At 52.9% G+C, this 115,343-nt stretch carries 110 protein-coding genes, 10 pseudogenes and 1 other annotated feature (1 of these 121 running past the window's edge); of the genes and pseudogenes, 65 read left to right on the top strand and 55 right to left on the bottom strand.

Annotation, left to right across the window (positions count from 1 at the left end):
- Nucleotide 1: 1 nt before the first annotated feature.
- Together EOV40_RS15595 and EOV40_RS12815 are read right to left on the bottom strand one after the other, a co-directional pair.
- Nucleotides 2-94: pseudogene (locus EOV40_RS15595) on the bottom strand (MSMEG_0572/Sll0783 family nitrogen starvation response protein); the annotation flags it as partial.
- A gap of 339 nt (nt 95-433) precedes the next feature.
- Nucleotides 434-1,835, bottom strand: a pseudogene (locus EOV40_RS12815) (aminotransferase-like domain-containing protein).
- A 254-nt stretch (nt 1,836-2,089) separates the two neighbouring features.
- Here EOV40_RS12815 and EOV40_RS15555 point away from each other — a divergent pair.
- Nucleotides 2,090-2,233, top strand: a pseudogene (locus tag EOV40_RS15555) (IS3 family transposase); the annotation flags it as partial.
- Between the two features lie 457 nt (nt 2,234-2,690).
- Here the strand turns inward: EOV40_RS15555 and EOV40_RS12830 are convergent.
- Entirely contained in the window at nt 2,691-3,722 is a 1,032-nt protein-coding gene (locus EOV40_RS12830) for an IS110 family RNA-guided transposase (protein ID WP_128106266.1), read from the bottom strand.
- A 42-nt stretch (nt 3,723-3,764) separates the two neighbouring features.
- Nucleotides 3,765-3,885, top strand: a sequence feature (AL1L pseudoknot).
- On the opposite strand from EOV40_RS12830, the pseudogene EOV40_RS12840 reads away from it, so the two are divergent.
- Together EOV40_RS12840 and EOV40_RS12845 are read left to right on the top strand one after the other, a co-directional pair.
- A pseudogene (locus EOV40_RS12840) lies at nt 3,775-4,701 on the top strand (IS3 family transposase); the annotation flags it as partial. It overlaps the preceding feature by 111 nt.
- A gap of 60 nt (nt 4,702-4,761) precedes the next feature.
- Entirely contained in the window at nt 4,762-5,127 is a 366-nt protein-coding gene (locus EOV40_RS12845) for a hypothetical protein (protein ID WP_244297050.1), read from the top strand.
- Between the two features lie 12 nt (nt 5,128-5,139).
- Here the strand turns inward: EOV40_RS12845 and EOV40_RS12850 are convergent, their stop codons facing one another.
- The 4 genes from EOV40_RS12850 to EOV40_RS12870 all read right to left on the bottom strand — a co-directional run bounded on the left by EOV40_RS12850 (nt 5,140) and on the right by EOV40_RS12870 (nt 8,983).
- Complete coding sequence (locus tag EOV40_RS12850) at nt 5,140-6,186, bottom strand: Fic/DOC family protein (RefSeq protein WP_128106267.1); 1,047 nt, start codon at nt 6,184-6,186, stop codon at nt 5,140-5,142.
- Entirely contained in the window at nt 6,183-6,476 is a 294-nt protein-coding gene (locus tag EOV40_RS12855) for a hypothetical protein (RefSeq protein WP_003626805.1), read from the bottom strand. The genes EOV40_RS12850 and EOV40_RS12855 overlap by 4 nt, the downstream gene beginning before the upstream one ends.
- A gap of 153 nt (nt 6,477-6,629) precedes the next feature.
- Nucleotides 6,630-7,949, bottom strand: coding sequence for a plasmid replication protein RepC (gene repC, locus EOV40_RS12860; protein ID WP_128106268.1), 1,320 nt, complete (start codon nt 7,947-7,949; stop codon nt 6,630-6,632).
- Between the two features lie 755 nt (nt 7,950-8,704).
- Nucleotides 8,705-8,983, bottom strand: a complete 279-nt coding sequence (locus EOV40_RS12870) for a DUF2312 domain-containing protein (protein ID WP_128106269.1) — start codon at nt 8,981-8,983, stop codon at nt 8,705-8,707.
- Nucleotides 8,984-9,680: 697 nt separating this feature from the next.
- Between EOV40_RS12870 and EOV40_RS12880 the strand changes: the two genes are divergently transcribed.
- Together EOV40_RS12880 and EOV40_RS12885 are read left to right on the top strand one after the other, a co-directional pair.
- The gene (locus EOV40_RS12880; RefSeq protein WP_128106270.1) at nt 9,681-10,694 is read left to right on the top strand and encodes a thiol:disulfide interchange protein; all 1,014 of its coding nucleotides are present in this window, start codon (nt 9,681-9,683) and stop codon (nt 10,692-10,694) included.
- Nucleotides 10,691-11,305, top strand: a complete 615-nt coding sequence (locus EOV40_RS12885; RefSeq protein ID WP_128106271.1) for a hypothetical protein — start codon at nt 10,691-10,693, stop codon at nt 11,303-11,305. Before EOV40_RS12880 ends, EOV40_RS12885 begins: the two co-directional genes overlap by 4 nt.
- A gap of 389 nt (nt 11,306-11,694) precedes the next feature.
- Here the strand turns inward: EOV40_RS12885 and EOV40_RS12895 are convergent, their stop codons facing one another.
- The 6 genes from EOV40_RS12895 to EOV40_RS15355 all read right to left on the bottom strand — a co-directional run bounded on the left by EOV40_RS12895 (nt 11,695) and on the right by EOV40_RS15355 (nt 18,509).
- Nucleotides 11,695-12,081, bottom strand: a complete 387-nt coding sequence (locus tag EOV40_RS12895) for a hypothetical protein (protein WP_128106272.1) — start codon at nt 12,079-12,081, stop codon at nt 11,695-11,697.
- Nucleotides 12,082-12,106: 25 nt separating this feature from the next.
- A complete protein-coding gene (locus tag EOV40_RS12900; protein ID WP_128106273.1) occupies nt 12,107-14,497 on the bottom strand; it encodes a DotA/TraY family protein in 2,391 nt (796 codons plus the stop codon).
- A gap of 7 nt (nt 14,498-14,504) precedes the next feature.
- The gene (locus EOV40_RS15350; RefSeq protein WP_237913920.1) at nt 14,505-15,881 is read right to left on the bottom strand and encodes a hypothetical protein; all 1,377 of its coding nucleotides are present in this window, start codon (nt 15,879-15,881) and stop codon (nt 14,505-14,507) included.
- Nucleotides 15,882-15,895: 14 nt separating this feature from the next.
- Nucleotides 15,896-17,071, bottom strand: coding sequence for a hypothetical protein (locus EOV40_RS12910; protein ID WP_128106274.1), 1,176 nt, complete (start codon nt 17,069-17,071; stop codon nt 15,896-15,898).
- Nucleotides 17,071-17,634, bottom strand: coding sequence for a hypothetical protein (locus tag EOV40_RS12915; protein ID WP_116100352.1), 564 nt, complete (start codon nt 17,632-17,634; stop codon nt 17,071-17,073). Before EOV40_RS12915 ends, EOV40_RS12910 begins: the two co-directional genes overlap by 1 nt.
- Nucleotides 17,635-18,041: 407 nt before the next feature.
- Complete coding sequence (locus tag EOV40_RS15355; protein ID WP_244297051.1) at nt 18,042-18,509, bottom strand: hypothetical protein; 468 nt, start codon at nt 18,507-18,509, stop codon at nt 18,042-18,044.
- Between the two features lie 217 nt (nt 18,510-18,726).
- On the opposite strand from EOV40_RS15355, the gene EOV40_RS12925 reads away from it, so the two are divergent.
- The 21 genes from EOV40_RS12925 to EOV40_RS13025 all read left to right on the top strand — a co-directional run bounded on the left by EOV40_RS12925 (nt 18,727) and on the right by EOV40_RS13025 (nt 39,932).
- Nucleotides 18,727-19,554 (top strand): helix-turn-helix domain-containing protein, encoded by an 828-nt coding sequence (locus EOV40_RS12925; RefSeq protein WP_128106275.1) that lies wholly within the window; start codon nt 18,727-18,729, stop codon nt 19,552-19,554.
- 531 nt (nt 19,555-20,085) lie between these two features.
- Complete coding sequence (locus tag EOV40_RS12930; RefSeq protein ID WP_128106276.1) at nt 20,086-20,973, top strand: hypothetical protein; 888 nt, start codon at nt 20,086-20,088, stop codon at nt 20,971-20,973.
- A gap of 134 nt (nt 20,974-21,107) precedes the next feature.
- Nucleotides 21,108-21,743 (top strand): DotI/IcmL/TraM family protein, encoded by a 636-nt coding sequence (locus EOV40_RS12935; RefSeq protein WP_128106277.1) that lies wholly within the window; start codon nt 21,108-21,110, stop codon nt 21,741-21,743.
- A gap of 4 nt (nt 21,744-21,747) precedes the next feature.
- Nucleotides 21,748-22,728 (top strand): DotH/IcmK family type IV secretion protein, encoded by a 981-nt coding sequence (locus EOV40_RS12940; protein ID WP_128106278.1) that lies wholly within the window; start codon nt 21,748-21,750, stop codon nt 22,726-22,728.
- Nucleotides 22,728-23,963, top strand: coding sequence for a DotG/IcmE/VirB10 family protein (locus EOV40_RS12945; protein WP_128106279.1), 1,236 nt, complete (start codon nt 22,728-22,730; stop codon nt 23,961-23,963). Before EOV40_RS12940 ends, EOV40_RS12945 begins: the two co-directional genes overlap by 1 nt.
- A 73-nt stretch (nt 23,964-24,036) precedes the next feature.
- Nucleotides 24,037-25,215 carry a hypothetical protein gene (locus EOV40_RS12950; RefSeq protein ID WP_128106280.1) on the top strand — a complete coding sequence of 393 codons (1,179 nt, stop codon included), beginning with the start codon at nt 24,037-24,039 and terminating at the stop codon, nt 25,213-25,215.
- Between the two features lie 10 nt (nt 25,216-25,225).
- Nucleotides 25,226-25,762: a hypothetical protein gene (locus EOV40_RS12955; protein WP_086651122.1), complete on the top strand. Its 537-nt coding sequence runs from the start codon at nt 25,226-25,228 to the stop codon at nt 25,760-25,762.
- 93 nt (nt 25,763-25,855) lie between these two features.
- A complete protein-coding gene (locus tag EOV40_RS12960) occupies nt 25,856-26,302 on the top strand; it encodes a hypothetical protein (protein WP_244297052.1) in 447 nt (148 codons plus the stop codon).
- 9 nt (nt 26,303-26,311) lie between these two features.
- Nucleotides 26,312-26,938, top strand: coding sequence for a hypothetical protein (locus EOV40_RS12965; RefSeq protein ID WP_128106281.1), 627 nt, complete (start codon nt 26,312-26,314; stop codon nt 26,936-26,938).
- Between the two features lie 12 nt (nt 26,939-26,950).
- The gene (locus EOV40_RS12970) at nt 26,951-30,034 is read left to right on the top strand and encodes an ATP-binding protein (RefSeq protein ID WP_128106282.1); all 3,084 of its coding nucleotides are present in this window, start codon (nt 26,951-26,953) and stop codon (nt 30,032-30,034) included.
- Nucleotides 30,035-30,313: 279 nt separating this feature from the next.
- Nucleotides 30,314-30,772 carry a DotD/TraH family lipoprotein gene (locus EOV40_RS12975; RefSeq protein WP_128106283.1) on the top strand — a complete coding sequence of 153 codons (459 nt, stop codon included), beginning with the start codon at nt 30,314-30,316 and terminating at the stop codon, nt 30,770-30,772.
- Nucleotides 30,765-31,799 (top strand): type IV secretory system conjugative DNA transfer family protein, encoded by a 1,035-nt coding sequence (locus EOV40_RS12980; protein ID WP_128106284.1) that lies wholly within the window; start codon nt 30,765-30,767, stop codon nt 31,797-31,799. Before EOV40_RS12975 ends, EOV40_RS12980 begins: the two co-directional genes overlap by 8 nt.
- Nucleotides 31,796-32,962, top strand: a complete 1,167-nt coding sequence (locus EOV40_RS12985) for a type IV pilus twitching motility protein PilT (protein WP_128106285.1) — start codon at nt 31,796-31,798, stop codon at nt 32,960-32,962. The genes EOV40_RS12980 and EOV40_RS12985 overlap by 4 nt, the downstream gene beginning before the upstream one ends.
- The gene (gene icmT / locus EOV40_RS12990; protein ID WP_086896880.1) at nt 32,962-33,210 is read left to right on the top strand and encodes an IcmT/TraK family protein; all 249 of its coding nucleotides are present in this window, start codon (nt 32,962-32,964) and stop codon (nt 33,208-33,210) included. The genes EOV40_RS12985 and icmT overlap by 1 nt, the downstream gene beginning before the upstream one ends.
- Entirely contained in the window at nt 33,207-33,641 is a 435-nt protein-coding gene (locus EOV40_RS12995) for a hypothetical protein (protein ID WP_086651117.1), read from the top strand. Before icmT ends, EOV40_RS12995 begins: the two co-directional genes overlap by 4 nt.
- A 2-nt stretch (nt 33,642-33,643) precedes the next feature.
- Entirely contained in the window at nt 33,644-34,159 is a 516-nt protein-coding gene (locus EOV40_RS13000; RefSeq protein WP_086651133.1) for a lytic transglycosylase domain-containing protein, read from the top strand.
- Complete coding sequence (locus EOV40_RS13005) at nt 34,156-35,304, top strand: secretion/conjugation apparatus DotM-related subunit (RefSeq protein WP_086896882.1); 1,149 nt, start codon at nt 34,156-34,158, stop codon at nt 35,302-35,304. The genes EOV40_RS13000 and EOV40_RS13005 overlap by 4 nt, the downstream gene beginning before the upstream one ends.
- A 312-nt stretch (nt 35,305-35,616) precedes the next feature.
- Nucleotides 35,617-35,943, top strand: a complete 327-nt coding sequence (locus EOV40_RS15360; RefSeq protein WP_244297053.1) for a hypothetical protein — start codon at nt 35,617-35,619, stop codon at nt 35,941-35,943.
- Nucleotide 35,944: 1 nt separating this feature from the next.
- Nucleotides 35,945-38,296: a type IV secretory system conjugative DNA transfer family protein gene (locus tag EOV40_RS13015; protein ID WP_128106287.1), complete on the top strand. Its 2,352-nt coding sequence runs from the start codon at nt 35,945-35,947 to the stop codon at nt 38,294-38,296.
- The gene (locus EOV40_RS13020) at nt 38,293-39,606 is read left to right on the top strand and encodes a DUF1173 family protein (protein ID WP_128106288.1); all 1,314 of its coding nucleotides are present in this window, start codon (nt 38,293-38,295) and stop codon (nt 39,604-39,606) included. Before EOV40_RS13015 ends, EOV40_RS13020 begins: the two co-directional genes overlap by 4 nt.
- A gap of 146 nt (nt 39,607-39,752) precedes the next feature.
- The gene (locus EOV40_RS13025) at nt 39,753-39,932 is read left to right on the top strand and encodes a hypothetical protein (protein WP_128106289.1); all 180 of its coding nucleotides are present in this window, start codon (nt 39,753-39,755) and stop codon (nt 39,930-39,932) included.
- A 16-nt stretch (nt 39,933-39,948) separates the two neighbouring features.
- Here the strand turns inward: EOV40_RS13025 and EOV40_RS13030 are convergent, their stop codons facing one another.
- The 4 genes from EOV40_RS13030 to EOV40_RS13045 form a co-directional block, all read right to left on the bottom strand.
- Nucleotides 39,949-40,221, bottom strand: a complete 273-nt coding sequence (locus EOV40_RS13030; RefSeq protein WP_128106290.1) for a hypothetical protein — start codon at nt 40,219-40,221, stop codon at nt 39,949-39,951.
- A gap of 66 nt (nt 40,222-40,287) precedes the next feature.
- Entirely contained in the window at nt 40,288-43,494 is a 3,207-nt protein-coding gene (gene mobF, locus EOV40_RS13035) for a MobF family relaxase (protein WP_128106291.1), read from the bottom strand.
- Nucleotides 43,491-43,799, bottom strand: a complete 309-nt coding sequence (locus EOV40_RS13040) for a hypothetical protein (RefSeq protein WP_128106292.1) — start codon at nt 43,797-43,799, stop codon at nt 43,491-43,493. Before EOV40_RS13040 ends, mobF begins: the two co-directional genes overlap by 4 nt.
- A gap of 138 nt (nt 43,800-43,937) precedes the next feature.
- Entirely contained in the window at nt 43,938-45,689 is a 1,752-nt protein-coding gene (locus EOV40_RS13045; protein WP_244297054.1) for a Hint domain-containing protein, read from the bottom strand.
- Between the two features lie 212 nt (nt 45,690-45,901).
- On the opposite strand from EOV40_RS13045, the gene EOV40_RS13050 reads away from it, so the two are divergent.
- Entirely contained in the window at nt 45,902-46,498 is a 597-nt protein-coding gene (locus EOV40_RS13050; protein ID WP_116100443.1) for a recombinase family protein, read from the top strand.
- A 29-nt stretch (nt 46,499-46,527) separates the two neighbouring features.
- Here the strand turns inward: EOV40_RS13050 and EOV40_RS13055 are convergent, their stop codons facing one another.
- The 3 genes from EOV40_RS13055 to EOV40_RS13065 all read right to left on the bottom strand — a co-directional run bounded on the left by EOV40_RS13055 (nt 46,528) and on the right by EOV40_RS13065 (nt 47,924).
- On the bottom strand, nt 46,528-46,818 hold the full coding sequence (locus tag EOV40_RS13055) for a WGR domain-containing protein (protein ID WP_244297055.1): 291 nt from the start codon (nt 46,816-46,818) through the stop codon (nt 46,528-46,530).
- A gap of 21 nt (nt 46,819-46,839) precedes the next feature.
- A complete protein-coding gene (locus EOV40_RS13060; protein ID WP_167506904.1) occupies nt 46,840-47,118 on the bottom strand; it encodes an HU family DNA-binding protein in 279 nt (92 codons plus the stop codon).
- 95 nt (nt 47,119-47,213) lie between these two features.
- Entirely contained in the window at nt 47,214-47,924 is a 711-nt protein-coding gene (locus EOV40_RS13065; RefSeq protein ID WP_128106293.1) for a BRO-N domain-containing protein, read from the bottom strand.
- 332 nt (nt 47,925-48,256) lie between these two features.
- On the opposite strand from EOV40_RS13065, the gene EOV40_RS13070 reads away from it, so the two are divergent.
- From EOV40_RS13070 to EOV40_RS13090, 5 genes are all read left to right on the top strand, one after another.
- Nucleotides 48,257-48,967: a hypothetical protein gene (locus tag EOV40_RS13070; protein ID WP_244297056.1), complete on the top strand. Its 711-nt coding sequence runs from the start codon at nt 48,257-48,259 to the stop codon at nt 48,965-48,967.
- 117 nt (nt 48,968-49,084) lie between these two features.
- Complete coding sequence (locus EOV40_RS13075) at nt 49,085-49,933, top strand: hypothetical protein (RefSeq protein ID WP_128106295.1); 849 nt, start codon at nt 49,085-49,087, stop codon at nt 49,931-49,933.
- Between the two features lie 2 nt (nt 49,934-49,935).
- Nucleotides 49,936-50,400, top strand: a complete 465-nt coding sequence (locus EOV40_RS13080; protein WP_128106296.1) for a hypothetical protein — start codon at nt 49,936-49,938, stop codon at nt 50,398-50,400.
- A gap of 96 nt (nt 50,401-50,496) precedes the next feature.
- Nucleotides 50,497-51,309, top strand: a complete 813-nt coding sequence (locus EOV40_RS13085) for a hypothetical protein (RefSeq protein WP_128106297.1) — start codon at nt 50,497-50,499, stop codon at nt 51,307-51,309.
- An 11-nt stretch (nt 51,310-51,320) separates the two neighbouring features.
- The gene (locus tag EOV40_RS13090) at nt 51,321-51,713 is read left to right on the top strand and encodes a hypothetical protein (RefSeq protein ID WP_128106298.1); all 393 of its coding nucleotides are present in this window, start codon (nt 51,321-51,323) and stop codon (nt 51,711-51,713) included.
- Between the two features lie 93 nt (nt 51,714-51,806).
- Here the strand turns inward: EOV40_RS13090 and EOV40_RS13095 are convergent, their stop codons facing one another.
- The 11 genes from EOV40_RS13095 to EOV40_RS13140 form a co-directional block, all read right to left on the bottom strand.
- Complete coding sequence (locus tag EOV40_RS13095) at nt 51,807-52,097, bottom strand: hypothetical protein (protein ID WP_244297057.1); 291 nt, start codon at nt 52,095-52,097, stop codon at nt 51,807-51,809.
- Nucleotides 52,098-52,146: 49 nt separating this feature from the next.
- Complete coding sequence (locus EOV40_RS13100) at nt 52,147-52,347, bottom strand: hypothetical protein (protein ID WP_006560470.1); 201 nt, start codon at nt 52,345-52,347, stop codon at nt 52,147-52,149.
- Nucleotides 52,344-52,877 (bottom strand): hypothetical protein, encoded by a 534-nt coding sequence (locus EOV40_RS13105; protein ID WP_128106299.1) that lies wholly within the window; start codon nt 52,875-52,877, stop codon nt 52,344-52,346. Before EOV40_RS13105 ends, EOV40_RS13100 begins: the two co-directional genes overlap by 4 nt.
- A gap of 68 nt (nt 52,878-52,945) precedes the next feature.
- Nucleotides 52,946-53,356, bottom strand: a complete 411-nt coding sequence (locus EOV40_RS13110) for a type II toxin-antitoxin system VapC family toxin (protein WP_058988177.1) — start codon at nt 53,354-53,356, stop codon at nt 52,946-52,948.
- Nucleotides 53,353-53,625, bottom strand: coding sequence for an antitoxin (locus tag EOV40_RS13115; protein ID WP_208729365.1), 273 nt, complete (start codon nt 53,623-53,625; stop codon nt 53,353-53,355). Before EOV40_RS13115 ends, EOV40_RS13110 begins: the two co-directional genes overlap by 4 nt.
- A gap of 70 nt (nt 53,626-53,695) precedes the next feature.
- Nucleotides 53,696-54,112 carry a hypothetical protein gene (locus tag EOV40_RS13120; protein ID WP_086651098.1) on the bottom strand — a complete coding sequence of 139 codons (417 nt, stop codon included), beginning with the start codon at nt 54,110-54,112 and terminating at the stop codon, nt 53,696-53,698.
- Nucleotides 54,109-54,546 (bottom strand): plasmid protein, encoded by a 438-nt coding sequence (locus EOV40_RS13125; RefSeq protein WP_128106300.1) that lies wholly within the window; start codon nt 54,544-54,546, stop codon nt 54,109-54,111. The genes EOV40_RS13120 and EOV40_RS13125 overlap by 4 nt, the downstream gene beginning before the upstream one ends.
- Before the next feature lie 62 nt (nt 54,547-54,608).
- Nucleotides 54,609-55,097 (bottom strand): single-stranded DNA-binding protein, encoded by a 489-nt coding sequence (ssb, locus tag EOV40_RS13130; RefSeq protein ID WP_086651096.1) that lies wholly within the window; start codon nt 55,095-55,097, stop codon nt 54,609-54,611.
- Nucleotides 55,098-55,820: 723 nt separating this feature from the next.
- Nucleotides 55,821-55,967: a hypothetical protein gene (locus tag EOV40_RS15055; RefSeq protein ID WP_167506905.1), complete on the bottom strand. Its 147-nt coding sequence runs from the start codon at nt 55,965-55,967 to the stop codon at nt 55,821-55,823.
- On the bottom strand, nt 55,960-56,259 hold the full coding sequence (locus tag EOV40_RS13135; RefSeq protein WP_128106301.1) for a hypothetical protein: 300 nt from the start codon (nt 56,257-56,259) through the stop codon (nt 55,960-55,962). Before EOV40_RS13135 ends, EOV40_RS15055 begins: the two co-directional genes overlap by 8 nt.
- A gap of 59 nt (nt 56,260-56,318) precedes the next feature.
- Nucleotides 56,319-56,999: a hypothetical protein gene (locus EOV40_RS13140; protein WP_128106302.1), complete on the bottom strand. Its 681-nt coding sequence runs from the start codon at nt 56,997-56,999 to the stop codon at nt 56,319-56,321.
- A 777-nt stretch (nt 57,000-57,776) separates the two neighbouring features.
- On the opposite strand from EOV40_RS13140, the gene EOV40_RS13145 reads away from it, so the two are divergent.
- The 4 genes from EOV40_RS13145 (at nt 57,777) to EOV40_RS13160 (ending at nt 60,516) form a co-directional block, all read left to right on the top strand.
- Nucleotides 57,777-58,055 (top strand): hypothetical protein, encoded by a 279-nt coding sequence (locus EOV40_RS13145; RefSeq protein ID WP_128106303.1) that lies wholly within the window; start codon nt 57,777-57,779, stop codon nt 58,053-58,055.
- 123 nt (nt 58,056-58,178) lie between these two features.
- Nucleotides 58,179-58,754, top strand: coding sequence for a MucR family transcriptional regulator (locus EOV40_RS13150; RefSeq protein WP_128106304.1), 576 nt, complete (start codon nt 58,179-58,181; stop codon nt 58,752-58,754).
- Nucleotides 58,755-59,057: 303 nt separating this feature from the next.
- Nucleotides 59,058-59,252, top strand: coding sequence for a hypothetical protein (locus EOV40_RS13155; RefSeq protein WP_128106305.1), 195 nt, complete (start codon nt 59,058-59,060; stop codon nt 59,250-59,252).
- Between the two features lie 439 nt (nt 59,253-59,691).
- The gene (locus tag EOV40_RS13160; protein ID WP_077931072.1) at nt 59,692-60,516 is read left to right on the top strand and encodes an IS5-like element IS12528 family transposase; all 825 of its coding nucleotides are present in this window, start codon (nt 59,692-59,694) and stop codon (nt 60,514-60,516) included.
- Nucleotides 60,517-61,034: 518 nt separating this feature from the next.
- On the opposite strand, the gene EOV40_RS13165 is transcribed toward EOV40_RS13160, so the two are convergent.
- On the bottom strand, nt 61,035-61,781 hold the full coding sequence (locus EOV40_RS13165; RefSeq protein ID WP_128106306.1) for a hypothetical protein: 747 nt from the start codon (nt 61,779-61,781) through the stop codon (nt 61,035-61,037).
- Between the two features lie 284 nt (nt 61,782-62,065).
- Here EOV40_RS13165 and EOV40_RS15160 point away from each other — a divergent pair, with 284 nt between their 5' ends.
- On the top strand, nt 62,066-62,332 hold the full coding sequence (locus EOV40_RS15160) for a hypothetical protein (protein ID WP_128106307.1): 267 nt from the start codon (nt 62,066-62,068) through the stop codon (nt 62,330-62,332).
- A gap of 23 nt (nt 62,333-62,355) precedes the next feature.
- Nucleotides 62,356-62,934 carry a nuclease-related domain-containing protein gene (locus EOV40_RS13175; RefSeq protein ID WP_208729367.1) on the top strand — a complete coding sequence of 193 codons (579 nt, stop codon included), beginning with the start codon at nt 62,356-62,358 and terminating at the stop codon, nt 62,932-62,934.
- Here EOV40_RS13175 and EOV40_RS13180 read toward each other — a convergent pair.
- The 3 genes from EOV40_RS13180 to EOV40_RS13190 are packed head-to-tail and all read right to left on the bottom strand — an operon-like array spanning nt 62,889 to nt 64,573.
- The gene (locus tag EOV40_RS13180) at nt 62,889-63,524 is read right to left on the bottom strand and encodes a hypothetical protein (RefSeq protein WP_128106309.1); all 636 of its coding nucleotides are present in this window, start codon (nt 63,522-63,524) and stop codon (nt 62,889-62,891) included. The genes EOV40_RS13175 and EOV40_RS13180 overlap by 46 nt on opposite strands.
- A 60-nt stretch (nt 63,525-63,584) precedes the next feature.
- Entirely contained in the window at nt 63,585-63,962 is a 378-nt protein-coding gene (locus EOV40_RS13185; RefSeq protein ID WP_116100419.1) for an ABC transporter substrate-binding protein, read from the bottom strand.
- Nucleotides 63,959-64,573 carry a hypothetical protein gene (locus EOV40_RS13190; protein WP_116100418.1) on the bottom strand — a complete coding sequence of 205 codons (615 nt, stop codon included), beginning with the start codon at nt 64,571-64,573 and terminating at the stop codon, nt 63,959-63,961. The genes EOV40_RS13185 and EOV40_RS13190 overlap by 4 nt, the downstream gene beginning before the upstream one ends.
- 431 nt (nt 64,574-65,004) lie before the next feature.
- On the opposite strand from EOV40_RS13190, the gene EOV40_RS13195 reads away from it, so the two are divergent.
- Both EOV40_RS13195 and EOV40_RS13200 read left to right on the top strand, forming a co-directional pair.
- Complete coding sequence (locus tag EOV40_RS13195; RefSeq protein WP_244297058.1) at nt 65,005-65,502, top strand: hypothetical protein; 498 nt, start codon at nt 65,005-65,007, stop codon at nt 65,500-65,502.
- Nucleotides 65,486-66,112, top strand: a pseudogene (locus EOV40_RS13200) (type ISP restriction/modification enzyme); the annotation flags it as partial. The gene EOV40_RS13195 and the pseudogene EOV40_RS13200, both read left to right, overlap by 17 nt.
- 66 nt (nt 66,113-66,178) lie before the next feature.
- Here the strand turns inward: EOV40_RS13200 and EOV40_RS13205 are convergent.
- Nucleotides 66,179-66,511 carry a HigA family addiction module antitoxin gene (locus EOV40_RS13205; protein WP_167506907.1) on the bottom strand — a complete coding sequence of 111 codons (333 nt, stop codon included), beginning with the start codon at nt 66,509-66,511 and terminating at the stop codon, nt 66,179-66,181.
- Nucleotides 66,501-66,791, bottom strand: coding sequence for a type II toxin-antitoxin system RelE/ParE family toxin (locus EOV40_RS13210; RefSeq protein ID WP_116100417.1), 291 nt, complete (start codon nt 66,789-66,791; stop codon nt 66,501-66,503). Before EOV40_RS13210 ends, EOV40_RS13205 begins: the two co-directional genes overlap by 11 nt.
- Nucleotides 66,792-67,105: 314 nt before the next feature.
- Between EOV40_RS13210 and EOV40_RS13215 the strand changes: the two genes are divergently transcribed.
- The 9 genes from EOV40_RS13215 to EOV40_RS13255 all read left to right on the top strand — a co-directional run bounded on the left by EOV40_RS13215 (nt 67,106) and on the right by EOV40_RS13255 (nt 79,217).
- On the top strand, nt 67,106-68,713 hold the full coding sequence (locus EOV40_RS13215) for a tyrosine-type recombinase/integrase (protein WP_128106400.1): 1,608 nt from the start codon (nt 67,106-67,108) through the stop codon (nt 68,711-68,713).
- Between the two features lie 174 nt (nt 68,714-68,887).
- On the top strand, nt 68,888-69,370 hold the full coding sequence (locus EOV40_RS13220) for a MobC family plasmid mobilization relaxosome protein (RefSeq protein ID WP_128106310.1): 483 nt from the start codon (nt 68,888-68,890) through the stop codon (nt 69,368-69,370).
- Nucleotides 69,371-69,383: 13 nt separating this feature from the next.
- Nucleotides 69,384-71,024: a hypothetical protein gene (locus EOV40_RS15365; protein WP_244297060.1), complete on the top strand. Its 1,641-nt coding sequence runs from the start codon at nt 69,384-69,386 to the stop codon at nt 71,022-71,024.
- 125 nt (nt 71,025-71,149) lie between these two features.
- Nucleotides 71,150-72,763, top strand: a complete 1,614-nt coding sequence (locus EOV40_RS13230) for a class I SAM-dependent DNA methyltransferase (RefSeq protein WP_128106311.1) — start codon at nt 71,150-71,152, stop codon at nt 72,761-72,763.
- A complete protein-coding gene (locus tag EOV40_RS13235) occupies nt 72,763-73,164 on the top strand; it encodes a nucleotidyltransferase substrate binding protein (RefSeq protein WP_128106312.1) in 402 nt (133 codons plus the stop codon). Before EOV40_RS13230 ends, EOV40_RS13235 begins: the two co-directional genes overlap by 1 nt.
- Nucleotides 73,161-73,508 (top strand): nucleotidyltransferase family protein, encoded by a 348-nt coding sequence (locus EOV40_RS13240; RefSeq protein WP_128106313.1) that lies wholly within the window; start codon nt 73,161-73,163, stop codon nt 73,506-73,508. Before EOV40_RS13235 ends, EOV40_RS13240 begins: the two co-directional genes overlap by 4 nt.
- Nucleotides 73,505-74,815 (top strand): restriction endonuclease subunit S, encoded by a 1,311-nt coding sequence (locus EOV40_RS13245; protein WP_128106314.1) that lies wholly within the window; start codon nt 73,505-73,507, stop codon nt 74,813-74,815. Before EOV40_RS13240 ends, EOV40_RS13245 begins: the two co-directional genes overlap by 4 nt.
- Nucleotides 74,812-78,000, top strand: coding sequence for a type I restriction endonuclease subunit R (locus tag EOV40_RS13250; RefSeq protein ID WP_128106315.1), 3,189 nt, complete (start codon nt 74,812-74,814; stop codon nt 77,998-78,000). The genes EOV40_RS13245 and EOV40_RS13250 overlap by 4 nt, the downstream gene beginning before the upstream one ends.
- A gap of 44 nt (nt 78,001-78,044) precedes the next feature.
- A complete protein-coding gene (locus EOV40_RS13255; RefSeq protein ID WP_128106316.1) occupies nt 78,045-79,217 on the top strand; it encodes a DUF6602 domain-containing protein in 1,173 nt (390 codons plus the stop codon).
- Nucleotides 79,218-79,539: 322 nt separating this feature from the next.
- Here EOV40_RS13255 and EOV40_RS13265 read toward each other — a convergent pair whose 3' ends face one another.
- The 13 genes from EOV40_RS13265 to EOV40_RS13325 form a co-directional block, all read right to left on the bottom strand.
- Nucleotides 79,540-79,773, bottom strand: coding sequence for an antitoxin VbhA family protein (locus EOV40_RS13265; RefSeq protein WP_116100406.1), 234 nt, complete (start codon nt 79,771-79,773; stop codon nt 79,540-79,542).
- Between the two features lie 90 nt (nt 79,774-79,863).
- Nucleotides 79,864-80,721 (bottom strand): DNA/RNA non-specific endonuclease, encoded by an 858-nt coding sequence (locus EOV40_RS13270; RefSeq protein WP_167506908.1) that lies wholly within the window; start codon nt 80,719-80,721, stop codon nt 79,864-79,866.
- A gap of 235 nt (nt 80,722-80,956) precedes the next feature.
- The gene (locus tag EOV40_RS13275; protein WP_128106319.1) at nt 80,957-83,014 is read right to left on the bottom strand and encodes an ATP-dependent helicase; all 2,058 of its coding nucleotides are present in this window, start codon (nt 83,012-83,014) and stop codon (nt 80,957-80,959) included.
- Complete coding sequence (locus tag EOV40_RS13280) at nt 83,011-83,700, bottom strand: hypothetical protein (protein ID WP_097802563.1); 690 nt, start codon at nt 83,698-83,700, stop codon at nt 83,011-83,013. Before EOV40_RS13280 ends, EOV40_RS13275 begins: the two co-directional genes overlap by 4 nt.
- A 4-nt stretch (nt 83,701-83,704) precedes the next feature.
- The gene (locus tag EOV40_RS13285; RefSeq protein WP_167506909.1) at nt 83,705-84,883 is read right to left on the bottom strand and encodes a DUF3991 and TOPRIM domain-containing protein; all 1,179 of its coding nucleotides are present in this window, start codon (nt 84,881-84,883) and stop codon (nt 83,705-83,707) included.
- Nucleotides 84,884-85,092: 209 nt separating this feature from the next.
- Nucleotides 85,093-85,308 carry a hypothetical protein gene (locus EOV40_RS13290; RefSeq protein WP_128106320.1) on the bottom strand — a complete coding sequence of 72 codons (216 nt, stop codon included), beginning with the start codon at nt 85,306-85,308 and terminating at the stop codon, nt 85,093-85,095.
- A gap of 261 nt (nt 85,309-85,569) precedes the next feature.
- Entirely contained in the window at nt 85,570-85,737 is a 168-nt protein-coding gene (locus EOV40_RS15560) for a single-stranded DNA-binding protein (RefSeq protein ID WP_116100402.1), read from the bottom strand.
- Nucleotides 85,738-86,002: 265 nt separating this feature from the next.
- Nucleotides 86,003-86,392, bottom strand: a complete 390-nt coding sequence (locus EOV40_RS13300) for a hypothetical protein (RefSeq protein ID WP_116100401.1) — start codon at nt 86,390-86,392, stop codon at nt 86,003-86,005.
- Complete coding sequence (locus EOV40_RS15370) at nt 86,389-86,769, bottom strand: hypothetical protein (RefSeq protein ID WP_238331417.1); 381 nt, start codon at nt 86,767-86,769, stop codon at nt 86,389-86,391. Before EOV40_RS15370 ends, EOV40_RS13300 begins: the two co-directional genes overlap by 4 nt.
- Nucleotides 86,770-86,823: 54 nt before the next feature.
- Entirely contained in the window at nt 86,824-87,729 is a 906-nt protein-coding gene (locus EOV40_RS13310; protein ID WP_116100400.1) for an ArdC family protein, read from the bottom strand.
- 22 nt (nt 87,730-87,751) lie between these two features.
- Nucleotides 87,752-87,913: a hypothetical protein gene (locus tag EOV40_RS15165; protein ID WP_156105411.1), complete on the bottom strand. Its 162-nt coding sequence runs from the start codon at nt 87,911-87,913 to the stop codon at nt 87,752-87,754.
- Between the two features lie 754 nt (nt 87,914-88,667).
- Nucleotides 88,668-89,006, bottom strand: a complete 339-nt coding sequence (locus tag EOV40_RS15375) for a hypothetical protein (RefSeq protein ID WP_244297061.1) — start codon at nt 89,004-89,006, stop codon at nt 88,668-88,670.
- 104 nt (nt 89,007-89,110) lie between these two features.
- Nucleotides 89,111-89,512, bottom strand: coding sequence for a DUF6876 family protein (locus EOV40_RS13325; RefSeq protein ID WP_035379820.1), 402 nt, complete (start codon nt 89,510-89,512; stop codon nt 89,111-89,113).
- A gap of 416 nt (nt 89,513-89,928) precedes the next feature.
- On the opposite strand from EOV40_RS13325, the gene EOV40_RS13330 reads away from it, so the two are divergent.
- Nucleotides 89,929-90,201, top strand: coding sequence for a BrnT family toxin (locus EOV40_RS13330; RefSeq protein WP_003625670.1), 273 nt, complete (start codon nt 89,929-89,931; stop codon nt 90,199-90,201).
- Nucleotides 90,170-90,448, top strand: a complete 279-nt coding sequence (locus tag EOV40_RS13335) for a helix-turn-helix domain-containing protein (RefSeq protein ID WP_116100398.1) — start codon at nt 90,170-90,172, stop codon at nt 90,446-90,448. Before EOV40_RS13330 ends, EOV40_RS13335 begins: the two co-directional genes overlap by 32 nt.
- 64 nt (nt 90,449-90,512) lie before the next feature.
- Here EOV40_RS13335 and EOV40_RS13340 read toward each other — a convergent pair whose 3' ends face one another.
- Together EOV40_RS13340 and EOV40_RS13345 are read right to left on the bottom strand one after the other, a co-directional pair.
- A complete protein-coding gene (locus EOV40_RS13340; RefSeq protein WP_244297062.1) occupies nt 90,513-92,459 on the bottom strand; it encodes a ParB N-terminal domain-containing protein in 1,947 nt (648 codons plus the stop codon).
- A 151-nt stretch (nt 92,460-92,610) separates the two neighbouring features.
- A complete protein-coding gene (locus tag EOV40_RS13345) occupies nt 92,611-97,737 on the bottom strand; it encodes a DEAD/DEAH box helicase family protein (RefSeq protein WP_128106322.1) in 5,127 nt (1,708 codons plus the stop codon).
- A gap of 514 nt (nt 97,738-98,251) precedes the next feature.
- Here EOV40_RS13345 and repA point away from each other — a divergent pair.
- Nucleotides 98,252-99,454 carry a plasmid partitioning protein RepA gene (repA, locus tag EOV40_RS13350; RefSeq protein ID WP_063355056.1) on the top strand — a complete coding sequence of 401 codons (1,203 nt, stop codon included), beginning with the start codon at nt 98,252-98,254 and terminating at the stop codon, nt 99,452-99,454.
- 51 nt (nt 99,455-99,505) lie between these two features.
- The gene (gene repB, locus EOV40_RS13355; RefSeq protein ID WP_063355055.1) at nt 99,506-100,513 is read left to right on the top strand and encodes a plasmid partitioning protein RepB; all 1,008 of its coding nucleotides are present in this window, start codon (nt 99,506-99,508) and stop codon (nt 100,511-100,513) included.
- On the opposite strand, the gene EOV40_RS13360 is transcribed toward repB, so the two are convergent.
- From EOV40_RS13360 to EOV40_RS13370, 3 genes and pseudogenes are all read right to left on the bottom strand, one after another.
- A complete protein-coding gene (locus tag EOV40_RS13360) occupies nt 100,510-101,526 on the bottom strand; it encodes a replication protein RepA (protein ID WP_244297063.1) in 1,017 nt (338 codons plus the stop codon). The genes repB and EOV40_RS13360 overlap by 4 nt on opposite strands.
- Before the next feature lie 521 nt (nt 101,527-102,047).
- The gene (locus tag EOV40_RS13365; RefSeq protein WP_128106324.1) at nt 102,048-103,556 is read right to left on the bottom strand and encodes a tyrosine-type recombinase/integrase; all 1,509 of its coding nucleotides are present in this window, start codon (nt 103,554-103,556) and stop codon (nt 102,048-102,050) included.
- 210 nt (nt 103,557-103,766) lie between these two features.
- Nucleotides 103,767-104,845, bottom strand: a pseudogene (locus tag EOV40_RS13370) (IS3 family transposase); the annotation flags it as partial.
- Between the two features lie 120 nt (nt 104,846-104,965).
- On the opposite strand from EOV40_RS13370, the pseudogene EOV40_RS13375 reads away from it, so the two are divergent.
- The 12 genes and pseudogenes from EOV40_RS13375 to EOV40_RS13430 form a co-directional block, all read left to right on the top strand.
- Nucleotides 104,966-105,759 (top strand): annotated as a pseudogene (locus tag EOV40_RS13375) (IS5 family transposase).
- Between the two features lie 291 nt (nt 105,760-106,050).
- A pseudogene (locus EOV40_RS13380) lies at nt 106,051-106,206 on the top strand (IS481 family transposase); the annotation flags it as partial.
- Nucleotides 106,207-106,570: 364 nt separating this feature from the next.
- On the top strand, nt 106,571-107,974 hold the full coding sequence (locus EOV40_RS13385) for an aminotransferase-like domain-containing protein (RefSeq protein ID WP_128106325.1): 1,404 nt from the start codon (nt 106,571-106,573) through the stop codon (nt 107,972-107,974).
- A 339-nt stretch (nt 107,975-108,313) separates the two neighbouring features.
- A complete protein-coding gene (locus EOV40_RS13390; protein WP_086613587.1) occupies nt 108,314-108,796 on the top strand; it encodes an MSMEG_0572/Sll0783 family nitrogen starvation response protein in 483 nt (160 codons plus the stop codon).
- Between the two features lie 24 nt (nt 108,797-108,820).
- On the top strand, nt 108,821-109,804 hold the full coding sequence (locus EOV40_RS13395; protein WP_128106326.1) for a Nit6803 family nitrilase: 984 nt from the start codon (nt 108,821-108,823) through the stop codon (nt 109,802-109,804).
- Nucleotides 109,801-110,910 carry an MSMEG_0568 family radical SAM protein gene (locus tag EOV40_RS13400; protein WP_128106327.1) on the top strand — a complete coding sequence of 370 codons (1,110 nt, stop codon included), beginning with the start codon at nt 109,801-109,803 and terminating at the stop codon, nt 110,908-110,910. The genes EOV40_RS13395 and EOV40_RS13400 overlap by 4 nt, the downstream gene beginning before the upstream one ends.
- Entirely contained in the window at nt 110,907-111,470 is a 564-nt protein-coding gene (locus EOV40_RS13405) for an MSMEG_0567/Sll0786 family nitrogen starvation N-acetyltransferase (protein ID WP_128106328.1), read from the top strand. Before EOV40_RS13400 ends, EOV40_RS13405 begins: the two co-directional genes overlap by 4 nt.
- Nucleotides 111,470-112,440 (top strand): annotated as a pseudogene (locus EOV40_RS13410) (sll0787 family AIR synthase-like protein). Before EOV40_RS13405 ends, EOV40_RS13410 begins: the two are co-directional and overlap by 1 nt.
- A pseudogene (locus tag EOV40_RS13415) lies at nt 112,437-113,599 on the top strand (MSMEG_0565 family glycosyltransferase). Before EOV40_RS13410 ends, EOV40_RS13415 begins: the two co-directional pseudogenes overlap by 4 nt.
- 2 nt (nt 113,600-113,601) lie before the next feature.
- Nucleotides 113,602-113,889 (top strand): MSMEG_0570 family nitrogen starvation response protein, encoded by a 288-nt coding sequence (locus EOV40_RS13420; protein WP_086897949.1) that lies wholly within the window; start codon nt 113,602-113,604, stop codon nt 113,887-113,889.
- A 16-nt stretch (nt 113,890-113,905) separates the two neighbouring features.
- A complete protein-coding gene (locus tag EOV40_RS13425) occupies nt 113,906-115,153 on the top strand; it encodes an MSMEG_0569 family flavin-dependent oxidoreductase (RefSeq protein ID WP_089179624.1) in 1,248 nt (415 codons plus the stop codon).
- A gap of 15 nt (nt 115,154-115,168) precedes the next feature.
- On the top strand, nt 115,169-115,343 hold the beginning of the coding sequence (locus tag EOV40_RS13430) for an AMP-binding protein (protein ID WP_128106329.1). 1,598 nt of this gene lie beyond the right edge of the window; only the first 175 of its 1,773 coding nucleotides appear in the window; the start codon lies at nt 115,169-115,171; the stop codon falls past the right edge of the window.

The following is a 115,343-nucleotide window of genomic DNA, read 5'->3' on the forward strand; positions in this document are numbered from 1 at the left end:
CGCCGGGTTTGGCTTTAACGTCCTCAAAGACCTTATTTTCATAGTTGACGAAGCAATCGCCATCTTTATGCGGAGCGTGTTCGACTTTCGGCATGTTATATCTCCCGTGTGCTGCGGTCTCCGACGAGAAGCCGAAGCTGACCGCTGTGCCGAAGCGAACGTGGCACGGGATGACGGGGAGACAAAATATTGTATGTCTGATCTATGCATGACAAACGACGCAAAGCGCATGACAGGCCTGTTTTCAGCCACGACAGATCCATACAAAAAATATTAACGGGCAGGACAATTGGGAATAAATTGAATACCACTTTGTTTTGTAAGGATATTTATTTCACGCATTCGTGAACAGAAAGCGATTTTGTTTTTTGGCCGCTCGCGAACAGCCTCTGGGAATCAGGCGATTCCGACCATTCCTGATCGTGCTGTCAGGTCACACAATATCGGCAAAACCAGGGGAACGCTTGTGCTGCAGGACCGACAGCACCCCATGCAGGGATTCCTCAAGGCTTGCGGCGTCAGGTGCACTGCCCAGGGCGATCCGTGCGCGCTGCGGGGGCTCGCCGTTGATAGCAAAAACGGTGCTGGGCACCAGCGCCAGCCCCGCCTGCGGGCATAGGCCACGAAATCCGCACTCCCCACCAGTCCGGCAGTTTCAGCCAGACATGCGGTCCGTTAGGATTCATGCAGTGCCCCTCTCCGAGAATCTTGCGGGCAATGGACTGGCGCAGGCGCAGTTCTTTTTGGATGGCATGGAGGATCGTATGCGCCTGCTCGGTCTGCATCCATCGCGCCGTCAGCGCGCTGAGCAGACCGGCATTGGTGAGCGCAATCGCCCGGATCGCCGCCGTAACACGTCGGGTCATGTCCGTGTTGGGCAGGGCGACATACGCCGTGCGCAGGCCCGGACTGAGCGTTTTGGCAAGAGTCGCCACGTAACTGACACGACTATGATCAAGGGCCGCCAGCGCAGGCAGCGGATTGTCCATGAGAAGACTGTAAGGGTCGTCCTCAGCAATATGCAGATGATGGCGCTGGGCAACCTTCAGGATATCCTTGCGTCTTTGCAGAGACATCGTGGCCGTGGTGGGATTGTGGATGGTCGGGATGCAGTAGAGCATCCGGGGATGATGTTCGGCGCAGACCCGATCCAACTGGTCCGGCATCATGCCTTCCATATCGCTGTCCACACCCACCAGAATGAGATCGAACTGCGCGGCAATGGTCCGGATGCCCGGATAGGCGATGCGGTCGGTGACAATGACATCACCCGGTTGCGTGTGGGTACTGACAATCGCAGCCAGAGCACTCTGGGCACCCGGCGAGACAAGGATTTCATCTGTGCGCCGCTGCCCGATGACGGGTGCGATCCATTTCGCGCCCATCTGGCGTTCTTCCAGTGTACCACCCGTTACCCGATAGGACATCAGACTGTTCAGATCCTGCTGCTTCAGAATAGCTGTAATGTCGCTCTGGATAATACGCTGAAGGGGCGGGTCCTGCGGGATGGGCGGCAGGTTCATGGTCAGGTCAACCACGGCGGGACCGGTATGGCGCCAGTGACTTTCCCCTGCGCCAACACGGACAAAGGTGCCCCGGCCAACCGTCGCGTCAATAAGGCCACGCCGCCGTGCCTCGGTAAACGCCCGGGTCACGGTTGTCAGATTGACTTCAAGATACCCTGCGATCGTTCGTTGTGTCGGCAGTCTGTCGCCTTCCCTCAGATCACCCTTACGGATAGAAAGCGCCAGAGCATCTACGATTGTCAGATAAGTAGCTCCTGGATTCCGACTGACTGCATCCTTCCAACCAGCGAGATAAGCATGTTGTGACACAGCATACCGTCCTATATTTCTGATGTCGTTCCGCACATTGTACTCATACAATGATATTTCATAAACACTCGGAACATAATCATTTTCATATGAAAATTGCGTTCATGAATGCTACACAGGAGGAACGAATAGAAAAAATGCCATATTGAATTGCCCCGGGATTTGTGGAGACAGAAAGACCCGTGAGGTAAGAAGAATTCATGAGCAATAAATCGAAGCGTTTTCCGCCTGAATTTCGTGAACGTGCAGCCCGCATGGTTCTGGAGGAAGAGAAGAACCATCCTTCGCGGTGGTCTGCGGTGATGATGATCGCTCCAAAGCTGGATATTCACCCTGACACGCTGTCAAAATGGACCCGTCTGCATGAGCGGGCCAATGCACCTGCGGTGAGTGACCTGCCTGATCGAGAGAAGATCAGGCAACTGGAGCGAGAGAACCGCGAATTGCGGCAGGCCAATGAAATCCTGCGTAAGGCTTCTGCGTATTTTGCCCAGGCGGAACTCGACCGCCTATGTGGACGGCCGTTTAAGCGCAATACTTCATAATGTTCTTTCGATGTAATTTCCAAAACGGATTATTCTATCGGCTGGATGACAAATACCGATTTAACGTGAAGACCCGGTCAGATGCGCTCTTATGTCCGGCCTGTTTGTGCGACTTTATGCGCTGGCCATCATGGGTGTGCGCTCACGTGTCAGGCACCAATCTGGTATCGCGTGCTCAAGGGCACAGACGGTCGAACGGTATGGCCTGAACTGTGTCTCTGAATGACAGTCTTCCCATCACGTCGGTTCATATACATACTGCCGGATCTACCGGAGCAAGCCCCAGTGTCCATCGTCCTGCTGGTGCAGATCAGGCTGCGGCAACACTGTGCCCAATCGGACGATAGATCTCTTTGCGTGACAACAGGACCCAGATGATACGAGCCATTTTATTGGCAAGTGCGACTGTTGCCAGACGCCTTGGACGACGCGCCATGAGTTCGCATAACCACTGACCCGCAGCGCTCTCCCACTTCTGGGCACGATGAAGCATGGCCGTGGCGCCAAGAACCAGCAATGTTCTTATCTGCCGGTTGCCCGCTTTGGTAATCCTTCCCAGACGGGTTTTACCACCTGTAGAATGCTGACGAGGCACAAGCCCAAGCCATGCGGCAAAATGGCGCGCAGAGGCGAAGGAGCCAATATCCGCGACCGAGGCGACAATCATGGAAGCCGTTATGGGACCTACCCCGGGAATGGTCATCAGCCGACGCGCATCATCATCGTTTTTTGCACGAGCCCGGATCTGCCCTTCCAAAGCATCAATGCTCTGAGCGACTTTTTCGTAATGCTCAAATAACAACATGGCACTCTGCTTCATGGCAGCAGGCAGGTCTGCTGATGCCTCTATTTTTGCCATCAGCACTGGCAGCCGGCGTGTGCCCAGAGGGGCAATCAGCCCGAACTCGGAAGCAAGAGCCCGTAACGCATTACTCAACATGGTCTGCTGTTTGACCAGAAGAGCACGGGTGGAATGCAGCGACAACACACCTTGCTGCTCTTCGCTCTTGATCGGAACAAACATCGTATCAGGATGAGTTGCCGCCATGCAGATTGCAGCCGCATCAACAGCGTCATTTTTCTTGCCTTTTTTGACAAATGGTTTGACCCGATCAGGAGGAACCAGTTTGACATCATGACCAATCCTGCCGATCACCCGTGCCCAGTAATGCGCTGACCCGCAGGCTTCCAGCACAACTTCACAGGGGGCAAGCTTTGCAAAAAATGCCGAAACTTCACTGCGACCAAGCTTGCATTTGAAAATGCTCTTTCCATTCGCATCAGTTCCATGAGCCTGAAAAACAGATTTGGCAATATCAAGGCCGACTATGCTAGCTTTCATCCGGGCGGTCTCCTTCTGATGGTCAGTGAACCTCCATTATGGCACATCGATGCCGCAGGGAGGCCGTCCACCCCATCTGGTTCAGGCCATGACGCGCTTCATTGAGGAGCACCGGCAGACATATGGTGTCGGGTCAATCTGCAAGATCCTGCCGATTGCACCATCTGTCTATTATGCAACCGTTGCCAGGCAGAAAAATCCTTGTGTGCGCAACCAGAAAGACAAAGATCTGTGTCATGAAATCCGCAGGGTCTGGAACGATAATTTCTGCGTCTATGGAGCGCGCAAGGTCTGGCATCAGCTCAAACGTGAAGGTCTGGATGTCGCCCGCTGCACGGTAGAGCGGCTGATGCGCCGGATGGGGCTGAAAGGCGTCATTCGTGGCAAGGGGATCAGAACCACACGTCCTGATCCACAACGTCCCTGCCCACAGGATCTGGTGCAGCGCCAGTTTCATGCACCAACCCCTAACAGACTCTGGGTTTCGGATTTTACTTACGTTTCTACATGGCAGGGCTTTGTTTATGTGGCCTTCATCATTGATGTGTTTGCCCGGGTCATTGTGGGCTGGCGTGTCTCCTCAACGGCCCATACCGACTTCGTGCTGGATGCCCTCGAGCAGGCTCTGTGCCAGAGGCGGCCAGAGGGAAAAGTGACCCACCATTCAGATCGCGGCTGTCAATATGTGTCCATTCGCTATACGCAAAGATTGGCTGAAGCGGGCCTTGTCGCTTCTGTCGGCAGTGTTGGGGATTCCTATGATAATGCCCTCGCGGAGACCATTAACGGACTTTACAAAACCGAACTCATCTATCGGCAGGGGCCATGGAAAAACAGGGACGCGGTTGAGCTGGCAACGCTTAAATGGGTCGACTGGTTCAACAATCGGCGGCTCCTGTCCTCCATTGGAAACATCCCGCCAGCAGAAGCTGAAGCACGCTTTTATGCGCAACAGAAATCACATGCATTAGCCGCTTAAATCAGATAAAAAACGTCTCCACAAATCCCGGGGCAATTCAATCTTCTCGCAGCCTATCCAGTGGTCTCGGCAACACGCCTCTCAGCTGAGCTCGGCCTGTCGCTGAAAGCAGCCTACATCTATCTGGAACGTTTTCTGGAAATGGGGCTGATTGTTGAAGTCACGCATCGTGCGGCGCGACGTCTGTTCGCCCTGAAAGATCTGGAACCTCTTCACGAGATCGTCCGTCCTCCCAAAAGACCCCAACCAGGCAGAAAACGTGGGCGACCGAGAAAAAAAGAAAGTCAGGAAACCTGTCCTCCAGATGAGAACGTGAACATCCGGCCGGTAGAGCCGGCGCCCACGTTTGCTCCCATCAATTATGAGGAACTGGAGCGTGCGATAGATCACGCAGAACGTGTGATCAGACGCCATCGGCCTGATTAAATTCAGCAAGAACTAGCCAAACTGCGGGCCACGTGATTTTGGGCTATTTGGCTGAGGAGGTGTTTCTTCCGACCCAGAAAGTTTCTGGCTGGCCCGATTGAACCACGATGCAGGTGATCGTGTCTGCTCGGCACTCATACCTTGCACTGCTCGTTGATCGTCCTGCAAGTCAAGACTACGCACGGCAGCCCGCCCGATGGCATAAATGGCGTCACGCGCAGAACCGTCGCGGCCGGGGAGAACGGTCAGCTTTTCAATGCCCGCCTTTTGGGCTTGATCGATATGACGCAGAACGGCGCCAACCTGCGTGTCGCTTTCCAAAGCTTTCAGTTCTCCCCGTAAGCCCCTGAGTTCTTTCAACGTGGCACTATCTGCCTGGCCTGCGTTCAGTGTTCTGGTGGCCGCATCAATCCCGGATTGCAGTTCCTGGCGTGCTGGATCACGGAGCGACAGAGCTTCCCGATGCGCCTGGTCGGGCGTCATTGTTCGCCCAGACTTAAATAACGTCGCGATAGCATGCATCATAAGACGCTCGTCATTGACTGCCGCTTTGCCGCTGGCTCTGTTCCATTGATCGTGATCGAGTTGGCTGAGGTCAAAATTATGACCGGCGTTCCGAGCAAGATGTGAGAGATGAAGCAGGATGACCTGCTGGTTTCCTTGCCGAAAAGGCAGGATTCTGTCCAAAGCGGCAATATGGGTGGCAGCTCCCCGCGCAAAACGGTCAGAAGACAGATCCCGCAAACCATTATTGGCTTTCAGGTTTTGGAATACGCCTTGAACTGACTGGGAAATCCGGTCTGGATGAAGACCTTTCCGACCATCAACAGCGAGATCGCACGTCCGGTATTGACCGGCCCAGTCGTAGACATCCTGAAAGAGATGGTGATGCAAATCCTTAAGGGCGGACGTCGCGTTGGTATCCGTGGGCATGGTTATCGCACGGCTGAGATACCGGGTTGTTTCAAAAATGCGAAGGCGTTCAGCATTCTGATAGCCCTTCTTGTTCACGAGAACTTCCGTGCCAGGATAGAGATAAGGGTCGGTGACGGGCATCATTCATCTCCTTCCGTAGGGCGGATTGGTTCATCCAGTTCCTCATGAAGGCGTTGAAGAAAATCCATGAAAATTTCCACCGGTACGCATGCCTCAATAAGTAGGGTTGTAAGAGAGCTTATTTCGGCTATCTGACTGCGATCTGGCCTATCAAGTTCGCTCATGACGCACATCGCGTCCCGGATCAGGACCTTATAGAAAGACGTCATATCCGCAGAAACTGGCTCAAACGTCAGATTTGCTAATTCCTCTCGGTAACGCTCGACACGTGGAAAGCGTGTTGGTTCAAGCATGGTGCCCTCGGTCCTCCCGGTTGTGCCGAGCGAAGGGGGAAACATATCCCTTATCGTCTGCATCGTATGATCTCCTACGATCACGACTCAGCCAGAGCATGATGCGACCAAAAACACATTTTTTGCTTGAACTTGAAACCACCTGTTTGACGCTTACTGCACGACAGTCGGACCGTTTTTCAGCTTCTCCGCCAGCCCGTAGAGTGTACGATCCAGTGCGAGTTGACCCGACAGGTAGCGCGAAATCATGGCACGGAGCAGTCCTCCCGGTGAACGGACTTCTCCAGCATCTGTCCGTGCGGCAATTGCTGCGATCACCACTGCATTCGGATAGTCCCCAAAAACAGCTTGGCCCTGTGCCCAGGCGTGTCTGGAAATTCCCAGCTGTTCGCACGCGTAGAGCGCTGCCTGGATGATCTGCGTCTCGGCCGGCCTATCGGAAGTGCAATACTGACGGAAAATCGGGGCAATATGCAGCACGAATGTCGGCTTGGCCCGGAATCCCCTCAATGGATCCGCCGCAGAAGGGGGTGGCGCCTGGTGTTCTGCAACACGGGAAGACGAGGACGGCCGACTACGCGTAGCTTCAATGCAATTTTCGGCGAAGCCGTCTGCTTTTACAGTAGCTTTAGCTAATATGGATGGGTTTGTATTAGTATATTGGGGTCGCTCAGGTGACCCCATGGGGTCACTTTCCACAGATAAAAGAGACGAAGCTTTGGTCTCATCAGGTTGATGTTCGACCTCTTGAAGATACGAAATGTCCCTCTCCAGCTGATCGTGAAGCTGGCGTAACTCCTGGCATATCGGGTCAAGCCATTGAGGATCGCGATCTGTCCCACGCTGACTGACCAACGCAGAGGTGCGAGCCAGTATCTGTTGTCTATCTTTTACCGTAAGCCCTGCCTCATCAGCAGTCTGGAAAAGAGCATAGATCGTCCTGGCAATCATCGTGACTTCGCGATGCAGGCGGCGACCTTCCTGTTGCCGCCACAGAGCCGTTTGTGCTGCGCGTTCCAATTCCTCAAATCGGCGGGCGAGCGGAGAAAGATCAAAGCCGTAAGCCTGCTGTCCCCTTGGAGTGAACGGGCCTGATCGCCTGTATCGCTGTCCGTTAGGACTATCCCGGTAGAGAAGCCACCCTGCTTCGGCAAGTTCGCGCAACAGAGTTTTGACGCGGGTTCGGCCGAGGTCAAAGCGTTGCTGGATATCCAGATTGGAAGCCGTCGAGACGGGCAGAACATCGTCCTCACCTGACCAGTCGGCAGGTTGGGTAAATGCGATCAGATAACAGAGCAGTTCTGTCTGCTGGCATGTCAGGCCGAGAATCGACCGTCCCTGACGCAAATAGCGATAAAGGTCGCTCATTTCCACAGCCTGCAGCGGTAGGGCTTCAGCAGTTGCACTCGCAGCAACCATGGCAGGCGTAATTTTCCTGATACCCGCAGAACGGGCATAACCTTCTGTTATCATTATTCTTTTTATCCGACGAATGGGTAAAAAAAACCCGTCGCGCTCCTGACCCGCAGGACAAGCATCCCCTATGGCAAGAAAAGACTTGCAATTTTACGGCAAATGTCGGAGAAAAATTGTCGCCAAACGATTTTTACTCCGACATCCCCTTGGGAATGTTTTTTGTGTCTGCAGGCCTCGCGAAAGCGGGGCCTCAGTCGTTTTTGGGGGAAACTATGTCATGGCTCATTCTTCCTCTCAGTCATACTGACGAACCAGGCCGCACTGGCTGCCCTATCCATCACCTCTTACATATTCCTCACTGCACGATCTTTTCCTTTCAATAGGAAAAACCGATGCACACGAGACATTTGGTTGGCGCACCCACTATGTGCTCGTCATGCGACAGGATGCACAATCAAGATGCGACCAACCACAAGGGCATAAATGTTTGAGACTGATTCCACAACAAACAGCACCACTATTTGAGCAAAAACAGACATTTATGCCCAGAAAACCGGGACTGGACGGATACCGAAAGGGAGTCGTGGAATAACAAATTCCACTACCCGGATTCTTGCGAGATGGTTTCCGAAAAATCACAAATCAAACCTGCAGGTCAAAACCAGAAATGGCGGTACAGTCGCGGTTTACAGCCACAATGATTGTCGCAGGATCAGTTCCTTGCATGGGTTTTAACTCCATGACGGCCGTATTAGGGGTCAGGTTGCTATATTGAAGATTAATGCGCTCAGTTAGCAGCCAGTGAAACAAGTTCACATACCGAGAGCACGCCGATAGATATCGAGAAGTGTTTCCTGTTCTTCAATCTCAGCCGGCTCCTGCTTACGCAGGCGAATAATCTGTTTGACGGTTCTAACGTCAAACCCGGCTGATTTTGCTTCAGTGAAGACGTCCTTGATATCCGCTGCGAGCGCTTTGCGCTCTTCTTCAAGACGTTCAACTCGTTCTATAATTGAACGCAACCGATCGGCAGCAATACCGCCTACCTGCGTATCTGAATCAGGATCATGATTTTCAACCGTAGCGAGCATATTTCCTCCTCCTCACGTTATGGAAGAAATATGCAAACCAATGATGCGACCGAACAGGAGAAAATACGGTGATAGCGTGATTGGTTGTGACAAAAACGACACATACTAAATTTTGGGAAAGGCTAAGTCTTCACGGTTTCGTGTAAGGGGGTTTCTCTCCGTTGCGTGAAATGTTTTATTTGAAGTCCTATTCAATAACTATCCGTAATAACCTAACCAGCGAGGAAATACGGAAATAGCGCATAGTCGGCCCATTTTGGCGACACGTGGAGAACATTTATGCACGAAGAATTCTCAAGGGGTTTTTCTTCTCTTGCATCGCTGGCAAAGGAAGATCTACCGACATGCGTTCGAGAAGCCATCGTCTTTCTGGAGCAACATATTTGCCGGGTGATACCAGATTGCCCCCACCCCATTCTAAGATCATCGCTTGTCCTAACTTTGTCTTTTCCAAGAGAGCAATGGGTACACCATATTGAGACGGTGAAATATCATAGACGTAAGGCTACATCTCCTGAAAAACGCCAAATTACCCGTTTCTTGAGGATTATAAGACCTATCCTACCTGAGGTAACACCAGAACCACTACATTGGATACCATCCAGCACTCTCTCTAATTTTAGTAGAGGCAAAAAAAACCATTCGGTCGCATCCTGACCCGATAAATTTTCTCCCAACATCACGTTGGGAGAATATCGTGCTACGTTTCTATCCGCTTGCCCTTGCTGTTACGCTGGTTGCTCCGACGTTCGCCTGGGCGCAACAATGCGCAGTCTCTACTGATAGCAAAACGGGATCTCCAGCCACGGCGGTACCACCGCCTCTTGTTCAACACGAAAACACACCTGATACAGGGGATGCCCTAAAGCACCTTACAGGTTCAGGCGCTCAGCTTTCTGGGCAAGGCCAGTTTCATGGTTTCGAGACAGGCGTTGCTTATACCCCAGATCGTGTTTTTGTTTATTTCATGCCTAAAGATCGGAAAAGCGTACTGGGCGGCACAGCCATTCCAGTGCCGTATGACACTTTGCGATCCCTTTCAGGAAAGCGCGCAACAGATCTCGAACCATGGCAAGGTATCCGGGGAATGTTTCTGCAGAACGGGACACATTTCCAGGTAATATATGCCACGCCTGATGCTCAGGCTGCTATAGCAGGCTCGCTCTGGGACGCATCTGGACGGGATATCACCCGACAACAGATCCAGCACATCCCAGGAGCTGTTCCGACTGTGCATATGGACAATGCACAGATTACTCAAACCGCTCTTGCTGCTTTGCATGGTGGGGACGTGGGCTTAGCTTCTGCTCCCTCTGCAGTGATGTTGATAGATCCACAGTGCATGTACTCTATCCGGGCGGCTCAAAATCTTATGCCGTTAGTCCAGTCTGGTAAACTTCATCTGAAAGTCGTGCCCCTTTCAGTTCTTGATTATGAAGATCGCGGTGAAAGCACCCTCAATGCCAAGGCCATGTTGTCCTATTCGCCTCAGGAGATGGTACGCGCATGGATCGACGGTCATTTACATGAGCGGGCTGACTCCCCTTCAGCTGAAGCAACAGACCAACTTGAGTCGAATGGGGCTTTTGCCAAGAGTATCTCTTTGAAAGGAACCCCAACATTTCTATGGATCAAAAAAGACGGGTCACTGGGCCGATTTGAGGGCAACCCGACTGATAAAGAGTCCTTTGTGCGGGAGCTGAGCCAATGAGCAAAAAAGACAACCCGCCGCCTCATACTGCGAAAAAAGGGATCATCCGGACCTCGGTTAAAGTAGCCACCCACATCACAGGCTCTCCCGTGGAAGCTGTTGGGTGGCGGCGTATAATAAGTAATTTCAATGTCATCAGGTTGCTTTGGACAATTCTAAAGTTATCTGCGCGGCCAAATCCCGAAGAGACTGTAAATGGCAAAGGGCAGGAGATTTTAGACAGCCCTGCTCAGGCCGATGTTGTCGGCCGGCAATTGCCCAGCATTCGTCAGGCTGTCTCATATAGTCACCTGAGTGACCAAGATCTGGCACTTATTATCATGAGACGGCAGAAAGAGACCTTTATTCGGGCCTATAGTGCTGGACTGATTGCAACAGTGCTGTTTGGGTTGTGGGCACTGGAAATGATTTTTTTTCCATGGACAGGCAACCGACTTCTTGCCTCTATTGCGTTCTTGCCTTTCCTCGCCCTTCTGGGGTCCGTCTCTTTGTGGAATTGCTCACTCAACTGGCAGTTACGGACGGGACAGATAGCAACTTTCAGACAATTCATGGATAGAGCAGAGAGTATTTTTCCCCGACTGCCCATAATGAAAGGGCCGCTCAAATAGAGCGGCCCTTTCTTCTACCAAGTGCCTGGCGGGGCGTTCTGGTCGCCACCGCTTGCACCTGTCGCCCAGGGCGAATGTTCATAATCCTCCCGGCCGGTATCGTTACGTGTATCCGTAGGTTTCACGATCGTACCCTGCCGATTGTAAACTGGTGGTGCCCAGATAGCTCTTGCAGAGCCGTAAGCCCCGTTGGGCTCATAATACAAATTATGAAGCTTAGGAGGTTTCGGGCCATGGGCGCGGGACGCGGATTCAACGTTTCCCCCATCACATGCTGTCAAACCTAACATCAGGGCAATCGGAAGATAAAAATAAGGCCGCATTGTCTTCTCCATTGTGGTGGATCAGACGATGCGGCCTCATCATGCGACAAGAAACACCTATGGGCCCTAAGAATCCTTAGTATTGGTTTTCTTGCATAGTCTGGCATGGCGCATACTCAGATCAAACAAACGATCATCAAGCATAACGCCATGAGCTTTCTCAGCTTCAAGCTGTCGTTTCAGTTCATCATTTGCCGCATTTGCTGCAACTAGTTGTTGTTCTAGGTATTCCAGCTTCTGCTCTTTTTCTGCAATTCTCGCTTCATACTTTGCAAACAGTTGGCGGGCTGTGTCTACATCTTTATTATGAGCTGTTTCCAATTCATGATAAGCATCACGCCATGTCCGCTCACCACTCATCTTGCGTTTAAAAGCCGAGGAAAAAGCAGCATCAGCCGCAGCATTTCGTCCCAAGGCGTATGCGAAGAGTGCACCAAGACCTGACTCAGACATTAGCGATCTCCTTTCACATCCTAAGTTACGATGTTTTGTTCATAGTAGTGTCTATACCAATAGCGCCGCTATGACCAATTCCACCAGATAATTTTTGCTTGTTCCCTGCTGGTGGTACGTTTTGGCTATTATGGTCGTTAACATTTGGTCTCAAAGCATCCTGCATTTTTTGCATAGCACCAGCCATGCCAACTGCAGCGACATCTCTGCTAAAGGCATCCACATCAATTCGCTCTCCGCCACCAAAACCAAGGATTTGTGGAACACGGTTCGGGATGATTGCGATCAATCTGAACGATGCAAGTGCCAGGATCATGTGGAGCAACACGAACATCCACACCAAAAGAAGCATGCCTAGAAAGTTGCTGACCAGCCAGCCGTGCGAGAGAGCAAATCCTGCAGCCACGCCGAATGTCTGATGTACCAGCCATGACATGGCATCAAATACAAAGTAGCCGAAAAATAGGCCAAACAGCATCAGGGTTGGTCTGAATAATACATCAAACAAGAGCGCATAGCCTTGACGTGCGTTCCCGTGCAGACCCTCTCCGTTAAGTGTCATGTGCGCCAGCATCCATAATGGTGCTGCCACAACTGCTTCACACACCAGAATAAGCCAACTGGCGATACCGGCCATCCACATAACATAGGGTACCATCGGGAGAACAAAAGCCATTGTCAAACCTGGTATCAACATGGCCATACAGCCAAGCATAACAGGTGTAGAGAAAAACTGCATCGCTATGTGTCCAATCCCGGCCGCCACTGCGCCCTCAGGCTGGCCTGCCATCAGGGATAGAATGCCAGTGCTGATTGTGCCGGCAGTCGAAGAAAGGACTGAAGCAGTACCCATGGTCGCAACAGAAATCGTAATCAACCAATGTCCCAGCGACATCAGGTTTCCGAAAGGATCTATCCAGTAACCTCCAGTACCTGATGGTTCCAAAAAGCCTATCAGCATCTGTAGTGCGTAGTCGTTAAGATGCAGGGCACGAAAGAGCTGGGTGACCGTGCTGGAGCCATCGCCACCAGGCATGGCCCCTGAATAGAGATCGCTATTACCTCCCGGAGCACTCATCCCATCCGTTGTGTCAACCAGGGCATCGATATTACCCAAAAATGTATGTGCCGACTGGATCAGAGGAGCTACGTCAGAGGAGAGTGCAGAACCAATGCCACTGTAACTGGGAGTTGTGACATTCGGGGTAGCAGTCATGAGACTCAGTGTCTGACCGTTCAATCTGGCAAATTCCAGATAATAGGCCCCTGCCCCAGACCAGCCCAGACTATCCAGTCGGTTGGCGGTGTTGGTCGCATCTCCGTTCGTACCAAGCCCCCATTGATTTAAAGTGGTTGAACGATCGCTGACTGACTTCTCCAGCTCAGAGCGCATCTGTGCCGCTTTCTCAGTCAATCGTGACGTGTAATCATTTGTTGCAGTTGTCACGATATTCATCAGTGGGGCGAGATCCTGCGTCTTCTTGGACATCCAGAAATTACGGGCAACAGTTTCCACCTGCCCGCGGATATCTGCTGCAAGAACAGCATCAAGAACATTCCGCTGCATTGTCGCTGTGTCTACAGACACACCAGCAAGGTTGGTCTTTCCCATTGCCGGTGTTTCAAGGTTGATCGCGCCACACGTGGGCGTGCCGTCACCCAAAGTCATGTTATAGGCATAGTTGACAACAATCCCCTCTGAGTTCCCAGAAATACCCCTGATCGTGCGTCCTACTGGGATGGGGATAAGATCGGGATTGTTCGATGCAGCATTCAGCAAGGATCGGCAGAATTCATCTTTAACGAGATTAAGAACAATTCCTTTGGTGCCTGGGACGATAGGAGTGGCGATGGCTTTTCCATCCGGCCCAATAGCTTTCTCAGCATAGTGATAGATGGTCTTTGCCATACCAATGGCCCAGAGTGAGCCCTGAACGACCACTGCCTGACCACCACCAAAACCTGAGACAGTTGGAAACATCATCAATGCGGCCAGCCCGATCTTAACAATCGACATCTGGGATTGATTATCTCCCAATAATTTTGCTGTCTCTGCGCCCCGAAAGTTTGTTGTAAACCACAGGTAAGTCACCCAACCTGCGGCAATCGCGCCTGCAAAAGCAGACAGCCACGCAAGCATGGTGCCAATGACGGTATTTTCGGAACCAATAGAAGAATCCCCAGACGAGAATACCGGGAAAATGGAGCGCACTACGACAGCAGCCCAATCGTTTCCCGGATCCAGCAGATCCCAGGTCACTATATGAGATCCGGATGCATCTGATGCAGAAGCCGCCGCGGAATTCTGCGTCCCCCCAGTAACAGAACCTGTCTGCGCTAACGCAGATGGGAGGTATGCTATTAGTCCGAGCACCATGATCGCTGATGCCAGAACCCTTCGGAGCGTCTTAGTCATGGTTTTATCAGCCTGGTGACATTGTTGGGCCACTTTTCGGAGCGGCGCGAAAGATTGAAGCAAGAGTTTCAGCAGCCTTTTTGACCAGCTCTTTAGTTTTTTCGCTTAGTTCCTCAATCATTGAGGTGCCTGGTTTGGTACCGGGCAATCCTTCTGCTTCCTTACCAATCTGGGCATCAATCTGTGCAAACCGCTGTTCCACGCGGGCTGTTGTTCCCATCGTTTCAGCAATTTTCTGGGCAGCCTCTCTTCCTTTTCCGTAAGCCCCAAGCTTTTCGGCTGCACTTTCGAGGTGACTAGCGAATGCCTGATTATTCTCTTTTTCGGAGACGAATTGCCCATGGAGAGATTCATATTTCCCACCAGGTTTCATTTCAGATAGCACTGCTGACATCCCGCCGGGGTTGTTTGCTGCGGCTTCTGCAATCGCGGCCATAATGCTGGAACCTGGTCCCTGACGCAGGGCTTGCATAGCTTCCACGGCTTCTGAACCCAGCTGAGCCGTGCGATCCATATCGTTCTCGGCTCTTGCCGCGTCATGCCGGCTGCTCTTCTCACGCGCTCTGTCGAGCCATCCAGGAGAGAGAGAACTGGGTTCTGCTTCAATCTTACTCGCTAAAGCGCCTGCCAGTCGAGAAAAGCCGCCAACGAGTGCTGCGCCCATGCTCATCTTCTGCACCACGGGTTGCTCTGGCTCGGTCTGTGCGTCAGGCTCCGGCTTTTTCGAACTAGCGTTCTTATCGCCGCCTGCTGGATCTCGTGGTGCTACCCCTTCAGTATTAGGTTTAGCACTCTCAGGCTCCTGCTTCGGGCCAGTCTGTTCTGATGGAGACCCGTTGCCTTCCGATTGCCCTCCTCCGGGAGACGGATGGAGTCCTGGTTTCTTTTGTTCGCCACCAGCTGCTGGCATATCATCAGGGGCGTGGTTTTCTGGGGAAGTTGCGTTGATAGCCTCATGAATCTTGTCCAGAGAAAACAGCACGTCAGGATGCTCAGGATCAGCCATACCAGAGGAGACTTGATCAACGACTTCTCGTATTTGATCGACAAGCCTCTGGTCTTTAAGTTTGGAGGTCTCAACCATCAACTGTTGGACCTCTTTTGACTGAATATTAGGTGCTGATGTCGCTAATTCTGTCATCTCTTTTGCAAGCGGATGACTGTCAGGGAGAACTTGTCCTGCTACGCGGGAAAAATCCTGTACGGCATAAGCGACCAGGGTCCGAAAATACGGATCGTCTTCATGAGATTGACCAATCTGCTCTTTTAGCCGTTCAAAACGCTGCGCGATGTTGGGTGCATTTTCCTGTACTACACCTTTTGTGCGATCCAAATAATCTAAGACATTGGCTAGATCAGTGGTCTGTTTCAGAGTGTCGGACATAGTTTTCCCTTGTGTTAAGGATTGATGGTCGGAGAGGGCATTTTGTTAGAGGCGTGCTGCATATGAGCTTCTTCTGTCTGTGCGATACCGGTCGCACCCACCGACGCCTGATAAAGACCGAGGCGGTAATTTTGCATGGCCAGATAGTTTGATTGTGCCAGCTCTGTTGCGATTTCACGCAGAACACTTGCGGTTGGCATAGCCTGTAATGACGCATTCCAGCTAACGCTGGAGACGCGGCGATTGACTTCGAGACTCATGGCCTGAAGCCATGATGCGCGATCAAGAGGCTGGAGCCCTTCTGCCTGCATTTCTTTCTTCTGATCTGCTGTGAGCGATACAGAAGGGGTCTCAAGGGCCGTGATAAAAGCGAGAATAAACCGTGCCAGAGACATACGGGCATTGTATGAGCGCCGTTGGATCATCTGCTCACGGCCCATGGTGCTACTCGCTTGCTCACCTCGGATTGCAGCTGGAGCTACAGGCTGGATAAGGCTGGTAGAGTAATCATTGGCTGCATCGACAGCACCATCACTGGAGAGTGTATCGCTCATAAAAAGCGTGCTTGCCCGCTGATCTGCATTGGGTAGGCGGGAAACAGAACTGCATAGTCCAGCGTCAACATCCTCCTGAGAGCAGTAACGTCTCAAATGGAAAACTGTATTGGCATCGACCCCCTGCGCGCGGCCGTAATAAGAAGGCGTCCCTTTTGCGGCTTCACCACGCGGCTCAACAATCGTTGTAATAGCTCCCAGGGCTGATCTGGAGGCTTTCGCTGCAGCCATTGTCGCTTGTTGACTATCCAGTCCACTGCAGAACTCCGGCGACATCATGTGTTCATCACGGATGCCTGTTTCTTGTTGTCGCCTCAGGAAGGCAGCCATAGCGGTGTTCTGCGCATCGGCAATCCGACTTTGTGCGGCGACTTGTCCTTTGGCATAATTTGCTTGTTGCGTAGCGGCATCGCGGATCATGGAAGATACCGAATGCGGATCACTCATGTCATTGAGGCTGTTGGTGATGTTCTCTCCAACCTTATCCATCCGCTTTCCCATAAAGCTCTGAAGAGCATGGATAGCATAAACGACAGCCGCCTCACCTAAACCATAAGCCTGTTTCGGTTGTAAGCTGGTTGTCAGGACGCAGACACCCGCTGCAAGGAGGAAAGTTCTTGTGATCTGTTTAGCCATCAGAACACTCCGTCCATGACACTGTTGGCACTATAACCGGCCGGCAGAAGTGGATTGCTCTGGACGTAAAGCGAACCTGAGCCTGCCGATGTGCCAATTCCACCTGATGCCAGTGGGGGACCACCACCGCCAAAATTGAGTGAGGGGCACATCGTGCCACTTCCGACATTTCCAAAACCAAGGCCCAGATTGATGCCTGATAAACTCAGGCTACACTGTGTGCCGCCCATAGCGTTCCCCCAGGCACTCTGAGCAGCCTGACAGATCTGCGAGCCCAACTGGTCTTCAAGACTTTGGATGAGAGAAGCCGGATCCAGGCCACTCGTGATGACATTCAGGCCCTGACCATGAAGGAAGCCGTCCAGACAGGAGAGCGCACCGACGCTTTCAGGTTGTTTTTCATATGCATCATTAGCCTGAACGCGTTGGTTGATAGCGTTTGCCGCCGCTTGGGTTAAATCGGCGCATCCGACACTGCCCTGTTCAGTCTGTTGTGCCAAAGCTGGGTTCGACAGAAGCCCAGCAAGAATGACGGCTGAGAAAAGGTGATCTCTTACCTTCATGAGGAAGTCTTTGCATGTGAGGGGATGATATTCGCGAGGGTTTGCAAGCGCTCAGGAGCAATTAGCCGGCCCAGTGTTTCCACCCTTGCGCGACCGAAGACACCTCTGGTGAAGGGAGAATCCCCACTCAGCAGCCCTGAGAGACTTCCATGTGGACCCGTCAGCTCATCAAGAGCCTGTCTCAGTTCATTCCAGTATTGGGGTGGTATTAACTCTAGCGTTCTGGTCCAGACTAATCGAACTTCGGGGTCCTTTAGACGATGGAGAGTGTAATCAGAACCTTGCTGGGAAATGTCTCGGGCAAGATTTTCAAGAGCCATCAAGACATCGCCGTGTTGCGTTCTGTCTCGATTGCCGTGCGGTGTTGTCGCCTGCGCCATGGGTTACCTCCTGTATTGAGGTAACCGTCAGTGATCATGATGCGACGAAACAGATTTTTTTGTTAGAATTCGGACGGAATTGTGCCCAACGTCGATGGCGTAACCGAGAGGGGCCACAGTAGAAGCCAACACTCTGTTCCATGTATCTCCGCCTGCCCAGTTCACCAGCCGCGAGAGGTCAACATCCGGCGCAGACGTTACTTTCACGTGAGGAGGTACGATCTGTCTTACGGCAAAGTTCAAAGGTACGTGGTGGCCAAAGCCATCAACACGACGAAAATGGTTATGTGTCGATTTAACCGTGACATCCTTTGTAGTCATTTCCGACATTTGCCGGGGTTTATCACTCGATGAAGTATCGTTCAGCTTCAATGCGTCTGCACGTATCGATTGACCAGGTTGAACCAGCTCAAATGCCGCATGATGGAACATGGACAGGTGGTGACCATTGGGGGCGGCTAGGCCGATAGTAAGGCAGATAGTGGGGATAATCATAGGTTTCTCTCCTTTGAAACCATATGAAACCCGTTATGATGCGACCAAAAAGCATATTAAGTCGAGTTAACACTCGATATATAGGTATTGACTGGTATTGACTAGAATGGAGTTTAACGAACGAAAGGACGTTACGCATTAGTAGAAGCACCATGATGAAGGTGCTTTGTCCCCGATCTTATGGCGATCGGGGCGCCTGCCGAGAAAGAGTTATGATATGGCGAAGAAAACGAAAGAGACGCAGGCCAACGCGAAACTGTTTAAAGATGGACTTCTGTACCGTAACATCAGTAGAACTCTAATTGAACAGTGTACACGTATTGGTATTACCACAACGACTTTGTCAAAACTGTCTGGTATCCACTTAAGTACGATCAAGTATTTCAGGACAAGCCAGAGAACAGGTAAACCCTTTTCTGCTGCAACTTTTTTCGGGCTGACAAAAGCATTACAGCTGGATTTTGATCAAGTTCTCCCGCCTCATGGAGGAGCTTTGGTCCCTTTCCCAGAACCTCTAACACAAAAGGATGTTGAAAGTCTTCTAGATGCGGCAAGGTTGTTGGAAACTTCCAAACCAGACCTTCTCAAGTTAATGAGGACATTATCCGACATGGCCAGACCAACAAACCCGGCCATAGATGAAACGACTGCTGTATTCGCTGCCGAAGCCGGATTTAAAGTAGCCCCCCCCGGCTCACTAGAATCCCTTATTATGATAGGGAGACGGGTCCGGAGCCTTAGAATTGTTAGAGGATGGGGCAGAGGAGAACTCAGAACAGCTTCGGGTGTTCCATTTTCATCGGTCTTTGCTATTGAGGCTGGCTTACAAAATCCTTCAATGCAAACGTTATATCAACTTGCTGAAGCGTTAAGCGCGCCTGTTTCATTCTTCTTTAAAACTGACGCTGAAACAGAAAAAGATCAACTTGATTTAGAACGGCGAGCAGCATCAATAATAGCGAGTGGTCAAATCGGGTCAGTCAACGAGATGTTGTCAACGGTAGAATATTTATTTCGTACATCGACTGGTACACCACCTTACTAGCGATAATCAAAACAATAAAATCATTTTCGTCCTGTCAGAAACGTAAAAAATTCTGACAGGATGCTTTAAGAACAACTCATTGCTACAGTTCAGGCCGATTTCATTCATCATGAGCGAGTTACAGGTCATGTTCTGAGAAGTTTGGCGAGATAATTTGGAACGCCCTTTAACATCTCCATAAAATGAATAAGGGTTTAATGCGTTCACTTTTACGTGATTATTTACGCTATTAAATCGCAACTTAAAAATCTGATCCAGTCAACCAGGCTAAAAAACTATAGCGCTCGTGACTGTCATAGAAAAATTATAATCATTTAATATCAGCAACTTAAAATAATGAACACACACGAGCGTTCACCCCGTTTGTTCTTCATCGTCAAATAGATCACCGACTTCACAAACGAAGGAAAGAGATTCCAATACGTTTGTCGCCTCCCGTGGGTTTGTATATCTCCTGATATTTCTGTTGACCTCTTGTGCGGTCGCAGTGCTATCTCGTGTCAATTCATCACATACCGACAGGACACGGCCATGCTTGATTGCGCTGTCATCACAAGAAATGATCGCTTCTGGCTCCCTCAGTCTGTAACCTTACAGATGATCAGAAAGGTTATGCGGCTGACGCGTGATTTTACGCTCACCTCTGAACTGCTTGGGATCACTATTGAGGAGGCGGAAGCCGCGTATGAGGGCTGGAACAAAGCGCCCGTCATGCATGGTTATCGGATACCTGGTCGGGAAAAGGCCTGGCAAAGAGACGAGCTGATTATTCTCGGTCAAATGTGGAACAGAGGCGAACAAGCGGGGGAGATTGCAAAAAGACTGAAGCGCTCCCGTTCGAGTGTTTCTGGCAAACGTCGCTCTTTGGGACTCCCTGCCCGTACACAAGTCTCGCGCGAGACAGCTGAGAAGCATAAAACAGAATTACGAAATAGCGCTCTCAAGTCTAACAAAAAGACAATACTGACATGGGCACAGGCAAGTGTGCTGACACGTACAGAATTGCGCGGTCGGACCTACCGTGTGCGCTGCTGCAGACACCTTGTAACAATCACATGCATGGCAAGATCGGATAAAACGCGCTGGAATGAGGCAGCAAACATTGAATGCGCCAATCGTTATTTTGCGCTTCAAAGCCATCATATCATCGCTAAGGATTTTCTCCTCACATCAGACGCCATCAGGTCTCATGCCAGCCTGGAAGAGTGCATCCCTGAATCCAGACGTAAGAAACTGGATTACTTTATCTACGAAAATGCGATCTCTTATATTCAATCGCGAGGCATTTTCCGTCGGGATTGCAACGTCATGGAAGGGGCACGTTTCTGGACAAATAGCAAATTGCGTCGGATCAGCCGCCGTGCCCGGAACTCCCGCCGTTTGCGTGGTCTCGTAGCCGCATACGATCTAGCAGCATAAAAAAAATCACAGAACTGAAAATAAAAGCATCTGGTCGCATCTAAAACCATCACGCTGTCCTCAGAAACATCTAAGAAGGACAGATCGATGATAGGTCTAAATAGAATTGTCCGCGCCCTTGGGGGGTGGACGCTATGAAAAGTCGGAAACAGGCCATTCTCCGGCGTCTCAGTGACCCGGATTTTCAGGGACGTGTTGTTGAAAGATCATTGTGGGTAAATATTACTCTCAGTGCCCTGCTCTCGGTGTTTGTTGTTCATGATGTTTACGTCTGGGCCAATCCACCACGCCCAAAGTTTTTCTATGTGGATGGACAAAACCCGCCGCGACCGGCAGTGCCGTTGGATAGTCCTATATTGGGTCAGGACCAGCTCCTGTCGTGGGCTGTGCGCTGGGGTATAGCACCCTATAACATCAACTATCGCGACTACCCGTCGCAGCTGAATGTTGCCGGAGCGCATTACACCATTGATGGATGGAACAGTTTTGCACGATCTTTTATTCAGGCAGGTAATCTGGATAAGCTGAAACAGGCAAAATTACTATGCTTCGCGCAGCCAACACGCGCTGCGACCATTCGTGACCAGAAGATTGTGAACGGACGCGCGCATTACGTGGTCCAGTTTCCTTTCATCCAAACCTGCGAGAACGTCAACCAGCAGAATACCCAAACACTGATGGCAACCATGATCATAGATCGTGTTGACGATATGGATCACCCCGATGGGCTGGCCATAAGCCAACTGGTTATCGGGCCGGTGAGGAATTAAGGCCATGAAAATAGTAAAAACTCTCCTCATTCTTCCGTTTGCCCTGTTCCCTATGGGAGCCCACGCTCAGAATGGGCCAGCGAACCAATCGACACAGATCAATAGTTTGCCAGATCAGGATCAATTGGCACGTCAACAGGCTGAACGTGAGGCAATTCCGTTGACACCTGAGGAAATCATGAGGCTTGGCAAGCGGCTGAAGGAGGTCGATCGCGCACAAGAAGCTGTTCAGACCGAGATGGCAACCCCGAACGTAAGACCAGCTATTCGTGTCTCTTTCCAACCAGGCCAACAAACAAGCATCATCTTCACTGCTAAAGGGTATCCAACTGCAATTTCGTTTGTAGACCGCACTGGACAGCCTTGGCCGATTGCGTGGAATCTCGGTAGTATGACGGCCAATCCTTCTGGCGGGACCAATTGTGGTGCGTCTGCCAATGGATCCTCTGAGAAATCTGGCTCTCCGGCAGTGGAAACATCAGGTTTTTACGTTTGCGTCCCATACAAAGGCAGCAATACCATTAACATTCAACCGCTTTCGCTTCAGCCTCGCGGTGGTTTATTGGTTACTCTGAAGGATGCACCAAAACCTATTTCCTTTCTTTTGCTGGCTGGTCGCGGGTCCTATGATGACAACCTGACTGTCCGTGTCGCTGGCGATGGTCCCAACGCAAAAGTTGAAATTGATACCCGACCAGGTGCTCCCGCTACAGGAGACCCCTATCTCAATGCGATGTTAAGCGGCATTGCACCAGCCGCGGCAGTTCCCTTAAGCGTTGAAGGTGTTTCCCCCGACGACGTTCGAGCGTGGAAAATTGGCAACGAAATGTACCTGAGAACCAAGCTCGTTCTTATGACACCTGCATGGGATAGCTCGGAGCATGGTGAAGGTGGTTACACCATCTATGCGTTTCATGAGACGCCCTATGTTCTGCTGTCAGATTCAGGTCGCACCGTTTCGGCCAGTATTCGGGAGGCTCAGTAATGTCTTTCAACTTCAAACAGATCAAATTCAGACACATCCTTAGCCGAGCTGGAGAAGGTGGTAATCGCCGGCTATTCATAATTGGCGGCAGCGTTGTGTCATTAATCATCGTCGTACTGGCCGTAAGTTCCATTCATCACCGGGAAATGCCGCAGTCCAATGCGGGTGTAACGCAAACCATTAACCCGTTGCCTGGTGGCCTCAACGCGACACCAAAACAGGAGCAACTACGACACGACGAGATTGAGGACAGTGCTCGCACTGCCCAAAAGACTGGAAACTCTTACACTCCTGACTTTGCACCAGGAAAGTCAGTAACCCCGCCGGAGCCAATCCATGAAGTGGGAGAGGAAGAGGATCCCTCAATGGCGAAACGCCTGCCCACTCCTCCTGCTCAGGTTGCACCCACGCCCACTCAGGCACCTGTCCAGACTGCGCCCGCCTATGCTGTAGCAACATCATCCGACGGTCAGGGACCCAACCCAGCTATAGCAAAGTATGCGGGCGCCATTAACGCACTCCGAAGTCGTATGGTGGGACACGTTCCTGTCACATCCGTTATGTTCACTCAGGAGGATCTGACGGCTAAAAACGATGCTACCGATAGCAGCAAAAATGACAAGTCATCAACCAGCACTCTTTCTCAGTCTGCAAGCAACTCGGTTGTGTCCAAAAATCATGTGCTGATCCCCGCAGGTCGAGGGATTTATGCTCACACCGTAACCGCGACAAACAGCGATCTGAATGGTGATATTGTACTGGAAGCGGATTCCGGTCCGATTGCGGGCGACAGAATGATAGCTTCCGTCTCACGTGCAGGCGGCCATATGAATCGTTTGGTGCTGTCAGTTAGAACTGTTTACCACAAAGGTGAACCACTTACTGTCACCGGGATGGTCGTAGCACCTAAAACAATGGAGGCAGCTGTTGCGTCGAGCGTTGATCAACTCTACGTCGAACGCTTCCTGCTGCCAGGCGCCGCTGCATTTGTCCAAGGTCTCGGGTCCGCGCTTGAAACAACATCGAATACAGTTGGTTCAATCGGTGGACTGGGTAACGTCAATTACGTCCAACGCCTCAATTTTCCCCAGCAACTTGGTGTCGCGGCCGGACAGGCAGCTAGCCAGGTTAATAGTGCCTTGATGCAACAGATGCCAACGCAGCCTAGAGTTAATATGGCAGCAAATGTCAGTGTTGGTGTCGTGTTTACAACCAACGTTGAAACAAAAAACTAAATCCGTTTTTTTTAAACTCGTCGCATCATGATGCGTGATCCTGTCCCCAGTCTCACCTACAAAGGACAGGATCATGTCAGCAGAACCCCGTCAGACTGCATTTCCGCAGGATGACACCGGAACAATCCGCCACCTACGTCCACAAAATCAACTGCCAGCAGTTGAACCCTCAGAACGAGATCCCTCTGAGAATGTACAAGATCCGATTGCAGACACAGTCACGGACAATTCTGGGCAGGCGGAAGCAAAGAAAAAACTGCCCGATAAACGTCTCCTTATGGGAGGAGCTGCTTCTGGGGCTTTATTGCTACTTTTCGGCGGTTGGTGGGCTTTTCATTCCAGTCCCAGCACCTTGCCGCCAGTTGGACAGGAAGTCGGTATAACCGCCCAAACGCTGCCAGCCCCACCCGTGCAGCAGAAACACCAACCTGACCCACACTCTCAGCCGCCGGTTCATGTACCCAGTCGTCAGGAAATAGCTGAAGCCAAACAGGCTCCACCGACTGATGATCTCAGCGCAATGATCGCGGCCGGATCACATCCGAAAACCGTACAAAACACACCAGCACCGCCCCAGTCGCCTCCCGTACAGTCACGCGAGACAGAACAAGCAGCGGCAGTTGATCCAGTCTCCCCACCACCTCCTTTGACACCACAAACAGCAACGGAGACAGCACGTCACCTGATTGCAGCTCCCATGAGCTCAAAGGATCAGATTGATGTCTTACAATTGGTGACGATGGAAGCAGCCCTCGTCCAAAATACGCGGACAGAAATGCGTTCTCTCCGTCAGGAACTGCAGCAAGAGCGTGCTGAGGCCCAAAAAGCCCGCGCGGATTTTACCCGACGCCTCGCACTGCTTGAAGCCAGAAAAGCTGTCGCAGACGCGACGGATATTCCCAATCAGGCAAGAGAAACCGCCGCTGATCAGGCCAAGCGTGCTTTAGCCGCTGCCATGAATAATCAGCAAAATAGCCCACCACCTCCTTCCGCAAGCCCGACCTCTCTGCCGGAACACCTAACTGCGGTCTCTGAACAACCCCGACCAAACCATAACTGGGTACCGCGCTACCGCATTGTTTCTGCATCTCCCTTATTGGGTATGGTTCAGGATGATAACGCACCATCTGGTGAGCAAAGCCAGTACGAAGTTGAGCCGGGAACAAATTTGCGAGGCTATGGTGTCGTTAAATCTATTTATCAGGCTGGTACCAACTGGGTGATCAAAACTGATCATGGTCTGATTAATTGAGGAGATAGACGTGGAAGGTCTCGTCAATTTCCTAAACGATATTGCCATCGCGGGTTCATGGCTCTTGCCTACGGCGTGCTATATCGCCGCGTGTATGAGCTTTATCTATGCTGTCTGGGGTTTGTGGCAGCAGAGCCAGCCACAAAACCCGTTTGTCGGTAAACCATGGGTCCCCTATGTTGCCCTGGTTTTATCCGGGGCCTTTGCCGCTTTTGACCGCATTCTGACAAAGGCTGCAAAGTCAGCCAAACTGGACATGCAGGTCAGCCTGAACTCATCATCGCCCACGGGCTATACGGGCAACACGTCTCCTATTTCCGGGGCAGGTCCTCATGATGCCATCTTGCAGATTGTTAAGGACTTTTCACTCTTTTTCCAGACATTTGGGGCATGGGTCGCGTTCTTTGCCCTGATTTCCTGGCAAGGAGCGATGACCGGCAAGAACAATCGTACCAAGCTTGGCTTGCTGTGTCAGTTCGCCCTTGGTGTCGTTCTGCTTAACCCGGTCAAAGAAGCGAATTGGTTACTGAGCTACTGGCCACACTGACGGATCAGAAACTCTATTTCTCGTCGCATCATGAACAGATTTAATCGCCATTGGGGCAAAAACCCTTATGTCATGACACTTGGAGTTACTCTTATGAACACTCTTACCGTTAAAAATGAAAAGGCTCCTCAGTCCATCATCGTACGGTCCACCCGTCTGGCCGCTATCAGCGGCACGACATTGATGCTTGCAGCAACCCACGCGATGGCACAGGCCGTCCAACCGACAGGTGATGGTCTCGGCAAGCAGATTCAGAGCATGTCTCAGGAAGGCCTAACGACCGGCGGCACAGTAGCTGCTGCAGTAATGTATGTGCTGGCTTTTGTCTGCTTCATTGCTGGTGTGTGGGCTCTGTGGGAAAGTCGCAATCAGCAGACCCGTAGTCCAGGGAAAATTGGCATGGGAATTGCCGGACTGGTACTCTGCGGTCTGTTTGCGACCGGCCCGAAGTGGATCAATAAAGCTGCCAATACGGCTTCTGGTGGTCAGGCTACAGTGGGCACCAGTGCTCAGGCATACCAGTTCACGGGTGGCAACTGAGGCTTAAAAATGACACAGCCGGTTTTCCGCCTCAGCGTGCAGCCTTACAGAGAAATACCGCCTCTTAAGGCGGAAGCCGGCACCTCGACATGTGCGTGCTGTGGCCTTCCTGACAGTGGGGTGAGTTTTTCCTGGCGAGGAACAGACACACGCATATGCCATGTCTGTAATCTGCTGCAATCACTGAACCGTCCGACAATTGACCGGGAAGCTCTTTTGATCTGGTGTCCAGAACTCGATCAGAGACAGGTTTCCGCCCTCGCAGCACATGCCCATCTTGCCCTCTACCGTGCTAGCGGTCGGAAACCCAGTGCATGGGAACAGAGTGTCACAGTTCTGGCAGAGGGCAGAGAACCCGGAATGCTACCGGCGGTCGGCGTGGCCGCGGCTCAGACACTCCGCACCTTGTTTGCCAGATCAGACGAAGCATTCCGACGATTACAATCATCAGCTCCGTCTCACGTCAGTATTGCTATGCAGATTGCTGATATTTCCAGACAGGATGTGAAAGATGGTTTGGTTTTCTTGCTCGATAACCTGAAACTTTTACCTTTGGGCCGTCTCTATGACGGGCCTGATGACATCTACCCCGATATACTTGAAGCGCGCCTGCGCCTTCTTCCCCACAACTCCTGACAGGTTCAGATAATGGCAGGCTACCTTTCCACTCTCCTTGCAGGCCTCAGCCTGTCTCTTCGGCAACCCCTACAGGCATTCTGTGACGTTGAAACAACGCACGATGATCATCTGGTGACCAAGCGGGGTGAATATATTTCCGTGTTGCGCATTAACGGTTTGCGCCGGATGTGTACCCGACAGGAAATTGCCGAGTTGGCAGAACAACAGCGGATTGAACTGCAGGGAGTGCTTGAAGAAAAAGGACATGCTCTTGTCGGGTGGTACTTATCAGACCCCGACACCGCTCTGCAGGAAATTGATCAGCTTTGCCTCCGATCCTGTCGTGCTATTGCCACCAGGCAGGGGCTTGATCTCAACGATCTACTTGGAGAACGCAGCAAGCGTTGGCCGAATGTCATGCGCTCAGAAGTAGCATATTATGTGCTTTGGACACGCAAAGGATTATTGAGCAGGGAGGAACGTAAGCAAGTTTCAGAAGAACAGGCTGCAACAGCAAATGCTTTTCCAAATATCGGAGATACCCAACGCTTTGCACTACGCAGCGAAATCATGCTGGCACGGCACACTGCTGCTGTCCATCGTATTGAGGGCGCTTTGAATGGTCTGGATATATCCTGCACACTAATCACCCCACACGACGCTCTACGCATCACGCGCGAAATTGTCTATCGTGAAACTGCTGCCTCAAAGTGGAAGCCCTCCCTGATTGGTGACCCACTTATGCCGCGCTTACCTGATGATCCTGATGCAACAGGTCCTTTGCCTGAAGGTGAACTTTGGCCATCAATCCCTGATCAGGTTTTTCATTCAGATGCTGATACAATTGGTGGTCAACTGGTCAATATTGGCGACTATTGTTACGCTCCTGTGGACATGGAACTTGGCCCCGAAGATCCGCGCCCATTTTCGGAATTATCTGCCACCCTCGGTCGGAAGCGTATCCCTTGGCGCAGTGCGATGATTTTGGAAAGCGGTGGGGGAGCCGCCTTCGCCCTAAAGGAGGTCGGCGCAGGATTCCTGGCTATGCTACCGGGGAATGAAGATATCCGACGCTCATTTGCAGCGTTAAGGGCAATGCGGGAAAAGCAGAATCACAATTCGGTCCGCATGCGTATGTCGGCCGCAACATGGGCTCCCATTGGTGAGGATGCCAAACTACGCCGGCAAGCCTCAGCGTTATCACAGGCTATTGAAGGATGGGGCAACTGTAAGACAACACGAGTTAGCGGCGATCCGTTGGAAGCGGCTATGGGTTCGGTGCCAACACTTTCTCTGGGCAGTACGGCTAATCCTTCACTCGCCCCTTTAGGCGATGCTTTTACCATGATGCCTTGGGCGCGGAGCGCATCCCCATGGCAACAGGGAAGTATTCTTTTCCGCAGGCCCGATGGGTCAATCTGGCCATTCGATCCAACTGGTGGCGGCCTGCGAGAAGCGGTGGTTGACATCATTGTTGCTCCCCCTGGTGGGGGGAAGACCGTAATAAGCAACACGATTAATCTTGGCCTTGTTCTGAGTTCAGCCGCACTTTCAGGCAACGGTGCAAAATTACCGTTCATAGGGAAGGTAGATATCGGTCCAGGTGGACAGGGTTTTGTCTCTCTATTGCAAGCGGCTCTTGGTCCAGAACGTGAACACGAAGCCGCTTATCTTAAGATGCAGAAAACCCAAGGATATGAAATCAACGTCTTTGATCTGCAGTTGGGGCTAGAATACCCGCTCCCCCTTGAGCGAGTGTTCCTCGAAAACTTTATTTCACTCCTTGCGACCCCGCTCGGCAAACCGCCGTTTGAAGGGATGGATCATCTTGTCCAGGACGTCATTGATGAAGCTTACAGGCTCTGCACTGACGTCTCAGGAGGAGAACCCAAGCTCTACCGATCTGGGACGGAACCGCTGGTTGATGCTGCAATCCACCATCATAACCTGACACTCCCTCATCACGGGGGAATAGATGATCCGACCTGGTGGCGTGATGTCGTTAACGCCCTGATTGATGTCGGCGACTACCGGACTGCCGGCATCGCTCAGCGTCATGCTGTACCTGTCCTTCAGGATCTTCTGCGTGCTGCACGCACGCCTGAAATCTCAAAGCGGTATGAAAAGATCAAGATTGAAACCGGCGAAAGTCTTATTGACGTTTTTGACCGCTATATCATGAACGTTATTAAGAACTTCCCCACCTTAGCAGCCCCTACACAGCTAGATATGGGTGACGCTCGTGTGATCATGATTGATCTCGCGGAAGTTGCCCCTAAAGGTTCAGCCGCCGCCGATCGTCAAACCGCTTTGATGTATATGCTTGCCAGACACCTCATCGCACGAAACTTTTTCCTTCATCCAGAATATGCCGATGAACCGGTGATGCCTGCGAAAATGAGAGACTATCATCTTGCTCGTTTCACTGAGATGAAAGAGGCCGTTAAACGGCTTGATTACGACGAATGGCATCGTGCTGAATCTGCTCCGCAAGTGGACGCACAGGCAGTACGTGATGCCCGTGAAGGTCGGAAACACGGTGTTCAGCTTGGTTTTATTTCTCAGCGCCCCCGTGATTTCTCCGATGATCTTATGGGACAAAGTACGGGGCGCTGGGTTCTCAAAAAAGGGGACGGGAAAGACGCGGAACAGCTTATTTCTCGCTGGGAATTATCCACAGCCAGTGCTTGGGTTGTCAAACATGCGCTGCCTGGTCCAGGGCGGAATGGCGCACCGTTCTTTTTACAGCTGAATGCTGCTGAAGGGATGTATGAGGTACAACTAATTAATGTTCTTGGTCCTATTGAGCTATGGAGCTTCAGCTCCACCCCAGGCGATACAGCGCTAAGGTCACGACTGTTTAAAGCCATAGGATCACAGATGGCATTGCGGTATCTTGCTGCGGTGTTTCCCGGCGGATCCGCAATGGGCGAAATCACGCGGCGACGCCATTCGCGCATTAACGAGACAGGGTTATCTGCTGAGGAGGCCGAAATAGGCGTGATTGATGATCTCGCGCAGGAAATTCTTGACGGCCGTGGGATAGCCGTTGGCGTTCACGATAGAGTTCGTTCAATGGATGAGGATAGCGATACCCCTATTGCAGCGGAATAGCCTCGACGCACTTTCAAAAATAGCCTCGCATAAACAAACCCCGCCTGAAAAGGCGGGGGTTGCTTCGACCCTCTAGATTTTCTAAGGAAAACAACCTACAGGACTTCCTTTGTAGGATATTCCTGATTTTTTGACAAGCCTATCCTGCGGGGTAGGCTTTTTGTTTTTTTTTGAAACAATTTTTCTCATTCCGGTCAGAATAAATTTTCTAAAGCCTCAATTTTTTTAAACTGGTCGCATCATGAACGGTCATTCTGTTTTTCATAAACGGAGATGACCATGAAAAAGACCTCCTTTGTGTATGCTACCCTCAGTATCGGGCTAACAGCCTGTTCTGGACACATAAAACCCGGCCCTATCGAAACGATTGGTATGGCCAGTCCGGAAGTGGCCTTACAACGTTCCATAGCCTCAACCACGTCGGATCTGCGTGAACTTGGCACGGTCCGTGCCGCACCTGTAGTTCCGGTCACAGACCAATCTAGTACTCCCGATGATATTAACCGTCGAATTTGGTTCGTCTGGAATGGGCCATTAAACGCCGGCATCCGCAAGTTGGGTAAGGAAATCGGTTACACAGTGACCGTATTTGGCAAGAGCCACGATATCACGGTGCAAACAAACAGTGTTGCCCCTGTACTCGATATTCTCCGGTCATTCGGAGACCAGGCCGGAAATGCAGCCACGGTGCAAGTCGATCCTCTCCATCATCAGATCGCGGTGGTGTATCATGATTAAAACACCCTACTTCTCTCTTATGGCCTGCACCATGATGGTCGCTTTCGGGCAACCAGCTTTGGCCGCAGATACCGTCAAAGTTGACGGGCGCGTAATCCCATTCAAATCGAGCACGCCGCCACCAGCAAGGAGCGGCACGCTGGTTCCAATGCCTCAACCCCCGCAACCAGCAGCGGATGATATTGAGCAAGCAGAGCCCGCCTTGGCCAATCCAATCAATAAACCCATTACGGGAGCCCAGGAACTCGACAAGATTGTTGGTGGCGATCGTCCACTCTCATTAGAGGCCCTGCAAAATACTCGCCCTAATGATCTTGAGTCCGATGGATTGAAGCCGGGTCGTAAAGAAGCTCTTCAAGAGGCGGCACATATCTATGGTGCGCAAGGAGGACTTGCCGCACGAAGCTTTGCGATCAACGAAATGCTCCGCCGCTATGAAGACACGCTTGATAGCACTTACGATTTCCGGTCTCTGGTATTGCCCATTGGTGGCGGGCAGACCCTTATGCAACCCCCAATTGTCACCGAAGCCCAAATGGCATTCGCCCTGAACGGCACAGGGCAGGTCGCGCATGAAACCCAATGCGTATTTGAAATCACGAGAGAAGCACAACTGACATCAGCTCCCCCCAACTGGCGAACCTATCTCGTCAGATCGTGGCAGAAACCTCGGCATCCTGCCACTGCGGCTCTACCAATGAACAAAAAGGAGGTTGGTTACTGGAACGACTGGGTCGCAGAAGGCTGGGCTTCCGGAGAAAAACAGGCCTCGGAAATCTTTCTATCCGACCTTTCACGACTTCAGCGCGATATCGTGGGAATGGCGCGTTATCGGGTTCTGCTGGCCAATGGGCGCGTGGAAGAACCTCATGTCGTGTTTGAACAGAAAGCTTCTGTCGGTGGAGGCGACACTCTACACGTAGGTGATCGGGTTGTACGGATCACCAGTCAGCCGGGTCTGCGGGGCCTGCGCCGTAATCGGGGCTATGGCTACAGCGCACCTCTCTACCCGGAGCGTTGCCGATGAATTTCATCATGCCACCTAAAGCTGAACGAGAAACGTGGCCCAATGAAGGACGTCCAGCCTATAGCTGGGTCGTCGAACGTCGCAAACATGCGCCCGGTCTCGATGATCTGCTCAAATGGGCTTATGGCCTTGGAGCCTCTCGCATTGATTTCAAGACAGGTCATCCTGTCACGATCATGGTTCATGGGAAGGTTCTTTTTGCGACACGCCACTCTACGGACGATTTCGCAATATCGGACATTGTCAGCCATATGTATGCGCAGGACGGGATGTCGATGCTGGCCATCTCCCACGATCTCGACAGCGCATATTCAGTATCACTGAACCGTCGTGAAACTCTGCGGTTCCGTGTGAACTTCACCCCTTGTGAGGTCATGCGAGGACAGGGCGTGAATATCGTCATGCGTCCAATTCCTTCCCGTCCGCCCAGTCTGGAATCTCAATTGGTCGAACCTGAAGTTCTGGCCAGTAATGACATCGTATCCGGCATGAAATTGATCGGGGGTGTCACCGGGTCAGGTAAATCGTCACTCGCCTTTGCTTTGGCAGAAGAAAAAGTCATGCGACCTGATGCAAATTGTAACATTGCTACGGGCGAACATCCTATTGAGTTCCTGATGGACTATATCCGATCACCAACAGGATCAAAGATTACCCAGACGCCTATCCATCCCCCGCACATGACATTTGCCAAATTTGTGCGCGGCACAACCCGACGCGAAATGACCGAACTGATTGTCGGCGAGTGCCGCGATAGCGAAACCATGGACGCCGCAATCAACTGCGCCATCACCGGCGGTATTCTTGGCACAACAATCCACGCGGACAATGTGGGACTGATGATGCAGAGGGCCGTATCGCTCTGTGCCCGCGAAGAGCGCGACAACCTTGTCTCTGCCCTCGCTCAGTCAATGCGTTTCTGTCTGAATCAACGTCTTCTTCCACGTAAAGGAGGAGGACGTGTCGCGATCCGTGAATTCCTGACTTTTGATCGCGACCTTCGCTTTAAACTTATGCGCACAGATCCTCAATGCTGGCCTGAGTTCATCAACGATGTGCTGAAAACAGATGGGCAAAGTTTCGCACGCGCCATTGAGGCCCGGCTTGAGCAGGATCTGATCACCGAAGAGGTCGCACTCATGGCACAAAGGAGAGATGACTGATGTGGCGTGGAACCGGATTACCAGTACGATTTCTAATCCTGGATGCCCGGAGCTGTCTGCCTATCTTGCTGGCAGTTTTGCATTGGAGCTGGACGACGCTGATCATTGGCGTGGTGGGAACGGTATTTTTTGGTACGATTTCGTTCCTCGGTCTGACTCTTCCTGCTGCCCTGCGCACTGGCCGCCGGTGGCTCATTGGAAGAAGGCGCACAGCCCGCCCGACATGGAACCGCAGGAGATACTCATGAGCATCTCATTCTCTGCTGTAAGGGTTGATGATGTAGCGCAGTCAGTCATGTCTCTTCTGTCCGAACTTGAGCAACCTGTCATCGTGGTGGATCGCTCGACGGGACAGGAAGCAGCTATCAGTCATGAGGAAATTGCCCGTGCAGATGGCTATCTGCCGGTCATCGTTGTGGCGGCCGAGGCTCTGTGGTTTGACCTGACCGGCACTGGTTTTGGGCTTGATGTACGGGAAAATCCTGAGGCAACACTCGGCTATACTTTGAACAGTATCAGAGCAGGTTCCTGGTCGGTTGTAATGCTTTGCATCATCGACCTTTTTGAGGCTCTTGCCCTGCAGGGTGAGACACTCTGCCTCAATGATCTTGTCGAACTCTGGGGCAATGCGCGGTCGCGGCTGCAGACAGTCCCTGTTGTACTACAGGAAGCAAGCTGATGATGAAACATCTCGCTCATATTGGGTTCACTGCTCTGGGTTTAGTCCTCGCACACCCCTGTTACGCTCAGACAGCCCAGGATGATGCTTTTGTGCAAGGTCAGCGGGTTCAGGCGTGTCTTTCCGCGGCTGCCTCAAACGCCCATGTCCCTTCAGGGGTTCTTCTTGTCCTGCTCTATGTCGAAGACGGACGACCTGGGAAAATCAGTACAAACACAAATGGGACTGTCGATCTCGGGCCAATGCAGGTCAACTCAACATGGGTGCGCAAAGTAGCAGAACATTGGCACAGCACACCTCAGCACACGTATAACGCCTTACGCGATAATGTCTGCGCGAACATCGAAGCAGGAAGCTGGATCCTCGGTCAGGCTCTCGCCGAAACGCATGGTGATCTCTGGCAGGCTGTTGCGTATTACCACTCACATACGCCCCGTTATGGTGAAGCCTATCTGCGGCGATTTTACCATATCGCTACAGACATGATGGTGCGCGCGCGCAAAGGCCATGCATCATGAGTTCCAGCAGCACCCCATGGTCATCCAGCGATGACTACGCCCTGTTTTCTTTAATCGCTATTATCGTAGGTGGCGCCGGACTGTCTTATGTGGTGTGGTCCAATTGGCACGCTGAGATTTCGCTTTTCTATATCCGGCTTCTCGTGTGGCAGATTGATTTTCTCCACTTGCACTCGCTGCCCATCGTTGAGCTCCGTAAACAGCTTGTCGCAGCATCATGGTCTCCGGGTCACGTCAGAGCCATCCAGCTCTGGTATGGGCTGATGATACTTGGTGGTGCCCTACGTTGGCCGGCTGCCATCTTTATCGCGGTTCTGGGTGTAACCTGTATCCTCAGGGCCGCTCCCGGTCGGTTTGCAAAAGCTCTTGATCTGGAAGGTCTGATCGAAGTGCAGGCCCGCATGTTTCCAACCTTACGCGGCTTTGCGGACCGTCGATTGACCAAACTCGTCGCCCCGGCTGCCGGCATGCCTCGTCCAGCCGATCCTGCATTACATGCCCATGAGTGGCGGCAACGGTTTGCGTCAGACCGGAACGGTAAATTCAGCGAGGCAGGGGCCGTCTCGGCGTTTACAGCGCAGTTGGGCAGGCACTGGACAGGACTGGAGGCTGCCACTCCCGTCGAACGTGTGCTGTTTGCCGCCTTCTTTGCGCACTACAATCAGGAACGATCTGAGGCCATGGAACTTCTTGGGCGGCTTTCTGAAAGTCTCAGAAAAAGTGGTCTGGACGGGCCAGAAGGCCCGAAAGAAGCCCTCACTGTTCCCGATGAAATCGTGGCCATAGCTGATGAAAAGCTGAACATTCCCGGTGTTGGTGCAAAAATAGACGCCCTATGCGCCCGCAATGGTTGGACGACAACGGCCCTCATGACGTTGCTGACTGAAGCTCGGCGGAAGGCCGGAGTTCTTGCTCCTCCGGCTTTTGCCATCGTCAAACTGATTGATCGCCCTCTTTGGTATGCCCTGCACTCACTGGGTTTTCCACATGAGCGGCCTGAAGAAGACGTTCACCCCAACCCACGCATTGAAGCTGCTGGTGCCCGTGCTCACTGGGAAGCCGAACGCAAGGCACGGCGTCCAATATACACCCCTGCTGTTTCAGTTGCTGTCGCAACTCTCCAAAAAAACTCCGACAAAGTTTGAAGGACACCCATCATGACGACCATCACAATTGAAACCGAAGGCCAGACCCCTATCGTTATTACTGTGGGCAATGCCGGCTCTACGACTGCGGAAAGACAGCCCCATCTGAGGGATCAACAGCTCCTTTCCATTTCTCCGCCTGCCCCTCTCCCAGAGACTCCCTCAAAAGTCGCAGGAGCACCTTTGGGATGGAAAAATCGTGTGAGAACATACGTGCCAGGCGTAGCAATTGGAGTTCTCGCAGCCATTATCATCATGAATTCCAGAGCGCCCCAGATCCCAACTCCCATGATGCAGGATTCTGGCAGCACCATGCCCCAGCAACCCCTGCTTCCGCCTCTTTCTGGTGGCCCGATTGGAATCGCCTCTCCTTCAGGCGGGTATGGGCCAGACGGCAGTGAACGGCCAAGAAGTGTCAATGAAACCGTCCGAGATACCCAGCGGGCTATCTCTTCAGATCGCATGGGTATGCCTCCACAGGAAGCTGGAGGCCAAGGTGGAGCGCAAAATCAGAGCGGAGCCCCAACGGCAGGTGTCGCTCCCGCAATCAAAGGCGCTCCGGTCGTAGGGATGCCCCAGACGGCAGGATCCGAAAGCAGCGGCAAAGGAAACGCTTCACCATTCGGTTTGGAGCCCTGAGATGGCTAAACGTCAGATTGGTGGTCCACTCGGCCACCAACAAATCAAACGGGGAGCGACTTACCGCGATACGCGCCCCCTGTTCGAGCGTTTTACGGCAGAAATGCGGACCTCTTCATCAGGTTTTGTTATCCTGATCGTGGCCGGATTGAGTTGGTTTGTCCCTGCCCTCATAGGACTGACACTCCCTGTCGTGATCTGTCTGACATGCTGGGTTATCACACGTCGGCCCGTACTCCCCTTCCATTTGCCCCGCTATTCAGGGCTGCCTGATGAACATGATCTTGATCCCAGTACCCGCAAACCAAAAAAAGCAGGCGGTATCATCTATCTCGGCACCGATGCGCATACAGGTCAGCAGCTTTGGTTTTCCTCAGATGCTGGCCGACAGCATGCCGCAATGCCCGGAACAACGGGGGCAGGCAAAACGACATCTGCGCTCTCTCTCATGGCTAATCCCCTCTCGCACGGATCGGGATTTCTGCTCATCGACGGCAAAGGTGACAACACGGTTTACGGCGATGTTGCCGCCCTTCTCAGGCGCTATGGACTGGATGATCAGCTTCTCACGCTCAATCTGCTGACGGCCAGCTCAATCAGGGAATCAAATACGTTTAATCCATTCGCGACGGGAAATGCTGACGCCATCCGCGAAATGCTGGTCAGTCAGTTGGGCGAACCTGTCGCCAATGACGCCAACGGCGTCTTTCGTGATCGTGCAGTCAATCTCATCGGGACTTTAACGCCTGCATTGGTCTGGATGCGGGACCGGCATGGTATCTCAATCAATATCGAGACCATTCGTTTCGCAACAGAACTCCGCTGGCTTGCAACGCTCGCACGCCATAAGATCTTCCTTGTCCGCAACCCCGGTCAGCCACAGCCTATCAAGATTCCCGTCCCTGACATTCCTGACGATGTTCTTTACCCATTTCAGGCTTATTTGGGTGAGCTACCCGGCTACGATATCGGACTTGAGTGGAACCAGCAAAAAGAAAGCCGTCCTTCTGAGCAACATGGTTTCGCAACCATGTATTTCTCTAAAATCTTCACCCAGTTCGCCGTTTCACTTGGCCATATTTTCAAATGCGAAAACGGTGATATCGACATGCGTGATGTGGTGCTGAACCGCCGCGTTCTGGTCGTTATTCTACCATCACTGGAAAACTCGTCTGACACACTGGCCGGCCTTGGTAAGATTATAGTGGCTTCAGTGCGAGCCGTTATGGCGCAACTCTTAGGCGCACGTCTTAACGGGCCTGCATCAGAGATCTTCAAGCTCAAGGCAGGATCAGGGGACGCACCCTATCAATTCTTCTTTGACGAACTCAGCGCCTACGCCACAGACGGCATGGACCGGATGCTTGCTATGGGGCGTGGGCTAAACTGCATGTTCTGGTTGGGCTTTCAGGATCTGCCTGGCCTGACAAGCCGTATAGGTGACAAGGCGTTTACATTGCTCGGCAACGCCAACCTGACCCACGCTATGCGTCTGCAGGATGCTATGCGGACACGTGAATGGATTGAAAAACAGTCCGACCGGGTAGAAGTCACTCAGGCTACACACTTTGAGGGGAATTCAGCAGGCAGTTATCGAGAAGGACGAGGTGCGGAAATCAGGGAGGTCGCCCGCATCCCTTGGGCCGATCTGCAGTCGCTGATTGAAGGTGAGGCCATCACGATGTTCGGCGGCCGTGTCGTCCATTCAAAAACATTCTTTGCCGCGGTAAATGGCCGGAGTGGAGAAATCCGCACGGCACAGCCTGTCATGTTGTCGGCCCCTTTGGTTTTAGACGGGAGCGCACCTGACGATGAAACGCGTGCTGTTTTGGAAACCATAGAGAACGGCAGCTATCGTTCTGAACTCCATGCTCCCGTGAGAGAACCGGCCTTTGAGCGTCTTGTTGCAGAAGTTAAATCTGCTGGCAGCACACCTGCGTCAATTGAAGCTAAATTTCCGCTCATTGCCCAAGCGACAGTCGGGTTGTCCGTGGAGGCAATACCGGGGAATGACAATACCCTGATAAACTTCCCATCCCGGCGGTCGGAAGAGGAAAAGACACCGTTTACGCTCATGCTCCGTGATGCGGCCATGAACCCGAAGCCTGGGTATGAGAAAATACCTTCTCCCCGCCCGCCCCTTGATGGCGTTCTTCTTGGAACACTGGATGCGATTGAACGCGCAATTGATCCCAGACCTGGCATTGGCCGTAAGCAGGCACTTCTGCTGCTTGGGGTACGCGATCGTGTGATCGACGCGCAAAAGCGCTACGAGGATGATATTTCCTCACCAATGGATCACAAGGAACTGGCACGTCAGATACATAAGCTTTCGAAAAGGCTCGTTGCATGAATGATATTGTCGTTCTCCCTGGAGGAGAAAAACTGTCATTGGAATGGAAACTATCCGATCCGGAGCGATTTCAGCGACGCCTCAAGGCAAAGCATGCTGACAATGGCAAAGCAGGACCAGGGAAAAAAGCACATTGCCTCTGTGTCCACCAGGGACGTTATCTGGAACTCCAGATCAGGGAGCTAAAAGAGAGTTACTATTTTGCCTGCATGCCAAATACAACACCATACCACAGACCAACCTGCCCATTTTACAAACCTAACCCCGAACAAAGTGGACAGGCTGCCTATGTGGATGGCGTCATCAAGGATGACACAGAGCACGACGAAGTTAGTGTCAAACTAATTACCTCTTTGAAACGAAACAGCCCTACAAGTTCGGAAACTTCCGCTCTTTCGCCTGCTGGGACACGGTCAGGCGGAAAAACACAGAGACGCATGACCACTCTTGGTTTGCTGCACCTCATATGGGAGCGTGCCGGTCTGCACTACTGGCGGCCACAGTTTGCTGGACACCGTACTGATCCAAAAGCGCTCAGGCGGGCTTACGCAACATCTCGCAACATCAAGGTCCAGCGTGGCATCACGCTGGATCAGGTGCTCTGTCCAGTCGTCTCCGGTGATCAGGGTATTCAGTATTTTACCCAACGAACAATCAAAAACCATTCAGAGAAATTAAGACTGTATGTGATTGGGCGTTTAAGTAGCGCTCAGGTCGATCCTTATGGAAAAGGATACAACATCGAACTGTCTGGAATACGAGATGGATACCGAATGTTCATGTCGATTTCACAGGCCAAATGGGAGCGATTGGAAAAATCGTATTCAAGAGAACTGGTAGAGTTTTCTCGGAATGAGGAAGGGCTTTCAGTTTTTGGGTTATTCCTTGTCACCATAGACCCAATAAAAAAAGGAAAGTATAGTAATTTTAGTACCGCTCAAATCGAAGATGCTGCTCTCATGACAACGACTGAGCAACTTATTCCAGTCGAAAGCCGCTATGAAGCAAAAATTGTGGAGTTATTAGTTCAAAAGGATCGGACCTTTATAAAGCCGCTCCGCTTTGATGCAGCACGAGAGCTTGTCCGGCCTGACTTTATCTTGACTGATATGGGCAAAAAAGAAGGCTACCCAATGGAAGTATTTGGGCTGACGGACGAAAAATATCTCGCACGCAAAGCAGAAAAAGAAAAATATTACGCGCGTGTTTTTGGAGTTGACGGATGGTGGTCATGGGACGCATCCCATAACGCACCCATTCCGCCTTTACCTGAGGTTTCTCTTACTCAGGCTGCCGACCCGATCAGCTGATCGAATAGCATTGAGACGTTGCAGGTTTACCGGACATGTTTTCTACTTCGCATCGATAACGGCCTTTAGACGTCTCAATGATATAAAAGCCTCCAGATGCATCCATCATAGCAGCCTCCACATGACCGTCTTTCAGGAGATCTGACATGGGAGTTGAGACCGGTTCGTTTTTTGTTGGAACTTTTGGTGCTTCCGTTGATTGCTGGTCAGCCATAGCATTAGGCACTGTCGCACAAAACAAGGATGCTAGAGCCAAGGCAACGGGAATATTTTTTTTAAACATACTCAAACCTTTCATGAACCAAAATTGGTTGAGAGTTTTATGAACTCAAACAAGAGCCCCTAAGTCTTATGACTTGACGAACCGGCCACCTGAATCGCGTTTATAATGGACTCACGCGCTCTGGCATCTGCCGCAATATTTGCAAGATCAGCTTGATGATCCAACTCCTCGGGAGTCATATCTCGTCTTGGGAACGCCATAGCCCTAACGGCAGATTGCACAGGTGATGGCGCTACTGATGATGCCGGATCCTCAATGCGAGCAATTCTGCCCACAAGGCCGACGACCAGGCCCACGAACACCATAAAACCGACCAATACCAGAAAGAGCATGAGGGCTTCCTTTATGCTAAGTCTTGAATATCGGCATTACGGCATCCGACGAGCCTGTTGCAAGTTTCAGGACACAGAGGGAGATGACTGGCCAGAAGGCCTCTTTGTCACGATCTTTGCGTATCGTTGACGTATATCTTTTTCCTGTCGGCTCATCACTTCAGGAGCTTGTTCGAGTATTTTTTTCAATTCATTATCAAGCCGACGAATCAAGTCGGCATGAGTTGCGTTAATCTGACGGCCCCTTAGAGCCATCTGGTTCTCACGTCCAATATCCCGGCCCTCAAGACGGGCCTTCTCTACTTTACGGCCGATCTCAATGAGTTCACGGACTCTTTGATCCCGATCCTTTTTCTTCCGATAAGGCAAATCCATACCCAGAGCCTTGTACGGCTTATGCGCCATCTTTTTAGCAACATAATCCCACAACTGGTCACTCGTGATTGGTTCTTGATCTCCCAGAGCGCGGCCGTTGCGAACCGCCTCAAAAGTCGCCCCATCTGAAATCATCGTCCAGGTTGTCCCTCGTGCACGACTTTCCGCCACATAAGTTGTAAACCCCGTCGCCAGATCGGCACCGCGCGGCATGGCATTAATATGTTCATCAGAGGTCAGACCTTGGGCGGCATCAATTGTCATGGCATGACCAAATCCCAACAGAACACGATTTGAGCGAGGATCTGATAGCCTGCGCCATTCCACTTGTGCTTCCTGCCCATCCGCAAGCCTCAATTTCAGCCCTTTGTCAGATGCACTGAGAACCTCACAGATATCTCCGTTATTCCCTACCCAGGTGCGCTTATCTCCAACAAGACCCCAGACCCGACGATACAGGCGCACCTTGTCTCCAACAGCAAGGGCCATGTCATACTCTTCACCACGCTGATCAATGGCTTTGATAATCTTCTGGTCAGCGCCAATATCTCCGCGTTTCTGTAACACCTGACGTACTGCCAGACTGAGATCCGCAGCATCCTTGTTCGTCAGCGCTGACATGGTGATCGTCTTGAATGATCCGTCCGGCTTCGGGCCTTCAGCCTTCAGGGCATCTTTGCGGGACACATAATGTTGTGCGATGGCCTCCAGAACATTCTGATGGTCTCCTGTCACCAGACTGATGCTACCGTCCTGGCGCTTCATCTCGATAGCCTGTCGCACCTCCTCGGTATGAAAACGGTTCCTCACGTCATCATCACGATCCGCGTCTGTCTCTGCTGCAACTGCTTTGCCCTTCGTCTCAAGTGCCTTAAGCTGATCATCGCTTGGTTCTTCTCCACGAAAAAGAGCGGCGATATCACGATTACGCTTCGTTTTTTGGCGTACTGTTGACAGAAGCTCAGCCTGATCATTCGGCTCCAGCACTCTCTTGATTATTTCAAGGGCATCACCAGCCTCGATAGCCTGAGCCTGCTCTCTGTCACCCATCATACGCAGGGTCAGTCCCGTATCACGCTGCAGCTCAAGCAGTCGTAGCATCTGACGCGGCGCGACTTGGCCGACTTCGTCAAGAGCTATGACGGTATGCTCATCCAACGTGAGGTCGCCCCGATCAATACGGGCCAAAAATGGAGAAAGCGCATAGGTTTCCTCAATACCAGCATCTTTCATGGCATCGGCCTGGCGCCACGCATTGGCCACACCAATGATGCGCCGTCCTGATGGGTTGGCCTCGGTATCATTGCGCCATGCGTCCACAAGAGGCTTGAGAAGTGTGGTCTTGCCGGCACCAGCAACCCCCGTAAGCATCGCTATCCTGCCGCTCTGCCCCAAGGTATGAACGGCTTTACGCTGCGCCTGCCCATGCTCCGAGGTAAAGTCCAGACCTGAGCGGGCAATCGCATCCTCAATGGCTTCTTTTCCGAGAGCCCCGCTCCGATCGGATGCAGCACGAGCAATATGAATGGCGAGATCTTCTTCCAGTCTGATTTGCTCAGTATGTGTGACCCTCTCACGCTCTCCTTTCATCTCAATAATGAGTTGTACCTTCTGACCGCGCACCTCAATGCCCCGTTTTTCTGTCAACTCAACCACGGCATCTATGTCAGATATTCCGCCCTCAATACCCGTAGCAATCAGCCCTCGTGCAGCATAAGTCCGCAGTTTCTGGTGGTCGATGACAGCGGCTGTTTCAAACTCCTGACCAAGATGCCTGGCAACGAAACGCCACGCTTGATCAAGCCGCTGATGGCGATCCAGGCCGGTATCAATCTCCGGCCCCATAAGGCTTTGATCTACCCAACCCAACTCCTTAGCCTGACGCTTCCAAATATCGTGGTCGTCAGCGTCCAGATCCTTACCCAATCGGGCGGCCAATCCTGCCATTGAAAGCATTTTCTGCTTTCGTTCGATTGACAATCCCTCCCACTCCAGACCTTGTTCCGAGGCGTAGGACTGAGCAGCTTTCAGGACATTGCGGCGACCTTTGCTGAAAAAATCTGAAATCTCCTGTGGCACGGCAGAGATGACGGTTGCCTGTTCATTGGCGTCATACGTCTGGGCAATGCCAATTTTACGCAATTCCTGAGCAAGGATGGCCTGAAAGTAAGCGCCAAACTCGTGAACACGCGATCGAAGCTGTTTTGTATCCAAAGACCCGACATGACCATCATCTGTGACAACCATGTTAAACATCGTGTTGTGAAAATGGGCATGAGGATCTCCACCAGCCGGCGTGTCAATCAGGTAAGTCTGATTGCTCTCAGGATCTAACGCCTCGACCGTTGGCCGCGCTGTCGTGTGGCGGTATGTTACCCATGCAACATGACCTTCTTCAGCACCGTCCTTCCCGCCCCGGCCGCGTCTGGCCAGTCCCAGTTCACGGGCCACATACCGCATAGTCTCATCGTTAGCGACCTGCATTGCATGCCAGATAGCGGCGCGCTCTGCGTCAGTTTCGGCAAACTCTGCCGCCAGTGTGACGGATTTATGAGGGGCCAGTGTCAGATCATAGGCGCTGATTTTGCGCTGGTGCGCTGACCATTCCTCGCCGTTGTCAGCCCGTTTGGCTTCATAGAGACGGGAAAGCTGCTCTCGGGTGGGAGGTTTGAACCGGTCGATGCCTAACGCCTCAGCAGCCCGCCACGGCATATCTGGACGCCAGGACGCACGACCATCACGACCGGTATAATAATTTGTCAAACGTGCGCCGTCGCTATCAGGCGTCTTTGTCGGATCCAGACGGCAGTCACTCTCCGGATCAGGAATATCCTGTAGGTAATAATTAGAGATGATCTGTCCTCTGCAGGCCGCAGAGATTTTCCGGAAGGTCATCATTCCTCTGCACCTTCTTCTGCCGTTGTATCCGGGTGAGAACGTGGTGTACGTCCTTCAAGAAGATCCAGCGATGCGCCAGTGGTATGGTCAATGCGACGAAGAACGGGTCTTTGGTCAGCTATGAGTGTGACAATGCGCGCCAGCAGATCATCCAGCGATGGTCCCTCGCGTTCTTCTGGGGTCAGCAGTTCGAGTATGAGTGTCTGGCGTTGATGCAGAGCACGCAGGGATTCATGGATCGCATCAAACTGCTCAACAACGTGAGCACGCCATTCTGCTGTTGTTGGTTCTGGTAATTTTGTCATCACATTCTATCCTGCAAACCCTAAATGATGCTTCAGGATCAGGAATGATGATGCGACGAAAAAGGGGTGAGCGGAGAAAGAAAGAGGACTTTCTCAATGAAGAGAAAGCCCTCTCACGTCTCATTTCACAAAAGATCGTTAAGCTGAACGCTTCTGCACATCAGACACGGCTTGATCTGACAACAGATAAGGGCCAGCAGCACGGATTGTCAGGGAGAGGATTCCCATTTTCCCGTGTGACAGATGATCCCCTAAAGACAGTTCGGCATTGCCATTCGTCCATGCACAATCTGTCCAATCGGTCTCATACCAACCTTCCGGTTTTTCGGCCTGAAGGTGAGAGGTGATATCAAACTGTCTCTTGGCGCATAGCAGGCGAACATCAGCAACAGCGACCCCCATATGGCGTCGATCATCCACAAACGGACCAATCACATCAGATGGACGGCTGGCGCGTGAAACAATCCGCACAGACTGCGTATCAGGCGGCAGCATGAAGCTATACTGGTGCGCCGTCTTACGCATCGGTCGCACAGTAGCTCCTGTATCCGTGACCAGATGCAGATCTGGATCATCCGTGAGTTCCATCGTTTCTGACGGAATTTGGATACCAACCACACTGTTTTCACGCCATTCCAAAGCCCGGAACAGAGGTTCTACAAAGGAACGCGCAACACCCAGTGGAGCACCTGCATCGTCTGCCCAGCTTTTGACTGCACCACGCAGCGTAGCAACCTTGCCTTCCTGACGGAAAGAAGAACGATTGCCTGTATCCAGATAGCTTTCTGTCAGCATGCCATCGGCAGTAATGATGGAATGCTGCTCGGTTTCGATATGGTAGTAATCGTAAGAGGTGATGGATTTGTCGTAGAAAATGGACATGCCATTGACCAGCATCCGTACTGGTACAAAACAGTCTTTGAAGAACAGGCAATGCTCAGCGGTAATCAGCATGTCCTTATAAGGCACACCATCGGCAATCGCGTCTTTGAGGATACGAACAGGCCAACCTGCTTCATCGTCATGTAGTTCTGGACGAACAGTAGCACGCGCCTTGCCGACCCACACAACCGGTCGCACAATGTCTGCATTATTCCGCCAATCAAAAGCAATAACCTCGTCACCGATGCGAACATCTTCAACAGCGACTTCACCCGTGGTAGTACGAATCATACTACCCGTTAGGAAACAGGTAATAATACCACCTTTTCCATCATCTTGTGTGAATTTCTTCGTAAAATACCCAAAACCATGATCTGTTCCGGTGTTTTTAAGATCAAATGGGTCTCCATTAAGCACCATAACACGACCGACATTGACTATCCCACCAACGCTAACGCCCGGACCAATCGTCGTTGTATTTGTAACCGCGCTGTAACTTGCTGTTATGGACTTATCTCCAAACAATGGCTTACTAACCTGAGGAAAGTCCATGACAAAGTCTTTAGGGATTGTCGTTGTTGGCAGTCCGGCTTTATCTAAGAAAATGACTGGGACAGAAAGCAAACCAACATCAAGTCCCGTCGGCTCCATCGTGATTTGACCACCAGACGGTCCAACGTAAACTTGCTTCAAGGCCGACACACCAACTAAAGTTCCTTGAAGGTCAAGAATACCACCGTCAGTTTTCAGAGCACTAATTGCGGTCGCATTTAACAGACCACCGCCTACCTTAGCCGTGGCGCCATTCTCCACTGTAATGGCATTAAGAGCGTTGACACCTGCTATTGGAGTAGAAAGATCCACAACAACGGGATCTCCAGCAGGAGTATCAGCATTTTTCGTAACAACAATAGACGACAGGCCACTTACGCCAGCCAGAGCAGATAAGTCCCCACTACTATATACAGTTGCCACACCAAGGGAGATTTTAACCAATGCTGCTGTCATTTACCTAAATCCTGATTTGCGCACAACCTGCAAGACAAGATTTTTCTGACATTATTTATTTTCATGTTGCCTTCTTTGTTTTACCTATATAAATATCAACTGTATGTTCACTGGTGCAAAAGGTCGGTTATGACATTTGCGCAAATCAGGAATTGCGCACAAAAAGATCCCGAGATAAGCATCCGTCTTTATGAATTCAGGATGGCAGCACATTGTCTCGCAAAATTGGGTATGCTCGCGTGAGCACAGTCGGCCAGACGCTCGACGTACAGCTCCAATCTCTTCATAACTATGGATGCGCCAAAATTTTCCGCGAAAAGGCAAGTGGCGCGGATTCAGAACGCATCCAGCTTCAACGCCTACTTCGTAACCTCTCTGATGGAGAGACTGTCGTTGTGACGCGAATTGATCGGTTAGCACGCAGTACCTTTGATCTTTTTGCAATCATCAAAGAGATCACACAACGAGGTGCGCAGTTTTTTTCTATCGCAGAGCCGTGGGCAGATACGACAACAAGCACCGGTCGGCTGATGCTGGCGGTTTTAGGCGGTCTGGCTGATGTGGAACGTGACCTGATTAAAACCCGCACTGCGGAAGGTCGAATACGCGCTGCCCGTTTAGGTGTAAAAATGGGGCGGCCTGCCAGGATCACAAAGCTACAGCAACAAGAAATCAAGGATTTGCGTCAAAGTGGCGCAACACTGAAAGCACTTGCGTTGAGATACGGAATCAGCACCAGCACGATCTCAAGAATTGCAACAGGGACAGATAGTCACAGCAGCCGTAAACGCCCTAAAAAGGAAAATTGATACTTAAGCTTTCTCATCTATGCCACTACTCACGCTCTCACAATGTAACCCCGCTTGAGCTTCTGACGTAATAGACGGGCCAGCTGATTGGCCGCAGCCCCTGCATCAGGAAAAAGATCCAGCCTTATTTTTCCGGGAGTTCCTATTCTTCCCCATCGTCGAATGAGTGCTGCGCCACCGAATAGATCTGGTTGGATTGAAAGATCGTAATAGCGCCATGTGTTACGCGGCGGATAGACGCGCACCAGAGAAACGGCGTCCGGGAAAAGAGCAAGTTGCAGAAAAGCCCCATCCTGCACTGAGAAATCATTCCGCCGCACTTCAAGGCAATCAGTAAACCCTCATTGACCTGTCATAGCATCCTTGACAGCTTTTGCTGGTGTATAGGCCAGTTTACGAGATGCGGGGATCACCAGATCCGCACCAGTTTGTGGATTGCGTCCTTTGCGTTCAGCCATCTGACGGACGACAAATTTGCCAAATCCTGAGATAGTCGTTTCGTCACCTTTCGTAGCGGCTTCAGTAATTGCTGCAAATACTGTTTCCAAGGCTGCTTTGGCATCTTTTTTTGAAATATCCGTTACAGCAACAATACGTTCAATCAAGTCCTGGTTATTCATTTAACGTTCCAACATGATCCAGTAGGGAATGGAAGGGTAATAGATTTTACACCACAACCACAAGGGTTTACCTTCCACTCCCTCAATGATGGAACTTATGACCCGGCTGGTGATACAGCGGAAACCGGCTCAAAGTAAGGACCGGTGCCAAGTTTATCATCCAGCAACCGCATAACCGTGGATAGACGGCACATATACTGGCGCATTTGATCCGACCGCTCACTATTTTGCCCGAGAGCGAACCAACTGATTTGCACGAGTTTCACCAGATGAATGAGTTCCAGAATATCCAGATCATAAGACCACGGACGTTTTGCTTCGCTTAACGCTCTTTCGACAGAGAATTTTCCGTTCATCCGGGTCACCAGGTGACGGGTTGATTGATAAATATCTCCCTCTTTCAGCTCCTCTAGAAGACGTAGATCAGCCTCGCTGATATTCGGTTTGAGCGCGTCGGCGATCGGTGCCCCTGCATTAGGCCGGTATACACCGGTGCGCCGGATTTGTGGCAAGACCTCGTCAGTTACCCATCGCCGAAACCTTTTAGCTACGGGCTTTCGGGAAGCAAACGTAAGGTGATAGAGCCCACTCTCGCTCACAGCCACAACTCTCTGCGGACCGCCAGCAGTCGAAATTTTAACCAGACGTTTTTCATTATCATCGAGTTTCTCCAACGCACTCCGATGGCGTTGAATCTCCAGCACGTCGCAGACTGCCCGGCCAAGTAGCCAGAGCTGATTATCACACTCGATCCATTCGAGTTCGTGCCCTTCGAAAGTCATTGCTCCGCTTGATTTCAGGGTCATCTCTTACTCCTCTCAGAAATTCGTTACCCCGACAGCATGACGTTACATCATGCGACGAAATACGGAATTCTCAGACTGCCCCCCAAATCAAAGGGAGCCTACACTAATGCCCTATTTCTCCGCTTGCCCAATCCTGGCGGCGTAGCCGCCGCACTGAGGGTGCAATGGTGTATGAAGAGCCTGAAAAGTGTGTGGTCAATGTGTGGTCAATGTGAGGGCAGATCAATGGTCAGTGCAAGGTCAATATTAGGTCTAAGTGTGGGCTTTCCCTTGTGATGAGCTTTCTCGTCGCATCATCGCGGGCAATTCTCTCCAACAAAAAGGAGAGCATCATGTCAAAAGGTATAGAGAAGCTACGAGCCCGGACGACAAAACAACATGCATCCTGTCGGGCTGGTAAACTCTACCGATGGTTATTCGAGCACCACGAAACAATCCGACAAGCAAGAGATGACAACATTGGTTGGGAGGAAATAGCTGAGGCTGCCAGAGCTGACGGGATCACAATCGTATCGGATCGACCTGGACGAAAACTGATTCAATGGAAATGGAAACGTGTCTGTTTGGCGCTTGGCAAGCTTACTCCATCTAGGAGCGATAATGACGTAAGTGACCGAGATGCTGGGAGGCCTATTATGCCCAGCCGCTTGCCCGCCGACTGGACGCCAGAGTTTGTTGATATTCCACAACCTGCCCCGCCATCTGTTCAGCCAGTGCCTCAAAGCTCCTCTCTGACCCTTAAAACCGAGACGGTTCCTGCAGGCGCCCCCATGACGATGGAGCAAAAAATAGACAAAGCTCGTTTTACGCTGGGCCAGGCCAAGTTCGACCTCACGTTGGCCAAGGAACAGATCAGGCGAAATGACAGTCAGGGCGCGCCGATGCTGATCAAGGAAGTAGAGGCAAAACTCCCTGAACTAAGAGAGATCATCAAGCAAAGGCGCACCATCTATGATCGTCTGCTCGCAGGCGAGGATGTTCCTGAGGAAGAATTGGAATTCAAATCACCTCGCGAGAGAGAGGAAGATCAGTATTCGGACTGAAGAGGCTTTTTCATTTTTTTCTGGAGAAATCCTATCTGGTCGCATGATGACACGGTGAAATCCTTCTGAACGGCACCCTCATGATTGCGCGGTGCCGCACCAGAAAAGGATGATTCAATGACTGCAACCAGAACGGATCCAGCGAAGACCCAACCTGCCAAGCCAGCCCGCACCAAACCCCCTGTGCTCCTGACAGCAGTCGGTCGGCAACGCACGGGCAAGACCGTTTTCCTCAATGCCCTGACTGAGACAGTCATGCGTCAAGGCGGTGATGTAGAAGTCTGGAATACAGACCTCCTGAACGTCTCCCACTCCATCGCGCACTTCCACCCCAATACAAGGAAGCCCGCTACGGGCAATCTCAAGGAGCAGAAATCCTGGCTGGAACAGCAGATCGAAGGCATGGTGAAACGCCAGAAAGACGTGATACTGGATATCGGCGGCGGCTGGACTGCCTTCCACGAAATCATCAATAGCACCCCTCTTGTGCCGCAACTGGCCAAGCTGGGAATCAAGGTTGTCGTGGTATATATGCTCGGCACGGAACTGGCCGATGCTGACTACCTGCAGGATCTCCAAGAGAAACGGCGCTTCCTGCCAGGCCACAGCATCATCGTGATGAACCGTGGCTTGCTGCCTCTTGGTTACTCAAACAACAGCCATTTCGACAAAATCCGTCAGACACCAGCAGTCATGAACGCCACGGTAGATGCGTCAGATGAAAATGGCGGAATTTACTTCTTGCCGGAACTGGACGGTATGGACGAAATCACGGATCGTCGGATGTCTTACGCAGACTTCATTGATGACAAGAATGTCGAGGGCCATCCCCCCAGCGGTCTATTTGACCGGATGCGCGCAGAAGTCTGGTTTCACCGCTCTTTCCCCGAGTTTCTTGCACAGATTGACCCTAGCCTCCTTCCCGACATGCCCAAAGGTCTGCCTGTCCCGAAAGACTTTGAGTAGCCATGAGTCAGAAAAACGACAGACAGCCGGACAATCCACCCACTCCCGCGCAGGCGATTGAGGAGCTGAAGCATGCGCTTCAGCACTTCACTGTCAGGCCGGATACTGCGAACGGGCGTTTCTTTCTGGCGATACTGGCCGTGCTGGAAGCACAAAACCGCACCCTTGAAGCTATGCCCAGATGCCTCGATGAGGCCCTCGTCTTGGTTAAGGCAGAACGTCGCTCAATCGAGCTTACATTGCAGGACGGTGTGGATGCAGCGAAGGCGCTGAGCCAGATCAACGAACGGATGGTTGAGCAACGTATTCTGGATGTTGTCAGCAAGGTCTTCCAGTCGTTGAAACCTGAGATCGGTCGGCGGGCAAAACTGATTGCCGACCGGTATCAATGGCGCTCCACAGGGATCATCATCTTCTGGGGGATGGTGCTTGTTCTCATCGGTTTCGTGCTGGGGCGTCTTCCATGAAAGTGTGACCATAATGGACACACTTTCCCTGCCCGCTCTTTTTTTAAACTCGTCGCATCATGATGAGGAAAAATCACCGCATCGCAGCCAAAGGAGATGCTCATGAAAAAGAGACGAACCGCGTGGAAGGTCTGGCCTGTGCTTGGCTCTTCCTTCTTGGTTTATCCTGCATTGGCGCAAACCGTCAATGTCCCGGCAGGTCTGCCGCCAACGGTCAATGCAACCTATCAGGAAGTTGGGATGGGCGGCTGGACACCACCGACCTCCACCACAACACAGCAGATTAGTGGAAGTGGCTCCGTAGTCTCTACAACCACAACAAACGGCAGCAGTACGGATGCTCTGCAATCGATGTATTCCCAGTCATGGGGATATGCCGCGGCCCAAAATGCCAGCGCCCTTGGGGTAACTCCAGATGCTCTGGCGGCAACGTGCGTTGTAGAGTCAGGATGTCGCAACGTTTATACAGCCAACGGCAATTCATCCATAACAGGTGCATTCCAAATGTCGAACGGCACCTACAATGAAGCTCTGCAAAAGGCGTTGGCCTCTAACCCTAGCCTTGCATCCAGTATCACCAACACGGGCGTTTCTGGCCAGCAAGATCCGGCCACACAGGCGGTTGCTGCGGCACAGTATCTCAAGGATGCCGCAACCACTCTGCAGAATTCTGGCGTCAGCAACCCGACGGCTCTTGATGCCAGAGGCTATTATAACTTTGGTCCGCACGCAGGAGTTCAGCTTGCACAGGCCGACGAGAACGCTTCTATGGCTTCCGTATTATCTAATATGTCGCCTGACCAACTTTCTAAAAACGGCATTTCACCGGGGGAGACAGTCGGACAATGGAAATCTAATGTTGCTTCCAAAATGGGAACAGCAGCACACTCTCCAATCCTAGCTAGTTAATTGAGGATATTATGAAATTACGAAATCTACTGGCCTTGTCCTTAGCACTTGCACCTATCCCGGCTCTGGCCGCCGGCTTAACACCAGTAAAACCATTAGCTGGGTACACATGCATGATGCTGAATGAAACTGCAGCACAGTCAATGGACTTCCAACATCCGGTTTCTTTCAAATTGAATCCCTCTGACAATGAGCCCGATGTTGCGCCCGTTGGAAATCAGGTGGCTGTGAAAACTGGCAGCCGTATTGTGAATGGCTATGTCGAAACCGTTGATTTTGCCTTCCGGCCGCGATGGGTCGCACAGAAATACCTTGTGCCTTATCACGCTAAGGCAGATCCTTCGGCAACATGTGCTCCGGCCATCATGTCAAATGGACATCTCGGGTTCAAATATGCTCACTAAGTCGAGGATAATCGCTAGTGACAAGCTTGCTTAGATAAAATCCACGATCACGTAAAAACAGAAAAGCCGCCATAAGGCGGCTTTTTTTATGGTTCAGCTGGCTGCGCTCAAACTGCACTCCTGAAAGGCCGGATCATGCAGTCGTTTACGAGGAGATGGTCGCGCTAGAAATGCTGCTTCCAGATCGAGCAACCATGCCGAGAGATCAGGAGGCAATGACGATGTCCCGGCAATGGCGCGTCGAAACTGTGTGCGATGCATATCGCATCTCTCGGCCGCGAGACGTTCCGTCCAGCCCAGCACCATGAGACACTGGAACAGTCGGCGACCGGAGAGCCGTAGAGCCGGGCGTTCGGAAGAAGAGGGGATTTCTGTCGTTTTCATAGTGTGATGTTGACGGGCCATGATGCGACCGGCCAACCTTCACTGTGTTTTATCCCTGAATCAGGAAGGCCCGGAGCAACCGCTTCCAGAATGGCACCCCTTCTGCCCTCCATGTCCGCTGGAGTTGCCTGTCTGCCGCAAGGCTATCCCATAGCAAAGGCGAGACGGACAGCCTCTCTCGTCGGGTTGCCCCCTCTCTGCGTTGCCGTTTCCGCTCCTTGCGGATCATGATCGCACGGGCAAGATTCATGATACACCTCTCTCGCAAGCTGTACTGCCGCCGTAGAGCTTTTCCACGACGCCGATAACTTCTGACCCAGGCACTGTGACGGTCCAGTACGTTCCATTCCTGCCGACCTTACTCACGTTGCACTCATCAATCATCCAATGATTTTCCATGGCTGTCGCGGGTGTCACGAAGATGGCGCGTCCGGCAGACAATTCTGTCTCCGGATGCCCTGACAGCCACAGCACGTCTGAACTGTCTTCGTGCTTCGGATCGTGAGGCTCAATCCCGGAAACCCTGGCGCCCAGTAAAGCCACTATTTTCAAGGATACGTGATAGCACCCTTCCAAGGACTTCGCATAACCCTCTGGTTTTTGCTCGACCGTGATGGTCAGGGGCAAAGAGGGATCGAAATTTTTTTCTCTCCGGACTGCGTTCATGAGACTGCCGAATTGTGCTTCAGCCTCATCATCCGCCACAGTCATGGAGACAATCGTCTCTGGCTGATAAACCTCTCTCGGCACCTGACGCTCCTGTGTCTGTAAAACCGTCATCTTTTCAGACAGTCTGGTGAAATCTTCTTGTTATGCTGACCTTGGGTTTCTTCTGGGGCAAAAGACAGTCACGTCCCATCCTCCAGCCAGTTTTCAACCTTCAAGCCTCGGATGCGCATAAACTCACGTGTGTTGTTCGTCACCAGGGTCGCCTTGAGGGTGTAGGCGTGAGCCGCGATGAGCAGATCATTCATGCCGATCGTCTGCCCTGCGGCTTCGAGTTCGGCGCGGATGCCACCGTATTCACAGTCGGCAGGAATATCGAGAGGCAGCACGGGGACAAACGCCAGCACGCTTTCAACCCGGTTTAACAGCTTTGCAGAGCCTTTTTTAGCACATCCATATCGTAACTCAGCGGCCACAATAATGCTGGTACAAAGGTCGCCGGGATCGATACGTTCGATGCGACGCGCGCACGGGCCGGAAGGATTTCGGACAAGATCACTGATGATATTGGTATCAAGGAGATAGGCGCTCACAGAATATCTTCCGGTCTGGCGGCTACGTCCTGAATATCGGGAAAATCGTCTTCTGGGGCCAGCTGCGGTTCTTCGCGCCATGCCATGAGAAGCTCCTTCAGAGTGGAAGGGGTTTTCACAGGCTCCAGAACGAGCTTGTCACCGTCACGGCGGATCAGCACCCGGTCTCCTGGCATTTGAAATTCAACCGGAATCCGCACTGCCTGACTGCGGTTGTTCCAGAACAGTTTTACTTCGCGTGGTCGGGGAGTCACTTTAGGAACTGGCATAAGAACCTCCTGTGCGTATATCCCTTATTGTATATGCCAGACACTCAGCCTTCAAGCCTTTTGGTTGCCTTCAGAGGTGGCCAACGACCATGCCATCCTGCCCCCGCAAGTAGTGCACCATATATTCCGCTCCTGCGAGTGAGAGGGGCTCAGCAAGGCCCTGCAACCCTTCCACAAGAGCCTCGTGTCGGCGTGCAGCGATAAAGGCCAGCGCACTGCCTCTTGAAAATGGCCTGAAGGACTCATCACCACGCAACTGGAACCGGAGTGGAACAAGGTCTGCCAGCCCGCGTGCAACATCATGAGGCGTTGGATCCTGCTCTGGTACCAAAGACCGAAGCAGCGCAGAGGCTTGCCTGTCTTCCTGAATGGCCAGCAGCAGCCCTTCAAACCGCCTGACTGTGGAAAGTGTGACAAAGGAAGGTGTGGGCATTCCATTCACGATATGGAATGCCGTGCGCCCCAGCTCCTGAACAAGCTGTCTCATACCGCCATTCTCCTGCGGATCATGCCAATGCGATCGAGAACCCGCGCATCACGGGAAGCGACTGCGGCCATCCTTGCCTGCTCTGCTTCCTCTTCGATTTCTGCCATGATCTCCTGATTGAGTGCTATTCTGGCAGCCTCTTGGTCTTCACTGTCCCAGTAGTCTTCCTCCACATCATCGCACCCTGCCGGGCAGCAGCCGTACTCAATGCCGTGACAGCAGAACCCCTCAAGGTGCCCCTCATCGGCGTCTGGGGCATAGTTCCCTTTCTGTCTGGCATAGTCCTGCAGGGCTGCGGCCTGATCGGGAGCGAGCCGAGAGGCAGTCTGATCAATCTCTCTTGTCAGTTTCTGAACATAGAGTTCATAAGAGCAGCCACAGCCCTTGCTGGCTGCGGAATTGGCTGTTTCGTACAGTTCTGCGACAGTTGACATAGGGGTTACTCCGGCTGGACTGGCCGGGGCACCTCCCCGGCCTTAGAGAAAAAAACTGGCACTCAGAACGGGATCTCGTCATCGAGACCAGCGTTTGACTGCGGCGCATCCCATCCACCGGCCTGACCGCCGTTATTGCGGGTGCCAGAGTTCCGTGGGGCGTTGCTGTATCCGCCACTCTGTTCACCCTCCTCAGTGTGCCGCGTATCCAGAATGGTCAGCTCGCCCCCAAAACGAGGCAGCACAATTTCAGTTGTGTAGTTGTCCTTGCCGTCCTGTCCCTGCCATTTCCGGGTCTGGAGTGAGCCTTCGAGATAGACCTTGCGGCCCTTGCGCAGGAAACGTTCCGCCACATCTGCCAGACGTTCATTGAACACGACGATCTTGTGCCATTCAGTGCGCTCACGCCGTTCGCCAGACTGGCGGTCGTTCCAGGTATCGGACGTGGCCAGAGAGAAAGAAACAATCTTCTGCCCGGACTGGGAGTGACGCACTTCGGGGTCTTTGCCGAGGTTGCCGACAAGAATAACTTTATTAACGGAACCTGCCACAACACTTCTCCTACCCTGCTATACTTCTGATGAAACCGGCTTTACTGGCCGTTGGCGGTATTGTTTCTTCCGCCTACAAGTAAAAGATAGTACGGATACTGAAATAATGCAAGAAAAAACGACAGGAAAACGTAAGAAAATATAAGTTTTTTCAAGAAAAACCCAAATACACAAACCTTTCATTCCCGCATGCCCTTTATTTACTTACTAATACATAAGTAAATAGCAAGTATAGGAAAGAACGGCGGTGAGCATTAGCACGAAAGTGGCGAGACCCCGTTTAGGGGGCTCGACATCTCTTAGCGGCTATGCCGCTTAGAGATGCTGGGCGAACGCACCCTGAGAGGGGCGCCCCGGACACTGCAGAGGACCACCCGGAAAAGCTGAAACGGTCAGAAAGAAAGGAAGCAACCCGACAGGAAATCCAAGGCCATGCCGGTCGAGACCAGAACGATTCAGGCTTACAGCCAAAAGAGTGAGAGGATCCAGAACGCCCTCCCCCGCACCCAGCCTCATATGAGGAGGAAAAAGGGTGCAGTGATCCCCTTCATGAGCAGATGCAATCGGAGCTAACGGGGAACCTGAAGCGTCAGAGCGTGAGAACAGTCCAAGAGCTGCCGGGGCGCAGCCCCGGCCGTTCATAGTTGGCCAGCTCTGCTGGCCCCCTTTTCCCCGCGCTGGTACGAGGCGCAAGAGAAAGGCGGCACTGAGGCCGCCTTGTTGTCAGGAATGATGGGACGCCTGAGCGTCGAGCCTGTCGCGCAATTTGTTAAGGCGGCGCAGGATTGGGCCGAGAGCGATGCCAAAGGCGAGAGTTCCAAAGGCAAAGATGCCGTAAACCACCACCATGTTAACCGTAAAATTATCCATGATCGGTTTTCTCCTCGTCTGGAGGATATGGGATATAGGCCAGAATAAGCAAGGAAATACCTTCCATGAACAAAGAACCGCAACCCGCCACAATCATATGATTCAGACTGACGGGAACGGTTGCTGTCAGCAAGGGGGTTATAATTCCGATGCCTGCGATACTGAGTGCGCTTGTTTGTAGTGCCCCAGCAAGGGCCTTGAGCCGATCCTCCTGAGATTTCCGGGTCTGCCTTGGGGGCAGAATAGCCCTGAGAAAGCGGCGCTCCCGGTCTGTAATCTGGTTCGTGTTCATCCAATACTCATCCGGTGTGAAGGAAAAGAACCGGGCGGCGAAGCCGCCCGGCCGCTGTATCAGAAGCCCAGAGCGTCTGCCTGTGCATCGGCGATCTGACGATCAAGAGAGCGGGCGGAATTGCGGCTGTAGGGCTTCCATTCAGAACCAAAGTATTCGGCGTAAGCCTTGGCGGCACCTTCTGCAAGGGCTGACAGGCCATAGGCTTTCATGCCGAGTTGTGCGGCAAATTCGCGGGCGAAGGCGGCGCGGTTGGCCTGCCCATCCACCCCCATACGATCTTCGTCGCGGTTGTCGTTTGTAAAGCCAGAGGACAGTTCACGGGCGGCCTGCCGCTTGGTTTCATAGAACTGGGCCTGCCCGAAAGCAGAGGCCACACGTGCGCCCACGATGCGCTGCATGTGCATTTCAAGAGCGCGGTAATTCTTTTCACCGTTTACGGTGGTTGCAAGAATGGGTTCCATGATCTTGATTTCTTCCATCACGGAATTGTAACCGGCTCCGAACACTTCATCAGTGTCCACTTCATCAATGGCGAAGGCGCGGGCAATGGCTGCGGCCTGTGCATCGGTGGGAATGAGTGCCTTGACGGCTTCAAGGGTAGCGATAGGGGCAGCAGCCTTGCGGTCAACGGCTTCCTGAAAGGAACGGGCGCGTGGTGCGTTTTTATTGGCCTTGTTAGCTTTCTTCTCTTGCGCTTCGGTATGGGCTTGAGCGATAGCGGTAGCAGCGTTTGACATGACCAATCTCCTGTCTGGCGTTAGCCCCGTTTCAGTGTTCGCATCACTGGCTCGGGGCGCTTTAATGATTGGGAGTTATTTCCCTCTCACAAGTAAAAGATAGTACAAACCGCCCCACAATTGCAAGCATAAAATGCAATAAAAACAACAAAATAAATGAATTATTTTTGTTTACTTGTCCATTAACTTCCTCTTTCTTTTCCGCATGCCCTTTATTTACTTTCACACAAACAAGTAAATGTAAGTATAGGAAAGAATGACGGTGAGCATTAGCACGAAAGTGGCGAGACCCCTTCAGGGGGCTCGACATCTCTTGGAGGCTCGGCCGCCTAGAGATGTCGAGCGAACGCACCCCGACAGGGGCGTCCCGGATCCGTATTGAGGTGGCGCACGCAAGACCAGGGCAAACGGAAACAAGGAAACTGCGTCTGCCCAAGCCCAACCGGATCTGAACTCTCTTCATAATTTTGATGAAGGTCTGTTTTTTCTATTCGGTCGCATCATGGCCTGACAGAAACGCAGAACGGAATTTTATTATGTGGAAGGACAACACGATGACATCTGAGGCACACCGCAAAAGCCCCTGGGCCAGACCCTGTATTATTGAGCTCACATCTGGCGAAAACCCCTTCTCTCTCTTTCCGCGAGAGCCATCCGACCATTTTACGCTCATAAGATCGAAAGCGGGCATGACCTCCTTCTGCGTCCTGACAGACCCAAGAAGTGACCCGTCTCTCACGAAGAACACCCCGCCCGAAGATAGGCAGTGAGCGGCTCATGGTTTCCCCACGCTCCACGACGAAATACAAACCCCGCCAGCCGGATCTGTTTGGATATCGCAAGCCACGCGCACCACAGCGCTATCTGGCACACATGATTGATGTTGGAGATCACGGCTGTATTTACGAACCGGGCAATACATGCGTTGCCTTGTTTTCATACGCCCGCTGTGGTTGGGAGAGTGGCTGGATTGAGCGTCAGAACAAAACACATGTTCTACGGGGCGTGGCCTGTGCGAAGTGCAACGATCAACCCCAAGGATCGTTGGCGGACTAAGACCCCACTATGCGATAGCAACAATACCTTGCCTATGATTTACGACATGTTAAATGGGTTTTTCCGCTACAGGTCAGAGATTTAGTATTGAGACGACATTCAGACAACAGAAAGACAGGCACAATGGCAGAGTCCACATCCGTTTACGAACCTGACACACAAAAGGTGGAACAGACCGTTACAATCATATCAGCCTATGTAAGCCACAACACGGTCAGCACCGAAGCCCTCCCAGATCTGATCAGATCTGTCTATGCGACACTCGATACACTCTCACCCTCCCACCCCGCTCCTAAAGCCCCTGAGAAAGCCGTAACACCCGCAGTTGATCCAGTTTCTGACGTGATACCTGAACCACCCGTTCCCGAAAAAAGCGTGTCTCAAGAACGCACACCGGCGGTACCGATCAAACGCTCGGTTTTCCCAGATTATATCGTCTGTCTTGAGGACGGTAAGAAAACCAAGATGCTGAAATCCTACATTCAGAGACATTTCAACCTGACCCCTGAGGATTACCGCGCACGCTGGGGATTGCCCCCGGAATATCCTATGGTGGCACCAAGCTACTCCGCACAGCGGGCCGCCATTGCCAAGCGCAACTCACTGGGACGACGTGGCGATGACACCAATGCCACACTCTCATCAGGTGAAACAAATATCGCGTCAAATCGTAAAGCACGTGGCCGCAAAACGAAATAAGTCTGACCATTCAATAAAAAGTCCATTTCTCGTTTTCGGTCGCATGACGATGGATGACACCTGAAGCATCGATACACAAATGGGAAACGAGACATGGATAGCGATAGTGTTAGTCTCAACGCAGTTTTAATTCTGTTGCTTTACTCTGTTGTGGTTTTTATTGTGACGAGACTTTGGTTTAGCGAACGCAGACAGTGTATACTCGCATTCTGTTTACTTACAGTCCCAGCCTTTCTGGCGGCATTGTGTGGTGGCTCGGACTCACTGTTCAGCAATGGCCCCTAACAAGGAGAACACTTCATTATGGATCCCACCGATAACACACGCACCATAACCCAAGGCGTAACTTACGGGTTTGCAGAAATAGCGATTGGCTGCACCGCCATTGGCCTTGCCTGTTCTGGTCACACGACCATCGCCCAATGGATGATGATTCCTACCACAGTGGCTGGTATGTTCGCCTGGGGTTACATGATGAAAGCCGCGAAGATACGGTGAAACGCTCTCCTCCCACCTGCAAGACAGACTATGCAGGTGGGATAACTCTGACGCTAGAATGCGTAAGGTTTCCGCATCGCCAAGTCTTTCATCAGAGGCAGTTTGGACTGGTGGATGACTGAGACGCTCGCCATGTTATAAATTGGCCGACCGTCCATGTAGCCAAAGGCAAATAAAGCCGCTGCATCCTTCATTTCATGCAGGGGCCGGACAAACCAGTCGTGAGTCTCTGTTCCTCCAGGCTGCCCAAGGAGCGCTGTCAGCGTCTCAATTTTCCTCTTTCTCCACTCAGGACACTCGTCACCGAGTGTTGCAATCTGCAAAGACACCCCACAGCCCATTTTTTGCAAGAGGGTATCAGGCGTTACTGCCTCAGAGCCCTTTTGGAAATTCGCTATGATAGGGTTTCAAGAGGTTTTGAGTGTGATTCAAAGGCAGGATGTGGACGCCAGCACAACGAGGCCGCATGGCCGGAATTACACGCAAGACGAAACGCTATCCGTCTGATCTGACAGATGAGGAATGGGAGCGCATAGCGCCTCTGATGCCCCCTGCGAACCGGCGTGGTCGGAAACGGACAACCGATTTCCGTGAGATCATCAATGCTCTGCGCTATCTCGTGCGCTCAGGCTGTGGTTGGGAGATGCTTCCGGTTCATTTTGGCCCATGGCAAACGGTTTACTGGTGGTTCCGCAGGCTGATGCGCCGTTTCCTGTTCCAGACCATTCATGATGTCTGTCTGATGCTCGATCGTGAAGCGGCAGGACGCGAAACCAGTCCATCGGGTGGTGTCATTGATAGCCAGAGTATCAAGGCACCCCACGCAAAGACACGTGGTTATGACGCAGGCAAGAAGATCGTCGGTCGGAAACGTCACATCGCAGTTGATACGGATGGCCGCCTTCTCCTGGTCCAGCTGACAACAGCCGATATTTCGGACAGTGCAGGAGGACAGATGATCCTTGATGCCATTCGTAAACGCTGGCCTTGGGTGAAGCACCTGTTTGCCGATGGAGCCTATGACCGCCTCCAGTTGATGGATAAGGCCACGTTTCTCGACTTCACAGTCGAGATCATCCGGCGGTCAGAGACAGCAAAAGGGTTTGAAATCCTGCCGCGTCGGTGGGTTGTGGAACGGACCTTCGGTTGGATGATCCGCTGGCGTCGCCTTGTGAAGGACTACGAACAGCGGATCGACGTCGCAGAGGCCATGATCCACATCGCCATGGGATGCCTCATGCTACGCCGAAACGCTCATCCGTGAATTTCCAAAAGGGCTCTCAGAGACTATCGCCCTACATTTGCGTATGTATGTCTCGGCGGCCGTTTCAGATGCCCCACTGAACCGCATGCCGCCCCCTTCACATGACGCAGCAAAAGTGACGAGCTGACGCATCACTTCCCACTCTGATCCCATTGCAATCAGTGACCAGTTTCTGACACTCCTTTGGAGGGTGCGCTGGCGGGACGCATAGGATTCATAGAGGTTGTTGTCGCCACCTAATTCGAAGAAAAGATACTGGTCACTCGAAAACCCATGATCTGGGAAGGCTGCGTTTAGAGTGTCCGCAGAAAACCTCGTGGCTGCGAGGTCATAAACAATACGATAGGACATGAGATGTCGCTTTCTTAAGAGTTATGAACTCCTTCAGGTCCGACCGGAGCGGGCTGTCGGGTCATGCGCGGCGCACAGCGCCGGCACCGCAGGCCGTCTGGCCCAGCCAGACGGACGAGGAGCCACCGCTTGATGCGAGAGACCGTTTCGGTCAGAGCGCTCCTGTCTTAGAAAGGAATATCCTGCCCCTCTTTCTGCCTAAGCGATAACCTCATCCTCATGGGCTTTGAAGCCATTTTCTTTTGAAGTTGGCACCACCTTCTATTGCGTCTGCGCTGCTTTTTTCCTGAGCGCCAATATGAGCGCAGAAGCGGTCGCAACTCGGGCCAACGGGCTGTTACATCCGCATAGGCAACTGACTGTTCAGAAGCGCAACATCCGTAGCGATCAATGCCCTGTACGATAGCAACGCGCCCTATTTCGGATGAAATCTGCACAAGGCATCCATCGTTCAGGTCGGGTTGCGAAGGGAGCCGTAAGAGAGCTTTGCTGTCAGCATTGTGCAGGGCAAGCCAGCCGCCAGCCAACGTGACAAGCCCTGAGAGAGCCATCAGATCGTAATCAGGCAGGATATGCTGTATCGCCATCTTTAAATCGGGCACGGCTTGCCAGAACCTGATCCTTTTATCGGCTAACGGCCCGCTGTAGCCTTCAGGATTCTCACACGATACGATTTCGCACATATCACACTGATAGATTTTACGTCCGCTTTTCCAATAAGCAACACTGACGTCCTCGAAACAATCAACCCATTCCACGGCTCGGATATCCAGTGCTGGATATTCTACAGAAAGAGCGTCTGCATGATGGAGAAGGGTCGAACCAGAGCCGTTATACAGTGTGACTTGTACCGTTTTTTCATCCAGAAACATGATGTCTTCGGAGTGACAGTATCCCTCAACAAGCTCTTTCACGAGCCTGTTAAGGAGCGAGGCTGGGCCAGTGAGTGTCTGGACTGATATTGTGGATATACTCATCATTGGGATCCTGTGATTTTGGTCCCAATTTCGTGGGGCACAGACAACCGATCGGGGCAATGGCGCGCCATTAAGGGCGCGGGCCGTCAGGCCGCACCATTGCGGCGAGCGTGTTGTTCTGTGCGCTCAAGGCATTATAAAAGTCTCTTTCCTGAAGAAATGAGTATTTTTCGTCGCATCAGCACACTCCAAACTGGTTCCCGATCAGTGAGGAGTTTGTAATGTCGCGAAAATCCAGTCCCCAGTCTGTTGAGAGCAAACTGTCGAACCATTCGGTCAAGACGTCCCTTGTCGAAACTGAAAGCATTGTCATTGCACCAAACGGTTCACCGCACAAAACAACTCATTATCCGCGCACCTCTGGCGATAACATGTCAAAGCATCAAAGATACTATGCTCGAAACCGCGAGTTGGTTTGTGCACGCCAGCGTGAAGCCAGGCGCCGCAAGAAAGTGTTGCGGGTATCCCAGAAAATGGGGGACATCTAATGCGGCGGCGATACGGAGCTCCCATGAGGTCTGCACGAGAAAACTCGTTCTTGAAAGCTTTCAAAGCTGACATTCAGGGGCGCAAAGGTGAGACGGACGTCAGGAACATTCTTACTGAATATGGTCTACCCAGTCTCCATGATATTGTGTTGCCAACCCGATCAGGAAACCCAACGCAGATTGATCATGTCGCGCTGACGGCTTTTGGCATACTCGTCATTGAAACCAAGCACTTACGAGGCCGATTGAGTGGGGATGTTCGCAACGATTACTGGCGGCAAACTCTGCCGGGTGGATGGTCTGAGAAAATCTACAGTCCTGTTCGGCAAAATGCCGGCCATTGTGACGCCGTCTATATGATCGTCCGTCACATAGATGCTCGGATTCAGACACTTAGTAGAATCGTCATGACAGGGACTGCAGAAGTTACCCCAGAGCTTTCCTCAGTGGTGCATACAAGTGAAACGTTTGCGAAGGAACTGGAAAGCCTACGGAACAACTCTGTTTCAGAGCTGCTCCAGCATGCCTGGGATCGTCTAACTGAAGCAGCAAAACATCATGAGGGCTTGCGGAAAGGAACGACTTTATCCCCATTTGCCTGATTTGCTTCGCGATCATCTTCTCGAACAAGAATGACCTTTTCAGCCGGCCGGTTAAAATTGCGTTGCATGTAATCAATGAATTCCTCCCGGTCTTCATCGGTCAACGGAAACGCTGCCTCATAGGAATCAAAGCCATCTGTCTGGTAGCTACCACAATCAATTTCGAGCGCTTCCATGTAGTCCAGCCCGTCACATGTCGCATTGACAAAACCAAGTCTTGAGGGCTCGTACCCGTCATATCCAAGCTGTACAATCCAGCTCTCTCCGAGATAGATCACGTCTATCATGCCATCTTCTGCATTGATCGGGGGCCACGCGCCGATTTCCACGCCCTTAAACTGGCCAGGAAACATGTCGGCCAGAGCCTTCGCCAGCCGTGCTGTCTGGGGCCTCATGACGGCAAAATCATGCACAACAGGAATAGGGGCATCCTCACGCTCGGCTCGGAAATACGCTTCAACTTTTTCTTCTGGCCACGCTTTATCAATAAGCGCATCCATTTCATCTTCTGTATAACGATGCCGAGCTGGATCTTCTGGAGCTTTGGACACGACTGGTTTTTTGGTGCGAGATGTTTTCTTGGATGGCATAATAGACCTGTGTGGTTGACTAAAAACGAGAGTTTGAATACCGCAAGACGCTTGGTCTTCTCAGTTCAAATCGCGACAGTCTGATGTAACATTATGACTCGAACGCAACACGACGTTGCCGTTCCTGTCGCCAATCAATTCACACCTGACCCATGATGCCTTCTGACCTGGCTGAGCCGGCCGAAACAAAATCATGGATGAACCCGTTTCACTACTGGCGCTGGAGCGGATTTCGTATCCAGAATTCAGCAACTGCTCCAAAGAGGCCGGGTGTTCTGCAAAGAGAGTGGGAACAGCATGTGGCGTGGTTTTGGGTGCGAACTGGCTCGTCCCGCTGCTGATCATGTTTTGCGCTGAAGCCGGTTGTGACAATGCCATCAAACCAGCAAAGGCTGCCAGTGGCAGGCTATACGTTAATTTCACAAAAATTTCCTTCATAGACAGAATTTCACCTTCGGGGGCGGCGGAGCAATTTCTCCAACCCGCCGCTTCACTTCCTGCATGAGCACGGCGGCAATTTCATGAATGAGTTCCATCATATAAGGAGCCTCAGACGGACGCGGCCCGTATGGCGTGTTCGATATCAATGTAATAAGCTGTGGGAGAATGCCGCTTTTTGTGATTTCCTTGGGTTTGCCTGTCGGGGTGATCTTTCCCTGAGCATATCCCAGGGCGCCCAGAAAACTGGCGGTAATCAATGCTCCCAGGCGCATGTCTTCGTCCCACGTCATCAGGCCTAATAAATAGGGTCTGACGATCTGTTCAGATCCACGGAACAGTCTGAAAAAGACACTGCCATCGACTATGCTGCCGTCTTCACCCAAGATATCTACACGCAAACGCCACCCGTCCCGAAATCGGGGATGCGGTACGCTGCCTTCTCCATCCTGGGCAATTTGCCTATAACGCGCTCTGACCTCTGGTGAACTTGGAGTGCGGAATGTCACGACACTGGTGGATGTCTCCTCCAGCTTCAGGTGCTCACCCTGTATTCCAGTATCTTCTCTGGTGCTTACCGCATCACAACTCGGATTGACGCCATGTTGCATAACAGTTTCGTCTCCTTATTCCCGTAAGCCCCTATCTTTGCCTCACAAGATGCGACGAAAAACTTCGTCTCACCAGATTCGTCTAAAAAAGTGAATCTGGTCGCATGATGAGAGGGAATACTCCTCCCTAAAGGAGAACCACTTATGCCTTATCCCTACTGCTCTGCCAGCCATGGCAGACCCGTCCGCACAGCAAAACTTATCCTGCCTCTCTTTGTCTTGCTTGGAGGCATACCCGCGTTCGCGGTCGCATAAACCACGTCACCAGCCCCCAAAATAACACAGCCTACGAACACAATTCCGGAGCCTTCTCCGCTATTGCGGGGCCAGGACCTCCCTTCATCTGCTGATGAAATGGGGTTCGTACAGTTTCAGCATTGGTGCTAAACCCCGAACCGTGAAAAAAGCACCCAACCCCGTCAGGGCCCCTTATGCTGTCGGGTGCGCTGAAACGCTTTGTGATGGATAATTCCCATGCCAGTATCGACACTAAGAAAGCCACACAACGGACCGTAGAACTATTTCTAAAAGCTTTCGGAGATGCGCCTGCGTCCATTGTTGGTGGCGCGAAGGCTGGGGCGTTCCGTGACCTGCTGTTTGCTCTTCCGGCATCACTGGGCAAACGTAAAAGCAGCCTTACCCTTGAAGAAGAGGCTCAGAGAGCCAGAGAGGAAGGTCTGCCCACCCTGAGCGGGAAAAACCACATGATGCATCTCTCTGCCCTGTGGAACCAGCTACACCAGCGCGAACAGGTCACACGCAATCCGTGGACAGGCTGGAATTTTGAAAACGGACAGAAGACCTGCAGAGCATTGACGGCATCCCCTGCTTCCTTATACGCCCCCATACCGAAACCGGCTGAGTACCGAAAACAGAAGCCGGCACCCCACCCAGCCACGCCTTGTGCGCCGCGAAGCCATTACGGATGAAGGACTGAAGCACTTTCAAGATGCTTATCCGGGACAGACCATCAGCAAGAGAGACCTGTTCTACTACGTCTACGGTATCCTGCACTTTAAGGAATATCGGGAACGCTATGCTGACACCCTACGCAAAGAATTACCTCGCATTCCTCGTGTAAAAACATATGAGGCTTTCAAAGCATTCAGCGATGCAGGTCGCAGACTTGGAGAAATGCATGTCAATTTTGACAATCAGCCCATCTACGATGGTGCAAAGGTTGATTATGGCAAAGGCCCTCTCACACCAGAAACTTTCCGAGTAGAAAAAATGAAATACGGTAAGGGCAAGGACAAAAGCGTCCTGCATTACAATGACCGTATCACCGTCACAGGCATCCCGCTGGAGGCCTATGATTATGTCGTAAATGGCAAACCCGCGCTGGATTGGGTTGTCGAACGCCAATGTGTCAAAACCGACAAGGCCAGTGGGATTGTCAACGATGCCAATGACTGGGCTATCGAGACCATGAATAACCCACGTTACCCGCTGGAACTGTTCCTTCGGGTGCTGACTATCAGCCTTGAAACCATGAAAATCGTAAAAACCTTGCCAGCTCTGGATATCCTGGAAAATTAACTCAACAAGAGGGTCAACGGGGGAAGCATTCCCCCTTGCCTGCGGCTGGCTCCCTTTAAAAATAAGCTATTGAGAAACTCGATATCTAACAGGTTGCTGAGCCTGACCAAAGAAACCACTCACCTCAAGATCGCCTGCATGGACACGCGCTTGCGCCAAATCAAACGTGCTCTGCATCCGCATCAGCGTCTCGGCACTAATACCAAAAGCTTTCTCAAAGCGGATAGCCATGTCTGCTGATAAGCGTGCCCGGCCATTCAGTAACGCACTGATGGACTGGCGAGAAACCCCAAAATGCTCGGCGACAGCATTCACACGGATGTTATGGGGTTCCAGTAGTTCTGTTTTTATCCAGTCCCCTACATGAACCGCCAGAGAGGGGTGCATTTTAAGAGCCATGATAATCCTCCAATGTCATATCCAGAAGAGCACCTGTTTCGCTCACTCTGAATGTCAGACGCCAGTTTTTCGTAACGGTCATTGACCATGTTCCTGCCCGGTCGCCAGTTAGCGGATGCAGCCCATAATTGGGTGGGACAGACAACTCTTCCAAAGACCCGGCAGCATCAATAAAGGCCAGCATTTTTCGCAAACGACTGATGTCTCCGACCAGTCCTTTTGCATTCCCAGTTTCAAAGAAACGCCGGAGCCCTTTATGAGCGATACTGTCTATCTCCATGTGTGTAATGTATGACTTTACATGAAATACGTCAAGTAGTGCTTTACGTTTAAAAATATCTATAGTCCTTCGTTAACCACCTTGACTGCCCCACGGGTTTGCTCCAAAAGTAGAATTGCAGTCACTATACGAAGGATGATTTCGTCTGAAATTATCTTTGCTATCTCAATTGGTTGTCTTATTGGTTGCGACCAAAGAAAGCGGGTTCGAGTCCCGCAGTTCGCACCACTAACCTCTTGAAATATAACAGTAAAATGAGAATTTGGCGGGTCTGCGGGATTTTCCCGTTTGTCTTCCCAGACTGGGAAACGCAGATGCTCCGCCTTATCGGGTCTCACTACCACTTCCGCCGGGCCGTGCCCGTTGCCGTTCAGGCCCGACTGGGCCGAACCGAAATTTCTCTCTCTTGGCAGACTCAGAGTAAGCTGGTGGCCCGTGAACGGGCAGCAGCCCTTTACGCCCGAACCGGCGCACTTTTTGAGAAGGCAAAGACGATGGAGACTGACCTGTCACGCGAGGACCTGATTGCCCTGCTAATCGAACAGGGCAAAATTATAGCGGAACAGGAAGAACTCCTCACCCTTGCCGATGATGCCTTCCGGGCTGAAAAACGCGCCCTGCAAGCCGATCACGCCATGACCCTGATGGATCAGGTGCAGAAGGAAGGCGCTTTCATCTCTTTTGCCACAGAGTCACTCAAGGCACTGGAAGCACGGCTTCAAAGCATGATGCAGAAAGTCTTTACAGACAGCGCCGTGAGCAAAAAAGAAAAGGATATGCTGCGCGAGCAGATCAAAAGCCTCTCCACCCTGATTGTCGATCTGGGCAAACATCGCCCTGCTGGTTTGACTGAGGCAGCCGCAGGAAGCCCGGTTGAGGATGAACAGCCCAAAACCCGCAAGCCGACCTCTCCGCCTCTTTCCACGATGGCTGAAAAATTTGTCTTTACTGACAAGGACAAGAGCGAGGACACCAAGAAAGCCACACGCAAAACCGTGGACCTCTTTATTGAAGCCTTTGGCGACATGCCGGTGAAGCAGATCACGGGCACGGTTGCAGGTGAATTTTTCGACCTGCTCTCTGATCTTCCTGCCACTCATGGCAAAGGAAGAACCGGCCTTCCCATCCGTGAAGCCGTTGCTCAGGCCCACGAGCGAGGGCAGGAAACAGTCAGCGGGAAGACGGTGAAAAACCATTTCTCCCGTCTGTCCGCTCTATGGATGCATCTTGTGCAACGAGAAATGGCAGACCGGAATCCGTGGGCTGGTTGGGACTTCAACATCACAAAAAAGATCGTACGGCGAGGCTGGACAGATGATGAACTGACACTGCTTGCTCACACACCATGGAATGGCACATCGGTTTCCCGAACCACATGGGCGGGGATCATCAGCGTTGGCATGTTCACGGGAATGCGGTTGGGCGAAATCTGCAATCTGAGACGTCAGGACATAGAAGTTATCGAAGGCATTCCGTGCTTTCATGTTCGTCCTCACCTGGAAGATGACTGGTCACCAAAGACGTCCGCAGGCACACGGATCATCCCCATTCACTCGCACCTGCTCACCATGGATGGACTCGACCTGCTCAGAGATACCGGGGAGCACTACCTGTTCCCTGACCTCACGGTTTCATCGACAGGTGAGCGTGGAGACAATTTTGCTCGAGCTTTTTCGAAGCACAAAAAGCGCATTGGCATCCCGGAAGATGTGACGTTCCATTCCTTCCGCCATACCGTCAGTACGAAACTCAGGAACCAAGAAGCGCACATTAGAGAATTATGGATTGATACTGTTTTAGGGCATGAAGCATCCCACAAATCACAGGGCACGATGAACTACACGAGCGGGATTGAGGTCGCCAATTTGAAACAAGTCATTGAAGCCCTTCACTGCCCAGCAGAGTGCATCATGCCCTTCTGACAAGCTCATAATGGCGATCTCGTTTGCATGAAAAGAAAGTTCGGAAATCGGGTATCTCAATAGGTTATCTTTAAGAGGAGTTAAGAGGAGCCAGCAGTGCTGAATGGCTACCCATTCAGCATCTGGCAAGGGGGAATACTTCCCCCGTTGACCCCCTTTAAGGAGAACCTTGTTATGCCGATTGTCCGCACTTCTCGTCTCTCTGTGAGAGCCAGCCCCGCCGAACTGAACCGCTGGAATAGCGTTGCCCGCCACCTCGGCCACGCCACCACCGCTCATTGGATCAGGGCTCTCCTGACGACCTCTGAACTGGCTGGTGACAATGGCCAGCAGGTCAGCGCAGAACTTTACAGCCTGCGTCATGCCCTCTCACGTATTGGCAACAATCTGAATCAACTGGCCCACTCTGCTCATTGTGGTGACCATATCCACTGCGGGGAAACACTCACCGAACTTGAGGACAGGCTGCATCAAATTGATGGGCTTCTGGCACAATCACGAAGCCGCCCCCCCCCGGCGCAGGTGCGTCCGGTCTGCCAGGACGCTTCATTGAAAACTATCCGGGTCATGAGCCATGATTATTCAGGAGAGCCGGATCAGGACAAAAAGCGGTGCCGATGCCATTGCCCGACATGTTCTCCATGGCCCAAAAAATGAAACCATAAGGATCATGGCCGGGTCAGATTGGTTGCTTCACGATGCCATGCGGGAAGCCAGACGCGAAAAACTGACTTATGGTCTGCGTCACATCGCGTTCAATCCCGATGAACCCATGACAGACGTCCAACTGGCAGAGTTTGCCAGACGGATATGTCTCGAATTCCATGCAGACCCTGAGCACATAACACTGGTCATCCATCAAAAGGACGGCAGCACTCATGGGCACCTTCTCCTCCCTGAATGGCAGCAGGACCATATTTTAGACAGTCGCTTTAGCTGGATACGATTAGAAAAACTTGCACGGCTGGAAGAAATCAGATTGGGTCATGCTCTTGTCGCCGGACGCCATGACCGCTCGATTGCTAAAGCTTTACGTCAGGACGGCAAAGTCCATGAAGCAGAATTGATCGCGGCCCTTGTACCAGCACAACCAGCAGACAAGCCACGTGCTGCCTATACCTCGCAGGCCCACCGCACAGCGGAAAGACAGGGACTTGACCTGCCAAAACTCAAACAGCTTGTTGCCTCTCTCTGGAACCGGTCTGACGGGTTAAAGCCTTTCCGTGCAGCACTGACAGAACATGGTCTGACCATGCGCGAAGGAGATCGCAAGGAGACCCGACCGGGTGCTCATATCATCGAATCCAGCGATGGTGTTCTGGTTGGTAGTTTTACCCGCCTGACAAAAGTACGCATGGCAGAATTTCGGAAACTTCTGACAGAAGAACACACGCAGCCAAACGAAAAGTCGAAACTGGATATCAGAAGCACCCGTGTTCCCATCCGCATAACGTCAGAGAATGACCAGACTGGAATATTCTCCGCCCCCGACGCCTCACCTGCCCCCAACAGGAGTCCAAAACGTATCCGCCTACCACGCAGGAATAAAGCGATTGACGCACTCAGGCGCAGGCAGATGGAGGATGTGGACAGGCCAGCCGTCGTGCCACATACCCCGCCGAAACCATTGTATCCGCTGATTCTCAGCGATGAAGAAGCCCGTATCTGCCACCGGATCAGGCAGGCTATTCTGGACCAGCAGGCTATCCTTGACCAGAGAGCGCCAGAAGAGGACTGGGCACCGCTGAAGAGGGAAGAAATGCTCACGAAATGGCGCAAAGCCCTCACACCCTACCAGAAGCAACTGCGGAGCAGCTTTGCGCGTTACCATCGTGCCAAAAAAGAGTGGAAACAAGCTGACGAAAGCCGCTGGCAACGCATGACCGGACGAGCCGGGAAACTGGAAAAAGTCTGCCAGCAGCTTTTGCTCAAATTTCTGGAAGTCCTGCGGTTTGTTGTACAGGCGTTGCTGCATATTGTCGGGTTGCGCTCAACACCGCCAGAACCTGTCCGGTCTATCCTGACAGAACAGGATAGACCTGTCCTTGAAGAATTCAGGAAACAGTATGATGCCGAATTTTCCGCCATGGCTGATCCGGAAAAACTCGAACCATGGCTCCAGCATCGTTTTGACAGACTGGTGCAGGCGAGAACAGACCGTATCAGACAATGGGACAAGGCCCACCAAGCTGAAAAAGAAAGGGCGAGACAGGAAATCACCCGCCTGCGCTCAAAACTGGCTGCTCCAAAAGGCTTGAGGAACACCATGGCCATTGTCCCAATCAAACCTCACATGGGACCATCGCCATAAAATCCCGGTTCACCACCTGCACACGGTGCCAGACAGACCTCTATCCCGCCATTGCCTCTCGACCAGATGGCCAGTTTCCGTCAAACTGGATTATCTGATTTTTCTGAGAAACAAGGCTTTCTTTCATGCCCCGCGGTCGCCCTCGCAAGAACCCTGATGCTGCCCCTGCTCCCAAGAAAACCACCAAAGCGAGCAAGGCCAAGGCAGCGAGCGCGACGCTGGGCTTTGAACAGCAGATGTTTCTGGCGGCTGACAAGTTGCGCAAGAACCTTGAACCCTCAGATTACAAGCATGTGGCCCTTGGCCTGATCTTCCTACGCTATATCTCCACGGCCTTTGAAGCCCGCCATGCTGAACTGATACTGGATGATCCGGCAGCAGCGGAAGACCCCGACGAATATCTGGCTGAAAACATCTTCTGGGTGCCCGAGACTGCCCGCTGGTCTCACCTGAGAGACAACGCCCGGTCCTCCAGCATCGGCAAACTCATTGATGAAGCCATGCTGGCCATTGAAAAAGCCAACCCGGACCAGCTCAAGGGGGTTCTGCCCAAGGATTACGGACGACCTGCCCTTGATAGCGTGATGCTGGGGGAACTGATCGACCTGATCTCTGACATCGGCATGGGCGATACGGACGATAAGGCGCGGGACGTGCTGGGTCGGGTATACGAATACTTCCTTGGCGGGTTTGCCGGAGCCGAAGGCAAGCGCGGGGGCGAGTTCTACACGCCTTCCAGCGTGGTGCGCACGCTGGTCTCCATGCTCGAACCCTATAAGGGCCGGGTGTATGACCCATGCTGTGGCTCTGGTGGCATGTTCGTGCAGTCTGAACGCTTTGTGGAAACCCATGGCGGCAAGCTGGGTGACATTGCCATTTACGGGCAGGAGAGCAACCACACCACATGGCGTCTGGCCCGCATGAACCTTGCCGTGCGCGGTATTGGCGCGGATATCCGCTGGAACAATGAAGGCAGCTTTCTACGTGATGAACTGAAAGACCTGCGCTTTGACTATATTCTGGCCAACCCGCCCTTTAACGTGTCGGACTGGTGGAATGCATCCCTGGAGGAAGACCCGCGCTGGCAGTATGGCAAACCGCCTGCGGGCAATGCCAACTATGCGTGGCTCCAGCATATCCTGTGGCATCTGGCCCCCGACGGCACCGCTGGCGTGGTGCTGGCCAATGGCTCCATGTCCTCCAACCAGAACAGCGAAGGCGAAATCCGCCGCAGGATGGTGGAAGCCGATGTGGTGGATTGCATGGTGGCCCTGCCCGGTCAGCTTTTCTATTCCACGCAGATTCCAGCCTGCCTGTGGTTCCTCACCCGCACCAAAAAGCAAAAGGACTGGCGAGACCGGCGCGGAGAAATCCTGTTCATTGACGCCCGCAAGCTGGGCAAGCTTGTTGACCGCACCCGCCGGGAGCTGACGGACGAGGACGTGGCCCGCATTGCCGACACCTACCACGCATGGCGTGGAGAAAAGGACGCGGGCACCTATGAGGATAGTCCAGGCTTCTGCAAATCTGCCACACTGGATGAAGTGGAACAGCACGGCTTTGTGCTGACACCGGGCCGCTACGTGGGCGCAGAGGAGGCCGAAGAAGACAGTGTGCCATTTACCGAACGCTTTGCAGCCCTTGAGAAGACCCTGAAAGAACAGTTTGCGCAGGGTGAAGAACTGAATGCGAAAATTACCGCCTCCCTGAAGCTGATCGTGCAGAAGGAAAGCACGTGATGCTGTATCTCACCCCTCTGGAACGCGCGCTTGACCGGCTTAAGGAAGGCTGGGCGCGTCACCTTGCGCAGCCCAACGACGAGCAGTTACGGGACGGCCTGATCCAGCGTTTCGAGTTTACCTATGAACTCAGCCACAAGACCCTGAAGCGCTTTCTGGAAGCCAATTCTGCCTCCCCCGAGGAATATGACCGCATGGGCTTTCCGGACATGATCCGCTCCGCCAACGAGGCCGGATTGCTCAAAAGCGCATGGCCCCAGTGGAGCGTGTTTCGCAAAATGCGTAACCTGACCAGCCATACTTATAACGAGGCCACAGCCAAACAGGTTGTGGCCACCATTCCAGACTTTATTGCGGAAGCCCAATTTATGCTGGCCACGCTGAAAGAGCGCACAGCGTGACAGGACAGATCGACATCACGCCCGAAGAGCGGACTATCGTGCTGCGAATACTCAACGAGATTGTGCCCGACCGTGAAGTGAGGGCTTTTGGCTCGCGCGTGACAGGCAAAGCCAAGCCTTTTTCTGATCTTGATCTGGCGGTTATGGGTGATGAACCTTTGCCTTTGGAGACGCGAGCACGATTGGAAGAAACCTTCTCAGAGTCTGATCTTCCATGGAAAGTTGACGTATTGGATTGGAAACTAACGGAAAGAAATTTTCAAAATCTAGTACTTAGCAGAAATGTTTTATTGAAAAAAACTATCTATAATAGCACAAAAAATGATGATGAAGCTTTAGCATGAAAAACCGTGATATTAAACTTTCTGATCTTATCGATATTAAACATGGCTTTGCTTTCAAGGGTGAATTTTTCTCCGATATACCCACAGCTTACATTCTCACCACTCCTGGAAACTTTGCCATCGGCGGTGGTTTCCAATGGGGAAAAATAAAATATTACAATGGTTCATTACCTGATGAATATTGTTTATCTGAAGGCGATATTATCGTCACTATGACGGATTTAAGCAAAGAAGCGGATACTCTTGGTTATGCTGCCTCGGTCCCTAAATCTGCAAAAATATTATTACATAATCAACGTATCGGAAAAATTATTCCGAAAAAAAGAGACGTTAACCTTCGATTTATTTACTGGCTTATGCGATCACCCGCCTACAGAAACGAGATTTTAGCAAGCTATACAGGATCTACAGTAAAGCACACCTCCCCCTCTCGTATTCTTTCTTTCGAATTTCACTATCCTTCACCAGAAGATCAATGTCGAATAGCATTAATATTAGACTTTCTCGACGACAAAATAGACCTCAATCGTCGAACAAACGAAACGCTGGAAGCCATGGCGCGAGCGTTGTTTCGGGACTGGTTTGTCGATTTTGGCCCGACACGGGCAAAAATGGCCGGAGAAGCCCCTTACCTCTCCCCAGAACTGTGGGAGCTATTTCCCGCTATGCTGGATGAGGAGGGGAAGCCCGAGGGGTGGCATATTTCATCCATCGGTGATGAAACTGATATTGTCGGTGGATCAACTCCGAGCACCAGCAATCCAATTTTCTGGAATGGTGACCATTACTGGGCCACACCTAAGGACTTGTCTGGTCTTAATTCTCCCGTTCTTTCCGATACCTCCCGCAAAATCACAGAGGAAGGCCTAACGCAAATTTCTTCAGGGCTTTTACCTTCTGGCTCTGTGGTTCTTTCGTCACGAGCACCAGTTGGCTATACAGCAATCACAACAGTCCCGCTTGCCATAAATCAGGGCTTTATCGGAATAAAATGCACGCAAAGCTTATCCGCTCCGTTCATCTTACTTTGGTTGAAGGAAAGTATGGAACTGATTTTGCAAAATGCTAATGGCTCTACATTCCAAGAGATCAGCAAAAAGAATTTTCGTCCTCTACCTATCATAAAGGCATCACTCGACCTGCTAAAAGCGTTTAACACCCAAAGTCAGGGAATCTTTGATAAGATTATTGCAAGTGAAGCAGAATCTCGCACCCTCGCCCAACTCCGAGACCTGCTCCTCCCCAAGCTCATGTCCGGCGAGATCAGCATCCGGGACGCTGAAAAGATGGTGGAAGACGCGGCATGAGCTTTCTGTCCGAAAACGAGATCGAAGACTGGGCCTGCGACATTCTGCGCGAATGTGGCTACGCCATTGTCTGGGGGCCAGATATTGCCCCCGGTGGCAAAAAGCCCGAACGCGCCTCGTTATCGGACGTCATTCTGGAAAAACGCCTGCGGGCAGCCATAGACAGGTTAAATCCGCATCTTCTCCAAGCCTCACGCGATGAAGCCCTGCTGGCCCTGATCCGTGAAGACACGCCCGACCATGTGGACGAAAACCGTCGCCTGCATGACTATCTGGTTAATGGCGTGCCGGTGGATGTCGTGCGCGAGGACGGCACACAGTCTGGCGACCGGGTGCGCCTGCTGGATTTTGAGAACCCTGAGAGCAATGACTTTCTGGTCGTGCGCCAGTTTGTCATTGAAAAGGACGAAGCCAACCGCAGGCCAGACCTTGTTCTGTTCGTCAACGGTATGCCACTTGGGGTGATTGAACTCAAAAGCCCCAGTTCCGAGAACGCGACGCTGGATTCCGCATGGAACCAGTTCCAGACCTACCGCAGCCTTATTCCCTCTCTGTTCCGCCTCAATGAAGCGTTAATGATTTCAGATGGTACACAGGCGCGCGTTGGCTCGCTCACTGCCGACCGTGACCGCTTCATGCCATGGCGCACGATCAACGGCGAAGACCTGATCGCCAAAAACCATGAGGAAATGGAAACCGTGCTGCGGGGCGTGTTCACCCCACACTGGTTTCTGGGCCTGATCCGCGACTTTGTGCTGTTTGGCGAAAAGAACGGCAGCCCCATCAAAATTCTGGCGGGCTATCACCAGTTCCATGCCTGCCGAAAGGCCGTGGCGCAGACTGTGCGGGCCTCTGCCTCGGATGGAGACCGTAAAGTCGGGGTGGTCTGGCACACGCAGGGGTCTGGCAAGAGCCTGCTCATGACCTTCTATGCTGGTGTGATTGCCCGCCACCCGGAGATGGAAAACCCCACCATCATTGTGCTGACAGACCGCAATGATCTGGATGAGCAGCTCTTCACCACCTTCTCCGGCGCACAGGCTTTGTTGCGCCAAACACCGGAACAGGCGGACAGCCGGGAGGATTTGCAGAAACTCCTCCGGCGCACCTCGGGCGGTGTCATCTTTACCACCTTGCAGAAGTTCCAGCCTGAAGACGGGGAAACCAGCCTGCCCATGCTGACCGACCGACGCAATGTGGTGGTCATGGCGGATGAGGCGCACCGCAGCCAGTATGGGCTGGAAGCCAAGTTCAACCCCAAAACCGGCAAAATGACTTATGGGTTTGCCAAATACCTGCGCGACGCCCTGCCCAATGCATCCTTTATCGGCTTTACCGGCACCCCCATTGAAAATGCCGATGTGAACACACGCGGTATTTTTGGCGAGTACATCGACATTTACGACATCGCGCAGGCTGTCGAAGATGGGGCAACCGTGCCCATCTATTACGAAAGCCGCCTTGTGCGCATCGAACTGGATGAAGACCTCAAGGAAGAGCTGGACGACGAACTGGCGGATATTGTCGAAGGACTTTCCGAGAACGAGGAACACAAGCTCAGCCAGAAATACTCTCGCGTAGAAGCTTTGGTCGGCTCGGAACCCCGCCTGCGTCGGATAGCCGAAGACCTTGTGACCCACTTTGAAAACCGCCTGACTGCCCTTGAAGGTAAAGGCATGATCGTGGGCATGAGCCGTGCCATCTGTGTGGCGCTGTATAACGAGATCATCCACCTACGCCCCACATGGCATAGCGATGATGACAATGAAGGGGCCATCAAGGTGGTGATGACCGGCAGTTCATCCGACCCTGCCGGGTTCCAACCTCATATTGGCAAGAAGTCCAAGGCCCGACGTGAATTGCTGGCAAAGCGCATGAAGGACAATAATGACCCGCTCCGGCTGGTTATTGTGCGCGACATGTGGCTGACGGGTTTTGACGTGCCTTCCATGCACACCATGTATGTAGACAAGCCCATGCGCGGGCACGGGCTGATGCAGGCCATTGCCCGCGTCAACCGCGTGTTCAAGGGTAAACCCGGCGGTCTGGTGGTGGACTATATCGGTCTTGCCCAGAACCTGAAGACAGCTCTGGGCGAATACTCCGCCGGAGACCGCGAACAGGTCGGCATCGACGAAGGCGTGGCCATCCGCGCCTTGCAGGAACGCTACGAAGTCGTGCGAGCCATGTTCAATCCCGGTCAGCCAGGCGGCTTTGACTACCGCCCTGCCTTGCAGGATGGCGCGACACCCAACGTCAAGCTGTCCATCATGGCCGGAGCGCTTGACCATATTCTGGGCCAGCAGCAACGCGCCATGGCATCCGCGAAAAATGACGAAGAGCGTAAGGCCGCCCAGAAGCGCTACCCGGATGCCGTCAAGGCGCTCTCGGTCGCCTTTGCGCTGGCTTCTGCCAGTGATGAAGCCGCCAAATTGCGCGATGAAATAGGGTTTTTCGAGGCGGTCAGAGCGGCTCTGGTCAAAAGCGTGAGCAATGGCACCGATGGGCGCAGTGCGCAGGAGCGCGAACTGGCCATCAAGCAACTGGTCAGCAAGGCGGTTATTTCAACCGATATCATCGACATTATGGAAGCCGCAGGCATTGGAAAGCCTGATATTTCCATCCTCTCGGACGCCTTCTTGCAGGAAGTGCGGGAAATGCCCCAGCGTAATCTGGCTATTGAGGCGCTCAAGAAGCTGCTGGAAGGCCAGATCCGTAGCCGAACCCGCTCCAACATCACGGAAGCCGAAGCCTTTTCACAACGGCTGGAACAGGCTGTTGCCCGCTACCATGCCAACGCCCTGACGTCCGCTCAAATTCTGGATGAGCTGATCCGGATGGCCCGAGACATGGCCTCTGCCCGTGACCGGGGAGAGGAACTGGGTCTGACACAGGAAGAAATCGCCTTCTATGACGCACTAGCCCAGAACCAGAGCGCCAAGGACGCCATGGGCGACCCCAGCCTGCGGGTTATCGCCACAGCACTGGTGAAGACCATTCGGGAGAATGCCACAGTGGACTGGACCGTCATGGCGCAAGCCCGCGCCAAGATGCGGACTTCCGTCAAACGCCTGCTGCGCCAGTATGGATACCCGCCGGATATGGAAGCGGAAGCAGTCAAACATATTCTGCGTCAGGCGGAACAGTTTGCGCCCATTTGGGCTGATTCAGGAAAAACTTCTTGAGAGTTAAATAAAAAATCACTTGATAAAATAAAGGGATATATAAAGTGGACGTCAGAAAAATATTCAAAGCAGCCAGTGACAAGCTTATGGCCGAATTCGTTCAAAGCGGAGAGATCCATCACCAAGGCGGAAAAGGCACTTTACGTGAAGATGCATTCAGTGACTTTCTTAGTAAGCAACTGCCAAGCCGATATGCAATTGGCAGAGGAGAAGTCATCAACTCTGAAAATTTTACTAGTGGTCAAATAGATTTAATTATTCATGATCCGTTTTATTGTCCTAAAATTGTATCATCTCCTTTTCATTCTGTATTTCCAATTGAAAGTATCTACGGAGCCATCAGTATAAAATCAACTTTAAACAGCACTCAATTGCAAGAAGCATATCAAAATATAGAATCTTTTCATAAAATAGTTATTAGAAAACCTTTTACTATTGGAGGAAATGGATTTCAATCAGGCATAAGTTACCCGCATCCAGTCACCGCAGTAGTCGCTTATAAGACTGATAGAAGCCTTGAATCCATTTCTGAACAAGTTAGAAAACTTGATGAAAATATAGAAGATATAACCTGCCGCCCTGATTTTATTTGCATTCTTGAAAAAGGAATCATTGGCCCTCGGAATATACTTAGAGGTGATTTTAATTCCTTCCAACTTCCATCAGACATTACAGATTTATGCTCTTTAAGGAAAACTGGGCGGCACACCTTATTAAAAGTTTATTTGCAATTACTGAGAGAAATTAATAAAATCACACTTCGGCCATTAGACTTAGAAAACTATGAAAACATGCCTCAAATAGTTGGCCGCTTTCGAGTCAGAAGGCACGATTCATTTGCCCGTTTAGAAAATGATGTTACTCCTACCAATGCAACACGACTGACAAAACTGGCTATACAAACAATTGTTGAACAATCGGTCCAAATGACAAGAAGAGAGGTTTTCGAAGCATGGTTTGGTCAACCAATGAATGACCCGAATAATACAATGGCATTAGATGCCATTGTCCCCTGCTTTAATCCGCGACATCTCCCTCCTATGTCACCCACATACATACAAGAACGTAATTCCGGACAAAAACCATCTGTAGAAGTTTTTCACCCCTATCAAATAGAAATTGATAACATTGAGTATTTTGTAGACTTCAGCTCACTTCCTCCAAATTCATTTGAAGAAAATCCAGATTTAACGTTTGAAGAACTAATGTCAGGTTGAAATGCGCCATTTCTGCACATAGTTCAAACATTAATGTTTCCAGAATGTTTAACCGATGTTAAGAGAAGAACTACCAACTTGAAGACAGCACGTCGCATTCTTTTTGCTGTTTCAAAGGGTTAGAAAAGTGTCACTGCGGGTTGATGCAGGTTCGAGTCCTGCAGTTCGCATAGCAAGCTGAGTTTCTATCCATCGATCACTGGTAGTACGATACTCGCCTTGGCTCAGTATCGTATGACTGCGAATACCCAGCCTGTTCCTTAATACATCGCGCTGATCCGGGTCGTCTGACACATTGGGGTAAGTGTAACCGTGCTCCAAATCATGCTCTGACATGCTGGAACGCACAACGGTTATTCAGAACAGCCTGCCGCATTTCTTTTTTTAAATCATCAAGCGAAATCAAACCAAGAATAAAGCGCTCATTAGCTTCTTCCAGAACGGCATCGTGACGATAGCCCTGCCGGAAATTAGCTGACCGCGCTTCTTCGACAACTCGCCTACGGCGCTGTGATTCTTCATGACTAATAGCCTGTGCGATAAGTGTTTTTTCCATTGTCACGCCCTCTGTATTTCCTGAGACAATACTTTAATATCAATTAGAAATTTTATGGCGTTTTATCTGGGAATAACAAAGATTTACAACCTATCGACCGAGTGCTTTCTGCAGCAAACGCAATACTTCTTTGACCCGTCGATCATTCCAGTTAAATCCATTCGCTCTGGACTGCTCAGTTCGAACGCTTGCTGCATATGGGCTCTCTTCTATGGCGGGCATCGGCATGATGTGTTGTTTGATAGAGACCGACAGAGATGGAAATACATCGATACCGGCCCAACGGGACAAAACTTCTAAAGAAACGATCTTACAATCAGGCTGATTTGTGTTTGCACAGACATACACGGCGGCACCTTCTGCAATGGGATCATAGACAGCTTTCCACATGCCTGATGGGATCATGACTCTATCGGGGCCGACACTGACTCTGTGATGAGAAAACAGCACTCCTGTCACGACATAGAGTTCTCCCTCAGCATTCGCGAGCCCCCGCACAGCGGCCTCAATTCCCTCCCATGCTCCGCGGTTCAAACCCGGAGCCTGCGGGACAACATTAGACAATGCATAGGATTCCTGTTGAGCCGTGAGGCCAGCGAAATCACCCGACGGAGACAAATGTCCTCGATCCCAGCCACTATGCTTCCAGTCGGCCAACTCTCCACGGTAGCCTGCAGGAAGCCGGGCGTCCGGATAGAAATAGCCTTCTCGCTTGGTACGGGCCGCAACTTCAAGATTTTCTTCAACAATATACTCTGCCGACCAGATCGGGCCTTTTGACAGCGAAGAGTCCATAGCGGCATACGCCGTGTTGCACAGGACTGTCCCGTGACCGAACTCGCCGCCCAAAACTGGCATTTGTCCTTTATAGAACAGGTCTTGGCAGCCTTCCTTTCCGTAGGCCCGTGTTTCATGAAAACCGAATACCATCAGGGTAAGCGCCAACATTACCCCCTTCCAACGTCCAGCGCCCATCAGCTTCTTCCCGATGTTCGCGGCATGGGGCCTGGTGGCACAGGGCGCATCAGAGACCGATGTTTTGCGCAGTACCACATTATCTCGCCTGGATGCGTGTTCGCACCGAATACCGCTCCCGCCTTGCAAACGCAGCAATAATGGGCCCAGCGCCGAGCGGGCAACTGGGCGGGCAATCGCGCTTGCTTATTGGTAAGAATATCCATGATCAGATCCCCAACGCATTCAGTTCACGTTGAGTCTGTTCCCATGTCGGCCGATTACTGGACAGTGATCCACGACCGTCCTGCCAGTTCCAGTGTCGTATCCGGTTATTGGAGGGGATATCATCCAAAAACCGGGACGGGATGGACGATGTTCCCTGTCGATAATCGCAGCAGGTGATGGTTGCCTGTTCCATGGCTCGTGTCAGGGCCACATAGGCCAGTCGGCGCTCTTCATCCAGATTCCGTGCATTACTTCCTGGGAATAGACTATCTTCCCACGCAGGAAGAAACACATGTCGAAACTCAAGCCCCTTTGCACGATGCATCGTCAGCAGCTGCACACGCTCCTTCCCTTTTTCTCCAGGTGCGCCTGAGGCCAGGGCAGCGTGTTCCATCAGATGGTCAACCTTGCGATAACGGTCAGCTACATCGGCCAGCTCAGCAAGGTTCTCCATCTGTGTCGCAGCTTCATCACTGTCATCAGCACGAAGCATGTCGAAATAGCCAGTATCTTCAAGTAAGAGGCGCATCCGATCCCCGACGCTCAGGTTCTCCTGTGCCCCAACCTCCCTCACCACGTGCTCAAACTCTGTAAGGGCGGTCGCCGCTTTCTGGGAGAGACGTGTCTCACGGACAGCGCAGAGTAAGGATATGTCCTGCTCGCGCGCAGTGAGTTCAATAGCTCCCAGCCCCTTTGCTCCAAGACCGCGGGATGGTTTATTTGCTACCCGGCGAAAGGCTTCATCGGATTGTCGGTCATCCGGTCGTGCGGCAAGAGAGACCAGAGCAAGGGCATCCTTGACGGCAACACGTTGATAAAACCCGACATCGCCAACAATTTCATAAGGCACCCGCGCCTGTATCAGTGCTTCCTCTATCGAGCGGCTGAGACGGTTCTGACGATAGATCACGGCGATATCATGCCACGGGCATCCTGCGGCAGCCCGCCTGCCAATTTCGGCGGCAATAGCGTCAGCCTCCTCGCTGATATAGGAAAACTGCAACACTTCGATGGGCTTGCCTGCACCTTTTCGTGTATACAAGGTCTTTGGAATACGTGAAGGATCCTGAGCAATAATTGCATTGGATGCGTCAAGAATATGAGCGGTCGAGCGAAAGTTCTCTTCAAGTTTGAATGTCTTGGCTTCGGGAAACTCCTGGGAAAACCCTCGTATGAAACCAACTTTTGCTCCACGCCAGGAATAGATGCTCTGTGAATCGTCCCCCACAGCAAACAGTTCTCCTGACACCTCAGAGATCATTTTGAGCCAGAGAAACTGGGCGCGGTTTACATCCTGAAATTCGTCGGCCATGACAGATGTAAAACGACGAGACCACCGATAGCGATAGGTCTCATTTTTGAGCATGGCCAAGGTAGGCCACATCAGCAGATCGCCAAAATCCGCAGCGTTCTGTTCGCGCAGCAAACTCTGATAGCGGCCATATAACCCAACGACAAAACGCCAGCCCACATCGTCCACAAAACGTTTTTGAGCGTGTGCTCGCGCTATCATGGCTTCAACATGATGCCCCGCCATATCTGGTGTCACCAGATCTTCCTTCAAACGAGAAATCCGTTCGGCCATCTTGGCGATCTGACGCGCATCTCCAGGTTCTCCCTCTTCTGGGCGGGGCAACTGCTCAACGGGGGTCGCCTTAATCAGGCGACGAACAATGGCAAGCGTGTCATCAGCGTCACGAATATCAAATCCCGCTCGCAGATAGGCAATATCGGGTTCTGCGCGCAACTGACGGGCGCACAGCGCGTGGAATGTCCCGAGCCATGAAGGTGCCATTCCCTCTCCGCAAGCCCGTGTAATCCGTTCCCGCATTTCGCGAGCCGCCTTGTTGGTAAACGTCACGCAGAGAATACGTGATGGCTCCATGCCATACAGTTCGATCCGCGTGGCGACACCAGCCGTCAGGGTCTTGGTCTTCCCTGTGCCAGCACCAGCAAGCACCAGGACGCGGCCTAGCGCCAAAGCTGCAGCACGCTGCGCTGGAGTGAGGTCGTCCAGCACAGGAGCGAGACGCGGCGGGATGCTCAGCGAGGCGCTCATAACACACTGACCTGTTCCACAACGCGCCCCTCACAGCGCTGGATTTCTCCATCCGTTGAGAGCACAAGAAATGGCTCATTCAGATCCCAGTCTCCCAAACGCTCGACCCAGACGCCACTGATAACGAGACCGAGTTTGGCACCGGTTCGCTCATCAAAACGCACAAGACATTGTGGCAAAGGCCCCTCAGGCCATTTTGCTGCCCCAAGGCGATCAAGATGGATATCCCAGAACGCTTTTGCCGCTGGTGACTGATCAAGCTGCTGCGCAAGACCCGCCTTGATAACCAGAAGGTCAAGAACGTCATCGCGATATGTTTGTTCGTTTGATTTCATGGCTTCAATTCCTTCTGTGATATCCTCAACGACCTGCTCGACTGCTGTGGCGTACCAGCCTTTAACAATCAGGATTTCGGCATCTTCAGTGAGCATGGTGAACGCACACTCCAAGTCCCACAGCCTTGAGTCTGCAGCCTCTGGCATCGTTCCACCGATCACCACGCCAATCAGATCACGTGTTCCATCGGTGCAGCTGACAAACTGGCAAGGTGTCTGAGCAGGATTGGAACATCGATTTTCCCACACATTCCTTGCGCGTTCAGTGCTGTGAAAAACTGTCAGTATTGCGCGTCTCCACTTCGGATCGTGGATTTCGCTTTTCTGTTCATGATAATTCTGGTCGAACATGACGTTATCGACCTCCCAATGAGGGTGAGCCAGAACGCCTTACAGATGGCGCAGCCTGCTCTGCCAGCGGGACGGGCTGGGATTGCTGGCGTTTACGTAATTTGAGATCATCGACCCATCCTGCTGCGACCTGAGGGTGTGGTGTGGTGGTTGTCGCTGATCCCGCCAATTCGCCAAAAGGGCGCGGGGCTGAACTTTCCTTGTTGCCGCGTGCCCTTAAAACCTGATTCCAGTCAGATCCGGGTGTTTTTGGTGAGGCCCGGCCATTCCACAACCCGACCTCCTGTGCCATTTTTGAAAACATTGCAGCATAGTGATCACCCTGCTGGTCATTATCGACCGCGATAACCAGACGGCCTTCTGGCCGTTGGGCCACATCCGTCAGCACCTGCTTCAGCTCAGCGACACTTTCCGGACTCATGCCTCCACCCGTGGACAAGTAAAGCGTGTTGCGGGAAAAACGGTCCATGGAGGCGAAAGACAGAGCATCTATTGCTGCTTCGGCCACGACGACACGTGAGGGTGGCACGCCGGGATCAGACTCAAACCGGAATAACCGCTTGCCAATGCCCCCGGTTGAAAAGCCACGGTACTCAGGCCCACGCATTTCCATGCCGCTCAACGCTCCCTGATTGTCACGATGCGCAAACCAGGCTGTGCCGTTGGGACCTTCTCGTAACAGGTTTTGTTTAGCCGCAGCGTCCAGTATGCGATCAGGCAGTCCTCTCTCTTCTGAAAGATAGCGCCATGCAGCTGATCCCTGCTGGGGTGGATTACGATGTTCCCACATCCATGCTGGATCACGTTTCTGGTTCGTGTCAGTCGAAGTCGGTTTGGTCCGTTCTCTGACTTCGTAGCTCGGCTCCAGACCGATCAGGTTGCGTAACTCGCGCCGCACATGGCCAAGATTAAGGCCAGGTTTGAGGTGTTGGACCAGTTTGATGACATCACCACGCGCGCTACGATCAGGATTTGTCGGATCCCACCAGCCTTTGCCACCGTGGTTTACAATGATGATTTCGCCCTCACCACGGCGGAACTTCAGGTTTTTGGCCGACCGTTGCGCTGTGGCTTCTCTGTCAAGACGATAGCCTTCGCGTTCTAGGACAAGTTCGCACCGAACGCGCTCACGTAGTGTTGCAAGCTCATCCCGTTGTGCGTCGATGGTTCGGTTATCCGACATGACCCGCACTCCCCGAATTGACGTAACAGATGGCGAGAGAGCTATGTTTCCTTTCCGCAAGCCCTGTGTTTTGTAGGCGCGTTTGACTGTTGGCAGTCGGCCTGCAAGCAGTTGGGTGCATGTCGGATCTCCTCTCTCGGAGATCCATCCTGCGAGAGCATGATGCGACGAGTTTGAAAAATTATGGCCAATGACGATTTGTGATGTGTTCATGACCGACGCCCCGGGTGGCTGCTATCGAGCATATGTTCCCAGGCTTTACGCCGTGCCCGCACCGCTTTACGCCGCAGAGCCGCTTCAAGACGAGACGGAAGGGCATGGCAGCCGATGCTATAATCCAGGAAGGAAGCTTCTGACGACAGTTGGCGCCAGCACGAACGAGCATTCGGGCGTACGGAAGATAAGGGGGTCATCTGCGTCGTCATGACGTTTGTCCTTTGCGTTTGAATTTTAGGATTTCAACTTTTGCGAGCCCGTGGTTTTCTGGCTTTCCGCCTGATCGGTTTGCTCAGTTCGAGAATTGTGATGTCGCAACCAGATCCATCAATGACGATCTCGGTGCGCACCCACTGCGCCGGCCCTTCACTCACGAGTGTGGCGCGCAGGCGTCCTTCAACCAGAACCTGGGTACCCTTTCGGCATTTGCGCATTGTCAGATCAGCAAGACGTTGATCGAGACAGACAATCTAATGCCATTCTCGCATTTGTTTCCGCTTGCCCTGAAACTGATCTGACCAGCTCTCTGAGGTCGCCAAGGGGAATGAAACCCGACTTGCCCCGTTTTCCAGATCTTCTCGCAAGGGATCCTTGCCGAGGTTTCCCACCAGGATGACGCGATTGACTGTTCCGCGCATGACAGATTTTCTTTCTGTTCTTCCCGGATCTTGAGACGGCCCGCTGCCGCATCATCTTTCCGGGTGCGGTCCTTAAGAAGCGGCCATAGGCGGCGGGGTCAGGCCCTCGGGACGGCAGTGGTGCGGAAGCCGCATGTGGCTTCACGGTGCCGTCACGACCGAAGGCTTGGGGCTTGACCACGACGACGGCCGCTTCACACCGCACAGACCCGGAAAGATGTGCGGCAGTGTGTTGTCTTTTCTTTCTTCCTTCTTTCTCTTTATTTTAACTTCGTATCTCTTTCCCTTTTCTCTCGGATATTCTGTAGAATTTTCCGATATCGGGAAGCTTGGGATAAGAGTTCTCATCACCAAATTGCCGCGCGCTACTGACCAACCAGTGAGTGGCCAATATCATGCGTTTTCCTGTAGCAAGGTTACGAAGTTGAGCCCTGTCAGACCGGCCGCTAACAAACACACTCTGCCATTTCCCAGTCAGAGGATCTCGACGGGCTGCATGATACTGGCCGTTCAAAAATGCTTCGACGATCCATGGCTCGCGAGGACCAATATAATCGCCAAGTGGCATGTGATAGATTGCACCAAGCGCTATGGTTCCCACGCGCAACGGATTGTCCCCACCCTGAAAAGGTGACGTGTAATACTGTCTATTCATGATACGTGTTTTCCCGCGCGTAGGTATTTTGAGCGATCAGTTATCAGTTTTTTTTTGCACTGTTCGCGCTCAATACTGTCTGGATCGAAGTAATCAGGCCTGCGTTGGAGTTCCTGCTCCTCGAACTGATCGGCAAAGAGTGGAACTGCCTTTTCCAGCCGTCGGCGCAGGTTGCGACGACGTGCTGCCGCTTTGCGTGTGCCACTCCAGCGTTTGGGTGGGTCGAGCAATGGAGACCAACCATGTGACCACCCTGAACCAGGGCGGATACGCGGTGCATAGTGAGAGATGATCTCACGCTCTACACTCCGGTCCAGTATGGTGCAGAGCCATAAACTCTTGCCGTCCGGCAATGTGTCACTTGTTGGAGGGGGCATCGTATTCGGGTTAGCCCAGAATACGGACACGAGTGCCCGCATCCCTCGCCCCATTCAGGCCGCCATCCGTGAAAGTTCTGCGGGTAACCGGGGAGCCTTACTCTGAAAAGCAAGTATGTATTCCGCTGCCTGTGACGCGAGACGCGCTGCTGCAAAAACTGCCCGCTTGTCTTCTTTCAACAGGGCAATCCAACTCCCAATGTAATCAGCGTGTCGCACTGTCGGCGTGATGTTCAACTCGGCAAGAACGAAGGCCGCCGTAAGCTCAGCCACGATCTCTTCTGCCATGTATTTATGAGAACCGAACCGACCAGACAGGTCACGGTCCAGACGGCTTTTATGGCCACTCCAATGCGCGGTTTCGTGAAAAGCCGTGCGATACCAGTTGATCTGCTCATAATAGGCATTCTGTGGGGGAAGCCGAATGTAGTCTGGATCTGGGGCATAAAATGCCTTGTCACCACCAATTCGGATGTCCGCACCTGTGGCCTGCAGCAGAGCGTCTGCATGAGGGACAATCTCGCGCTCCGGTAGCGATGCGACTGATCCCGTCATGTCTTCGGGCAGGTGTTCGCACTGGTCAATATTGAAAACCGTAAAGCGCTTCAGAAAGGGAATGGCCCGCGCCTCTTCGTCAGCCTCCTGACCACCGGGCACAAATCTGTCCGCATAGAAAACGGTCGTGCCCTTTTCACCTTTCCTCACACTGCCACCAACTTTTCGTGCCTGATTAAACGTCAGCCATCTCTGAGAGGTAAAACCGCACATCTGCACGGTTCCCCACAACAGGAGCACGTTGATACCGCTATATCGGCGACCTGTGGTGACGTTGAGTGGAAGTGACGGGCCTGAAGCGGTATTAGACCAGGGCTGCACCCATGGGGCCACTCCGTTTTCTAACTGCTCCACGATGCGGTTGGTCACATCCTGATAGAGATCAACACGTTCATGTTTGGTCATAATCCATTCCTCTTCTCAGGAGTTAACCCAAACCGGCAAAGGTCAGGCTGTGGGGCAGTACGAATGCGGGTCCGCAGATCAGGATCATGAGTGTCAGCCCCAGAAGAATTGTCCCCAGCAGGAAACCTGCGAGTTCCAGATAATCGCGTGCTGTTGTGGGGAGAGGGAGTTTCGTATCGCGCATCGTCGGTGTCCTTTTCCTTTTGGATACCTTCGCGCGACCGGAGCGCCGTGGCGGGGGCAAGAGCGGTGCGTCAGCACCGGGATCGGAGCCACGCACAGACCGCTTGCGGTCGAGCATGGCGAGAACCCACCTCTTGCCCCCGCCGCGGCGCTCTGGTGCACATTCTTTGTTGTTCTTGTTTTTCTCTTTCTTTGTTTTTGATTTGATTTTCGTCTTCACATCTCAAACAGGACGTGACGTGCTTCATCCTTCATGTTAGGAAAGACTTCTTCCTCATCATGGAAAATCTGAAAGTGTGGCCATATTGGACACACCTGAATCACGTGAGATGATCCCTTACGCAGTAAATCGACTTACTGGTGCGCCACTCAGAATTGGAATGGCGTGAGGGTGAGGATGTGACGTCATCATCAGACGCTTATCGTGCCGTCCATCCCACGATAAACCTTCGCATGGCATCAGCAGACCATTGCGAATAGCCTGACGGTCACGCTGGAAACAGACACGTTCATTGCCTCCCTGGGGCCGCTGACAAGGATAGCCAGCTTCCGCACCACAGCCAGGACACTCAATGGATAATGCCGGGTCACCATCCAGCCACTCGATGTGGCACCGCCGGCACGTGACCGGTTCATCTGTACAGATCCATCGGGTCGGCTTTGCAGGACGCAGCAGGTGGTTTCCAGAAACGATCGTGTGTTTCAACATGAGATCATTCTCCTGACAAATTTTGAGAGATGCGGATGAAAGGAAATCAGGTCTGGATGCTCTCCTCGATCAATTCGAAATCACTGAGCGTTGTGGCACCGGTCCAGCGATCGAGATGAAGGATCATCTCCTTCCCACCAACATCCCCGGCATAGCCGTGATCGCGCAGAGAGGAGAGTTTCTTACGTGTGATCTTCGGTATTGCCGTCCGGTCCAAAAAATCAGTGATTGCAGCATTCATATTTTCATATGGACCATGCCAGTTGCGGGCATTGACCGGGAATATTTCCGGGGTGCGTAAAAAAACGGCTCCATCAGGCCGAAGGCACGTTTCCACAATATATCGACCACATGTCTGTCGTGTCACATCGAGTGTCTTGCACATTTCAAAACGTCCCTATCACCACGGTATTTTGTGGTGCAGTTGGATGGCAGATATAAAAAAAGCCGCCCTTCAGGGCGGCCTTACAGTAGAGAGCGTCAGCGTTTTCAGTATTCGCTGGGAAGCAGGACAATTCGCCCTATGCCGGGTTCACTGAAAGCGTATAACTTGGCTTCTTTTAGGGGGAAATCCGTATAAGGGATGTCTTGACGATAAAGTTCGACTTCCCCATCCCCTGTCTTATCTCCATCGGTGCAAATAATAACGGCTGTGTGTTTTTCGAGATCAACCTTCAAGGTCCAGAACTGTCGATCTTCCTCGCGCATAGTCGGCAAATGCTGAACACTTGCCAGTATATCAATCAGCCACGCGGCACCATTTGCTGCGATGTAACGCGCGCCATCAGTCAGAATGAGCCCGCTATGCCAGCGGTAATACTTCACTGTTCCTGTAAATCCAGCGAGGGCCTGGGATGTAAGAGCGTGTGTCGGTTCTAATATATCGGACATTAAACTCTCCGTAATCTGGGTTTATTTCCAGAAAATGCATCCTTTTTAAGATTACACTTTCTGATACCAGAGCGGCCGTCATAGTCTGGAGGCTGAGGCAAACGCGGTGCGAAGCACCGGGATCGGAGCCACGCGCAGACCGCTCCGCGGTCGAGCATGGAGAGAACCCACCGTTTGCTTCAGCCTCCAGACTATGGCCCTTCTCTTTCAAATATTTCCTTTTATTTTCTCAACTGTGTGAATGTTCTTTTGAATGATCAAAGGGTGTTACAAAAAAGCGATCCATAGAGACGGATCGCCTTATTACTGCTATCGAGCATACGAGGTTGATGGCAACCTGTCGAAATGGCTAAAAGTTGCGGGATGCCCGTAGTTTTCACTTTACAGTAACTACGGTAATCCCGTATTATCGTCTCATGGATAACAGGTTTGACCCCGCAAAAGACCTCGCCAACAAAAAAAAGCACAAACTGTCTCTGGCCTTTGGCGATCGTATTTTCGAGGACGATAATCACCTGATCTTGCCCACCATCCGCATTGAGGATGAGGAGGATCGCTACAAAGTGGTTGGCGTCGTGGGCGAGAAGCTGTTCACCGGTGTGTTTGTCTGGCGGGACGATCTGCCCCGCTTTATTTCCGTGAGAAGGAGTAACAAAGGTGAAGAGAGAGCATATCATTCTGCCTGCTGATCCGGCGGATTCCGAAGACCGCGCAGTATCCATCGAAGGCATGGAACGTGGGCAAAGGGCACGGTTGATCCGTAAAACCCGTAACGATCTCGGTCTGTCTCAGGTCGAGTTTGCCAGCCGTTTCCGCGTTCCTGTCGGCACGTTACGGGACTGGGAGCAGGCACGGGCGATGGCCCCCGACTTCGCGGTAGCCTACGTTCGGGTCATCGGACAACACCCCGATATGGTAGCTCAGGCGGTGGCCTGAGCTACCTTCCCAACGAACCGGGGATTCAGCCCATCAACCCCAAATGCCGGATAGACCTTATTACTCAGACCATAATTACTTCAAGACGTTCAGGCATCGCACGGGCCAGCTCTGTCAGTTCGCTGGGGATGCGTGGATCGTCGGGAATAGTAGCGTTATGCGCACTTTCATCACCATCAGACAGGCTCTCCTGATCAGTCTGGCCTTCGTCTAGATCCACTCGCTCCTCACAGTTCTCATCCTCTTCACTGTCAGTTGTGACGTCAGTATCAAAATCAGAATCACCTTCTTCTTCCTCCATCTGCGCCGCCAAACGTGCCCGAGCTGCCACCCGCGCAGCCTGGTTCTCTAACTTGGATTTCCATTCTGAGAGCCCCGCTGTAAATGTTGCAGGTTCCGGCACCCATCGTTTTTCGCCAACGTGAGCCATAAGTGCTTCACGCATCGCTTTACCAGTGGGTTTTTCTTCCAGACCTTCAGCCTGAACAGCTTTGGTAATTCCCGGTTTACTGTAACTTTTAAGAAATTCTTCAAAGGCCATTGTGGGCATATACTCGTCCGCACCAAACAACACCCCAAGGATCTGGGCGGGCAAACCGCTACCGCTATGCTGACTGAGGCCGCAATTCATGAACGTGCTAAGCACACCCAATGCTGCGTTTCTGAGAAGATCCGGGTCACGAACCAACACACCTTCTGGGAAAATGCGGGCGACAGCCAGGTCACGCTCCGTAACACTCCCATAAGGCTCATATGTATCATCACCGTGGATTTTTACGTTATTGGCACTCAAAGCCAGTATGAAAGCACCAACCAGATCCCATGGATCTGCATTTTCTCGTGCTGCATCCAACGCCTGACGCAAAGCCTGTGTCCGAACATCCCCGATAATTTTAAGCCCTGTGCCTGAAATATCGGGGCGCTCTTTAGGTTTTTCGGATTTTTGGGCTGACGGTAAAGAAAGGGAGCCATTTTCTGTCCTGCGGGTGGACTGTTCTCCCAGTTCGCGTACCCGTCCTTTTTGAATCTGCAGTGTGCGTGGGTTAACCCAGATCGCCGGGATATCTTCGTCCCATTCCATTTCCCAGGAACCCACCTTCCGGTATCCGTCTGGTGCAAGTCCTTCCCCATATTCGTTGCTCTGGAGGTAAATGGTTCCTTCAGGCTTAGTTTTCTCGGCCCAGATCTGCTGCGCCTTAAACATAGCGGCATATTGGGTGCAGTATCGATTATCTTCTCCACCCTGCCCGAAGAGATCTTCTTCCCAGACGACACCAGCTTCTTTTGCAGTCTCGTCGTCAAACTCGTAGTTGCGAGCATATAATTCGACCTGATCAAGATATCTTACAAATTCCGACCAGTCGAAATGTGTGGCGTCTTCCCTACTCATCTCATAGTCGGCCGGATCTGCTCCTTCGTCAGCACTTTCCGCCCAGATCTCGGCCCATACATCGCGTTGGCGCTCCAGCGGAGTGCGCGCAATTGCGTTCCGGTCAGTATAGGAAGGCCCAATCCCACTATCGATGGCCGCAATAATGGGCGGATGAATTTGGGACAACAGCATCAGGCCACGAAGATAGGCTGGTGTTACCATAAAAGCCCGACAGATTTCTGTATCCGTAGCGCCCTTCGCGCGCATATCCAGCACACCACGCCATTGTTCGGATTCCGTCATATCGGCACGCACGACGTTCTCGGCGACAGCGGCCATCGTATCGCTTTTTTCATCACCAGAACGGACATGCACGTCAATTTCAGTCAATTTCGCCGCAATACAGGCCCGCACCCGCCTGTGACCAGCGACAATCATCAACCGACCGTCCTCAAGTTCTCGCACACAGGGCGCATGAATCAGGCCCACTGTCTTGATATTCAGCGCAAGCTGATGTTCCGCACGAGGATCTGGCTGGGTCTTACGGGGATTATTCGGGTTTGGTACGAGTGTTCTGGGATCGACGCGGCGAAGTTCCGTCATGATACTCTCCTCACTTTCAGGGTCATGAGGTGTCATTTTCTGACCTCATACCTTCGGCACGGTCACAGACGCCTACACGGGGCAAGGGCGAGCGTCAGCGAGGCCCCGGAACGGGGCATACCCTTGCGGCGTGTGGGCGGCCTGTGGCCCGCCCTTCCCTTTTCGGCTTTGTGCTCTTCTTATTTTCTTAGGCCACCTGCTCAATTTTCTCTGCAACAGCAGAAGCAGTATCATCATTTGCTGTCGCCGATTTCAACGTAGCTTCCTTTTCCTTGCCTTCCGCTTCCAGCTCAGCATCCAATGCGGATAGCTCGGCACATTTCGCCGTGAGATCGTCGGCTTCCGCAAAAGGAAGTCCTTCCCGTGCGCGATAAGCTGGCAGTCGGCGCTGTGCCTCATCCAGACTGCGACGTGCTTCAGCCAGATCGCTGTCCAGACGTAAGGCTGCGTGCTCAATCCGTGAAATCAGTCCCAGAGGCTTGGTCTCACGATCGGTCTCGACCTCGATTTCTCCTGCAGGTGTATCCAGATAGATGGAGGAGACTACTTCTGGTTTTCTCTTGTCCGACGTTCTGAACTGCTGTTCATGAGCTTCGCACATCACTTCAAATCCGGCGATACGACCCATGCTCCACTGCCCGGTCCGGCCTTCCCGTTCAGCGAGCCGCGCCTGCGACAGTATCCATGCCCCAGCTTTTTCACGGCTTTCAACCACCTTGGTGTCACGGTGAAGCGTAAACGCCTCGCCTTTCGTGGTGATACGCTGTGTAAGTGCCGCCTCAATTTTCGGAATGCGTGCCTGGGCTGTCTTGATGTCGCGTTCAGCTCTCTGGATCTGGCGCCGCACATTGAACTGATCATCGAAATGTGCGGCCTGCAAACGCTCAAGACGCGCGATATCGGCTTCCAGGCCGGCTTTTTGAATCAGACGCATGTCGCCTGATGCCAGCGCCTTGGCCATTGCAAACTGGTTGCCTTCACCGCCCACATCCTCAATACGACGGATTGTCCGGTCTCCCGACATTGCAAGGCCGATAAATCGCATCTTCCGTTCAAGGAGCTGCCAGTTGGTGGCGTCCACGGATCCCTGCTGGGCGTATGCGTAAACCTCCACTTCGTCATGCTGATTGCCCTGACGCACAATCCGACCTTCACGTTGCATGATATCGGCAACAAGCCAGGGCACGTCGAGATGATGCAGGGCTTTCAGGCGCTGCTGGGCATTGACCCCTGTTCCCATTGTGGCTGTTGAACCGATCAGGATACGCTTGCGGCCTGCATTGAGATCACCAAACAGACGCAGCTTGGCTGCCGCCTTGTCGTAATCCTGCATGAAGGCAATCTGCTCGGCTGGGACACCCATGCGGATCAGCTCTGACCTGATCCAGTTATAAGCCGAGAACCCGCGCCTGGTCTGGGAGGCCTGTGTGCCGAGATCGGAGAAGATCATCTGCACGGCCCCCGGTAAATCGTAAGCCCTGCCCGTCTCGGGATTGGTGTAACGATTGGCAGATGTCTCATGCCAGATTTCAAACACCTTCCGAATCATCACATTCAGCTTGGAATGTGGGTCATCATCCGCCCACGGTGCGATAAACCGCAGATCGATCGCGCCATGCCGGGCATCATTCATCACACTCAGAATGATGTCGTCCCCTTTCTGCGGCCGTCCTGAACGGGCTTCAATCGCGCGCATCCGTTCTGCAAGGGTCTGCTGGAATGCCCGAAAGTCTTCCGTGCTTTCGGCCACCACAATCTGTCTGTTACCACCCTTCACTGAGGGCAGCTTGACATACCGGGCCAACTCGTCTGACTGAACGACGTCCGCAAAGTCACGATACATGGCCATCAGATCGGCCACATTGACGAATTCGGTAAAGCGCGTGACCGGTTTGTAGAGACCGTTGGGCTGAAGCTCCAGTTCGGTGCGTGTTTCCCCAAAGTTGGCTGCCCAAGCATCAAATTCGTGGAGATTGCGGGCGACAAGAGCATCCAGATCCATATACCGTCCGACATTCCACAATTCGGCAATCGTATTCGTAATCGGCGAACCTGAAGCCATGATCAGTGGACGTGTTGGGTCAGTCTTCGCAAGGTAACGCGTTTTTACGAAAAGATCCCATGCGCGCTGTGAGCCGTTAGGATCGACACCTCTCAGATCGGACTGATTGGTCGCGTAAGAGAGTTTCCGAAAGAGCTGGGCTTCATCCACAAGGATCTGGTCGATGCCCATTTCTCCCATATGAAGGAGATCATCCTTCTGGGCGGCTAATCCTTCCAGTTTAGCCTCCATCCCCTCTTTCATGCGTTCAATACGCTTACGGGAGATACGGTCATCGCCATCCAGGCCAGACAGAATGGCCTCGTATGACGCAATCTGATCTTCAATCATCTGCCGTTCAAAGCCAGCTTCCACAGGAATGAACTTGAAGGCGTCATGGGTTATGATGATCGCATCCCAGTTTTCGGTTGCCGCGCGGGCAATAAAACGCTGACGTTTCGCTTTGACGAAATTTGTCTCGTCCGCCACGAGAATTCTCGCCGTGGGATAGAGCATGAGAAATTCACGCGCCATCTGTGCAAGGCAGTGGCCGGGAACCACGATAACGGCCTTACTGATCAGTCCAAGGCGTTTCTGCTCCATGACGGCCGCCGCCATGGAAAAGGTTTTTCCTGCCCCCACAGCATGGGCCATATAGGTGCGCCCTGATGCAATAATCCGCCACACCACGCGCTTCTGATGGGCACGCAAGGTAATCGTGCTGCTTGCGCCCGGCAGACGCAGATGACTGCCATCGAAGGCCCGTGGCACAAGATTGTTGTAGGTCTCGTTATAGAGCTTTACGAGACGGTCCGAGCGGTCGGGATCCTGCCACACCCATTTTTCGAACGCGCTCTTGATAGCTGCCAGTTTTTCCTTGGCGGCTTCCGTTTCCTGCGTATTGAGTTCGCGTCGTTCGTTGCCATTCTCATCGCGCCAGTGATCCCAGATTTTGGGAATGGACTGAGAGAGCGCATCTTCCAGCAGTTCCGCTGCATTGCGTCGTTCCGTGCCCCAGACAGATGTTGCTTCAGCACGAGACAGAAACGGCGCGCGGTTGATACTCCAGCATGCCACTTCCGGGGTATGACGAATGGTTGTTTCAATCCCCATGACCTCTTGTACGAAGTCCTGAATGTCCGTGACGGGCAGCCACGGAGCTCCCAGACGGGCTGTAATTTCAGAGGGTCGCAGATCCGGGGGCTGAACGCCTTCCAGAGCGCTAACATTGCGTGCGAACCGTGGATCACGTTGTGCGGCTTCACGCGACAAAGCCAGCTTGGTCCGCACGGTGCCTGAGAGCATCTCATCAGCCGTAACCCAGACGTCCCTGCCCTGCACGCTGCGTTCTGGATCAAGGTAAACACTTTCGCCAAGTTCAGCCAATGTATCGGCTTCTCTCCGTCCCAGCAGTTCGGCAATGAGAGGCACATCCACACGACCCGTTTCATGCAAGGACACAGCCAGCGCGTCATGGGCTCCGTGTATTTCAGGCTCTGTCGGTGCATGAATGACGCGCTCTGAAAATATCGGGCCCATGCGACCCGTATCCGTGCGCTCGTCATACTCCTCGATCGAAGCCACCAGCCAGACGTCAGGATCATCCAGAAAGGGTTGCAGGTTCGGACGACGCTGGGTTTCGCGTGTTTTCCCGGTTTCAGGGTTCTCGCGCAGCGTGGTGCGGGTATGATTGATGGGGCCAAATTCTCGCACGAAACTCTGGTACGCCGTCCTCAGAGTGCGCTGCTGCGCTCCGTAAGGCTGGTTCTGCATCTGCGCCCGCAACACACTTCGTGCGGCATCACGGATGGGCACCAGCCCGCGGATGATCCGAGCATGCTTGGCAAAAATGCCTTCTGCCTGACCTGCTTTGCGGATCGGGACGATCTGTGCCTGCCCCTCGCTAATCTGGTGCAGAACACCCCGTTCTACAAAGTAGCTTCCTTCCTTGAGGTCCGCACCACTTGCCGCGGTTCCAACCCTAACGCCTTCACCTGCTGGTCTGACAATACGCGCCTCTAACGGCTGCAGGAAATGAACGTTGGGCGCGATCCGGCTCAGGGCTTGCGGAAGAAGAAGGTCTAGTTCTGCGCCGGCGGTGGCAGAGCATGTGTAACCGGGACCAAACTGCGTTGTCGTCCAGATATGACTGCCGAGCACCTGTTCGGGATGGTCAAGGAAATACCGGTTTATGACGAGCGGACCATTTCCCTCGTCTGAGTCTGGGATGTCTGCAGTTTCAACCCAGCTCTCATTTGACGGCACGTCTCCCACTTCTCGTTTGCGGAATGCCAGGATATCGACCACCACATCTGTCCCGGCATCGTCACGCATTGCGCCCTCTGGCAAACGCACAGCGCCAAGCAGGTCTGCGCTCTCGCCGATAATCTGTCGTGCCTTAGGATCCGTTTTGTCCAGTGTGTATCTGGACGTCACGAACAGGGCGATACCGCCCGGTCGTAAAGCTTCGAGTGAGCGGGCAATGAAGAAGTCATGAAGACTTAATCCCTGCTTCTCCAAGCCGTCCCGACCGTGCACCGTGCGGTTGCTAAAGGGTGGGTTACCAATAGCCAGATCATAGCCATGCGAAAGCTGGGCTCGTGTGAAATCCTCACTGCGGATCCACTGGTTTGGATAGAGTTTGCGCGCTATGCGGGCAGAGATTGGATCGTTTTCAATCCCTGTGAAGGCGATCTTGCCTTCCAGTTTTTCAGGTCGTGCGGCTATAAAGACCCCGGTTCCGCAACCCGGTTCAAGCACCGAACCGCCACGAAAGCCCATACGCTGAGCCATATCCCACAGCGAGTGAACAATCAGTTCCGGGGTGTAGTGGGCATATTGCGTGGCGCGCCGCAGGCCAGCCCTTTCAGTCTCCGTCGTAAGCTGTTCAAGTTCTGACGCAAGACTTTCCCATCCCTTGCGCACTTCTTTGCCTGTCGGCGGGAAGAGGTTGTTGGCAAGCTCACCCGCACCGAAACCTGTAAAACGGGCGAGCACCGCCTGCTCTGCCTCAGTGGCATTACGATCCTCGCGCTCCAGTTCTCCGAGAAGGGCAATCGCTGCCAGATTACCCTCAGCACGGGCTTTCCATCCGCTGGCAAGACCACGCAGTCCCTTCAGCCGGAAATCGCGCTGTGGAATACGGAAAGACTGAGGGGAGGGGAGGCAGACTTCCGGAGGAGGCTGATCATCGTCCAGAGACCAGAGGGATGCGAGCTCACCGGACAGTACAGTGGTATCGAACAGATTGAGTTGCGGGGCTGACATGGACATGATGGCGCACTCCGTCCAATCGGCTTCGCCCGACGCCTCAGAGGAGGGTCGGGGGCCTGATTGCATAGGTTTGTCGGGATTAGAGGCAAGGAGCGGGAAGGGGAGCGTCTACTCTCCCTTCATCCCTTATCCTTTAAGCCTTCGTGACAACCGGGCCGGAGTGGGGGGCGCAAGTGCGGTGCGAAGCGCCGGGAGCGGAGCCACGCACAGGCCGCGCAGCGGACGAGCATGGCGAGCACCTACCACTTGCGGCGCACGCTCAGGGCTGGTGAACCTTCTGTCCTTCTGTCCTTCTGTCCTTCTGTCCTTCTGTCCTTCTGTCCTTCTGTCCTTCTGTCCTTCTGTCCTTCTGTCAGTTGACAGGTGTCAACTCTCAGCGAAATGCACGCTAAAGCCCGGTTTGCGTCTGAAACCAAGTTGACACCTGTCAACTCTCCAGATAAATGCGGTATTAGTATTTTTTACCGCAATATACCGCACCCGGCGCTAAATGGCGCTTTTAAGGATTTTTATAATGAACCTTACGACCCCACTAGAAGAGGGCATGGATGTCCTACTCTCCGAACAAGCAGAAATGCTGTCCGCCCAACTGCAAGCTCATCGTATGGAGCTTTTCCCACCAAATGCTCGAAAAGGTTTGCGGCAGTTTCAGATTGGTGAAGTAGCCAAACTCGTCGGTTTGACCCCAGCCTACCTTCGAAACCTCGCATTAGAGGGGAAGGGGCCACGGCCCCATGTCGGGAAGGGGGGGAGGCGTAGTTACTCTGCCGAGCAAATCTGGGAGTTACGCCAGTTTTTATCTTCGAACACTCGCAATGGTCGAAATTACTTACCCACACGCAATAAAAACGAGGGGCTTCAAGTCGTTGCCGTTGTGAATTTCAAAGGCGGGAGCGGCAAAACTACGTCTGCAGCTCATTTAGCTCAAGGTTTAGCTCTTGATGGTCTCCGTGTCCTGGCAATTGACCTTGACCCACAAGCTAGTCTTTCAGCGCTCCACGGTTTTCAGCCCGAATTTGACGTGCATTCCAATGAAACGCTCTACGGGGCAATTCGATATGACGATGAGCGACGACCTCTGTCGGAAATAGTGCGCCAAACCAATTTCCCCGGTTTAGATATTGTACCTGGCAATATTGAATTAATGGAGTTCGAATACGAGACCCCGAAATTGCTGGCTTCCTCTGATCAAGCTGGGGCAATATTTTTCTCGCGGGTAGATGAAGCTCTGCAAGATGTAGAAGATAACTATGATGTAGTTGTAATCGATTGTCCTCCACAACTTGGTTATTTAACAATGTCAGCGGTATGCGCTGCAACAGGGCTTCTGATTACAGTCCACCCGCAGATGTTAGACGTTATGTCTATGTGTCAATTTCTTATGATGATGAGCGACGTCATGACACATTTGCGCAACGCCGGCGCGAACGTATCCTACCGATGGGTTCGATATCTTCTCACTCGATTTGAACCTTCTGATGGACCACAGACTCAAATGGCTGCCTTTATGCGTTCATTATTCGGAGACCATGTCCTTACACATCCCATGTTAAAAACTACGGCTATTTCTGATGCTGCAATTACCAAGCAGTCACTCTTTGAAATTGAGAGGAAGCAATTCACTGGATCGACTTACGATCGGGCTTTAGAATCAGTAAACTCAGTTAACAGCGAGATACGTGATCTAATTTTCCGGGCATGGGGCAGGGACAACTAATCCAGAGTTGACACCTGTCAACTACAACTGAAAAATCTAAGGAGAGAGATCATGGCCCGTAACCACACCTTGGGAAAACTAATACCTAGCTCAACAGACACCAATCGTCCCAACGAAGTTAAACCATCAGGCACCTTCAGTAGAAGCGGTGCGTTAGGATCTGTAGCCAGAAGTCTTGGTGATCTTAAAGCCAAAGCTGGGGAGGCGGAAAAGCTTGAGGAGAAATTAAGGGACGGAGCACATGTGATAGAGCTCGATCCTGAAAAAGTTGATCCTTCATTTCTACCAGACCGCCTTGATGTGTCTGACGACACCTTCTCATCATTAAAAGACGCCATCGCGGAAAACGGGCAGATGTCGCCCATATTGGTCCGTCCAAACCCTGGTAAATCAGGACGATATCAAGTCGCCTTTGGGCATCGTAGATTAAAAGCGTGTTTTGAGCTCGGCATCACAGTTAAAGCGATAGTCAAGGAACTTAGCGACACAGCCCTATTAATTGCTCAAGGTCAGGAGAACAGTGAGCGCACAGATCTTTCATTCCTAGAACGAGCACTGTTTGCAAAAAAATTAGAGTCACAGGGTTTTGGACGTGAAGTAGCAATGGCAGCTTTAGGGATAGACAAGACTGAATTATCACGGTTGATTGCCGTCGTGAGAGAACTTGATGATGAAATCGTAGAATACCTTGGACGTTGCCCTACAATCGGTAGAAAACGATGGATGGACTTTGCTGATGCGTTAAAGTCTCCAGGCGGACGTAAAAGATGTCTGAATTTCATTCGTGAAGCTGGCGAACGGAAGCAGGATGATGAAAAGTGTTTTATTGCTGCTTACAAAGCCGCTATAGGATCTGAAACTTTCACGGGCACGAAAAAAAACCATGAATCTTTATCTTGGTATTCCCCTGATAAAGATTTGGTTGTGAAGGCGGGCTCTGGTGCGAGGAAGGGTCGTATGGATATTCGCGCGGATAAATCTCCAGAGTTTGTTTCTTTCTTGTTGGAAAAAATGCCTGAACTGTATGCAGATTATTCAAATTCTAAGAAAGTAACTTAATGGTCTACTGGGGGAGGAGAGGGTGACAACACTACTCCTCTTTCCGTAACCTTGACTTTAGCCGCTCTATAGGCTGCTAAGGCTAACGCAAGAGGCTCCTGAAATTCCGCCTTAAACTGCCTAAGAAGTTTGAATTCGCGACCAAATTGTTTCCAAAGAGCAGCCCACGAGACTGGTGTTTCATCACGTAAAGCATGCAAACGGAAAGCAAGCCAAAGGTAAGCATCAATAGCTCTTGGTGATGTCTGGATATCTTTAATAGCAGCTCGATCAATAAGAACGGGATGGCGACGTAACTCGTTATAAAACGCCTCAGAAAGTGTTATCTGTCCGATCATTCTTGTTGTTCGTTTGGTGCGAGGATCTACCTCACCTACATAACGAAAGCTCTCTACCAATCTTTCGTTTACAACAACGCCAGCTTGATCATTTCCGAACTTGAAGTCAATGGTGCATGTCGCGAGGCGTTCGATCTGTTCCAATAGCTTTCGTGAGATTGGTCCACCACGACTTAAACCAAGTTTTTTGAGAAGTGCCGCAGGGCTTTTTCCAAGGTAGATTTCTCTACTTTTATTTTCTAGAGCTTCCGATTGCCAATCAATCAAAAGTAGTCTTGCTATGGAGCCTGATGGAACAGAAAGATCTTCTCTTACATCGTCGTCTCGAAGGCGAACTCCTGGCCTCACAAGAAGTTGTGCATAATCAGTCTTAATTAGCCAATCTTGACCTGGTTCCCGATCCTTATGTGGTAATCCTGCAAGGCACCAAGCGGTATAAGTATATCCGATCTCTCCTCCACCCTCAGCTTCTCTCACGAGAGATGAAGATACGGCATCGATAACTTTACGTCCTGAGCGTCCAGCAACAACGTCCAGTAATGAAGGCGGTCGAGGAGTAGGACGATTAGCGGCATAAGACTGAGCGAAAGACAGAGCGTTACTAGCTCCATGTGTCTCAACGAGACCGTGGAGGTTTTCAAAGAGATCATCTTGTTCTGGGGCTCGGTCTTTCAATTTGCATATCCAAGCTATTCTTAGATATCCAGAAAATGCATGCCCTGATCTTTCTGTCGATGTGTTTCTTGCTGACATATTGCAAGATGTGTTTGTTTCTGACGCTTTACCATTCCTCTGTGTTCTTTGCCGACAGAGAGACAAGATTAAAGAATATTGTATGTATTATTGTTTCGTCGGCAACAAACACGTGAATAATTTTATAGTTTATTGAAATTATGGTATTTTTTTTTGTAGCTCTTTTAGCCCGTCGGCAATGAACACTTCTATTTATGTGGATAACCCCTAAAATTTCGATGATTTCATTCGAGTGTCGGCAGAAAACACATGGATAACTATACCCAAATAATTGTCGGCAATGAACACAAAGTGCCGCTTTAACAGCCGCAATGTGAACGTATTTGTAGAATCGTATGCGAGTCGATCTTGAGGCTGGCCAACGGTTGATATGATGGCGTCAGCAATGAACACAGATGGCCTGCGTCGGCAATGAACACAAAATCACCAAGCTTCTTTGGATTTTAAAATCTAGTCCTTCCTGGATGTTTCACGAAAGACTGATCCTCTTCAACATATGCTTCCAGTACGCGGTAATCGCGATGACGGGAAAATCGTTTGAGCGACATCAGGTCAATGCCATCCTGAGCGCCTGTCGTGATGGCACCCCGACGTAGACTGTGCCCGCTAAAATCGCCCTCAATACCCGCAGCCTGACAGCGGCGTTTGATGATTGTGGCTATCGAAAAGTCCGAAAGACTTTGCGTGCCGATTTTAGGATCAGGAGCAGTCCCATTTTTTTTCGCTGTTGCAGGCAGCCAAATTCTTGGGAAGGCCGCAGTCGTCTCGTTTGTGCTCTCTGTCTTTGTTTCGTTTGACTTGTTTTTTCGTGGTGTCAGTTTTGACTCCCGTAGCCACGTCTCCCACGCACGAACTGGACAATGTCTGGTTATCCCACGGGGAATAACGATTGTGGTGCCCTGATGCTTCTTATCCCCCTTAGAGTAGGGTAGGGTGATCCGCATGCAGTCTTCATCAAGCGTGACGTGTTCGAGCTGGATCCCTGCCAGTTCAGAGCGACGAAGCGCTCCACCATAGCCAACCAGCAAAATGGCGCGGTCACGTGTATCCACCAGCGATGTCATAGGGATCTTATCAACGACCTCGCAGAGCATTTCCCAAGTCAAACCTTTTACCCGGCGTTGTGGCGTCTTGCTTGGTGAGCGATGAATTCCGGCCAGCATCTCAGAGACGAGAGCATGTGTCGTAGGTATGGGTAGATGTGCCACATGATGAAGATAGCGCAACGCAGCCCTATAGAGTTCAATAGTTGCTGGCTTGCGTCCGCGCAAAGCCAGATCAGCTAGATAGGTTGCAACATCTTCGCTTCGCGCAGGCAGGGCAGGGAGGTCATGACGTTCAGCAAATGCACACCAGCCACGGATGGCCGAGCGGTAGGCTCGGCGGGTGTTAGCGGCCTTACCGATCTGAACGAATGTGCCTACGGCTGCCTGTGATGTCTCCAGTTGGCCGTCATGTTTGGGAACCTCAGCTTCGGCCAAAGCCGAGAACCAGCGGACAACATTGGCAGGAGCTTGTCCGATAGGTGCAGGTGTCGGGATAGAATTGACCTTGTCCTTGCTCGGAAGGAAAGATGGTCTTTCGTTCTGGTCCGACGAAACAAGCGACGCGACAAACGCTAAGCGTCGTCGATCGATCTCAAGAGCTACTTCGAGATGGTAGCCGCTGGGGAGAGAGGAAAGGGCGCCCTCAAGAAGTTTACGCGCACTGGCTGTGTGTTCGGCGCCGTCGGGCAATTCAGTGTCGAGGAGAGCAGAGCCATCCGGAAGCATGCTGCCGGCGATAAAGACAGGAAGGGGCGGGGAGAAGCGTGCTGTCGAGAGAATGGGACGCAGGACGTCGATCGTAATGTCGGATTGAGCCAAACGCTGCCTGGTGAGGCGGTCTACCTGTTCTAGAATACGCGAGCGTAGAACAGGCCAGGATCCGGTCAGGTGTAGAGCATCAAGCATTGCTCGTTATCCTTTTCCCGAAAAACCAGCATAGTCAGACCCCTCAGCAATATCCTGACACAGTCGCTGCACCGCGACGAGCCCGTCCGCCGCATCACGAGGTCCATCGTATGTGAGGTGCCCCCTTTTTTGTATCCACTCAAAGGAGAGTTCCCGTTTTTTATGGCTTTGGTTTGATGGGATGACAAGTGTCTCGGGGGCATGCCCCCGAGACACTTGTCTGGCGACCTGATCCGGTGTCCTGCCACCCAGCTGGGAATGGGGGCGCACCGTATTGTAGTCTTCCCGCCAGTCAGCCAGAACCTGTCGGGCATGGCTGAGAGACGTGAACAGCGTCTCGTTGAGGCATTCATCCCTCAACCGGCCGTTGAAACTTTCGACAAAGCCGTTCTGTTGCGGTTTCCCGGGGGCGATATAGTGCCATTCAACCTTCATCTCATCCGCCCATTTCAGGATGGCATGGGATGTGAACTCCGTACCGTTGTCGCTGACAATCATGAGGGGTTTGCCATATCGTTCCACCAGGGCCGTCAGTTCCCGCGCCACACGTCCACCTGATAATGACGTGTCGGCAACCAATGCCAGGTTCTTGCGACTGAAATCGTCGATAACAGCCAGAATGCGGAACCGGCGGCCACAAGTCAGGGCATCCGAGACAAAATCCAGGCTCCAGCGCTGCCCGGGTTCCTGAGGGATGGTCATGGGAGAACGCGTCCCCAGTGCCCTCTTGCGGCCACCCCGATGGCGGACTTTCAGCCCTTCCTCCTGGTAAAGGCGGAACAGCTTCTTGTGATTGGGGCTGAATCCTTCCCGCGCCAGAAGATAACCCAGGCGGCGATAGCCAAAGCGGCGTCGTTGGTCCGCCAGTTCCCGTAGGCGCTGGCGCAGGGCAGCATCGTCCGCTCCGGTAGAAACATACCGCGCGACACGCCTGGCAACACCAATAAGCGCACAGGCTCGGCGTTCACTCAGGGCCAGAGCTTCCTGAATGTGTCGGACCGCCTGCCGTTTCGCGATAGGCGTTACCACTTTTTTCCAACAATTTCCTTCAGTGCCGCATTATCCAGCATGGCATCCGCAAGAAGACGTTTCAGGCGGCTGTTTTCATCTTCCAGCGCCTTCAGCCGTTTGGCCTCGGATACCTCAAGGCCACCATAACGGGTCTTCCATTTATAGAAGGTCGCGTCACTGATCCCGTGCTTACGGCAAAGATCAGAGACCTTCAGCCCGGATTCCTGTTCCTTCAGGATCCCTATGATCTGCTCTTCCGTAAAACGACTGCGCTTCATCCGTCCGTATCCTTCTCGATCGGACTCTACTTTTAAATGGTTACATTTCCGGGGGGCACGTCAAACCACCTCAACAATTAGGTCCTGTTAGATCTTGCAGTTTATTCCTATATATGAGGAATGACTGAAAGCAATGCGACGCAGATTTTCACGGACGAAGCCTGGGCTGTTTGGGAGCCGCTGATTGAAGCGGTGCGCCCTCGCGGTAAGACGCCGCCGAAAGACCTGCGGCGGACGATTTCTGCGGTATTCTGGCGTCATCAGAATGGTGCGAAATGGCGCAGCATTCCTTCGGAATTGGGCCCGTGGTGGCTTGCTGCGCAGTTGTTCATCCGCTGGGCGAAGCGCGGGGTCTGGGAGCGCCTGTTCGCCCTGGTGCAGGAATGTGAACAGGCGTTGGGGATGGTCTTTCTCGACGGCACCAACATTCGTGCGCATCACAAAGCGGCTGGGGCCCAAAAAAAGGAGATGACAGCCGACAGCGAGACCATCGTGAAGTGCTTGGCCGCTCTCGCGGTGGCTAAGGCACCAAGGTCTGCGTAGTCGCTGACGGGCGTGGCCGTGCTGTCACCTTCACTTTGGCTCCCGGCCAGGCGCACGAACTGCCGCTCGCACCCGCCATGCTCGACCGCCTGCCACGCGAGCCATTATGGGTCGTCGGTGACAAGGGATACGCTTCCAATGCCTTCCGGGAACATGTCTGGGCCATGGGGGCTCGACCAGCGATCCCGACCAAGCGCCGGGACGCTGCCGTCGCCTGCCCACAATGGGCTTATCGCAACCGCCATCTGGTGGAAAACCTATGGGCCCGTCTGAAGGAATGGCGCGCCGTCGCAACGCGATACGAAAAGACTGCCGCCTCGTTCCTCGCTATCCTTCACCTCGCCGCAACTGCAGATTGGATCAAGATCTAACAGGCCCTAACGGCTGAGCAATATACTTTCCATGATCCTCCGTGCTGCGGGCCCTTATCTGCTGTCAGATCAAGCCGTGTCTGCTGTGCAGAAGCGTTCAGCTTAACGGTCTTTTGTGAAATGAGATTTGAGAGGGCTTTCTCTTCTTTGAGAAAGTCCTCTTTCTTTTTCGTCGCATCATCATTCCTGATCCTGAGGCATCATTTAGGGCCTACAGGATAGAATGAGATGACAAAGCCTTCAGAACCAACAACAGCAGAATGGCGTGCTCACGTTGATGAGCAGTTTGATGCGATCGACCGCTGCTCACGTTTCGTGCATCTGGCCGTCTACGACGCCGAGAATGCTGCCAATGCCGTCGATTTTCTAAAGACCGTCAAAACCGCCTTTCCTTTCCGGATCACGCATATCCTGTCCGGAGAACAACCAAGCTTCGGTGCAATCGCCTTGTAAGCCGCATTGTCGCTGGCATAGTCACCTCGGTGCTCTCGAAAAAGCCGAACTCCGCGTTCTCGAAGTTCAGCAGGATAGGCAGGGGTGAATTTCTGGTTCGTCATAGGGCTCATCCTTTGAGTGTTTTACTCTCCGGTAAACCCGGGGCGGTTCAATTTGCACCTTTGATTCTTGCTTGCCTTCAGCTTGCGTGAGGCGGCCGACAACGTCGTGGATGCAGGGAACATGTGCCGTTGAACGAACGGCATTTATACAACAGCAGCCCATTCAGTGGAGTGGTCTGGTTTGGGCATGATTGCGTTGATTGTGCGGATTATGTTCAAATATAACTCTTACCATTGTATGGAAGTTTCACTTCATGTCCGCATACCCCTATCTGGCCCATTGGAAAGAAGAGATCGAACGGAGTCCGAACGCCATTTATCTGACGATCGCGGATGCTCTGGCACTTTCCATCCGCAAGGGTGAGCTGAGGGAAGGAGACAGGCTGCCTCCACAGCGAACAATCGCAGAGTATCTTGACGCCAATCTGACGACCGTGACCCGGGCGTTTACCGAGGCGCGGCGGCGCGGCCTGATTGATGCGACGGTCGGCCGGGGCACCTTTGTCCGTGTCGGCGCGGGAGAAAGTCACTGGCGTCATACGGGGCCGGCCGTAGTTGACCTGACCATGAACCTGCCGCCCATCCCGCAGGACCCGCCCCTTCAGCGCATTATCCAGAGCGACATTACGACCATCCTCAAGCAGCAGGACCTGAACAGTCTGATGTCCTATCGGGTAACGGGCGGTACACTGGAAGAACGCCAACTTGGCGCGAAATGGATCGCACCCGTCATCGGGCAGCGGCGCACAGATGAAATCCTTGTCTCGCCGGGTGCCCAGAGTGCTCTGGCTGCGATTGTCAGTACCCACACGCAACCGGGTGATGTCATTGTCACCGACCGCATCGCCTATCCGGGCATCCGGACCATTGCCGCGCAGTTCGATCTCATTCTGGTGGGTGTGGACAGCGATATGGAAGGCATGATGCCGGACCAGTTGGATCGGGTCTGCGCCGAACATCATCCCCGGATGCTCTACTGCATCCCGACCATCCACAATCCCACCACGGCCACGATGTCTCTGCAAAGACGCAAGGATATCCTGAAGGTTGCCCAGCGCCATCATCTGCATATTGCTGAGGACGACCCTTACAGTCTTCTCATGGACAATCCGCTGCCTGCGCTGGCGGCCCTTGATCATAGTCGTGTCAGTTACGTGGCGACTCTTGCCAAAACGCTCAGTCCGGGCCTGCGCACGGCGTATGTCGCCCTGCCCAACACGGACATGACCCGACGTGTTACGGCGGCGATCCGGGCGATTGCGCTCACCAATGCCGGTCTGCTCAGCGCGCTGACGGCGCGATGGATGCAGACCGAGCAGGCGCATACGATCCTCCATGCCATCCAAAAAGAACTGCGCCTGCGCCAGTCCATTGCCCGCAAGATTCTCGGAGAGGGGCACTGCATGAATCCTAACGGACCGCATGTCTGGCTGAAACTGCCGGACTGGTGGGGGAGTGCGGATTTCGTGGCCTATGCCCGCAGGCGGGGGCTGGCGCTGGTGCCCAGCACCGTTTTTGCTATCAACGGCGAGCCCCCGCAGCGCGCACGGATCGCCCTGGGCAGTGCACCTGACGCCGCAAGCCTTGAGGAATCCCTGCATGGGGTGCTGTCGGTCCTGCAGCACAAGCGTTCCCCTGGTTTTGCCGATATTGTGTGACCTGACAGCACGATCAGGAATGGTCGGAATCGCCTGATTCCCAGAGGCTGTTCGCGAGCGGCCAAAAAACAAAATCGCTTTCTGTTCACGAATGCGTGAAATAAATATCCTTACAAAACAAAGTGGTATTCAATTTATTCCCAATTGTCCTGCCCGTTAATATTTTTTGTATGGATCTGTCGTGGCTGAAAACAGGCCTGTCATGCGCTTTGCGTCGTTTGTCATGCATAGATCAGACATACAATATTTTGTCTCCCCGTCATCCCGTGCCACGTTCGCTTCGGCACAGCGGTCAGCTTCGGCTTCTCGTCGGAGACCGCAGCACACGGGAGATATAACATGCCGAAAGTCGAACACGCTCCGCATAAAGATGGCGATTGCTTCGTCAACTATGAAAATAAGGTCTTTGAGGACGTTAAAGCCAAACCCGGCGAAAAAGCCCTCATCACCTTCCATACTGTCGCCAATGAAGGATCGGTTGGGTTCGTAAATCTTCTGCAGGCCACACGTCTGATCCGCAAAGGCTTCGAGACGTCGGTGCTGCTGTACGGTCCGGGTGTGACGCTTGGCGTGCAGCGTGGCTTTCCCCGTCTGGGTGACGAGGCCTTTCCGGGGCACATGAACTGCAACAAGCAGATCGCGAAAATCCTTGAAGAAGGCGGAAAGGTTTATGCCTGCCGCTTCGCGCTTCAAGCTCTCTATGGCTACGGCGAGCAGAATCTGATCCCCGGCATTACGCCGATCAATCCGCAGGACGTGCTCGACATCATCCTGCTGGCCCGCCGCGACAACGCCTTTATCCTCAATACCTGGACTCTCTGAAGGCCCAAGGGAGGACCGCAAGCCATGTCCCGTATCGTTCGCGCCGCAGCCATCCAGATCAGCCCCGTCCTTGGTGACGATGGTCTGGGGACTGCCCGGAAAGTCTGTCAGGCCATCCGCGATGCCGCCGAAAAAGGCGTGACGTTGGTGGTCTTTCCCGAAACCTTCGTGCCCTATTATCCTTATTTCTCATTTATCCAGCCTGCTTTCCGCTTCGGCGGAGAGCATCTGGAGCTCTACGAGCGCGCTGTCATTATCCCTGGCCCGGTAACCGACATGGTGGCTGAAGCCGCCCGCGACACCGGCATGGTCGTGGTGCTGGGCGTGAACGAGCGCGATTTCGGCACGCTCTACAACACGCAGATCATCTTTGATGCGACAGGCGAGATCCTGCTCAAGCGCCGCAAGATCACGCCCACCTACCATGAGCGTATGGTCTGGGGGCAGGGCGATGGTGCCGGGCTGAAAGTTGTTGAGAGTGCTGCTGGGCGCATCGGGGCGCTGGCCTGCTGGGAGCATTACAATCCGCTCGCCCGCTACGCGCTGATGACCCAGCACGAGGAAATCCATTGCGCCCAATTCCCCGGCTCGCTGGTAGGCCAGATCTTCGCCGACCAGATGGAAGTCACCATCCGGCATCATGCGCTTGAATCCGGCTGCTTTGTCGTGAACGCCACAGGCTGGCTCACGGAAGATCAGATCAGGGATATAGCGCGCGATCCCGCGCTGGAAGGACCGCTGCGGGGTGGATGCTTCACGGCCATCGTCTCACCTGAAGGCAAGCTGCTGGGCACGCCGCTGACGGAAGGCGAGGGGATGGTGATTGCCGATCTCGACTTTGCACTGATCACCAAGCGCAAGCGGATGATGGATTCCGTAGGGCATTACGCACGCCCGGAATTGCTCAGCCTACTGCAGGACCGGCGGCCCGCACGCACGGTGCATTATGTTGGTGAGCACGGAGCAACTGGGCCGGTTGGTTCCTCCAATGACGAGGCTGCGTCATGACTATTCCGATACTCGGCACGCTTTCCGGCCGCAAGCTCGTCACTGACCTGCAATCCTTCGGGCTTCAGATCGGTGAGCAGACCGGGGGTATCGCCCGCAAAGGGGGCGCCGGGCCTTCAGATCACAAGACGATCACCATCGCGGGTCAGACCGTCATGGTCCCGGTTTATACATCTGGTGCCCGACGGTCTCCGTTTCAGGCCAGTCCGCCTGACCAGAGTGGGACAAGCACGCTGCTGCGTGATGGCCAGACGCTGGGCACAATCCATTTTCCGAGGGCTCCGCGCTTTTATGGCCTGAGCACGGCGGACGGCATTCCTTACTGGAAGATCGCCCTTCTGCATGGCCGTGACACGCTGGCGACCACGGTGCACCAGACCTGCATCCGCTATGCCGACCGGCGCACCTCCTGCCAGTTCTGCGCTATCGGCCAGTCGCTGGAGGCCGACCGCACCATTGCCTACAAGACACCCGCGCAGCTTGCCGAAGTTGCCAAGGCCGCCGTGGAACTGGACGGCGTGCGCGACATGGTACTGACCACCGGCACACCCAACGTAATTGATCGGGGAGCTGCCGTGCTGGCGGAATCAGCCCGTGCCATCCGGGCCGCAGTAGACCTGCCACTTCAGGTCCAGTGCGAGCCTCCGCGCGATCACGGCTGGTTCCAGCGCTTACGGGATGCAGGGGCTGACAGTCTGGGCATGCATCTTGAAGCCGCAACACAGGCGGTGCGGGAGAAGATCATGCCTGGCAAGGCCACGGTCAGCGTTGATCGCTATATCGACGCTTTCGCCAGTGCCGTGCCGATCTTCGGGCGTGGACAGGTCAATACCTACATTCTCGCGGGTCTTGGCGACAGTGCCAAAGACATTCTGGCTTTGGCCGAACGCCTGATTGCGTTCGGGGTCTATCCCTTCGTAGTGCCGTTCGTGCCCATTTCCGGCACACCGCTGGAAAATCACGCGCCGCCTTCAGCCGAGTTCATGAAATCCGTGCTGGCGCCACTGGGCCGGATGCTGCGCGAAGCGAACATGAAATCTACCGATATCCGTGCTGGATGTGGCCGGTGTGGCGCCTGTTCCTCGCTCTCGGCATACGAACAATGAGCACGATCCTCGAAGGCATGGAAGACCGGCCGTTCATCCCCACGGAATATGTTGTGCGTCTTGCCCGCACGCCGTGGGAACGCGCCGGTTATCATGCTCTGCGCCGCGAAGTGTTCTGCACCGAACAGCAGGTATTCGCGGACGACGACCGGGATGCAACTGACGCAGTTGCCATTCCCATCATCGCGGCCTGCTGCCTGGCGGGGATGCCGGATCGGGTTGTGGGAGCGGTGCGCATTCATGAAGCTGAACCCGGCATCTGGCGCGGTTCCCGCCTGGCTGTGCATGCTGATTACCGCAAGCTGGGGCGGATCGGAGCGGAACTCATCCGTATGGCAGTCAGCACGGCGCATGAACTTGGGGCCACCCGGTTTCTGGCCCAGGTGCAGGAACAGAATGTACTGTTTTTCCGCCGCCTGCACTGGAGGAGTCTCGGCGTTATCACGCTGCATGGCCTGCCACATCATGACATGGAGGCCGATCTTTCGCGCTATCCGGCACACGGTCAGGATCAGACTTGGCTGCTACGTCCGCAGCCCCGGATACGGCAGGTGGCGTGATGGCACATCAACTTGCCACACTGCTGCGCACGCTCCGCCATGGTCGCGCCCTTGCGGGCAAACAGGATATTGCTGAAGCTGCAGCGATCCTGAAACCGGCAGATCCCGATGCCATCCGTCTTGGCGATGACTGTGCCGCGCTTCCAGACGGTGACGGCTATCTCCTGCTGGCCAGCGAGGGATTTCAGGACAGCTTTGTCCGCTCAATGCCGTGGTTTGCCGGGTATTGCGGCGTGATGGTCAATGTCAGCGATATCGTGGCCATGGGAGGCCGTCCCGTGGCCGTGGTGGATGCGTTGTGGAGCGATACGTCCGAGGTGGCCGCGTCCATCCTGACGGGTCTGCATGACGGGGCACGCACCTATGGCGTGCCTGTTGTCGGCGGCCATACCAACATGCGCAGCACTCACAACTCGCTGTCGGTGGCGATCCTTGGCCGTGCCCGTCATCTGCTGAGCAGCTTCGATGCCCGACCGGGCGAAGTCCTGATCGCCGCCATCGACCTGCGTGGCCGCTGGCACGATCCGCACCCGTTCTGGGATGCAAGCTCCGCCCTGTGCGGCACCGAAGGGGCGGCCCGGCTGCGGGGGATCTCGAACTTCTTCCGTGCATAGCCGAGGATGGGCTATGCCGTGCCGCCAAGGACATCAGTATGGCGGGGCTGCTGGGTACCGCCCTCATGCTGGCCGAATGTTCAGGCGTGGGCATGACGATCACGCTTGATGATATTCCACGCCCCGATGTCGCGCCTATGGAACGCTGGCTGTCCGCATTCCCCAGCTATGGCTATCTGCTCACGGCGCGTCCCGAAGATGCGGATGCGGTCATCGCCCGCTTTCATGGGCGGGGCATTGCAGCTTCTGCCATCGGCCAGTGCAATGAGACGCGGCGTGTGGATGTCACATGGACGGATGAGAAGGAAACCTTTTGGGATCTGGACCGGACGCCACTCATGGGGTTTACGCCATGAGTCTGTCCATCGGCATCCTGACCCATTCGACCAATCCGCGCGGCGGTGTGGTGCACGGCATGGCTCTGGCGGAAGCCCTGTGTGACGCGGGCCATGACGCAACGCTCATCGCGCCGGATGTGACCGGGACTGGTTTTTTCCGCACGCCCCGCTGCGCCACATACTGTATTCCGGCTGTGCCAGAGAGCGATCTACCAACGCTGTTGGAGCGCCGCATTGGTGAAATCAGGGACGCACTGCTTGGGCAGTATTTTGACGTGCTGCACGCGCAGGACCCCATCAGCGCCAATGCGCTGGCCGATCTGGTGATGGAGGGGCGGATACCGGGCTTTGCCCGCACGGTCCACCATCTCGACCGTTTCTCCCACCCCGTCCTTGCCACGCGGCAGGGGCGGGGCTTCATGGCGGCGACCGAACTCTTTACCGTCAGTACCCTGTGGGCAGGCATCCTGCGTGACGAACATGGTCGCGAGGCCCCGTCGTCGGCAACGGGGTCGATCCCGTGCGCTTTTCGCCCGCACCAAACACGTATGATGCCTCGCTGCGGGCACGGTATCGTCTGCCGGCTGGCCATCGCCTGATCCTGACCGTAGGCGGCATTGAGCGCCGCAAGAATACCCTGCAACTGCTCGACGCGTTTCTGGCCCTTCGCCGCGAACAGCCTGATGTGCATCTGGTCGTGGCGGGCGGGGCTTCATTGCTGGATCATTCTGCCTACCGCACGCTGTTCGCGGCACGTCTGCATGAAAGCGGTGCAGCGGATCACGTGACCATAACCGGACCGGTTGCGGATGACGATATGCCAGCCTTTTACCGGCAGGCTGCCGTGCTGGCCTATCCGTCCATAACAGAAGGGTTCGGCCTGTGCCCGCTGGAAGCGCTGGCCTGCGGCACGCCCGCCATTGTGCCAGAAGTCGCGCCCTTTACCGGGCACCTTTCGCGGGCAGATGCGCTGTGGTGCGACCTGACGCGCCCCGACACCCTGCTTATGGCCTTGCGGGACGCGCTAAGCGTCAAAAACTGCGATCATTTCCGGGTCAGCGGCCCCGCAACGGCCCGCCGTTTCGACTGGAGCCGCGTGGCCAGTCGGCACCTCCCTGCGTACCGGCGTCTGGCAGTCCTATGGCATGCCGATGCCCCTGTTTCCGGAGTTTTATAACCATGCCCGAAATGACTTTTCGTGTGCGCTGGCCCGATGGGAAGGAGACCGACTGCTACTCCCCATCACTGGTCATAAGGGACCATTTCACGCCTGGTCAGGATTATCCGGTCAGGGAGTTTCTTGAAAAGGCGGATACTGCCCTGACAGAGGCCAGTGAGCGGGTTCGCGCCCGCTACGGCTTCCCGTGCAGCCGCGCCCTTGGCCAGCTGCACGCCATTCGACAGGCCGGTGCGCCCTTCCTTAATCGACCCGATGCGCAGGTGCGCGTCCTGTCTTTCAGTTGTTGAGACGAAAAGAACGACCATGACACAGAACGAAAAAAGCATTCCCGTCATTATCGTGGGTGGCGGACAGGCCGGGCTCTCCATGAGCTGGTATCTCTGCCGCGAGAAGGTGGAGCACATTGTCTTTGAGGCAAAGACGGCCTGCCATTCGTGGGAGGATGAACGCTGGGACAATTTTTGCCTGGTCACACCGAACTGGCAGTGCGAACTCCCAGGTCATCCCTACAAAGGGAACGATCCTCACGGATTCATGGTGAAACAGGAAATTATCGAATACGTGAAGGGCTTTGTTAACTCGTTCAACCCACCGCTGCACGAACACACGGCTGTCACCTCCATCACGCGCCATGAAGGCGGCGGGTACCGCGTGGTGGCGGCTGGAGAGACATGGCATGCAAAGCATGTGGTCATTGCATCGGGAGCGTATCAGGACGCGGTTATCCCCGGCTATGCGAGTGCCATCGATCCCACCATCCATCAGGTCCACTCGCAGGATTACCGCAATGCCGCCCAGCTTCCGAACGGCGCGGTTCTGGTCGTGGGCAGCGGTCAGTCCGGTGCGCAGATCGTCGAGGACCTGTTTCTTGAAAAACGCAAGGTTCATCTCTGTGTCGGTTCCGCCCCGCGTGTCTCGCGCTTCTACCGTGGCCGCGATGTCGTGGACTGGCTTGCGGACATGCACTTCTACGATCTTACTGTGGACAATCACCCCTTACGTGACGGCGCACGCGACAAAACCAATCATTATGTCACCGGCCGAAATGGAGGCCATGATCTTGATCTGCGGCTCTTTGCCAAGGAGGGCGTGGGCCTGCATGGCACGCTGGAGACAATCCGCGATGAAGTGGCGCACTTCGCACCGGATCTTGCGGAAAACCTTGATGATGCTGACAAAACCAATGCCGACATCAAGAAATCCATTGACGCCTACATCGCCCGCGAAGGGATCACGGCCCCAACCGAAGCCCCTTATGCACCTGTGTGGGAGCCTGATGGCAGCAACACCCCGCTGGACCTGAAAGCCGCAGGCATCACCTCGATCGTCTGGTGCATTGGCTTCCGCCCGAACTATCGCTGGATCGACGTTCCGGTCTTCAACGGGGCCAACAAACCGGTCTGGCATCGCGGCGTAACCGACGCGCCAGGATTCTACTTCCTCGGCCTGCCGTGGCTGCACACATGGGGATCGGGACGGTTTTCCGGTGTCTCGCGTGACGCCGCGTGGCTGGCCAGCCAGATCACCGGCAAAGACGTGCCCGTAGCCTGAACGGAGTAAAATACCATGCTTCCATGGACGACATACGAGGCGATGTATGATGCGGCGCTAAATCGGCCAGAGCAGTTCTGGCTGGCTGCGGCACAGCGCGTGACATGGAAGCAGCCGCCAGTGGCCGCATGCAGGACACGGGCGGATGGCTGGCATGACTGGTTTCCTGACGCTACGCTCAACACCTGCC

The organism is Acetobacter oryzoeni (genome assembly GCF_004014775.2).
GTDB classification, from domain to species: domain Bacteria; phylum Pseudomonadota; class Alphaproteobacteria; order Acetobacterales; family Acetobacteraceae; genus Acetobacter; species Acetobacter oryzoeni.

Coding starts and splice junctions, on each gene's coding strand:
- EOV40_RS12830 (WP_128106266.1), bottom strand. CDS start 3,722: ATGAAAGCTAGCATAGTCGGCCTTGATATTGCCAAATCTGTTTTTCAG.
- EOV40_RS12850 (WP_128106267.1), bottom strand. CDS start 6,186: ATGATGCCCGTCACCGACCCTTATCTCTATCCTGGCACGGAAGTTCTC.
- EOV40_RS12855 (WP_003626805.1), bottom strand. CDS start 6,476: ATGCTTGAACCAACACGCTTTCCACGTGTCGAGCGTTACCGAGAGGAA.
- repC (WP_128106268.1), bottom strand. CDS start 7,949: ATGATAACAGAAGGTTATGCCCGTTCTGCGGGTATCAGGAAAATTACG.
- EOV40_RS12870 (WP_128106269.1), bottom strand. CDS start 8,983: ATGCTCGCTACGGTTGAAAATCATGATCCTGATTCAGATACGCAGGTA.
- EOV40_RS12885 (WP_128106271.1), top strand. CDS start 10,691: ATGAGCAAAAAAGACAACCCGCCGCCTCATACTGCGAAAAAAGGGATC.
- EOV40_RS12895 (WP_128106272.1), bottom strand. CDS start 12,081: ATGTCTGAGTCAGGTCTTGGTGCACTCTTCGCATACGCCTTGGGACGA.
- EOV40_RS12900 (WP_128106273.1), bottom strand. CDS start 14,497: ATGACTAAGACGCTCCGAAGGGTTCTGGCATCAGCGATCATGGTGCTC.
- EOV40_RS15350 (WP_237913920.1), bottom strand. CDS start 15,881: ATGTCCGACACTCTGAAACAGACCACTGATCTAGCCAATGTCTTAGAT.
- EOV40_RS12910 (WP_128106274.1), bottom strand. CDS start 17,071: ATGGCTAAACAGATCACAAGAACTTTCCTCCTTGCAGCGGGTGTCTGC.
- EOV40_RS12915 (WP_116100352.1), bottom strand. CDS start 17,634: ATGAAGGTAAGAGATCACCTTTTCTCAGCCGTCATTCTTGCTGGGCTT.
- EOV40_RS15355 (WP_244297051.1), bottom strand. CDS start 18,509: ATGATTATCCCCACTATCTGCCTTACTATCGGCCTAGCCGCCCCCAAT.
- EOV40_RS12925 (WP_128106275.1), top strand. CDS start 18,727: ATGGCGAAGAAAACGAAAGAGACGCAGGCCAACGCGAAACTGTTTAAA.
- EOV40_RS12930 (WP_128106276.1), top strand. CDS start 20,086: ATGCTTGATTGCGCTGTCATCACAAGAAATGATCGCTTCTGGCTCCCT.
- EOV40_RS12935 (WP_128106277.1), top strand. CDS start 21,108: ATGAAAAGTCGGAAACAGGCCATTCTCCGGCGTCTCAGTGACCCGGAT.
- EOV40_RS12940 (WP_128106278.1), top strand. CDS start 21,748: ATGAAAATAGTAAAAACTCTCCTCATTCTTCCGTTTGCCCTGTTCCCT.
- EOV40_RS12945 (WP_128106279.1), top strand. CDS start 22,728: ATGTCTTTCAACTTCAAACAGATCAAATTCAGACACATCCTTAGCCGA.
- EOV40_RS12950 (WP_128106280.1), top strand. CDS start 24,037: ATGTCAGCAGAACCCCGTCAGACTGCATTTCCGCAGGATGACACCGGA.
- EOV40_RS12960 (WP_244297052.1), top strand. CDS start 25,856: ATGAACACTCTTACCGTTAAAAATGAAAAGGCTCCTCAGTCCATCATC.
- EOV40_RS12965 (WP_128106281.1), top strand. CDS start 26,312: ATGACACAGCCGGTTTTCCGCCTCAGCGTGCAGCCTTACAGAGAAATA.
- EOV40_RS12970 (WP_128106282.1), top strand. CDS start 26,951: ATGGCAGGCTACCTTTCCACTCTCCTTGCAGGCCTCAGCCTGTCTCTT.
- EOV40_RS12975 (WP_128106283.1), top strand. CDS start 30,314: ATGAAAAAGACCTCCTTTGTGTATGCTACCCTCAGTATCGGGCTAACA.
- EOV40_RS12980 (WP_128106284.1), top strand. CDS start 30,765: ATGATTAAAACACCCTACTTCTCTCTTATGGCCTGCACCATGATGGTC.
- EOV40_RS12985 (WP_128106285.1), top strand. CDS start 31,796: ATGAATTTCATCATGCCACCTAAAGCTGAACGAGAAACGTGGCCCAAT.
- icmT (WP_086896880.1), top strand. CDS start 32,962: ATGTGGCGTGGAACCGGATTACCAGTACGATTTCTAATCCTGGATGCC.
- EOV40_RS12995 (WP_086651117.1), top strand. CDS start 33,207: ATGAGCATCTCATTCTCTGCTGTAAGGGTTGATGATGTAGCGCAGTCA.
- EOV40_RS13000 (WP_086651133.1), top strand. CDS start 33,644: ATGAAACATCTCGCTCATATTGGGTTCACTGCTCTGGGTTTAGTCCTC.
- EOV40_RS13005 (WP_086896882.1), top strand. CDS start 34,156: ATGAGTTCCAGCAGCACCCCATGGTCATCCAGCGATGACTACGCCCTG.
- EOV40_RS15360 (WP_244297053.1), top strand. CDS start 35,617: ATGCCCCAGCAACCCCTGCTTCCGCCTCTTTCTGGTGGCCCGATTGGA.
- EOV40_RS13015 (WP_128106287.1), top strand. CDS start 35,945: ATGGCTAAACGTCAGATTGGTGGTCCACTCGGCCACCAACAAATCAAA.
- EOV40_RS13020 (WP_128106288.1), top strand. CDS start 38,293: ATGAATGATATTGTCGTTCTCCCTGGAGGAGAAAAACTGTCATTGGAA.
- EOV40_RS13025 (WP_128106289.1), top strand. CDS start 39,753: ATGGGAGTTGAGACCGGTTCGTTTTTTGTTGGAACTTTTGGTGCTTCC.
- EOV40_RS13030 (WP_128106290.1), bottom strand. CDS start 40,221: ATGCTCTTTCTGGTATTGGTCGGTTTTATGGTGTTCGTGGGCCTGGTC.
- mobF (WP_128106291.1), bottom strand. CDS start 43,494: ATGATGACCTTCCGGAAAATCTCTGCGGCCTGCAGAGGACAGATCATC.
- EOV40_RS13040 (WP_128106292.1), bottom strand. CDS start 43,799: ATGACAAAATTACCAGAACCAACAACAGCAGAATGGCGTGCTCACGTT.
- EOV40_RS13045 (WP_244297054.1), bottom strand. CDS start 45,689: ATGACAGCAGCATTGGTTAAAATCTCCCTTGGTGTGGCAACTGTATAT.
- EOV40_RS13060 (WP_167506904.1), bottom strand. CDS start 47,118: ATGAATAACCAGGACTTGATTGAACGTATTGTTGCTGTAACGGATATT.
- EOV40_RS13065 (WP_128106293.1), bottom strand. CDS start 47,924: ATGACCCTGAAATCAAGCGGAGCAATGACTTTCGAAGGGCACGAACTC.
- EOV40_RS13070 (WP_244297056.1), top strand. CDS start 48,257: ATGTCAAAAGGTATAGAGAAGCTACGAGCCCGGACGACAAAACAACAT.
- EOV40_RS13075 (WP_128106295.1), top strand. CDS start 49,085: ATGACTGCAACCAGAACGGATCCAGCGAAGACCCAACCTGCCAAGCCA.
- EOV40_RS13080 (WP_128106296.1), top strand. CDS start 49,936: ATGAGTCAGAAAAACGACAGACAGCCGGACAATCCACCCACTCCCGCG.
- EOV40_RS13085 (WP_128106297.1), top strand. CDS start 50,497: ATGCTCATGAAAAAGAGACGAACCGCGTGGAAGGTCTGGCCTGTGCTT.
- EOV40_RS13090 (WP_128106298.1), top strand. CDS start 51,321: ATGAAATTACGAAATCTACTGGCCTTGTCCTTAGCACTTGCACCTATC.
- EOV40_RS13095 (WP_244297057.1), bottom strand. CDS start 52,097: ATGAAAACGACAGAAATCCCCTCTTCTTCCGAACGCCCGGCTCTACGG.
- EOV40_RS13100 (WP_006560470.1), bottom strand. CDS start 52,347: ATGAATCTTGCCCGTGCGATCATGATCCGCAAGGAGCGGAAACGGCAA.
- EOV40_RS13105 (WP_128106299.1), bottom strand. CDS start 52,877: ATGACGGTTTTACAGACACAGGAGCGTCAGGTGCCGAGAGAGGTTTAT.
- EOV40_RS13115 (WP_208729365.1), bottom strand. CDS start 53,625: ATGCCAGTTCCTAAAGTGACTCCCCGACCACGCGAAGTAAAACTGTTC.
- EOV40_RS13120 (WP_086651098.1), bottom strand. CDS start 54,112: ATGAGACAGCTTGTTCAGGAGCTGGGGCGCACGGCATTCCATATCGTG.
- EOV40_RS13125 (WP_128106300.1), bottom strand. CDS start 54,546: ATGTCAACTGTCGCAGAACTGTACGAAACAGCCAATTCCGCAGCCAGC.
- EOV40_RS15055 (WP_167506905.1), bottom strand. CDS start 55,967: ATGGATAATTTTACGGTTAACATGGTGGTGGTTTACGGCATCTTTGCC.
- EOV40_RS13135 (WP_128106301.1), bottom strand. CDS start 56,259: ATGAACACGAACCAGATTACAGACCGGGAGCGCCGCTTTCTCAGGGCT.
- EOV40_RS13140 (WP_128106302.1), bottom strand. CDS start 56,999: ATGTCAAACGCTGCTACCGCTATCGCTCAAGCCCATACCGAAGCGCAA.
- EOV40_RS13145 (WP_128106303.1), top strand. CDS start 57,777: ATGGTTTCCCCACGCTCCACGACGAAATACAAACCCCGCCAGCCGGAT.
- EOV40_RS13150 (WP_128106304.1), top strand. CDS start 58,179: ATGGCAGAGTCCACATCCGTTTACGAACCTGACACACAAAAGGTGGAA.
- EOV40_RS13155 (WP_128106305.1), top strand. CDS start 59,058: ATGGATCCCACCGATAACACACGCACCATAACCCAAGGCGTAACTTAC.
- EOV40_RS13160 (WP_077931072.1), top strand. CDS start 59,692: ATGTGGACGCCAGCACAACGAGGCCGCATGGCCGGAATTACACGCAAG.
- EOV40_RS15160 (WP_128106307.1), top strand. CDS start 62,066: ATGTCGCGAAAATCCAGTCCCCAGTCTGTTGAGAGCAAACTGTCGAAC.
- EOV40_RS13175 (WP_208729367.1), top strand. CDS start 62,356: ATGAGGTCTGCACGAGAAAACTCGTTCTTGAAAGCTTTCAAAGCTGAC.
- EOV40_RS13180 (WP_128106309.1), bottom strand. CDS start 63,524: ATGCCATCCAAGAAAACATCTCGCACCAAAAAACCAGTCGTGTCCAAA.
- EOV40_RS13185 (WP_116100419.1), bottom strand. CDS start 63,962: ATGAAGGAAATTTTTGTGAAATTAACGTATAGCCTGCCACTGGCAGCC.
- EOV40_RS13190 (WP_116100418.1), bottom strand. CDS start 64,573: ATGCAACATGGCGTCAATCCGAGTTGTGATGCGGTAAGCACCAGAGAA.
- EOV40_RS13195 (WP_244297058.1), top strand. CDS start 65,005: ATGCTGTCGGGTGCGCTGAAACGCTTTGTGATGGATAATTCCCATGCC.
- EOV40_RS13205 (WP_167506907.1), bottom strand. CDS start 66,511: ATGGCTCTTAAAATGCACCCCTCTCTGGCGGTTCATGTAGGGGACTGG.
- EOV40_RS13210 (WP_116100417.1), bottom strand. CDS start 66,791: ATGGAGATAGACAGTATCGCTCATAAAGGGCTCCGGCGTTTCTTTGAA.
- EOV40_RS13215 (WP_128106400.1), top strand. CDS start 67,106: ATGCTCCGCCTTATCGGGTCTCACTACCACTTCCGCCGGGCCGTGCCC.
- EOV40_RS13220 (WP_128106310.1), top strand. CDS start 68,888: ATGCCGATTGTCCGCACTTCTCGTCTCTCTGTGAGAGCCAGCCCCGCC.
- EOV40_RS15365 (WP_244297060.1), top strand. CDS start 69,384: ATGGCCGGGTCAGATTGGTTGCTTCACGATGCCATGCGGGAAGCCAGA.
- EOV40_RS13230 (WP_128106311.1), top strand. CDS start 71,150: ATGCCCCGCGGTCGCCCTCGCAAGAACCCTGATGCTGCCCCTGCTCCC.
- EOV40_RS13235 (WP_128106312.1), top strand. CDS start 72,763: ATGCTGTATCTCACCCCTCTGGAACGCGCGCTTGACCGGCTTAAGGAA.
- EOV40_RS13245 (WP_128106314.1), top strand. CDS start 73,505: ATGAAAAACCGTGATATTAAACTTTCTGATCTTATCGATATTAAACAT.
- EOV40_RS13250 (WP_128106315.1), top strand. CDS start 74,812: ATGAGCTTTCTGTCCGAAAACGAGATCGAAGACTGGGCCTGCGACATT.
- EOV40_RS13265 (WP_116100406.1), bottom strand. CDS start 79,773: ATGGAAAAAACACTTATCGCACAGGCTATTAGTCATGAAGAATCACAG.
- EOV40_RS13270 (WP_167506908.1), bottom strand. CDS start 80,721: ATGTTGGCGCTTACCCTGATGGTATTCGGTTTTCATGAAACACGGGCC.
- EOV40_RS13275 (WP_128106319.1), bottom strand. CDS start 83,014: ATGAGCGCCTCGCTGAGCATCCCGCCGCGTCTCGCTCCTGTGCTGGAC.
- EOV40_RS13280 (WP_097802563.1), bottom strand. CDS start 83,700: ATGTTCGACCAGAATTATCATGAACAGAAAAGCGAAATCCACGATCCG.
- EOV40_RS13285 (WP_167506909.1), bottom strand. CDS start 84,883: ATGTCGGATAACCGAACCATCGACGCACAACGGGATGAGCTTGCAACA.
- EOV40_RS13290 (WP_128106320.1), bottom strand. CDS start 85,308: ATGACGACGCAGATGACCCCCTTATCTTCCGTACGCCCGAATGCTCGT.
- EOV40_RS15560 (WP_116100402.1), bottom strand. CDS start 85,737: ATGCGCGGAACAGTCAATCGCGTCATCCTGGTGGGAAACCTCGGCAAG.
- EOV40_RS13300 (WP_116100401.1), bottom strand. CDS start 86,392: ATGAATAGACAGTATTACACGTCACCTTTTCAGGGTGGGGACAATCCG.
- EOV40_RS15370 (WP_238331417.1), bottom strand. CDS start 86,769: ATGCCCCCTCCAACAAGTGACACATTGCCGGACGGCAAGAGTTTATGG.
- EOV40_RS13310 (WP_116100400.1), bottom strand. CDS start 87,729: ATGACCAAACATGAACGTGTTGATCTCTATCAGGATGTGACCAACCGC.
- EOV40_RS15165 (WP_156105411.1), bottom strand. CDS start 87,913: ATGCGCGATACGAAACTCCCTCTCCCCACAACAGCACGCGATTATCTG.
- EOV40_RS15375 (WP_244297061.1), bottom strand. CDS start 89,006: ATGTGCAAGACACTCGATGTGACACGACAGACATGTGGTCGATATATT.
- EOV40_RS13325 (WP_035379820.1), bottom strand. CDS start 89,512: ATGTCCGATATATTAGAACCGACACACGCTCTTACATCCCAGGCCCTC.
- EOV40_RS13330 (WP_003625670.1), top strand. CDS start 89,929: ATGGATAACAGGTTTGACCCCGCAAAAGACCTCGCCAACAAAAAAAAG.
- EOV40_RS13340 (WP_244297062.1), bottom strand. CDS start 92,459: ATGACACCTCATGACCCTGAAAGTGAGGAGAGTATCATGACGGAACTT.
- EOV40_RS13345 (WP_128106322.1), bottom strand. CDS start 97,737: ATGTCCATGTCAGCCCCGCAACTCAATCTGTTCGATACCACTGTACTG.
- repA (WP_063355056.1), top strand. CDS start 98,252: ATGAACCTTACGACCCCACTAGAAGAGGGCATGGATGTCCTACTCTCC.
- repB (WP_063355055.1), top strand. CDS start 99,506: ATGGCCCGTAACCACACCTTGGGAAAACTAATACCTAGCTCAACAGAC.
- EOV40_RS13365 (WP_128106324.1), bottom strand. CDS start 103,556: ATGCTTGATGCTCTACACCTGACCGGATCCTGGCCTGTTCTACGCTCG.
- EOV40_RS13385 (WP_128106325.1), top strand. CDS start 106,571: ATGTCCGCATACCCCTATCTGGCCCATTGGAAAGAAGAGATCGAACGG.
- EOV40_RS13390 (WP_086613587.1), top strand. CDS start 108,314: ATGCCGAAAGTCGAACACGCTCCGCATAAAGATGGCGATTGCTTCGTC.
- EOV40_RS13395 (WP_128106326.1), top strand. CDS start 108,821: ATGTCCCGTATCGTTCGCGCCGCAGCCATCCAGATCAGCCCCGTCCTT.
- EOV40_RS13400 (WP_128106327.1), top strand. CDS start 109,801: ATGACTATTCCGATACTCGGCACGCTTTCCGGCCGCAAGCTCGTCACT.
- EOV40_RS13405 (WP_128106328.1), top strand. CDS start 110,907: ATGAGCACGATCCTCGAAGGCATGGAAGACCGGCCGTTCATCCCCACG.
- EOV40_RS13420 (WP_086897949.1), top strand. CDS start 113,602: ATGCCCGAAATGACTTTTCGTGTGCGCTGGCCCGATGGGAAGGAGACC.
- EOV40_RS13425 (WP_089179624.1), top strand. CDS start 113,906: ATGACACAGAACGAAAAAAGCATTCCCGTCATTATCGTGGGTGGCGGA.